Annotated in this window: 108 protein-coding genes, 1 tRNA gene, 1 other RNA gene and 1 pseudogene (2 of these 111 cut by a window edge); 47 read left to right on the forward strand and 64 right to left on the reverse strand. The window is 64.3% G+C overall.

Features of this window, described 5'->3' with window-relative positions:
• The 4 genes in view from infB to rimP are tightly spaced (at most 49 nt apart) and all read right to left on the reverse strand, a layout consistent with a single transcriptional unit that may run on beyond the window.
• Positions 1–1,515: the 5' portion of a translation initiation factor IF-2 gene (gene infB, locus AC0L2L_RS18910; RefSeq protein WP_473580133.1), read on the reverse strand. It extends 1,068 nt beyond the left edge of the window; 1,515 of the gene's 2,583 nt are visible here — the first part of the coding sequence; its start codon is at positions 1,513–1,515; the stop codon falls past the left edge of the window.
• A complete protein-coding gene (locus tag AC0L2L_RS18915) occupies positions 1,512–2,162 on the reverse strand; it encodes an RNA-binding protein (protein WP_473580345.1) in 651 nt (216 codons plus the stop codon). The genes infB and AC0L2L_RS18915 overlap by 4 nt, the downstream gene beginning before the upstream one ends.
• A 32-nt stretch (positions 2,163–2,194) precedes the next feature.
• Entirely contained in the window at positions 2,195–3,790 is a 1,596-nt protein-coding gene (gene nusA / locus AC0L2L_RS18920; RefSeq protein WP_473580135.1) for a transcription termination factor NusA, read from the reverse strand.
• Positions 3,791–3,839: 49 nt separating this feature from the next.
• Positions 3,840–4,472 (reverse strand): ribosome maturation factor RimP, encoded by a 633-nt coding sequence (rimP, locus tag AC0L2L_RS18925; protein WP_473580137.1) that lies wholly within the window; start codon positions 4,470–4,472, stop codon positions 3,840–3,842.
• A 310-nt stretch (positions 4,473–4,782) separates the two neighbouring features.
• On the opposite strand from rimP, the gene AC0L2L_RS18930 reads away from it, so the two are divergent.
• Entirely contained in the window at positions 4,783–4,923 is a 141-nt protein-coding gene (locus tag AC0L2L_RS18930) for a hypothetical protein (RefSeq protein WP_473580139.1), read from the forward strand.
• Positions 4,924–4,972: 49 nt separating this feature from the next.
• On the opposite strand, the gene AC0L2L_RS18935 is transcribed toward AC0L2L_RS18930, so the two are convergent.
• From AC0L2L_RS18935 to AC0L2L_RS19035, 21 genes are all read right to left on the reverse strand, one after another.
• Complete coding sequence (locus AC0L2L_RS18935; protein WP_473580141.1) at positions 4,973–5,413, reverse strand: GNAT family N-acetyltransferase; 441 nt, start codon at positions 5,411–5,413, stop codon at positions 4,973–4,975.
• Positions 5,414–5,484: 71 nt separating this feature from the next.
• Positions 5,485–5,784: a type II toxin-antitoxin system TacA family antitoxin gene (locus AC0L2L_RS18940; protein ID WP_473580143.1), complete on the reverse strand. Its 300-nt coding sequence runs from the start codon at positions 5,782–5,784 to the stop codon at positions 5,485–5,487.
• Between the two features lie 161 nt (positions 5,785–5,945).
• Complete coding sequence (trmB, locus tag AC0L2L_RS18945; protein ID WP_473580144.1) at positions 5,946–6,647, reverse strand: tRNA (guanine(46)-N(7))-methyltransferase TrmB; 702 nt, start codon at positions 6,645–6,647, stop codon at positions 5,946–5,948.
• 19 nt (positions 6,648–6,666) lie between these two features.
• Positions 6,667–7,944: a methionine adenosyltransferase gene (metK, locus tag AC0L2L_RS18950; protein WP_473580146.1), complete on the reverse strand. Its 1,278-nt coding sequence runs from the start codon at positions 7,942–7,944 to the stop codon at positions 6,667–6,669.
• Positions 7,945–8,106: 162 nt separating this feature from the next.
• On the reverse strand, positions 8,107–8,529 hold the full coding sequence (locus AC0L2L_RS18955; RefSeq protein ID WP_473580148.1) for a helix-turn-helix domain-containing protein: 423 nt from the start codon (positions 8,527–8,529) through the stop codon (positions 8,107–8,109).
• Positions 8,530–8,669: 140 nt separating this feature from the next.
• Entirely contained in the window at positions 8,670–10,256 is a 1,587-nt protein-coding gene (gene lnt, locus AC0L2L_RS18960) for an apolipoprotein N-acyltransferase (RefSeq protein ID WP_473580150.1), read from the reverse strand.
• A 97-nt stretch (positions 10,257–10,353) separates the two neighbouring features.
• Positions 10,354–10,554 carry a VOC family protein gene (locus AC0L2L_RS18965; protein ID WP_473580347.1) on the reverse strand — a complete coding sequence of 67 codons (201 nt, stop codon included), beginning with the start codon at positions 10,552–10,554 and terminating at the stop codon, positions 10,354–10,356.
• Positions 10,555–10,560: 6 nt separating this feature from the next.
• The gene (locus AC0L2L_RS18970; protein WP_473580152.1) at positions 10,561–10,824 is read right to left on the reverse strand and encodes a VOC family protein; all 264 of its coding nucleotides are present in this window, start codon (positions 10,822–10,824) and stop codon (positions 10,561–10,563) included.
• A 12-nt stretch (positions 10,825–10,836) separates the two neighbouring features.
• The gene (locus AC0L2L_RS18975; protein ID WP_473580154.1) at positions 10,837–11,913 is read right to left on the reverse strand and encodes a hemolysin family protein; all 1,077 of its coding nucleotides are present in this window, start codon (positions 11,911–11,913) and stop codon (positions 10,837–10,839) included.
• 27 nt (positions 11,914–11,940) lie between these two features.
• Positions 11,941–12,438 (reverse strand): rRNA maturation RNase YbeY, encoded by a 498-nt coding sequence (gene ybeY, locus AC0L2L_RS18980; RefSeq protein WP_473580156.1) that lies wholly within the window; start codon positions 12,436–12,438, stop codon positions 11,941–11,943.
• Positions 12,439–12,447: 9 nt separating this feature from the next.
• Positions 12,448–13,440 (reverse strand): PhoH family protein, encoded by a 993-nt coding sequence (locus AC0L2L_RS18985; protein ID WP_245273473.1) that lies wholly within the window; start codon positions 13,438–13,440, stop codon positions 12,448–12,450.
• Between the two features lie 136 nt (positions 13,441–13,576).
• The gene (gene miaB / locus AC0L2L_RS18990) at positions 13,577–14,986 is read right to left on the reverse strand and encodes a tRNA (N6-isopentenyl adenosine(37)-C2)-methylthiotransferase MiaB (RefSeq protein ID WP_473580158.1); all 1,410 of its coding nucleotides are present in this window, start codon (positions 14,984–14,986) and stop codon (positions 13,577–13,579) included.
• A gap of 72 nt (positions 14,987–15,058) precedes the next feature.
• Complete coding sequence (olsA, locus tag AC0L2L_RS18995) at positions 15,059–15,859, reverse strand: lyso-ornithine lipid O-acyltransferase (RefSeq protein ID WP_473580159.1); 801 nt, start codon at positions 15,857–15,859, stop codon at positions 15,059–15,061.
• A 27-nt stretch (positions 15,860–15,886) separates the two neighbouring features.
• Positions 15,887–16,381 (reverse strand): GNAT family N-acetyltransferase, encoded by a 495-nt coding sequence (locus AC0L2L_RS19000; RefSeq protein WP_473580161.1) that lies wholly within the window; start codon positions 16,379–16,381, stop codon positions 15,887–15,889.
• Positions 16,381–17,145: a tRNA (adenosine(37)-N6)-threonylcarbamoyltransferase complex dimerization subunit type 1 TsaB gene (gene tsaB, locus AC0L2L_RS19005; protein WP_473580162.1), complete on the reverse strand. Its 765-nt coding sequence runs from the start codon at positions 17,143–17,145 to the stop codon at positions 16,381–16,383. Before tsaB ends, AC0L2L_RS19000 begins: the two co-directional genes overlap by 1 nt.
• A gap of 163 nt (positions 17,146–17,308) precedes the next feature.
• On the reverse strand, positions 17,309–18,415 hold the full coding sequence (locus AC0L2L_RS19010; protein WP_473580164.1) for a DUF1513 domain-containing protein: 1,107 nt from the start codon (positions 18,413–18,415) through the stop codon (positions 17,309–17,311).
• A 4-nt stretch (positions 18,416–18,419) separates the two neighbouring features.
• Positions 18,420–19,493 carry an imelysin family protein gene (locus tag AC0L2L_RS19015; protein ID WP_473580166.1) on the reverse strand — a complete coding sequence of 358 codons (1,074 nt, stop codon included), beginning with the start codon at positions 19,491–19,493 and terminating at the stop codon, positions 18,420–18,422.
• Positions 19,493–21,088 carry a di-heme oxidoreductase family protein gene (locus AC0L2L_RS19020; protein WP_473580168.1) on the reverse strand — a complete coding sequence of 532 codons (1,596 nt, stop codon included), beginning with the start codon at positions 21,086–21,088 and terminating at the stop codon, positions 19,493–19,495. Before AC0L2L_RS19020 ends, AC0L2L_RS19015 begins: the two co-directional genes overlap by 1 nt.
• A 12-nt stretch (positions 21,089–21,100) precedes the next feature.
• Positions 21,101–21,586, reverse strand: a complete 486-nt coding sequence (gene bfr, locus AC0L2L_RS19025) for a bacterioferritin (RefSeq protein WP_473580169.1) — start codon at positions 21,584–21,586, stop codon at positions 21,101–21,103.
• Entirely contained in the window at positions 21,552–21,863 is a 312-nt protein-coding gene (locus AC0L2L_RS19030) for a (2Fe-2S)-binding protein (RefSeq protein WP_473580171.1), read from the reverse strand. Before AC0L2L_RS19030 ends, bfr begins: the two co-directional genes overlap by 35 nt.
• A gap of 165 nt (positions 21,864–22,028) precedes the next feature.
• On the reverse strand, positions 22,029–23,318 hold the full coding sequence (locus AC0L2L_RS19035; protein WP_473580172.1) for an imelysin family protein: 1,290 nt from the start codon (positions 23,316–23,318) through the stop codon (positions 22,029–22,031).
• A 519-nt stretch (positions 23,319–23,837) separates the two neighbouring features.
• On the opposite strand from AC0L2L_RS19035, the gene AC0L2L_RS19040 reads away from it, so the two are divergent.
• Complete coding sequence (locus tag AC0L2L_RS19040) at positions 23,838–25,085, forward strand: NAD(P)/FAD-dependent oxidoreductase (RefSeq protein ID WP_473580173.1); 1,248 nt, start codon at positions 23,838–23,840, stop codon at positions 25,083–25,085.
• Here AC0L2L_RS19040 and AC0L2L_RS19045 read toward each other — a convergent pair.
• The 13 genes from AC0L2L_RS19045 to ffs all read right to left on the reverse strand — a co-directional run bounded on the left by AC0L2L_RS19045 (position 25,082) and on the right by ffs (position 38,235).
• Entirely contained in the window at positions 25,082–26,359 is a 1,278-nt protein-coding gene (locus AC0L2L_RS19045; protein WP_473580175.1) for a 4-aminobutyrate--2-oxoglutarate transaminase, read from the reverse strand. The genes AC0L2L_RS19040 and AC0L2L_RS19045 overlap by 4 nt on opposite strands.
• Before the next feature lie 285 nt (positions 26,360–26,644).
• Positions 26,645–26,983 (reverse strand): hypothetical protein, encoded by a 339-nt coding sequence (locus AC0L2L_RS19050; protein ID WP_473580177.1) that lies wholly within the window; start codon positions 26,981–26,983, stop codon positions 26,645–26,647.
• Between the two features lie 40 nt (positions 26,984–27,023).
• Complete coding sequence (locus AC0L2L_RS19055; RefSeq protein WP_473580179.1) at positions 27,024–27,773, reverse strand: ABC transporter ATP-binding protein; 750 nt, start codon at positions 27,771–27,773, stop codon at positions 27,024–27,026.
• The gene (locus AC0L2L_RS19060; protein WP_473580181.1) at positions 27,770–28,606 is read right to left on the reverse strand and encodes an ABC transporter ATP-binding protein; all 837 of its coding nucleotides are present in this window, start codon (positions 28,604–28,606) and stop codon (positions 27,770–27,772) included. The genes AC0L2L_RS19055 and AC0L2L_RS19060 overlap by 4 nt, the downstream gene beginning before the upstream one ends.
• A 10-nt stretch (positions 28,607–28,616) precedes the next feature.
• Positions 28,617–29,537, reverse strand: a complete 921-nt coding sequence (nikC, locus tag AC0L2L_RS19065) for a nickel transporter permease (protein WP_473580183.1) — start codon at positions 29,535–29,537, stop codon at positions 28,617–28,619.
• On the reverse strand, positions 29,534–30,601 hold the full coding sequence (locus tag AC0L2L_RS19070; protein WP_473580185.1) for an ABC transporter permease: 1,068 nt from the start codon (positions 30,599–30,601) through the stop codon (positions 29,534–29,536). Before AC0L2L_RS19070 ends, nikC begins: the two co-directional genes overlap by 4 nt.
• 18 nt (positions 30,602–30,619) lie before the next feature.
• Positions 30,620–32,257: an ABC transporter substrate-binding protein gene (locus tag AC0L2L_RS19075; protein ID WP_473580187.1), complete on the reverse strand. Its 1,638-nt coding sequence runs from the start codon at positions 32,255–32,257 to the stop codon at positions 30,620–30,622.
• A gap of 266 nt (positions 32,258–32,523) precedes the next feature.
• On the reverse strand, positions 32,524–33,798 hold the full coding sequence (locus AC0L2L_RS19080) for a lytic murein transglycosylase (RefSeq protein ID WP_473580188.1): 1,275 nt from the start codon (positions 33,796–33,798) through the stop codon (positions 32,524–32,526).
• A 172-nt stretch (positions 33,799–33,970) separates the two neighbouring features.
• Entirely contained in the window at positions 33,971–34,576 is a 606-nt protein-coding gene (recR, locus tag AC0L2L_RS19085; protein ID WP_473580190.1) for a recombination mediator RecR, read from the reverse strand.
• A gap of 95 nt (positions 34,577–34,671) precedes the next feature.
• Positions 34,672–35,667: a cell wall hydrolase gene (locus AC0L2L_RS19090; RefSeq protein WP_473580192.1), complete on the reverse strand. Its 996-nt coding sequence runs from the start codon at positions 35,665–35,667 to the stop codon at positions 34,672–34,674.
• Positions 35,668–35,883: 216 nt separating this feature from the next.
• Positions 35,884–36,207 (reverse strand): YbaB/EbfC family nucleoid-associated protein, encoded by a 324-nt coding sequence (locus tag AC0L2L_RS19095; RefSeq protein WP_027165932.1) that lies wholly within the window; start codon positions 36,205–36,207, stop codon positions 35,884–35,886.
• 22 nt (positions 36,208–36,229) lie between these two features.
• Positions 36,230–38,032: a DNA polymerase III subunit gamma/tau gene (locus AC0L2L_RS19100; RefSeq protein WP_473580194.1), complete on the reverse strand. Its 1,803-nt coding sequence runs from the start codon at positions 38,030–38,032 to the stop codon at positions 36,230–36,232.
• A gap of 106 nt (positions 38,033–38,138) precedes the next feature.
• Positions 38,139–38,235: signal recognition particle sRNA small type (ffs, locus tag AC0L2L_RS19105), an RNA gene on the reverse strand.
• A gap of 168 nt (positions 38,236–38,403) precedes the next feature.
• Between ffs and AC0L2L_RS19110 the strand changes: the two genes are divergently transcribed.
• The 3 genes from AC0L2L_RS19110 to AC0L2L_RS19120 are packed head-to-tail and all read left to right on the forward strand — an operon-like array spanning position 38,404 to position 40,131.
• Positions 38,404–38,823, forward strand: a complete 420-nt coding sequence (locus AC0L2L_RS19110; RefSeq protein ID WP_027165934.1) for an HIT domain-containing protein — start codon at positions 38,404–38,406, stop codon at positions 38,821–38,823.
• A gap of 53 nt (positions 38,824–38,876) precedes the next feature.
• Positions 38,877–39,818: an NAD(+) diphosphatase gene (gene nudC / locus AC0L2L_RS19115; RefSeq protein ID WP_473580197.1), complete on the forward strand. Its 942-nt coding sequence runs from the start codon at positions 38,877–38,879 to the stop codon at positions 39,816–39,818.
• A gap of 10 nt (positions 39,819–39,828) precedes the next feature.
• Positions 39,829–40,131: a Dabb family protein gene (locus AC0L2L_RS19120; RefSeq protein WP_292247591.1), complete on the forward strand. Its 303-nt coding sequence runs from the start codon at positions 39,829–39,831 to the stop codon at positions 40,129–40,131.
• A gap of 288 nt (positions 40,132–40,419) precedes the next feature.
• Here AC0L2L_RS19120 and AC0L2L_RS19125 read toward each other — a convergent pair whose 3' ends face one another.
• Together AC0L2L_RS19125 and AC0L2L_RS19130 are read right to left on the reverse strand one after the other, a co-directional pair.
• The gene (locus AC0L2L_RS19125; protein ID WP_473580199.1) at positions 40,420–41,283 is read right to left on the reverse strand and encodes a prephenate dehydratase; all 864 of its coding nucleotides are present in this window, start codon (positions 41,281–41,283) and stop codon (positions 40,420–40,422) included.
• A 9-nt stretch (positions 41,284–41,292) separates the two neighbouring features.
• Entirely contained in the window at positions 41,293–42,021 is a 729-nt protein-coding gene (locus AC0L2L_RS19130) for a 3-deoxy-manno-octulosonate cytidylyltransferase (protein WP_473580200.1), read from the reverse strand.
• Between the two features lie 192 nt (positions 42,022–42,213).
• Between AC0L2L_RS19130 and AC0L2L_RS19135 the strand changes: the two genes are divergently transcribed.
• The 7 genes from AC0L2L_RS19135 to AC0L2L_RS19165 all read left to right on the forward strand — a co-directional run bounded on the left by AC0L2L_RS19135 (position 42,214) and on the right by AC0L2L_RS19165 (position 51,765).
• On the forward strand, positions 42,214–42,879 hold the full coding sequence (locus tag AC0L2L_RS19135) for a c-type cytochrome (RefSeq protein ID WP_473580202.1): 666 nt from the start codon (positions 42,214–42,216) through the stop codon (positions 42,877–42,879).
• A gap of 257 nt (positions 42,880–43,136) precedes the next feature.
• Positions 43,137–45,017, forward strand: a complete 1,881-nt coding sequence (locus AC0L2L_RS19140) for an extracellular solute-binding protein (RefSeq protein WP_473580203.1) — start codon at positions 43,137–43,139, stop codon at positions 45,015–45,017.
• Positions 45,018–45,031: 14 nt separating this feature from the next.
• The gene (locus AC0L2L_RS19145; RefSeq protein WP_473580205.1) at positions 45,032–46,894 is read left to right on the forward strand and encodes an extracellular solute-binding protein; all 1,863 of its coding nucleotides are present in this window, start codon (positions 45,032–45,034) and stop codon (positions 46,892–46,894) included.
• 30 nt (positions 46,895–46,924) lie between these two features.
• Positions 46,925–48,019, forward strand: coding sequence for a microcin C ABC transporter permease YejB (locus AC0L2L_RS19150; RefSeq protein ID WP_473580206.1), 1,095 nt, complete (start codon positions 46,925–46,927; stop codon positions 48,017–48,019).
• Positions 48,019–49,158: an ABC transporter permease gene (locus tag AC0L2L_RS19155; protein WP_473580208.1), complete on the forward strand. Its 1,140-nt coding sequence runs from the start codon at positions 48,019–48,021 to the stop codon at positions 49,156–49,158. The genes AC0L2L_RS19150 and AC0L2L_RS19155 overlap by 1 nt, the downstream gene beginning before the upstream one ends.
• Positions 49,155–50,783, forward strand: a complete 1,629-nt coding sequence (locus AC0L2L_RS19160) for an ABC transporter ATP-binding protein (RefSeq protein ID WP_473580211.1) — start codon at positions 49,155–49,157, stop codon at positions 50,781–50,783. The genes AC0L2L_RS19155 and AC0L2L_RS19160 overlap by 4 nt, the downstream gene beginning before the upstream one ends.
• Before the next feature lie 40 nt (positions 50,784–50,823).
• Entirely contained in the window at positions 50,824–51,765 is a 942-nt protein-coding gene (locus AC0L2L_RS19165; protein WP_473580212.1) for a 2-hydroxyacid dehydrogenase, read from the forward strand.
• A 59-nt stretch (positions 51,766–51,824) separates the two neighbouring features.
• Here the strand turns inward: AC0L2L_RS19165 and AC0L2L_RS19170 are convergent.
• From AC0L2L_RS19170 to AC0L2L_RS19180, 3 genes and pseudogenes are all read right to left on the reverse strand, one after another.
• Positions 51,825–52,311, reverse strand: a pseudogene (locus tag AC0L2L_RS19170) (P-loop NTPase family protein).
• A gap of 78 nt (positions 52,312–52,389) precedes the next feature.
• A complete protein-coding gene (locus tag AC0L2L_RS19175) occupies positions 52,390–52,764 on the reverse strand; it encodes a hypothetical protein (RefSeq protein ID WP_473580214.1) in 375 nt (124 codons plus the stop codon).
• A gap of 128 nt (positions 52,765–52,892) precedes the next feature.
• Complete coding sequence (locus tag AC0L2L_RS19180) at positions 52,893–53,843, reverse strand: class I SAM-dependent DNA methyltransferase (RefSeq protein WP_473580216.1); 951 nt, start codon at positions 53,841–53,843, stop codon at positions 52,893–52,895.
• A 109-nt stretch (positions 53,844–53,952) separates the two neighbouring features.
• Here AC0L2L_RS19180 and AC0L2L_RS19185 point away from each other — a divergent pair, with 109 nt between their 5' ends.
• Positions 53,953–54,963: a ligase-associated DNA damage response exonuclease gene (locus AC0L2L_RS19185; RefSeq protein ID WP_473580349.1), complete on the forward strand. Its 1,011-nt coding sequence runs from the start codon at positions 53,953–53,955 to the stop codon at positions 54,961–54,963.
• Positions 54,964–55,045: 82 nt separating this feature from the next.
• Positions 55,046–56,647 (forward strand): cisplatin damage response ATP-dependent DNA ligase, encoded by a 1,602-nt coding sequence (locus AC0L2L_RS19190; RefSeq protein ID WP_473580218.1) that lies wholly within the window; start codon positions 55,046–55,048, stop codon positions 56,645–56,647.
• A gap of 170 nt (positions 56,648–56,817) precedes the next feature.
• Here the strand turns inward: AC0L2L_RS19190 and AC0L2L_RS19195 are convergent, their stop codons facing one another.
• On the reverse strand, positions 56,818–58,014 hold the full coding sequence (locus tag AC0L2L_RS19195) for a hypothetical protein (RefSeq protein WP_473580220.1): 1,197 nt from the start codon (positions 58,012–58,014) through the stop codon (positions 56,818–56,820).
• Between the two features lie 332 nt (positions 58,015–58,346).
• Here AC0L2L_RS19195 and AC0L2L_RS19200 point away from each other — a divergent pair.
• From AC0L2L_RS19200 to AC0L2L_RS19245, 10 genes are all read left to right on the forward strand, one after another.
• Positions 58,347–58,422: transfer RNA gene (locus AC0L2L_RS19200), tRNA-Thr, on the forward strand.
• Positions 58,423–58,570: 148 nt separating this feature from the next.
• Positions 58,571–58,987, forward strand: coding sequence for a hypothetical protein (locus AC0L2L_RS19205; RefSeq protein ID WP_473580221.1), 417 nt, complete (start codon positions 58,571–58,573; stop codon positions 58,985–58,987).
• Between the two features lie 202 nt (positions 58,988–59,189).
• Positions 59,190–59,378: a YodC family protein gene (locus tag AC0L2L_RS19210; protein ID WP_040986255.1), complete on the forward strand. Its 189-nt coding sequence runs from the start codon at positions 59,190–59,192 to the stop codon at positions 59,376–59,378.
• Between the two features lie 155 nt (positions 59,379–59,533).
• A complete protein-coding gene (locus tag AC0L2L_RS19215; RefSeq protein WP_473580223.1) occupies positions 59,534–59,998 on the forward strand; it encodes an EF-hand domain-containing protein in 465 nt (154 codons plus the stop codon).
• A gap of 45 nt (positions 59,999–60,043) precedes the next feature.
• The gene (locus AC0L2L_RS19220; RefSeq protein WP_473580351.1) at positions 60,044–60,586 is read left to right on the forward strand and encodes an RNA polymerase sigma factor; all 543 of its coding nucleotides are present in this window, start codon (positions 60,044–60,046) and stop codon (positions 60,584–60,586) included.
• Between the two features lie 65 nt (positions 60,587–60,651).
• Positions 60,652–61,107: a hypothetical protein gene (locus AC0L2L_RS19225; protein WP_473580225.1), complete on the forward strand. Its 456-nt coding sequence runs from the start codon at positions 60,652–60,654 to the stop codon at positions 61,105–61,107.
• Complete coding sequence (locus AC0L2L_RS19230; protein WP_473580227.1) at positions 61,104–61,550, forward strand: periplasmic heavy metal sensor; 447 nt, start codon at positions 61,104–61,106, stop codon at positions 61,548–61,550. The genes AC0L2L_RS19225 and AC0L2L_RS19230 overlap by 4 nt, the downstream gene beginning before the upstream one ends.
• A 109-nt stretch (positions 61,551–61,659) precedes the next feature.
• Complete coding sequence (locus tag AC0L2L_RS19235; RefSeq protein ID WP_473580229.1) at positions 61,660–61,947, forward strand: GCG_CRPN prefix-to-repeats domain-containing protein; 288 nt, start codon at positions 61,660–61,662, stop codon at positions 61,945–61,947.
• Between the two features lie 105 nt (positions 61,948–62,052).
• Positions 62,053–63,510, forward strand: a complete 1,458-nt coding sequence (locus AC0L2L_RS19240; RefSeq protein ID WP_473580230.1) for a DUF1800 domain-containing protein — start codon at positions 62,053–62,055, stop codon at positions 63,508–63,510.
• 13 nt (positions 63,511–63,523) lie between these two features.
• Complete coding sequence (locus AC0L2L_RS19245) at positions 63,524–64,762, forward strand: DUF1501 domain-containing protein (protein ID WP_473580232.1); 1,239 nt, start codon at positions 63,524–63,526, stop codon at positions 64,760–64,762.
• Positions 64,763–65,041: 279 nt separating this feature from the next.
• Here AC0L2L_RS19245 and AC0L2L_RS19250 read toward each other — a convergent pair whose 3' ends face one another.
• The 5 genes from AC0L2L_RS19250 to AC0L2L_RS19270 form a co-directional block, all read right to left on the reverse strand.
• Positions 65,042–66,622, reverse strand: a complete 1,581-nt coding sequence (locus AC0L2L_RS19250; RefSeq protein WP_473580234.1) for an indolepyruvate oxidoreductase subunit beta family protein — start codon at positions 66,620–66,622, stop codon at positions 65,042–65,044.
• The gene (locus AC0L2L_RS19255) at positions 66,615–68,768 is read right to left on the reverse strand and encodes a thiamine pyrophosphate-dependent enzyme (protein WP_473580235.1); all 2,154 of its coding nucleotides are present in this window, start codon (positions 68,766–68,768) and stop codon (positions 66,615–66,617) included. Before AC0L2L_RS19255 ends, AC0L2L_RS19250 begins: the two co-directional genes overlap by 8 nt.
• A gap of 54 nt (positions 68,769–68,822) precedes the next feature.
• Positions 68,823–69,305 carry a MarR family winged helix-turn-helix transcriptional regulator gene (locus AC0L2L_RS19260; protein ID WP_473580237.1) on the reverse strand — a complete coding sequence of 161 codons (483 nt, stop codon included), beginning with the start codon at positions 69,303–69,305 and terminating at the stop codon, positions 68,823–68,825.
• Positions 69,305–70,876 (reverse strand): phytoene desaturase family protein, encoded by a 1,572-nt coding sequence (locus AC0L2L_RS19265; RefSeq protein WP_473580239.1) that lies wholly within the window; start codon positions 70,874–70,876, stop codon positions 69,305–69,307. The genes AC0L2L_RS19260 and AC0L2L_RS19265 overlap by 1 nt, the downstream gene beginning before the upstream one ends.
• A 147-nt stretch (positions 70,877–71,023) precedes the next feature.
• Positions 71,024–71,815 carry a cyclase family protein gene (locus AC0L2L_RS19270; protein WP_473580241.1) on the reverse strand — a complete coding sequence of 264 codons (792 nt, stop codon included), beginning with the start codon at positions 71,813–71,815 and terminating at the stop codon, positions 71,024–71,026.
• A 121-nt stretch (positions 71,816–71,936) separates the two neighbouring features.
• Here AC0L2L_RS19270 and AC0L2L_RS19275 point away from each other — a divergent pair, with 121 nt between their 5' ends.
• The 13 genes from AC0L2L_RS19275 (at position 71,937) to AC0L2L_RS19335 (ending at position 85,789) form a co-directional block, all read left to right on the forward strand.
• Positions 71,937–73,511 (forward strand): phytoene desaturase family protein, encoded by a 1,575-nt coding sequence (locus AC0L2L_RS19275; RefSeq protein WP_473580242.1) that lies wholly within the window; start codon positions 71,937–71,939, stop codon positions 73,509–73,511.
• A 103-nt stretch (positions 73,512–73,614) separates the two neighbouring features.
• Entirely contained in the window at positions 73,615–75,144 is a 1,530-nt protein-coding gene (locus tag AC0L2L_RS19280) for an ABC transporter substrate-binding protein (protein ID WP_473580244.1), read from the forward strand.
• 73 nt (positions 75,145–75,217) lie between these two features.
• Positions 75,218–76,225 carry an ABC transporter permease gene (locus tag AC0L2L_RS19285; RefSeq protein WP_473580245.1) on the forward strand — a complete coding sequence of 336 codons (1,008 nt, stop codon included), beginning with the start codon at positions 75,218–75,220 and terminating at the stop codon, positions 76,223–76,225.
• Complete coding sequence (locus tag AC0L2L_RS19290) at positions 76,218–77,066, forward strand: ABC transporter permease (RefSeq protein WP_473580247.1); 849 nt, start codon at positions 76,218–76,220, stop codon at positions 77,064–77,066. Before AC0L2L_RS19285 ends, AC0L2L_RS19290 begins: the two co-directional genes overlap by 8 nt.
• Complete coding sequence (locus AC0L2L_RS19295) at positions 77,063–77,941, forward strand: ABC transporter ATP-binding protein (protein ID WP_473580249.1); 879 nt, start codon at positions 77,063–77,065, stop codon at positions 77,939–77,941. Before AC0L2L_RS19290 ends, AC0L2L_RS19295 begins: the two co-directional genes overlap by 4 nt.
• Positions 77,934–78,758 (forward strand): ATP-binding cassette domain-containing protein, encoded by an 825-nt coding sequence (locus AC0L2L_RS19300; protein ID WP_473580251.1) that lies wholly within the window; start codon positions 77,934–77,936, stop codon positions 78,756–78,758. Before AC0L2L_RS19295 ends, AC0L2L_RS19300 begins: the two co-directional genes overlap by 8 nt.
• Before the next feature lie 81 nt (positions 78,759–78,839).
• Positions 78,840–79,439, forward strand: coding sequence for a VOC family protein (locus AC0L2L_RS19305; protein WP_473580253.1), 600 nt, complete (start codon positions 78,840–78,842; stop codon positions 79,437–79,439).
• A 208-nt stretch (positions 79,440–79,647) separates the two neighbouring features.
• Entirely contained in the window at positions 79,648–81,942 is a 2,295-nt protein-coding gene (locus AC0L2L_RS19310) for a bifunctional salicylyl-CoA 5-hydroxylase/oxidoreductase (RefSeq protein WP_473580254.1), read from the forward strand.
• Positions 81,939–82,712, forward strand: a complete 774-nt coding sequence (locus AC0L2L_RS19315; protein ID WP_473580255.1) for an SDR family NAD(P)-dependent oxidoreductase — start codon at positions 81,939–81,941, stop codon at positions 82,710–82,712. The genes AC0L2L_RS19310 and AC0L2L_RS19315 overlap by 4 nt, the downstream gene beginning before the upstream one ends.
• Complete coding sequence (locus AC0L2L_RS19320) at positions 82,706–83,170, forward strand: MarR family winged helix-turn-helix transcriptional regulator (RefSeq protein ID WP_473580256.1); 465 nt, start codon at positions 82,706–82,708, stop codon at positions 83,168–83,170. Before AC0L2L_RS19315 ends, AC0L2L_RS19320 begins: the two co-directional genes overlap by 7 nt.
• Entirely contained in the window at positions 83,167–83,979 is an 813-nt protein-coding gene (locus AC0L2L_RS19325; RefSeq protein ID WP_473580258.1) for an enoyl-CoA hydratase family protein, read from the forward strand. Before AC0L2L_RS19320 ends, AC0L2L_RS19325 begins: the two co-directional genes overlap by 4 nt.
• Before the next feature lie 234 nt (positions 83,980–84,213).
• The gene (locus tag AC0L2L_RS19330; protein WP_473580260.1) at positions 84,214–85,362 is read left to right on the forward strand and encodes an acyl-CoA dehydrogenase family protein; all 1,149 of its coding nucleotides are present in this window, start codon (positions 84,214–84,216) and stop codon (positions 85,360–85,362) included.
• Positions 85,363–85,393: 31 nt separating this feature from the next.
• The gene (locus AC0L2L_RS19335; RefSeq protein ID WP_473580262.1) at positions 85,394–85,789 is read left to right on the forward strand and encodes a RidA family protein; all 396 of its coding nucleotides are present in this window, start codon (positions 85,394–85,396) and stop codon (positions 85,787–85,789) included.
• On the opposite strand, the gene AC0L2L_RS19340 is transcribed toward AC0L2L_RS19335, so the two are convergent.
• Positions 85,790–86,881, reverse strand: coding sequence for an LLM class flavin-dependent oxidoreductase (locus AC0L2L_RS19340; RefSeq protein WP_473580264.1), 1,092 nt, complete (start codon positions 86,879–86,881; stop codon positions 85,790–85,792).
• 121 nt (positions 86,882–87,002) lie between these two features.
• Between AC0L2L_RS19340 and AC0L2L_RS19345 the strand changes: the two genes are divergently transcribed.
• From AC0L2L_RS19345 to AC0L2L_RS19360, 4 genes are all read left to right on the forward strand, one after another.
• Positions 87,003–87,764 (forward strand): HpcH/HpaI aldolase family protein, encoded by a 762-nt coding sequence (locus AC0L2L_RS19345; RefSeq protein ID WP_473580265.1) that lies wholly within the window; start codon positions 87,003–87,005, stop codon positions 87,762–87,764.
• Between the two features lie 402 nt (positions 87,765–88,166).
• A complete protein-coding gene (locus AC0L2L_RS19350; protein ID WP_473580267.1) occupies positions 88,167–88,964 on the forward strand; it encodes an ABC transporter substrate-binding protein in 798 nt (265 codons plus the stop codon).
• A gap of 160 nt (positions 88,965–89,124) precedes the next feature.
• Positions 89,125–89,799, forward strand: a complete 675-nt coding sequence (locus AC0L2L_RS19355) for an amino acid ABC transporter permease (RefSeq protein ID WP_473580268.1) — start codon at positions 89,125–89,127, stop codon at positions 89,797–89,799.
• A 46-nt stretch (positions 89,800–89,845) separates the two neighbouring features.
• Positions 89,846–91,135, forward strand: coding sequence for a cysteine desulfurase-like protein (locus tag AC0L2L_RS19360; RefSeq protein ID WP_473580270.1), 1,290 nt, complete (start codon positions 89,846–89,848; stop codon positions 91,133–91,135).
• A gap of 267 nt (positions 91,136–91,402) precedes the next feature.
• On the opposite strand, the gene AC0L2L_RS19365 is transcribed toward AC0L2L_RS19360, so the two are convergent.
• From AC0L2L_RS19365 to AC0L2L_RS19385, 5 genes are read right to left on the reverse strand one after another with little or no spacing between them, the layout of a single operon-like run.
• Positions 91,403–92,230, reverse strand: coding sequence for a dipeptide ABC transporter ATP-binding protein (locus AC0L2L_RS19365; protein WP_473580272.1), 828 nt, complete (start codon positions 92,228–92,230; stop codon positions 91,403–91,405).
• A gap of 13 nt (positions 92,231–92,243) precedes the next feature.
• Entirely contained in the window at positions 92,244–93,095 is an 852-nt protein-coding gene (locus AC0L2L_RS19370; RefSeq protein ID WP_084508013.1) for an ABC transporter ATP-binding protein, read from the reverse strand.
• On the reverse strand, positions 93,095–93,979 hold the full coding sequence (locus AC0L2L_RS19375) for an ABC transporter permease subunit (protein WP_473580353.1): 885 nt from the start codon (positions 93,977–93,979) through the stop codon (positions 93,095–93,097). The genes AC0L2L_RS19370 and AC0L2L_RS19375 overlap by 1 nt, the downstream gene beginning before the upstream one ends.
• Before the next feature lie 27 nt (positions 93,980–94,006).
• On the reverse strand, positions 94,007–95,014 hold the full coding sequence (locus tag AC0L2L_RS19380) for an ABC transporter permease subunit (RefSeq protein ID WP_473580273.1): 1,008 nt from the start codon (positions 95,012–95,014) through the stop codon (positions 94,007–94,009).
• A gap of 51 nt (positions 95,015–95,065) precedes the next feature.
• The gene (locus AC0L2L_RS19385) at positions 95,066–96,664 is read right to left on the reverse strand and encodes an ABC transporter substrate-binding protein (protein ID WP_027165989.1); all 1,599 of its coding nucleotides are present in this window, start codon (positions 96,662–96,664) and stop codon (positions 95,066–95,068) included.
• 462 nt (positions 96,665–97,126) lie between these two features.
• Here AC0L2L_RS19385 and AC0L2L_RS19390 point away from each other — a divergent pair, with 462 nt between their 5' ends.
• Positions 97,127–99,094: a long-chain-fatty-acid--CoA ligase gene (locus AC0L2L_RS19390; protein WP_473580276.1), complete on the forward strand. Its 1,968-nt coding sequence runs from the start codon at positions 97,127–97,129 to the stop codon at positions 99,092–99,094.
• A gap of 77 nt (positions 99,095–99,171) precedes the next feature.
• A complete protein-coding gene (locus tag AC0L2L_RS19395; protein ID WP_473580355.1) occupies positions 99,172–99,798 on the forward strand; it encodes a class I SAM-dependent methyltransferase in 627 nt (208 codons plus the stop codon).
• A 9-nt stretch (positions 99,799–99,807) separates the two neighbouring features.
• Here the strand turns inward: AC0L2L_RS19395 and AC0L2L_RS19400 are convergent, their stop codons facing one another.
• From AC0L2L_RS19400 to AC0L2L_RS19415, 4 genes are all read right to left on the reverse strand, one after another.
• Positions 99,808–100,374 carry a dienelactone hydrolase family protein gene (locus AC0L2L_RS19400; RefSeq protein WP_473580277.1) on the reverse strand — a complete coding sequence of 189 codons (567 nt, stop codon included), beginning with the start codon at positions 100,372–100,374 and terminating at the stop codon, positions 99,808–99,810.
• An 82-nt stretch (positions 100,375–100,456) separates the two neighbouring features.
• A complete protein-coding gene (locus AC0L2L_RS19405) occupies positions 100,457–101,179 on the reverse strand; it encodes an HAD family hydrolase (RefSeq protein ID WP_473580279.1) in 723 nt (240 codons plus the stop codon).
• A 6-nt stretch (positions 101,180–101,185) separates the two neighbouring features.
• On the reverse strand, positions 101,186–102,829 hold the full coding sequence (gene pgi / locus AC0L2L_RS19410; protein ID WP_473580281.1) for a glucose-6-phosphate isomerase: 1,644 nt from the start codon (positions 102,827–102,829) through the stop codon (positions 101,186–101,188).
• A 73-nt stretch (positions 102,830–102,902) separates the two neighbouring features.
• A complete protein-coding gene (locus AC0L2L_RS19415) occupies positions 102,903–103,088 on the reverse strand; it encodes a hypothetical protein (RefSeq protein WP_473580283.1) in 186 nt (61 codons plus the stop codon).
• Positions 103,089–103,250: 162 nt separating this feature from the next.
• On the opposite strand from AC0L2L_RS19415, the gene pdxR reads away from it, so the two are divergent.
• Together pdxR and AC0L2L_RS19425 are read left to right on the forward strand one after the other, a co-directional pair.
• Positions 103,251–104,744, forward strand: coding sequence for a MocR-like pyridoxine biosynthesis transcription factor PdxR (pdxR, locus tag AC0L2L_RS19420; RefSeq protein ID WP_027165994.1), 1,494 nt, complete (start codon positions 103,251–103,253; stop codon positions 104,742–104,744).
• Between the two features lie 221 nt (positions 104,745–104,965).
• A complete protein-coding gene (locus AC0L2L_RS19425; RefSeq protein ID WP_473580285.1) occupies positions 104,966–106,555 on the forward strand; it encodes a trimethylamine methyltransferase family protein in 1,590 nt (529 codons plus the stop codon).
• A 6-nt stretch (positions 106,556–106,561) separates the two neighbouring features.
• On the opposite strand, the gene AC0L2L_RS19430 is transcribed toward AC0L2L_RS19425, so the two are convergent.
• Positions 106,562–106,960 carry a hypothetical protein gene (locus tag AC0L2L_RS19430; RefSeq protein WP_473580286.1) on the reverse strand — a complete coding sequence of 133 codons (399 nt, stop codon included), beginning with the start codon at positions 106,958–106,960 and terminating at the stop codon, positions 106,562–106,564.
• Between the two features lie 130 nt (positions 106,961–107,090).
• A complete protein-coding gene (locus AC0L2L_RS19435) occupies positions 107,091–108,896 on the reverse strand; it encodes an IlvD/Edd family dehydratase (protein ID WP_473580287.1) in 1,806 nt (601 codons plus the stop codon).
• A gap of 149 nt (positions 108,897–109,045) precedes the next feature.
• On the opposite strand from AC0L2L_RS19435, the gene AC0L2L_RS19440 reads away from it, so the two are divergent.
• Positions 109,046–109,495, forward strand: a complete 450-nt coding sequence (locus AC0L2L_RS19440; protein ID WP_473580288.1) for an SRPBCC family protein — start codon at positions 109,046–109,048, stop codon at positions 109,493–109,495.
• 15 nt (positions 109,496–109,510) lie between these two features.
• Here AC0L2L_RS19440 and AC0L2L_RS19445 read toward each other — a convergent pair whose 3' ends face one another.
• The gene (locus AC0L2L_RS19445) at positions 109,511–110,710 is read right to left on the reverse strand and encodes an Mrp/NBP35 family ATP-binding protein (RefSeq protein WP_473580356.1); all 1,200 of its coding nucleotides are present in this window, start codon (positions 110,708–110,710) and stop codon (positions 109,511–109,513) included.
• Positions 110,711–110,935: 225 nt separating this feature from the next.
• Here AC0L2L_RS19445 and AC0L2L_RS19450 point away from each other — a divergent pair, with 225 nt between their 5' ends.
• Positions 110,936–111,313, forward strand: coding sequence for a VOC family protein (locus tag AC0L2L_RS19450; protein ID WP_473580289.1), 378 nt, complete (start codon positions 110,936–110,938; stop codon positions 111,311–111,313).
• Positions 111,314–111,337: 24 nt separating this feature from the next.
• Here the strand turns inward: AC0L2L_RS19450 and AC0L2L_RS19455 are convergent, their stop codons facing one another.
• Together AC0L2L_RS19455 and AC0L2L_RS19460 are read right to left on the reverse strand one after the other, a co-directional pair.
• Positions 111,338–112,342: an anion permease gene (locus AC0L2L_RS19455; protein WP_473580290.1), complete on the reverse strand. Its 1,005-nt coding sequence runs from the start codon at positions 112,340–112,342 to the stop codon at positions 111,338–111,340.
• A 3-nt stretch (positions 112,343–112,345) separates the two neighbouring features.
• Positions 112,346–112,862: the 3' portion of a DUF47 family protein gene (locus AC0L2L_RS19460; protein ID WP_473580291.1), read on the reverse strand. 125 nt of this gene lie beyond the right edge of the window; only the last 517 of its 642 coding nucleotides appear in the window; the start codon falls outside the window, past its right edge; its stop codon occupies positions 112,346–112,348.

A 112,862-nucleotide genomic window follows, 5' to 3' on the forward strand; every position in this document is an offset into this window, starting at 1 on the left:
GGTCGCCGAAACCTCGACGTCCAGCACCTCGCCGCCCATCGATTCCACGAACACCTCGTGGCGCAGCAATTCGGTCCGCACCTTCTGCGGGTCGGCATCGTGCTTGTCGATCTTGTTGATGGCCACGATGATCGGCACGCCGGCCGCCTTGGCGTGGCTGATCGATTCGATCGTCTGCGGCATCACGCTGTCGTCGGCCGCCACCACCAGCACGGCGATGTCGGTGACCTGGGCGCCGCGGGCGCGCATCGCCGTGAAGGCGGCGTGGCCGGGCGTGTCGATGAAGGTGATCTTCTGACCGTTCTTCTCGATCTGGTAGGCACCGATATGCTGGGTGATGCCGCCGGCCTCGCCGGAGACGACATTGGCGTTGCGGATGGCGTCGAGCAGCGAGGTCTTGCCGTGGTCGACATGGCCCATGATGGTCACGACCGGCGGACGCGACACCAGGTCTTCCGGACGGTCGGCGATGTTGAACAGGCCTTCCTCGATGTCGGACTCGGCGACGCGGCGGACTGTGTGGCCGAATTCGGAGGCGACCAGCTCGGCCGTGTCGGCGTCGATGACGTCGCCCGGCTTCAGGATCTGGCCCTGCTTCATGAAGTACTTGACCACGTCCACGGCGCGCTCGGACATGCGCTGCGCCAGTTCCTGGATGGTGATGGTTTCTGGCAGGATCACTTCGCGCATGACTTTCTCGCGCGGCTCATTGTGGAGCGCGCGTTTGAATTTTTCCTGGCGGCGCCGCATCGACGACAGCGAGCGGGCGCGCGCGTCTTCATCCGATAGCGCCGAGTTCAGCGTCAGCTTGCCGCGGCGGCGATCTTCCTCGCCCTTGGTCGGCTTGGCCGGACGGGCCACTTCCGGCGTCGCAAGACGACGCGCCGGAGCACTGGCTGCGCCACCGGCACCGGAGCGCCTGGGCTTTGCCTCTTCCTCGTCATCGACAGTGGCGACCTCGGCGGCCAGCGGCGCGCGGCGGCGAGCCTCTTCCTCAGCACGACGCCGCGCCTCGGCCTCGGTCTGCAGGCGCGCTTCTTCCTCGGCCTGACGGCGCGCGGATTCGTCACGCTCGCGCTTGCGGCGCTCATCTTCCTCGGCGCGGCGCTTGCCCTCTTCCTGAGCACGCTGGCGATCCTCGGCCTCGCGGGCCTTGGACCCTTCCAGCGCCTTGCGGCGCGCTTCCATCTCGCCACGCGAGAGTTCGTTCAGAACCATGCCCGAACGCTCCGGCGACGGAGGCGGTGCCTTCGGCGCTTCCTGCACGACAGGCGCGGCGGCAACAGGGGCAGCCACGGCGGGCTTTGGCGTGAAGACGGACGGCGCCACCGGCTCCGGCTTGTCGCCGGGCAACGAGAACTTGCGCTTCTTGGTCTCGACCACGACCGACTTGGTGCGGCCATGCGAGAAATTCTGGCGCACAGTGCCCTGCTCGAGGCCGGGGCGCTTCAGCGTCAAGGTCTTCTTTGGCGTAACACTCAACGTCTTGTCGTCGCCCGATTTCGTATCGCTCATTCCATATCCTCTGCGGCATCATCTTCGTCAGCAACGGCCGCAAGCATTGCCAGGTCATTCGGGGTACCGCCCCGATATCGGTCGAGCGCAACAACGCGCTTCTCAACCGCCTGTCCCGCGTCCTGCGCGAGAACGGCAGCATGTATCACATTTGTACCCCCCAATGCCAAGCTCAACTCGGCCTCGGAGAAAAGTTTGTAGGCAAGGATCGCGGGGCCGCCAAGATGGACGGTCGCCCGCCGCGCCTGACTGATCTTGCGGATACCATCGTCCGCAGCCTCAGCCGCATGCAGCACGAGGAGCGCCTGCCCGTCGCGCACCGCGCCCTCAACCTTGGCGGCGCCAAGAACGACGGCGCCCGCCTTGCGGGCAAGGCCAATCATACCCAGAGCGGATCTGGAGAGCAGCCCGTCGACCATGCCGCCAAAATCGGCAGGAACGGTCACCTGTGCCTTGAAAGCACGGGCAAACAGGTTCTTTGCCGCTGCCTTCTCGATATGTAGGCGATCGGCGGTGACCCAACAACCGCGGCCGGGCAGATTTCTCTTGATGTCGGGAACGACGGCCGAATCCGGGCCGACGACGAAGCGGATCAGTTCATCCGCTTCGGCCTGCCTGCGCGTAACGATGCAAGTGCGATCGTTCATCTCGTCCACGGGCTTTGCGATTGGTGGTCACCTCACGCACCAACGGTTTCGTCGACCGCCGACGGCTCGGCGGCAAGCTCTTCCTCGGTGATCCAGCCGGCCTGCCTGCGCGCGGCGAGCACCATCTGCTCGGCCTCGGCGCGCGAGACGCCGTGGCTGGCGAGCACGCCCGGGAAGACCTTGGTCTCGCCGTCTTTGCGCTCTTTCCAACCGATCAGATCGTCCGCAGCATAGCCGGCGAAGTCCTCGATGGTCTTCACGCCGTCCTCGCCAAGCGTCACCATCATGGCGGTGGTAACGCCGGGGATGTCGCGAAGCTCGTCCTTGACGCCCAGCGCCTTGCGCTTTTCGTCATGCTCGGCCTCGATTTTCTCCAGATATTCGCGGGCGCGGGTCTGGATTTCCGAAGCGGTGTCCTCATCGAAGCCGTCGATCGAGGAGATTTCGCCCGAGTCGACATAAGCGACTTCCTCGACGCTGGTGAAGCCTTCGGAGGCAAGCACCTGGCCCACCATCTCGTCGACGTCGAGAGCCTCCATGAACAGCGCCGAACGCTCGACGAATTCCTTCTGGCGACGCTCGCTCTCTTCCTGCTCGGTCAGGATGTCGATATCCCAGCCGGTGAGCTGCGAGGCCAGGCGCACGTTCTGGCCGCGGCGGCCGATGGCCAGCGACAACTGGTCGTCCGGCACCACCACTTCGATGCGCTCGGCATCCTCGTCGAGCACCACCTTGGCGACCTCGGCCGGCTGCAGCGCGTTGACGATGAAGGAAGCGGCCGAAGGCGACCACGGAATGATGTCGATCTTCTCGCCCTGCAATTCGCCAACCACGGCCTGGACGCGGCTGCCGCGCATACCGACGCAGGCGCCGACCGGATCAATCGAGCTGTCGCGCGAGATGACGGCGATCTTGGCGCGCGAGCCCGGATCGCGGGCGACCGACTTGATCTCGATAATGCCGTCGTAGATTTCAGGCACTTCCATGGTGAACAGCTTGGCCATGAACTGCGGATGCGTGCGCGACAGGAAGATCTGCGGGCCGCGCTGCTCGCGGCGCACGTCGTAGACATAGGCCCGGACGCGGTCGCCATATTTGTAGTTCTCGCGCGGGATCAGCTCGTCGCGGCGGATGATCGCCTCGCCACGGCCGAGATCGACGATGACGTTGCCGTATTCGACGCGCTTGACGGTGCCGTTGACGATCTCGCCGATGCGGTCCTTGTATTCGTCATACTGGCGATCGCGTTCGGCCTCGCGCACCTTCTGCACGATGACCTGCTTGGCCGACTGGGCGGCGATGCGGCCGAAATCCATCGGCGGCAGCTGTTCGGCGATGAAGTCGCCGATCTGGGCGTCGGGGTTGCGCTCGCGCGCCGAGGAAAGCGCGATCTGCGTCGCGTAGTCGTCGACCTTCTCGACCACTTCCATCAGCCGCTGCAGCTTCATCTCACCCGTGTTCGGGTTGATGTCGGCGCGGATGTTGGTCTCCTGGCCGTAGCGCGAGCGCGCCGCCTTCTGGATCGCATCGGCCATGGCGGCGATGACGATCTGCTTGTCGATCGACTTTTCACGCGCGACCGCGTCGGCGATCTGCAGCAGTTCAAGCCTGTTGGCGCTTACAACCATTGTCGTTCTCCCGATTTCGCGCCGGGCATATGGTGGCCCAGCTACTCAATCAACTTTCCTGTTCGGTTTCGTTTTCCTCGCCGGCGGCGGCGTCTTCCACTTCGCCGCGGCGCTTCTTGGCTTCCTTGCGAGCCCGGTTGTCCTTCGACAGGGCATCGCGGATGAGATCGTCGGTCAGCACGAGCCGGGCTTCTGCAATCGCGTCATAAGGCACGCGCACGGTCGGTTCTTCGCCATAGGCCGCCTTGTCGCGCTCGATAAGGATGCCATCGGCATCGGCCTCGGCGATCTTGCCCTTGAAGCGCTTACGATCGGCGACAAGAACCGACGTCTCCAGCTTGACCAGATGGCCGGTCCAGGTGGTGAAATCCGACTTGCGCACCAGCGGCCGGTCGATGCCGGGCGACGAAACTTCGAGATGATACGCCTTTTCGATCGGATCATCGACATCGAGGGCCGGCGACACCGCGCGGCTGACCTCTTCGCAATCCTCGACGGTCATGGTGCCGTCCTCGCGTTCGGCCATGATCTGCAGCGTCAGCCCGTTCTGGCCGGTCAGATGCACCCGCACGAGCCGGAAGCCGATGGCCTTGAGCACCGGCTGCACGATCAGCGCAATGCGCGCATCGATGCCGCTTTCGCGGATGATACGGTCGTCGGCCTCGCTTGCCGCTGCAGTCATCAGATCCCTGTCGCTTCTTGCTTCCGGCTGGCAGGTAACAAAAAAGAGCGGGACCGGGTGGACCCACTCTTCGTCATACCGACCAAGAATTTGAGGCTGATATAGACGATCCCGGACTGTGTTTCAAGCCTGCAGGTAGTCCGGGCGAAGTTCAGCCGAAGCAGGCAGGGTTGCGCGCCGGGCATGGCCGCCATGCGGCCGCCTGCCTTGCAAGCAGCGGCAGGCGGCACCCATCTATGTCGCAACGTAAAAGAGAAGGACGCGCGCCGCGGCGCGCGAGGTTGGTTATATGGACCGTGGATTGTTTTTCGTGATCGGTGACTTCTTCAACACATTCGGCAGCGCGGCAACCGCGTCGCGGGCCGCCAAAGCCGGCCATAAGCCGCGCCGCAGCGACCTGAAGAAGCTCGGCATCGATCCGGCCGCGCGGGACAAGATCGGTCGCTTCTGACCGAACCGCGTGACCCGTCGCCGCTTCCTCTAACGGCAATGCGCCCACGTTATTTCTGGGCTTCCACGAGCGACGCGGCGATTGCTGCGATCGAACGGAACAGGACCAGTGGATCGTCCTTTGTGGGGATAATTCCTCGCCGCAGCCAGAACTGCGCCGCGTCCTCATCGATTGCATTGACCATGAGCGCGCGACCTCCAATCAGTTCCGATGCCTGAACGCAGCGCTGAAGGGCATGCTTCACCAAGCCGGTGCCGATGCCGCGCCCGGCCCATTCGGTGTCGGTCGCAAGCTGGCCGAGGAGGAGACAGGGCACTGGATCGGGTGGCTGCCCGGTACGGACGGACCGAGGCAAAATCGACGGCACGACAGCCGTCGGCGCCAAACCATAATATCCAACCACCCGGCCGGCTTCGTGGACAACGAGAACGGCCGTGAAGCCCTTGTCCTGATTGGAGAGCGCGCGGGTTTTCAGCCAATGATCAAGCACGGGCTTCCCGCAGGAAAATCTGGAAACGTCGTGGACTGCGCTAAGCGGTTCGGGAGCCGACAAGGCCACGGCTAGCGCTTCGCTGTGTAACCAGCTTCCCAGGGTGCGCGCCGCTTTGCCAATTCCACCATGTCGGGAACCGGAGCGGCCGGGGCTGACAGAAGGTCCATAAACTCCGCGAACCCTTTTTGGCTCATGCGGATAAGGCGGCTATCCATCAACACGTCCTCGGCCGCGCGCACGGCGGCATCGCGCACGAAGTCCGTGCGGGACCGGCCGCGAAGAGTGGCGGCACGATCAATCAACGCCACGTCCGCTTCCGGCAGACGCATCGAGATAGGGTATTCCTTACGTTCAACCGTGGCGGCCATAACTGTCTCCTTGTCGGCAATATGGCGATTTGTAGCGCTAAATGCAATACGAAGCCGCCGACGGCCGTAAGCCGAGCCACGGCGACCGGCCGGGATATCTTTTTGACAGGACTGCTCGCTTCCGAAGCTACCGGCACTTCAGTGCTTCGATATCTTCCGGGCTATTTCCGGATAAAGGTCAGATAGGCAGGCCGCCGTCCCTCGCGGATGGCCTTGGCCTCGTAGCGCGTGCCGGGCCAGCCCGCATAAGGCTGGTGCCAGCCGGCGGCGTCTTGCGCCTGCCATGCGAAGGCGCCGTGATCACGGCAGGCAAGCAGCGTCCAGTTAACATAGCTGTCGATGTCGGAGGCGAAGCGGAACCTGCCGCCCGCTTTCAGCACCCTGGCGAACCGGCCGAGATTGGCGGCACTGACGAAGCGTCGTTTCCAATGCTTCTTCTTCGGCCACGGATCGGGATAGAGCAGGTCGATGCCGTCCAGCGAGCCTGACGGCAGCCAGTCGAGCAGGCGTGTGGCGTCGTCGTCATAAACCCTCAGATTGGCAAGCGGCGCCTTGGCAAGCGCCGTCATCATCTTGGCCATGCCGTTGACGAAAGGCTCGACGCCGATAAAGCCGATTGCCGGCGATTCAGTCGCACGGTGCAGAAGATGCTCACCGCCGCCGAAGCCGATTTCCAGCTGGAGCGTTGAAACATCCGTCTTGAACAGGCTCTTGAGATCGGCCGGCGCTTCCGCCGCCAGGTCGACCCGGTATTCGCGCAGGCCGCTTTCAAGGGCGACCGCCTGCTGCGGGCGAATGGTCTTGCCGTGCCGGCGACCGAAAAATCCTTCGGTCGCGCGGCTCGGCCTGTCGTTTGGCTTCATGGATAGGCTTGCGACGCCGTCAGGCGGCAATCGCGTCGGCAACCGCGTCCTTGAGGGCCTTGGCGAGGTCAGTCTTCTCCCAGGAGAAGGAACCGTCGCGACCGGCCTTGCGGCCGAAATGGCCGTAGGACGAGGTTTTCGCGTAGATCGGCTTGTTGAGGTCGAGATGACGGCGGATGCCCGACGGCGACAGGTCCATAACCTTGCGCAACGCATCCTCGAGCTTCGCTTCGTCCACCTTGCCGGTGCCGTGCAGGTCGACATAGACCGACAGCGGCTGGGCGACGCCGATGGCGTAGGAGAGCTGGATGGTGCAGCGGTCGGCAAGCTTGGCCGCCACCACGTTCTTGGCAAGGTAACGCGCCGCATAGGCCGCCGAACGGTCGACCTTGGTGGTGTCCTTGCCGGAGAAGGCGCCGCCGCCATGCGGCGCCGCGCCGCCATAAGTGTCGACGATGATCTTGCGGCCGGTGAGACCGGCATCGCCGTCAGGCCCGCCGATGACGAACTTGCCGGTCGGGTTGATGTACCAGTTGCAGTCCTCGGCGATCTTCAAGTCGCCAAATGCCTCGCGGATATAGGGCTCGACGACCTTGCGAACCTTGTTGGAATCCCAGCTCGCATCGAGATGCTGGGTGGAGAGCACGATCTGCGTGACTTCCGCCGCCTTGCCGTCGGCATAGCGCACGGTGACCTGGCTCTTGGCGTCCGGGCCGAGCTTGCCGGCTTCGCCATTGCCTTCATGGCGCGCGGCGGCCAGCAGTTCGAGAATCTTGTGGCTGTAATAGATCGGCGCCGGCATCAGGTCGGGCGTCTCGCGGCAGGCGTAACCGAACATTATGCCCTGGTCGCCGGCACCTTCCTCGCCCTGGCGGTCGGAGGCGTTGTCGACGCCCTGGCCGATATCGGGCGACTGGCCGTGCAGCAGCACGTCGATCTTGGCGGTCTTCCAGTGGAAGCCCGACTGCTCGTAGCCGATCTCGCGGATCGCCTTGCGGGCAACCGACTTGAACTTGGCCGGGTTGACCACAGGGTGGCCCGACGCATCCATCAGGACGTTGCCCGCCTTGTCCTTCTTCAAAAGCGTGACAGGGACGCGAACCTCGCCGGCGATGACGACGCGGTTGGTGGTGGCCAGCGTTTCGCAGGCGACGCGAACCTTCCACGGATCCATGCCCGTCTTCTTGGCTTCGCGATAGACCAGATCGACGATCTCGTCGGAGATACGGTCACAGACTTTGTCGGGATGACCCTCGGAGACGGATTCCGAGGTGAAGAGATAGTTCTGCCGCGTCACGGGTGTCCCCTCTTGAAAAAAGATCGGCAGGCTGCCGATTTTGGCGCGCCACGTGTTAGCGGTGCCGGGCACTGCTCGTCAAGCGGCGCGACGGTTCTGGCATGAATGTAGGCAAAGCCGGCTATGCCACCGGCGGCAGGACGCCAGTGGCATAGGTAAAAATCAATCGGCTTCCTCGGCGGAGAGCGCCTTCACCAGATCGATGATCCGGCGGCGTACTTTTACGTCGCCGATCTTGACGAAAGCCCGGTTGAGCTGAAGCCCCTCGGGACTGCCGCAGAATTCGATGGCGAACGCCATCGAGGAGTCTTCGGCAAATCCCCGATTGCCGCCGGCGGTCCCCTCGCCCGGGGCGTCCTCGAAGAAGAAGGCGACGGGAACGCTCAGGATGGAGGCGATCGCCTGCAGACGACTGGCGCCAACCCTGTTCGTGCCCTTTTCATACTTCTGGATCTGCTGAAACGTGATGCCGAGGTTTTCGCCCAGCTTTTCCTGGCTCATTCCAAGCATATTGCGGCGCAGCCGGATGCGACTCCCGACGTGGATATCGATCGGATTCGGCTTCTTCTTGTTCTCTTCTGTCATTTTTTCCTCGCCGAATTTTTCCGGCTTTTTCTATTTTGTTCCGCCCATATGAAGCCGGAGCCACCTGCCCCAACAGAACCCTCCAACCGACTTCGAGAAAATTTTAGGCGTTACAGTATGAGTTTCTAATGTGCCGACTGTCAATTCACCCGTAGCCGCTGCCTTACATTCAATGTGAAGGCGGCAAGCGCAAACACCAATATGATCAGCAATCCGTTAATGCGCCGCTGGTCGGCGGACAAAACTGCGCGGCCGGAAACCGGCACATGCGCGTCGATGGCGCCGCGCGCGTTGACGGCAAGCGCATCGACAATGCGCCCGCGCGAATCGACAATTGCGGAGATGCCGTTGTTAGCCGCGCGCAACAGAGGCAATCCATTCTCCACTGCACGAATCTGGGCCTGCCTGAAGTGCTGATACGGGCCTGGCGTGTCGCCAAACCAGGCATCGTTGGTGACGTTCACAATCAGGTCGGATGATGCGGCGTCAACGGCCACGAGATCGGGAAAAATCACCTCGTAGCAGATGAACGGCGCGGCACGCAGGCCGCCCGGCACGCTGATCGGATGCCGCTCGTTGCCGGCGGCGAAATTCATCGGTCCGGCAACGAGTTGGCCTATGCCGAGGCGTTCGAAAAGGTCGGCGAAGGGCAGATACTCGCCGAAGGGCACCAGATGCACCTTGTCGACGGCATCGATGATCTCGCCCTTGTCGTTGATCGCCACTACGGAATTGTAATAGCGGCTGCCGGCATTCGCCGATCCGCCCTCGTCGCGCACGATACCGGCAATTAGCATCTGGCCGCCGGCCAGCATGTCGCCCAGCGCCGTCAGCGCGTCCGGACGCTCGGTGAACAGAAACGGCACCGAGGTTTCCGGCCATAGGATGAGCTGCGGCTTGGCGTGGCCCTGTTCCGGCGCCTTCCCAGATATCCCCAGCAAAGTTGCGAAGATGCGGTCGCGCACCGAGGCGTCCCATTTCTCGCTGAGATCGACCGCGGGCTGGACGATGCGGACATCGACCGAGCGCGTCGGTTTGACCGGGGCGGCGAGCCTGAAATAGCCGAAGCCGACATCAGCGGCGACGAGGACGACGAACAGGGCAACGCCCAGCCTCAGGTGCCGGCGCGCCGCGACCAGCGCCGGCAAGGAGAACAGGAACACCGCCAACGCGTTCATGCCGATCATGCCGGTCACCGACACACTCTGCATCAGCAGCGGCACCGGCATCGCCGCGTAGCCGACCGCGTTCCAGGGAAAGCCGGTAAAGACAAAGTCGCGCAACCATTCGGCAAGACCGAAGCCGAAGGCAAGGGCGGCGATGCGGCCGATATCGCTGCTCCAGAACAGCCGCGCCACCACGGCGGCAAGGCCATAGAAGAAGGCGAGCGCAAAGGGGATGCCGACAACGGCGAAGGGCAAGGCCCAGGCGAAGCTGTCGGCCTCGACCAACAATGCCTGGCCGATCCACCAGAGACCGGCGAGGAAATAGCCGAAGCCGAACCACCAGCCGGTAGCGAAAGCCGGCCGCAGGCGCTTGAGCCAGCCATCCGACGCCTCGCCGGTGGCACCGTCGAGCAGCCAGACAAGCACCGGAAACGAAACGAAGCAGACGGCGAAGAAATCGTAAGGCGCCTGGGCAAGCACCGCCAGCGCGCCCGCGAGGAACGCAATCAGCGACCGCCGCCACCCCCACAGCAGAATTATCCGGCCGGCAAAGCGCTGCATCCAGCTTCCCAAGTCGTGCGAATCAGGCAGCCAGAGATTTAACAGGCCCCGCCGCCTGATCCAAACCCAGATGAGCGCCGCCTGATTCACGGCCGCGCTATCTGTGCCAGCCCTCGATGCGCAGGCCGCTCAGTTGCTCGGCCTCGTCCCTGGGCACCACGCGCATGGTCTGGGTGAATGTCCAGATATGGCCTTCGGGGTCGCGGGCACGATATTGCCGCTCGCCATAGAAATGGTCGGCGGGTTCTTCGACAATCTTCGCGCCTGCCGCGCGCGCTTTCTCGCAATGCGCGTCGATGTCTCGCTACAAGCGGACATAAACCGACTGCGTGTTCTTGCCGCCGACAGAGGCCGGGCTGGCGATATGCCCATCCCACTCGGAATCGACGATGATATAGCCGTCGCCAAAGCGCATTTCGGCATGGACGAGCCGCCCGCCGGCGTCGCTCACCAGCATGCTCGGCTCGAAGCCGAAGGCAGCCTGCAGCCAAGCAAGTGCCGCTCGCGGATCCCTGTAGAAGACGCCGGAACCAAGGACGGCGTGCTTGAATGGGTCGTCGACCGGCATCGGGCTATAATATCACGCTTGTTCGGTGCGCGCGGCGCGGCGGCGCTGGCGTTCGCCCTTCTGGCTCTGGACGATGCGCACGCGCTTGACGCGGCGCGGGTCGGCGTCGAGCACGTGGAATTCGAAGCCCGGAATGGCCTGCACCACTTCGCCTCGCGCTGGGACGCGGCCGAGCGTGTTGAAGATCATGCCGCCGATGGTGTCGACATATTCGCCATGCTCGCCGGCGGCGAATTCCCCGCCGATCATCTTGGCGACCTCGTCGATCTCGGCCTTGCCGTCGACGACGAACACGCCATCGCCGGTCTGGGTGATCATCGGCTCGTCGTCGTCGTGCTCGTCCTCGATGTCGCCGACCACCATCTCGACGATGTCTTCCAGCGAGGCGAGGCCGTCGGTGCCGCCATATTCGTCGATGACCAGCGCCATCTGTGTGCGGTTCGTCTGCATGCGTCCCATCAGGTCGGAGGCAAGCATGGAGGGCGGCACGAACAGCACCGGCCGGATCAGGTTGAGGTCGCCGATGGTGCGCGCCAGATCGACCTGGGCAAGGTCGAGCGCCGTGGTCGCCGGCGTCTTGCGGCTGGCGCGGCCCTTCTTGACGCGGGCGACCTTGGTGATGTGGGCAAGCACGTCGCGGATGTGGACCATGCCGCGCGGATCGTCCAGCGTCTCGGCATAGACCGGCATGCGCGAATGGCCGGATTGTTCGAACAGGCCGAGCAGATCGCCAAGGGTGGTGTTGATCTCGACCGCCTCGATGTCGGCACGCGGCACCATGACGTCCTCGACCCGCACTTCGCGCAGGCGCAGGATGTTGTTGAGCATGGCGCGTTCGCCGGGCGAGAAGGATTCGACATCGCTCGTCGTCTCTGCGAGCGCGTCGGCGATCTCCTCGCGCAGGCTGGTGCCATTGCGGTGCCGGAACAGGCCAAGCACGCGGTCGAAGAGGGAAGGACCGGCATGCGTCGGCTCCGCGGCCGCGCTGCCGGTCGGAATACTCGGACTGGAGCCCTCTTCCGTCTTTTCGGAAGACTTGGCAGCACTGCCGGCGTCCGGACGGGCGGCAGTTTCTGGTTTATCGTTCATCGCCATCGGGTCAATTGAGCTTTTTTGTTACGCGTAGGGATCGGGAATGGCAAGCCTCGCAAGCGCCGCGCGCTCGATCGCTTCCATCTCCTCGGCCTCGGCGTCGGTCTCGTGATCATGGCCTAAAAGATGCAAGAGGCCATGGACAACGAGATGGGTGATATGGTTCGCAATCGGCTTGTTTTCCAGTGCGGCCTCACGCACCACCGTCTCGGAAGCCAGCACGATATCGCCCAGCATCGGCGGCAGCTTGCCGTCTTTCGCGAACGAAAAAGCCGGGAAAGACAAGACGTTGGTGGGCTTGTCCTTGCCACGCCATTCAGCGTTGAGCGTCTGGATATGGGCATCGTCGGAAAAGACGATGCTGAGCTCCGAGGCGCCGCCCGCGCCGGTTTCGGCAAAGGCGGCCGCGACCGCCTGATCGACCAGGCGCGTCAACTCGGCCTCCGTGGGCCAGTCGCCGGCCTCGACGAAAATATCGATGTCGACCGGCGCTGCGCCGCTGGATTCCTGATTTTCAGCCATGGGCCTTGATCAGCTCTCGGTGCCGAGACCCCTGGCGAGCTTGCCGTCGCGGTCATAGGCCTTGACGATCTCGGCGACCAGCGGATGCCGCACCACGTCGCCCTCGTTGAAGCGGACCGTGACGACGCCCGAGACACCGTCGAGGATACGCAGCGCCTCGACCAGGCCCGACTTGGTGTTGGGCGGCAGGTCGATCTGGGTCGGATCGCCGGTGACGATCATGCGCGAGTTCTCGCCGAGACGGGTCAGGAACATCTTCATCTGCATCGGCGTGGTGTTCTGCGCCTCGTCGAGGATCACCGCCGCATGCGCCAGCGTGCGGCCGCGCATGAAGGCCAAGGGCGCGATCTCGATGACCTCGGCCGCGATCGCCCGCTCGACCTTGTCGGCCGGCATCATGTCGTAGAGCGCGTCGTAGAGGGGCCTGAGATAAGGATCGACCTTCTCCTTCATGTCGCCGGGCAGGAAGCCCAGCCGCTCGCCAGCCTCGACGGCGGGACGCGACAGCACGATGCGCTCGACCATGCCGCGTTCGAGCAGCATGGCCGCATGCGCCACCGCCAGATAGGTCTTGCCGGTGCCGGCCGGGCCGATGCCGAAGACCATTTCCGAACGCTCCAGCGCCCGCATATAGGCGTCCTGCGTCAGCGAACGGGCATAGATCGTCTTCTTGCGCGTCGAGATCTGGGCGGCCGAAACCTTGCCCTTGCGCTCCAGAGTGGGCAGCGTCAGCTGATCGTCGGCGGCGATCGCCATGCGAACGGCGCCGTCGACATCCGACTGGCCGATGTCGACGCCCTTCTGCAGGATGCCATAGAGCGTATCCAGCGCGCGGCGCGCCTGTTCGGCGGCCGAAGCCGACCCCTTGATCGCAAGCTGGTTGCCGCGCGAGCGGATGTCGACGCCGAGCTTCTGTTCGAGCCGGGCCAAATTCTCATCGAACTGACCGTAAAGGGCGCTGGCAAGCTTGTTGTTGTCGAAGGTCAGTACGATGTGCGCCATGTCGGAAGCCCCGGACGCCTGGTTCTGGGGCGAATTCTTCAGTTCAGCAGCGCTCAACCGTCTCTCCTCATCTGCCGAGGCTTGTGGCTATGCATGTCGTTGTCCCGAAACCACGGGCACTTTTGAGCGACATGCATCAGGCCAACTCGGCGAACAGGCTATTGTAGCCCGTCCTTGTGATTCGCACGTCGATAATGTCACCGATTCCGCCGGCCTTGTCGTCAACAATAACCGGCTGCAGCCAAGGCGAGCGGCCGACTTTCTGGCCGACCTGCCGACCGGGCTTCTCGATCAGCGTGCCGATGGTCTTGCCGACCAGACTCAAGCCGAAATCCTGCTGTTGCTTCAGCAGCAGCGCCTGCAGGCGCTGCAGCCGCTCGTCCTTCACCGCTTCCGCCACATGGCCGTCCATTTCGGCGCCCGGCGTGCCGGGGCGCGGCGAATATTTGAACGAGAAGGCCGAGGCGTAGTTCACCTCGCGAACCAGCTTCAGCGTCGCCTCGAAATCCTCGTCGGTCTCGCCGGGAAAACCGACGATGAAGTCGCCAGACATGGCGATGTCGGCGCGGGCGGCACGGATGCGGTCGATGAGCTCCATATAGTCGCGCGCCGTATGGCGGCGGTTCATCGCCTTCAAAATCCGATCGGAGCCAGACTGCACCGGCAGATGCAAATAGGGCATCAGGACGGCCAAGTCACGATGCGCGGCGATCAGTTCGTCGTCCATGTCACGCGGATGGCTTGTTGTGTAGCGCAGCCGCGCAAGGCCGGGGATTTCCGCCAGCCGGAACAGCAGGCGCCCGAGGCCCCATTCCTCGCCATTTTCGCCGACGCCGTGCCAGGCGTTGACGTTCTGGCCGAGCAGTGTCACCTCGCGCACGCCGGCTTCGGCAAGGCGCTCGGCCTCGGCGACGATCTGCGCGACCGGGCGCGAGACCTCGGAGCCGCGCGTATAAGGCACCACGCAGAAGGTGCAGAACTTGTCGCAACCTTCCTGCACCGTCAGGAAGGCGGTGACGCCGCGCCTGGCGATCTCGGCGCGCTTCGGCTGCGGCAGATGCTCGAACTTGTCCTCGATGGCGTATTCGGTCTCGACGATCTTCTCGCCGCCACGGACTCTCGCCAGCACGTCGGGCAGCCGGTGGTAGGTCTGCGGGCCGATCACCAGATCGACCGCCGGGGCTCGCCGGATGATCTCCGCGCCCTCGGCCTGCGCCACGCAGCCTGCGACACCGATCAGAAGCTCGCGGCCGGCCTCGGCGCGTTCAGCCTTCATGTCGCGGATACGGCCAAGCTCGGAATAGACCTTTTCCGCCGCCTTTTCGCGGATATGGCAGGTGTTGAGCAGCACCAGATCCGCGTCTTCCACGGCGTCGGTGGCGACATAGCCGTCAGCGGCCAGCGCATCGGTCATGCGCTGGGAATCGTAGACGTTCATCTGGCAGCCATAGGTCTTGACGAAGACCTTCTTCGCCGTCCGGTCAGTGCCGGCCGAATGCTCCGCCGCAATGCCGATGCCGTGGCTTTCGATCGTGTTCAATTCCATTGGGCGGCTTCTAGCGCCTTTCCGTGACAAAAAACAGACGAATCTGCCCGAAGCGCGTCGTGCAGCGCGGACTCACCGGCTCTTGGCCGGGTCGGCGAGGATGGCCTGCATCATCTCGTGCACCTTGGCTTCCATCAGCCGAGCCGTTTCCTTGCGGCTCGAGCCCTTGGAGAACGGCACCGGCTCGCCGAAATGCACCTCGGCGTCGATCGCGCCCTCGGCAAGCAGACCCTTCAGATGCGGCATCAGATCCTGGTCGCCAATCCAGCAGACCATCGGTCGGTGGCGCCGGCCCATCGGCATGCCGTGCAACCGCGTATAGGCGATCGCCACGGGCTGAATGAAGACCTGGTCCGCCGCGCCCTCCGAAATCGCCATCGAGGCCGCGCCGAACAGGGTGCTCTTGAACGGCAGCATGAGATTGCCGTCGCCGGTCGAGCCTTCAGCGAACAGCACCATGGCATCGCCCTTGGTCATACGCCTGCCGATCTCGCTTGCCTGGTCGCCGGAGGTGCGCTTGCGCTCGCGCTCGATGAAGACGGTGTGCTGCAGCTTCGACAGCATGCCGATCAGCGGCCAGCCCTCTATGTCGGCCCTGGCGATGAACTTCACATCGACAAAGGAGCCGAGCACCATGATGTCGGTCCAGGAAATGTGGTTGGCCGCCACCAGCAGAGGGCGCTCCCTGGCCAGCGCGCCCTTCACATGCACCCGCATGCCGAGCGCCCGAAGGATCATGCCGTGCCAGATTTTCAGGATGAAGGTTTCGGGCCAGAGTCCCGTCTTCATCGACAGCATCTGCAGCGGCACCAGCACCAGGGAACAGACGACGACAAGACCGAGCGCCAGGAAAATCCGCAACTTCTTGATCATGCGCTTCCGCCTCGGCCCGCCGTCTGGCTAGCGAAGATCGCGGCGCATGACAAGCGCGCCGGTCGGACCGTGCTCGGTGGAGCGATAATAGTTCGGCCGATGGCCGACCTGGCGGAAGCCAAGCCTGCGGTAAAGCCCGATCGCCGGCGCATTGGTCTCGTCGACCTCGAGGAACAGCGCTTCCGCGCGCTGCGCGTGAAGTTCGCGCAGCACCGCGTCCATCAACTGCCAGCCGAGGCCCTGGCGGCGATGCGAACGGGCGACGGCCACGGTCAGGATCTCGCCCTCGCCGGCCGCGAGCCGCGCCAGGACGAAGCCGACCGGCGGCTTGGCGCCTTGACCGGTTTCCCGCGCCGCATAGCCGAACACCGTGTCCTGCTCGAGGAGCGCGGCGAACTCGCCATCGGTCCAGGGTCGCACGAAATCCTCGCGATGCAGCACCGAAACAGCGGCGCTGTCGGCAACCGTCAGCGGTTCCAGCGCATAGTCCCTGCGGCGCGGTCGAAAGAACGGAATGCGCATCAGGAGACTTTTCCCTTTGGACCATGATCCTTCGCAAAGACCGGGTCCCGCTTTTTGGGATCATGGTCTCCCTTCCGACCTTTGGGATCATGGCCTTGTCTTGGAAGAATGAAACCAGCCTGCGGCTTGGCGTCGGCGCCGCGCAGATAGAGTGGCTTCGGCTTCTCGCCCGGCTCCCTGGCCGAGGCCAGCCTGGCGTAGGTCGCAATGTCGGCGGTGGCGGCGACCGGGCCGGTGTCGAAGGGACGCCCGGCCGCCGTGCCGATCTGCGGCGCGACCGTCCCGACAAGGACCGCTTCGGCGCCGATGGCCATGGTCGTCGCTTCGGAAAGCGTGGCAACCGAAGGTCCGTAAGTTTCTACTAACGTTTCATCATAGAGCGCCGCATGGATTTCCTCGCGGCCGCCATCGAGCGCGGCAAGCACCGCGCGCCCGGGAAAAATTTCCGCGCCCTCCGCCGCCAGGGCTTCCAACGTCGTCACCCCGATCGCCGGGATCTTCAGCGCCAGCGCCAGGCCGCGCGCGGTCGAGACGCCGACGCGCAGGCCGGTGAAGGACCCGGGTCCGATCGAGACGGCAACAGCGTTGAGATCGCGGTAGCCGATCCCGCCGGCTTGCAGGGCCGTCTCGATAACGGCCATCAGATGCTCGGCATGCCCCTTGCCGAGATCGCGCACCTCGCGGCCAAGTTCCCTCTCCGCGCCTGCATCATAGACGCAGGCGGCACAGAGGTTGGCGGCGCAATCAATGGCAAGCACCTTCATAGGGTCGGCTTCATTCAGGCAGCTTCATTTGGCCGGTTAAAGAACTGGATCGAAACACAATTCCCTCTGCCCGGCATGGCCCGCCACCGCAAGGGCCAAGGTAGAGAAATGTTAAGCGGCTTTGCTTCCGATTGACACCAGGGGCCACATCCCTTGCCGACCGTCAGGCCGAGGCCGCTATGCGCAGCATGTGGTTGTCCCAGACATAGTCCGGCTCGGAACGGGTCGCGCCGGCGCCGCCGACGATCTGGCCGAAGCCCGTCGTTGCCATGAAGCCGGCGCCGTCAGGCGCAAGGCCGCAGACCTCTGTCAGCGATCTGGTCGCGACCACACGCCCGCTGGCGGCATCGATGACGGCCAGCGAGTTTCCCTCCGGCGAAGTGACGGCCACAGTGCCTGTCGCGGCATTCGCAGCGACGGAACCGATATAGTTGCGGAAGCCGGAGAGCACGTCCTTTGGCATCTCCATGAGCTCGAGCTCCTTGCCGCGCGCCGCGCGGCCGACCAGCGCCGGGCGATCAGTCGCCGGCCCGCGATACTGGCAGCCGAACCAGACGGTGCCCGCCTGGTCGCGGTCCATGTGGCGGATGGACAGCTGATGCAGCGCCGCCGGCAATTCGTGCTTTTCGATCAGGTCGCCGCTAATGCGGTCGACCAGCGTATAGGACGGCTTCATCGTGGCGATGTTGAGCTCGGCGCGGCCATAGTCGGGATGGGTCTCGATGCCGCCATTGGCAATGGCAAGCGTTCGGCCATCGCCAAGCAGGAGCAGCTCGTGCGGCCCTATGCCGTAGGTCGGGAACTCGCCGATGCGGCTGAATTTCGCCCGCGCGTCATATATGCCGACGACGCCGGCGGCGTTGTCGAAATCGTTCTCGGTCGCATAGAGCAGGTGGCCGTCGGGTGAAAACACGCCATGGCCGAAGAAATGCCGGCCGGCGATGCTGGCGATGGTCAAAGGCTTGTCGCGGCCGGCATGGTCGAAGACGACCGCGAAAGTGCCGGGCTGCCTGGCAAAGACAACCGAGCGTTTCGACACCGGATCGAAAGCGACGTCATGGCCGCGATCCGGCAGATCGACCGTATGCAGGATATTGCCGGCCTCGGAGAGCACAGCGGCGCCGAAGCTGCCGTCGCGCTTGACGAAAGCCGTGGCAAACACCGCGTCCGCCGCCAGCATCTCGGCCCAGGCGCGCGGCGCCATGACGGCGGCGAAGCTGGCACCTGCGGCCCGCAGGAAATCGCGGCGGTCTATGAGGGCCGTTCTCATGGTATCAATCCCCGTCCAGCGATGAAAAGCCGGCGGTCAGGCCGAACTCGGCGGTCATCCTGGTGCCGATCAAGGTCGACAGGCTCGACGTTATCAGCGCGAAGTGCTCGAGCTTGTCGCGCAGCGACGGATCGGCGAGCGCCTTGTCGATCGGGCCGGCGACGGATTTCGCGGTGGTCACGCCATTGGCGAGCTGGATGTGGATGGACTCGGCCATCCATCGCGCATCGGTGGGCAGCGCGTCGCCGAGCCTGGAAGCCTGGAACAGCTCGTCGATGCCGGACAGGTTTCCAGCCAGCGAGGCCGTCGTGTTCCGCGAACGCCAGTAGATCGCCTGCTTCGGCTTGTCGGCATCGGGCTTGGCGCCGAAAAAGCCCTTGAGCCGCACGTCGCGGACCATTTCCAGCTCGTTGATGAAGACGCCGACGAGTTCCGTCACTGCTTCGTTGCCATCTCGGTAGAGCGGGTTCTTCGGGCCGGGATTGGCCCAGAGCGACGCGAAGCCGTCGGGCTTGTTCCAGGCATCGCGCACCTCGCCGGAGATCGTTTCGATGTTGCCGGCGACCGCTGCCCCATAAGCGCAGCGATAGGGATCATCCTTCCTGGCCAGCGTCTCGGCGCCATCGCCGTAGAGCACATATTCGAGCGCGCCAAGTCCCTGCATGGCAACGCTTTTACCGGCCAGTAGCGCCGGATCGGTCGCGGTCTGATCTTTTGCGGCAAGCGTCGACTGCACCTGCCGCAGGCCGATGCTCTTGCGGTCCGGCCAATAGAGCATGCGCTCCAGCCGGTTGTTCTCCTTGACCGGCCCGAAGGCGATGATCTCGGCCACCGACCAGGCCTCGACCGTACCGGAAAACGCCGAACGCGCCGCTTCGAGATTTTGTTCGGATGGCGTTTCGCAAAGCTGGTGCACCGCCTTGGCCAGGCCCGCCGCATGTTCGTCGAGGCTGGCATAGGCCGGGCGGACGAAACCGTCGATCGCACGGCCGATGACATCGGAGGCCTTGACCGCGGCCGAAGCCGGCAACATGGCGGCCAAAAGAAGCGGAAGAGCGAGGCCCAGGCGTTTCGACATCACAGCGACTCCAGGAATTTGATCAGCGCGTCACGATCGGCCGCGGCGGCGCCGGCGAAGCGGTCGCGCGCCTTTTGGCTCTCGCCGCCATGCCACAGGATCGCCTCGGCAAGCGTGCGGGCGCGGCCGTCGTGCAGATAAAAAGTATTGCCGTTGACTGTCGCGGTGAGGCCAATGCCCCAGAGCGGCGGGGTGCGCCACTCGCTGCCGCTCGCTTCGCCCACCCGTTGCCCGTCGGCGAGGCCGTCGCCCATGTCGTGCAGCAGGAAATCAGAGTAAGGCCAGATCAGCTGGAAGGCCTGCGCCTCATTGGGTGTGCCGCGCATGGTGACGAATTTCGGCGTGTGGCAGGAAATGCAGCCCATCTCGTAAAACTGCTTCTTGCCGGCAAGAACCACCGTTTTGTCGAGGATGCGCCGCGCTGGCACGGCCAGATTCTGAGAATAGAAGGTGACGAGGTCCATCACCGGCGGCGGCGCCTCGGCCGTGCCGAGACGCTGCTGCGCCCCGTTCGGCATGGCAAGGCAATCCTTCTGCGCTTCTGTGCAATCGCCCCAATGCTTCGGCATTTCTGGTGTCGAGATGCCGATATCGCCGGCGAAGGCGTCGGCCGCCTGCTGGCGGATCGAAGCGGTCTGCGCCTTCCAGCCGAAGCGGCCAAGCGCCACTTCGCCGCTAAACTCTTCGCGCACGATGTTGGGCCTGCCCGAAATGCCGTCGCCGTCGCGATCGTCCGGATCGGCATGGGCGAAGATATCGGCAGGCGCGACCTGCTCGATCAGGCCGAGCCCGATCATCGGCGGCGTCAGGCGCGGCGACAGGGTGGTGCGTGGGTCAAGTGGCCCATAGCCTAGGTTTTCGACCGAATAGTTCGGCTTGCGCAGTGAAACGACGGCGCCGTCGCCGAGCGTCACCTTTTCCTCGGAGTACTCGACGCGTAGACGGCCTTCGCCCTTGAGCCCGGGAACTGCCAGATCCTGCAGTTGCGCGCCGTAGACCGGATCGGGGAAGTTGAGCAGCTTATGTTCGGCAAGCGCGGCCTTTTCCTCGGCGCTGCCGGCATCGCGCGCGAGCCGGAGGAACATCGACGTCGAGCCGGTGCTGCCTTCCGGCGGGCGGCCACGGCCATCCTTCAGGTGGCAGTTCTGGCAGGCGCGCTCGTTGAACAGGGGCCCGAGCCCGTCTGAAGCCTGGGTCGAGGACGGCGACGACACCCAGTTCTTGCGGAAAAGCGCATTGCCGAGCTTGAAGGTTCCCTCTTCCTCAAAGGTGATGTTGGCGGAGGATTGCGAGAAGGCATCGCGGTTGGCGTCCTTGCGCGAGGTGCCGGCACCGCCCTGCATCAGCTCGAACGGCTCGGGCCTGGTGAAATCGTCCGTTGGCTTGGTGACCGCCAGCACCCGCGCCTGATCCTTCGGGGTCAGGTCGGTCCTGCTTGTCGGCAAGACGGCTGGCTCGCCGGCCATAGCGGGAACAGAAAGTATGATCGCAAGCAAAAGCGATGCCCCGCGCCGGTATCGCAGGATCTTCCGAAACGACGGGCCGCCGATTGCGGCCTGCCGCGAGCGGCGCGAAAAATCTACGGGGCGCCGCATTCCTGCATGTCCTTACTCCGCCTCGTTGGCCGAGTCGGCGTTGAGCTGGCCGTACTTTTCCTCGCCGATCGAGGCAAGCAGGTCGAGCTGCGTTTCCAGGAAATCGATATGTCCCTCCTCGTCGGACAAGAGGTCCTCGAACAGCTTCATCGAGACGAAGTCGCCTTCGTCATGGCAGATCTCGCGCGAGCGCTTGTAGGCGGTGCGCGCGTCATATTCGCCGGCCAGATCGGATTCGAGCACTTCCTTGACGTTCTGGCCGATGCGCAGCGGCGCGACGGACTGCAGGTTCGGATGGCCTTCGAGGAAGATGATGCGCGCGATCAGCCGGTCGGCGTGATGCATTTCCTCAATCGATTCCGCCCGCTCCTTCTTGGCGAGCTTGGTGTAGCCCCAGTCCTCGAGCAGACGATAATGCACCCAGTACTGGTTGACGGCTCCAAGCTCCAGAAACAGAGCTTCGTTAAGCCGCTCGATGACCTGCGGTTCGCCTTTCATGGGTTCTGCTCCCGTATTGGCCGCGCAAGCCCCTTACGCGATCCAGGTGTGAAACGATGTCCACGTCCCCCACCTCTGAGCGGGCGTGGTAGTTCTCGGTGACCCGAATGATCGTTTCCACCACATTTGGGAAACAGCCGCAACAGCGACCGCGCTTGCGCATCGCGTGATAGACCTTCGCGGGCACGATCAGCTGCCAGGGATCCTCGTCCAGCAGGCTGACGATCGTCTGCTCGATCTCCTTCTCGGTGATGATGTTGCAATGGCAGATCAGCATTTATTCGCTCTGGCTGACGGCGCCGGTCCGGCGCCGCTTGGCTTGTTAGTTGAGCATGACCTTTTCCGAAAACCGGTTTCCACTTTTCGGGATCATGCCCGTTTCTTAGTCGGGCATGATCTTGTCCAAAAACCGGCTTCCACTTTTTGGGATCATGCCCTGGGCTTACTTGAACACCTTGTCGGGCGCGTCGAGACTGTCGGAGCCCTCGAAGGCGATCTGGTTCAGCTTGAGCGAGCCGACGGCGCGCTCGACCGACTTGGTCTGGTCGACCAGCGCGTCGATTGCCGCCTGCACGGTGGCGTTGCCTTCGGTGTTGCCTTCGGCGATCTGCTGGTCGTAGGCCTCGCCGGCAAGCGCGCGCGCCTTGATCGCCTCCATCTTGGCGACGGTGGTGTCGAGCTTGCCCGACAGTTCCTTGTCGATCGCCGGATCAGCGGCCTTCACCATGTCGGACACCGACGGACCCGAAACCACGGAGCCGTCGAGCCGCTTGTAGCTGGCATGGTAGGCGTCGCGGATGCCGACGGCGTCATAGAGATGCGAGATATAGGTGTTGTCGGAGAAGCAGTCGTGCTCCTCCTCCGGATCGTGCAGCAGGAGGCCGAGCTTCATGCGCTCGCCCGCAAGCTCGCCATAGGACAGCGAGCCCATGCCGGTGAAGATGGTGGAGATGCCGGTATTCGCCTCGCCGTCGGTCAGGATCTTGCGCGCGGCGCCGTCTTGCTTCCAGTTGTCGACCATCTCCTGCAGGTCGGACACCAGAAGGTCGCTGGCCGACTTCAGATATTCGGCGCGGCGGTCGCAATTGCCGTTGCTGCAATTCTTCAGGTCGTAATCCGTATAGGGACGCTCGCCCGCGCCCGGGCCGGTGCCGTGCAGATCCTGGCCCCAGAGCAGGAATTCGATGGCGTGATAACCGGTCGCGACATTGGCTTCGACGCCGCCGGCCTCCTGCAGCGTGCCGGACAGGAATTCCGGCGTCAGCTTCGAGGCGTCGACCTTCTTGCCGTTGATCTCGATCTCCTTGTTGGCGATGACGTTGGCCGTAAAGAGCGCGTTTTCGTCCGACTCGGTGCCATAGCTCTTGGCGACATAGTCGATCAGGCCTTCATCCAGCGGCCAGGAATTCACCTTGCCTTCCCAGTCGTCGACGATCTTGTTGCCGAAACGGTAGACCTCGGTCTGCTGGTAAGGAATGCGCGCCGCCTTCCAGGCCTCACGCGCGGCGTTCAGCGTGTCCGCCGACGGCGTGGCGATCAGCGCATCGACTGCCTTGTCCAGCGCCTGCGCGGTGGTCAGCGAATCCTCGTATTTGGCCAACGCGATGTCGGCATAGGTCGTGATCACCGCCTTTGCGTCGGTCCCGGCTTTCGCCGGCAACACGAACACCGCCGCCGTCAGTGCAGCCGTGGCGCAGATCGCAGCCAGCCTGCCGCCATTACGTGCCGTCATTATCCTGCTCCAGTTCCTTGGAAATTCAACAAAAGGCGCCCACCCGCGCCGAGGCATCAGCATGCCGGGAAAAATGGTGGCCGCGTCGATGCGCGGTTCGCGATAAAAAGACACCCACTTGCCTCCAATCGAAAGGGTTCAAGGCCCAAACATCAAAGGGATGCGCTTTGCGCGCAGCTCTCCATAAAGCGACGGAGAGGCCGGGAGTCAACTGGCGTGACGGAAAAAATTCAATTGAAACAACAGTTTAGAATTATTCTAAACTGCAACTATCAACTTTAAGACCTCGCCATTGCCAGGGAGCCCGATTGACAGATGCCCGTTCTGGGTGCGACCCGGACGTCGGCTCTTGCGGCGGCGGCAGACAATCGCCACCTGGCGCAAGAGCTTAGATTTCTAGTGCATGTCGCCCAAAAGTGCGCAGCGGTTTTGGGAGAACGACATGCATCAAAACAAAGACTTAAAGCGCGTCGACTGGATCCGTTTCAGCGCGACGCGCTTTAAGACAAAAGGATTGCGATGACGAACGGGGTTGTGATTGTCGGTGCGGGCCATGCCGGCGTGCAGGCAGCCGCGAGCCTGCGCGAGGAAGGCTATGAAGGGCCTGTCGTCCTGGTCGGCGACGAGAAGGAACTGCCCTATCACAAGCCGCCGCTGTCCAAGACCTTCATCAAGGACGCCGAGGCCAAGCCGCAGCCCTTGCGCGGCGAGGCCTTCTATACCGGCAACACCATCGACTATCGGCCGGGCGTGCGCATCGAGGGTATCGATGCCGGCGCGCGCCGGCTGGACGTTGCGGGCGGCGGCAAACTTGCCTTCGACCGGCTGATCCTTGCGACCGGCTCGCGGCCGCGTCTGCTCAAGCTCGACGGCACCGGCCTCGCCGGCGTGGTCTCGCTGCGTTCGCTGGCCGACGCGCGGGTGATCCGCGAGCTCAGCGCGCAAACCGAGGACGTGGTCATTCTCGGCGGCGGCTTCATCGGGCTCGAGATCGCGGCGACGCTCAGGGCCGCCGGCCGCAACGTCATGGTCATCGAGGCCGTCGACCGGCTGCTCGGCCGCGCCGTCGCGCCAATCATCGCCGCGCATGTGCGCCAGCGCCTGGAGGCGATCGGCGTGCGCATCCTGACCGGCGCCACAGTCGCCCATCTGGAGGGCGACAACGGCCGCGTTTCGGCAGCCATTACGTCAAGCGGCGAGCGCCTGCCTGCGCAAATGGTGACCATCGGCATCGGCGTGGTGCCCAATGTCGAACTGGCGGAGGCCGCGGGCCTGGCTGTCGGCAACGGCATCCGCGTCGACCAGCATATGCAGAGCTCTGTTTCCGAAATCCTCGCCATCGGCGACGCCGCCTCCTACCGGCACTGGTTCACCGGCGGCGACGTGCGGCTGGAATCGGTGCAGAACGCCACCGACCAGGCGAGGCTTGCCGCGCGCACCATCCTCGGTCATGCCGAGCCCTTCTCGGCGGTGCCATGGTTCTGGTCGGACATCGGCGACATGAAGCTGCAGATGGTGGGCCTGACGCAAGGCGGCGATCATCATGTCGTGCTGGGCGATCTCGCCGACAACAAGTTCTCGATCTACCACTATGCCGGCAACCGGCTGCTCGGCATCGAATCCGTCAACCGGCCTGCCGACCACATGCTCGGCCGCAAGATGCTCGGCGCCGGCTTCTCGCCGACGCCGCAGACGGTTGCGGGCGGGCCGGATGCGTTGAAGGCGGCGCTTGCGGCCTTCAGCGAGCCAGCAAGGGCCGCGGGCTAAGCCGCACGCGCCTCGCGGATCGAGGTCTCCAGAATATCCAGCGCCTCGGTCATGACGCCGTCCTGGATGGTGATCGGCGACAGGAAGCGGATGACGTTGCCGTAGACGCCGCAGGTGAGCAGGATGAGGCCCTTGTCCAGCGCCTTCAGCCGCACCGCGTTGGCGAATTCCGCCGACGGCAGGCCCTTCTTCACGTCGTTGAACTCGACGGCGTTCATGAAGCCCGGACCGCGGATATCGACGATCTCCGGCACGTCGTCGCGGATCGATTCCAGCCGCTGCTTCAGCCGGCTGCCCAGCGTGTTGGCGCGGTCGCAGAGCTTTTCCTCCTCGATGACGTCGAGCACGGCGTGGGCGGCGGCGACGCCGATCGGGCTGCCTCCATAGGTGCCGCCAAGCCCGCCGGGGCCGGGCGCGTCCATGATCTCGGCCCGGCCGGTGACGGCCGACAGCGGGAAGCCGCCGGCGAGGCTCTTGGCCATGGTGGTGAGATCGGGCGCCACGTCATAATGATCCATGGCGAACATCTTGCCGGTGCGGGCAAAGCCGGTCTGCACCTCGTCGGCGATCAACAGGATGCCATGCTGGTCGCAGATCTTGCGAAGCGCCGCCATGAAATCGCGCGGCGCTTCGTAGAAGCCGCCTTCGCCCTGCACCGGCTCGAGGATGATGGCCGCTACACGGCCCGGGTCGACATCGGCCTTGAACAGCTTGTCGAGCGCGGCCAGCGAATCCGCGACGGATACACCGTGCAGCGCGACCGGGAACGGCGCATGGAAGACATCGGCGGGCATTGCGCCGAAGCCGACCTTGTAAGGCACGACCTTGCCGGTCAGCGCCATGCCCATGAAGGTGCGGCCGTGGAAACCGCCGGAAAAGGCGATGACCGCCTGACGGCCGGTGGCGTTGCGGGCGATCTTGATGGCGTTCTCGACCGCCTCGGCGCCGGTGGTGACGAATACGGTCTTTTTGTCGAACTTGCCGGGCAGCATGCCGTTCAGCCGCTCGGCGAGATGCACATAGCTCTCATATGGCACGACCTGGTGGCAGGTGTGGGTGAAGCGGTCGAGCTGCGCCTTGACCGCCTCGATCACCTTCGGATGGCGGTGGCCGGTGTTGACCACGGCAATGCCTGACGAGAAGTCGATGTAGCGGCGGCCCTCGACATCCCATATCTCCGAATTCTCGGCGCGATCGGCGTAGATCTGCGTCGTCATGCCGACGCCGCGCGAGATCGACTGGTTCTTGCGCTCGGAAATGGCTGAATTCTTCATCTCGTCCCTCATCGGGCCGTCCCTTGTCGAGATCGGGCCCGTTGTTGTTGATGCCACTGCAGGCCTCTTCTGACCTTATTTCACGTTTTGCTCAAGTCGGCACCATGGCCCAGTCGATTGGGCCTGCCTCGGGGACAGGCGGCATCATCGCTGGCACGACGATCACGCCGCTCTTCCTGCCGACGCTTTATGTGACGTGGTTCCGGAGGGGCCGAGGCAGGGGAGAAACCATCCGTTCCGGAGAACGGCAAACTGATGCAAAGCTCGACTTAAGGCCTTGCTGCATCACTCGTTGTCGTTGGAGGGTACAGGGAGTGATTTGGCGCGCTGCCAAGGCGACAATTTCGAGGTACGCCAAGCATGCCAGCCTTTTGGCAAATCGGCCAAGGCAAGGATGCTTTCATCCAGCCGAACCACCTCTTCCAGGCCGACGAGCATTATCTCGGATTCATCCCGATTTTGCTTGTCGCTGCTATGAAATTGCCAACTGCCACCTTCATCGTTGTAGTTATCGTCGTCATCAGCTTCATGCACAACGTATGCGATCCAGGCGCCACGTTTAAATATGCTCCTGTCCGACAACACGGCGACATTGCGTGGGTCTTCGAACTTCCAATCATCCATAGGAATTCCCCGGAATGCCCGTTGGCCATGTGTGGGAAGATCAAGCCACCCTCACAAACCCCTCGCTTGCCCTCAGCAAATTGCGCGTATAGTCCGCGCTCACCCGATGCCCGATCAACTGGCTTGCCGTCAGCGTCTCCACCGCTTCGCCGTTCTGCATCACCATCAGCCGCTCGCACATGTGGGTGATGATGGCGAGGTCGTGGCTGACCATCAAGAAGGTGAGCTTGCGCCGCCGCCGCACCTCTTCGAGCAGGTTCAGCACCTCCGCCTGAACCGAGGCATCGAGCGCCGAGGTCGGCTCGTCGAGCAGCAGGATCGAGGGTTCGAGGATCAGCGCGCGGGCAATCGCCACGCGCTGGCGCTGGCCGCCGGAGAGCTGGTGCGCATAGCGGAAGCGGAAGCCTTTGCCGAGGCCGACCTCGTCCAGCGCGCGCTCGATGCGCTTCTCGCCGTCGGCAATGCCGTGGATGGCCAAGGGCTCCTGCAGCAGCCGGTCGACCGTCTGGCGAGGATGCAGCGAGCCATACGGATCCTGGAAGACCATCTGCACTTCACGGTAAAAGGCCTTGTCGCGGGTCTTGCCAAGTCTCTTGCCGTTGACGGTGATGGTGCCCGAGGAAACCGGCGCGAGACCGGTGATGGCCCTCAGCAGCGTCGACTTGCCGGAGCCGCTTTCGCCGACCAGGCCGTAGGACTCGCCTTCCCGCACTTCGAGGCTGACGCCCTTCAGCGCGCGGAAGCGGTCGAACACCACTTCCAGCCCTTCGATGGCGATCGCGGCCGTCATGCCGCCCATTCCTGCTTGCGATCGAGCACCGGCAGCGGATGGCGTTCGAAGCCGATCTTCGGCATGCAGTTGAGCAGGCCGCGCGTGTAGGGATGCCGGGCATCGCGCAGTTCGGAAGCCTTGATCTGCTCGACGACCTTGCCGGCATACATGACGACGACGCGGTCGCAGAAAGAGGAAACCAGGCGCAGATCGTGCGAGATGAAGATCAGGCCCATGCCGCGCTCGCTGACCAGCTTGTCGAGGATGTTCAGCACGTCCAGTTGCACGGTGACGTCGAGCGCCGAGGTCGGCTCGTCGGCGATCATCAGCTCCGGCCCGGCGATCAGCATCATGGCGATCATGGCGCGCTGGCCCATGCCGCCCGAGACCTCGTGCGGGTATAGGTCGAAGACGCGCGCCGGATCGCGGATCTGCACCGCCTGCAGCATGGCGAGCGCCCGCTCGCGCGCCTCGGCTTTGGAGACCTTCTCATGCGTGCGCAGCGTCTCGACGATCTGCCGGCCGATGCTCATCACCGGGTCGAGCGAGTATTTCGGATCCTGCAGGATCATGGCGATGCGGTTGCCGCGCAACGCGCGCCGTTCACGCGGCGATATGGAAAGCAAATCGATGCCGTCGAGATTGAGCTTCTTCGCCGAAACCTCGGCCTGTGGCGGGGTGAGGCCCATGATGGCGCGGCCGGTCTGCGACTTGCCGGAGCCGCTCTCGCCGACAATGCCGAGACGCTCGCGGCCGAGCGAGAAGGAGACGCCGCGCACGGCCTGCACCAGGCCAGTGCGGGTCGGGAAGGTGACGCGCAGATCGTCGACGTCGAGAAGCGTGTCGCTCATTGATCGCCACTCATTGATCGCCGCTCCGGGGGTCGAGCGCGTCGCGCAGCCCGTCGCCGAGCAGGTTGAAGCCGAGGCTGACGATCAGGATGGCGAAGCCCGGCGCGCCCGCGACCCACCATTGATCGAGGATGAAGCGGCGGCCCGATGCGATCATCGTGCCCCATTCTGGCAGCGGCGGTTGCGCGCCGAGGCCGAGGAAGCCGAGCCCGGCGGCGGTGAGGATGATGCCGGCCATGTCGAGCGTCACCCGGATGATCAGCGAGGAGATGCAGAGCGGCATGATGTGGCGCAGCACGATGCGGAAGGGCGAGGCGCCCATCAGTTGCACCGCCTTGATGTAGTCGGAGTTGCGCACCGTCAGCGTCTCGGCGCGCGCGATGCGCGCATAGGGCGGCCAGGAGGTGATGGCGATCGCCAGCACCGCGTTCTCGATGCCAGGTCCCAATGCCGCGACGAAGGCCAGCGCCAGCACCAGCTTCGGAAAGGCGAGGAAGATGTCGGTGACGCGCATCAGGATCGCGTCGGTCCAGCCGCCGGCATAACCGGCGATCGTGCCGACCAGAAGGCCGATGGGCGCGGCGATGACGGCGACCAGGATCACGACGTAGAGCGTCCAGCGCGAGCCGTAGATGATACGCGAATAGATATCGCGGCCGAGGTCGTCGGTGCCGAACCAGTGCGTGGCGCTCGGCGCCAGCAGGCGCGCATTCTTGAGGTCGCCCACTGTAGCCGAGTAGGGTGCCAGCACGCCGGCAAGGGCGGCAACCATCACCAGCGCGAGAATGATGAGCAAGCCGACGAAGGCCAGCCGGTTGGCTGTGAAGCGCCGCCAGGCGACATAGGCGCGGCCGAGCCGCGCCTGCAGGCGCGAGGCCGGCCGGTCGCTGAGCAGCCACGCACGGCGGGATTGAATGGCTTCAGCGCTCATCCGGCCTTCGTCCTTGGATCGAGGAGCTTGTAGAGCAGATCGGACAGAAGGTTGATGGCGATGAAGACCGAGCCGATGATGATGGTGCCGCCGAGCACGGCGTTCATGTCGGCATTCTGCAGCGAATTGGTGATGTAGAGCCCGATGCCTGGCCAGGAGAAGACGGTCTCGGTCAGCACCGAGCCTTCGAGCAGGCTGGCATAGGAAAGCGCTATCACCGTCACCATCGGCACCGCGGCGTTGCGCAGCGCGTGGCCCCAGATGATGCGCGCCTCCGACAGGCCCTTGGCGCGTGCCGCTACGATATATTCCTGCGCCATTTCGTTCAGCATGAAGGAGCGCGTCATGCGGCTGATATAAGCAAGCGCGAAATAGCCGAGCAGCGAAGCCGGCAGGATGATATGGCGGTAAGCGTCGTAAAAGACATCCCATTGCCCCTGCATGGCCGCGTCGAGCAGGTAGAAACCAGTGATCGGCGTGAAAGTGTATTCGTAGACTACGTCGAGCCGCGCCGGGAAAGCGACCCATTGCAGCTTGGCATAGAAGAGCACGAGGCCGAGAAGCCCAAGCCAGAAGATCGGCACGGAATAGCCGATCAGGCCGATGATGCGCGCGATCTGGTCGATGAAGCTGCCGCGCCTGACTGCGGCGAGCACGCCAAGTGGCACGCCGATGATGGCGCCGATGATGGTGCCAAGCGTCGCTAGCTCGATGGTTGCCGGGAAGACTCGGCGGATGTCGGACATCACCGGATTGGTGGTCAGCACCGAGGTGCCGAAATCGCCGTTGAGGGCACTTTTCACGTAGATGTAGAACTGCTCGATCAGCGGCAGGTCGAGACCCATCTCGCGGCGCGTGCGCTCGACGACGGCTATCGGAGCCCGGTCTCCGAGCACAGCCAGCACCGGGTCGATCGGAATGACGCGGCCGATGAAGAAGGTGACCGCGAGAAGACCGAGATAGGTCGTCACCGCGATGACCAGAAAGCGGCCGATCGACGACAAGATGGCAACGGCGCGGACGCTACCGCGCCCGGCCGCCGCCTGGTTCTCAGTTACGCTCACGCGGCGCGTCCGAAAACGCTATTCCTTTGAGACCGAGCCGACGAAGTTGGTGTCGAAGCTCGGGCCGAGCGCGAAGCCTTTGAGGTTCTTGCGCAGGCCGGCCACTTCGAGTTGCTGGTGGATGATGACGAAGGGGCTGGTGTCGAGGATCTTCTTCTGCAGGTCCTTGTACATGTCGGCGCGCTTGGCCGAATCCTTCTCCAGCAGCGCCGCCTCGGTTTCCTTTGTCAGGTCCGGAATGTCCCACGAATTGCGCCAGGCGAGCGTGTGCGACTTGCCGGCATCCGAATTGTCGGGGTTCGAGGCGAAGGTCTGGGCATTGGAGTTCGGGTCGAAATAATCCTGCCCCCAGTTGCCGATATAGATGTCGTGGTTGCGGGCGCGGTATTTGGTCAGCGTCTGCTTACCGTCGCCGGGAATGATCTCCAGCTGGATGCCGGCCTGGCCGAGCGTCTGCTGGATCGATTCCGCCATGCCGGTGGTCGGCTGGCCGGTGCGCACGTCCATGGTCACCTTGAAGCCGTCCGGCAAGCCGGCCTTGGCCAACAGTTCCTTGGCCTTGGCGACGTCGAGCTTGAAGGGATTGTCGTCGATGGCGCCGAGATCGCCCTTGGGCAGGAAGGACTGGTGGATCTCGCCGATGCCCTTGAGGATGGTGGTGCTCATCGCGTCATAGTCGACCAGGTATTTGAAGGCCTGGCGCACTTCCGGCTTGGCGAGGGTCGGGTTCTTCTGGTTGAGGCTGATGTAGTAGACCGTGCCCTTCGGCGCGCTGGTGGTGGTAATATCGGCATTCTTGGCGATGGCGTCGAGGTCGTTAGGCTCGAGGTTGCGGGCAACATCGATATCGCCGGCTTCGAGCGCAAGGCGCTGCGCCGAGCTCTCCTTCATGTTGCGGTAGATGACGCGGGCGAGCTTGGCCTTCTCGCCGTTGTAATTGTCGTTGCGCTCCAGGACGACGGCTTCGTTGGCGCGCCATTCGCGCAGCTTGTATTGGCCGGAGCCCGCATAGCCGGTCTTCAGCCAGGCATTGCCGAAGTCGTTGTCCCATTTGTTGTCGGCGCTGGGCGTTACGGCGGCGACATGTTCCTTGACCAGCTTGGCGTCGACGACGGAGGCGACGGTGGCCGACAGGCAGTTGAGCACGAAGCTCGGCGCATAGGGCTTGTCGACGACGAACTGGAAGGTGGTATCGTCGACGGCCTTGGCCTTCTCGGTGACATTGTCGCCGCTGATGCCGAACTGGCCGATGATGAAGGCCGGGCTCTTGTCGAGCTTGATCGCGCGTTCGAAGGAATAGGCGACATCGGCCGCGGTGATCGGATTGCCGGAGGCGAACTTCATGCCGGGCTTGAGCTTGAAGGTGTAGGTCAGGCCGTCATCGGAAACGGTCCAGCTTTCGGCGAGGTCGCCCTTGACCTTGGAGGTGTCGCTGAGATCGAGACGGACCAGGAGATCATAAGTGTTGCCGGTGACTTCGGCCGTCGACAGCTCGAACGCCTCGCCCGGATCCATCGAGATGATGTCGTCGATGGCAAAGCCCTCGACCAGCGTATCGGCAGGCGTGACCGCGAAAGCGGGCGCGACGAGCAGCGCGGACAACGCGGCGCCCGCTAGCAAGGCGCGAGAGCGGAGAGCAAACTTTTCCAGCATCATGATGATCGTTCCCTGTTTTGTTGACCTGAGTTCCCGGCTCAGGGCTGTATTATTCTTTGCAGAGCCGTCACCGGCCTTGACCACTTACCGTCGTGTTTTTTGTCCAGTTGGTCAACACCCTATTCGGCAGTGCCGAGACCGGCAACGGACATTTTGCGAGACAGCGCATTGGACCAGAACCGGCGGTAACGAGTCGGCCTATGCGCCGGCTAGTTGAAGCCGAAAACCGGGAAAAATCTGCTGCAGTTCGTGGCCCGGATGCAGCGCTATTTCAGCTGTGCAACCAGGCTTGCGTCAGGGAAACAGGTGGCGGGCCTGCCGCTCTTTGCCTGCCAGATGCCGATCGAGCGGCGGGTCTTGAAGCCGGGCAGGCCGTCCGCGCTGCCTACGTCGTAGCCCTTGGCCTCCAGCGCGCGCTGGAGGGCCGCGATATCGGACCGGTGCAGGTCGCCGACCGCGCCCCAGTTGCCGGCAAAGGTGGCGTCGCCTTTGGCGATGCGGTCGGCTGCATGGCCAATGAACAGGCCGTAGAGATCGCTGTTGTTATATTGCTTCAGCACATAGAAGTTCGGCGTGACGATGAACGCCGGACCGCTGCGCCCGGCCGGCATCAGCAGCAAGCCCTCGGCCTTCAATTCGCCGGCCTGGAACGCCTTGCCGTCGACGCGCCTGATGCCCATCGCCACCCAATCCGAAATCTTCTTGCCCTGGTCCGGTCCTTCGAGCGAGCAGGAGACATTTGCCGGCGCCGTCACCTCGGCCCCCCAACCGCGCCCCCTCACCCAGCCATAGTGGACGAGATAGTTGGCGATCGAGGCGAGCACGTCGGGCGTCGAATTCCAGATGTCGGGCCGGCCGTCGCCATCGAAGTCGACGGCGTGTTTCAAGAAGGAAGTCGGCATGAATTGCGGCTGGCCGAGAGCGCCGGCCCAGGACGACTTCATGGCGTTGACCGGCGCCAGACCGCGTTCGACGATTTCGAGCGCAGCCAGCACCTCGGTGCGGAAGAAATCCTTCTTCGTCGACATGAACGCCTTGGTGCCCAGCACCTCGAAGGCGTCGTATGGCATCTTGGCCGCGCCGAAGCCGGTCTCGCGGCCCCAGATCGCCAGCACGATCTCGCCCGGCACGCCATAGCGCTTCTCGATCAGCCCGAGCACCCGGACGTTGGCGCTTTCGCGCGCCCGCCCGCCGGTCGTGACGGCGCGGATGATCTTCTCGGCGAAATAGTTGGCGGGCGGCCCGAACTCGGCCTGGTGCTGCTTCTCAGGTGTCGTCGGTTTCTCGCCGGGCAGGACGAGGTCCGGCAGCTTGAGATTCGGCTTCACGCCGAGAAAGGCGGCATCGAAGGTTTTCTTGGTGATGCCTTTGGACTTGGCTTCGGCCCAGAGGTCGGTCTGAAGCCAGGCCTGGAACTGGTCGTCGATGGGGGCGGCGTGGGAGGGAGTGGTGAAAAGCCCAATCAGTGCAATCGTTAGAAATGCGAGGGCAAGCTTGCAAAAGCCGCGTTCTGTCGCCCCCCCCTCTGTCCTGCCGGACATCTCCCCCTCTTGGGGGGAGATCGGCCGTCGCTTTGGCTTTCGCCAACCGCCAACGTTGAAAGGAAGATGCGGCCGTCGAAGGTGCCAATCTCCCCCCTTGAGGGGGAGATGTCCGGCAGGACAGAGGGGGGCGCGAAGGAATGCTGTCATTTCCAAGTTGCCCCCAGCAATCTCAAAACGCCGTCCTCGATCGCAGCGCCGCGGCGAGCGTGCCTTCGTCGAGATAATCGAGCTCGCCGCCGACCGGCACGCCATGCGCGAGCCGTGTCACCTTGATCTCGAAGCCGGACAACTGATCCGTGAGGTAGTGCGCCGTGGTCTGCCCCTCGACGGTCGCGTTGACTGCAAGGATCACTTCCTTCACCTCGCCGCCGGCGACGCGGTCGACCAATGAGCGGATGTTGAGCTGATCCGGGCCGATGCCGTCGAGCGGCGACAGCGTGCCGCCGAGCACATGGTAGCGCACGTTCATGGCGGCCGCGCGCTCCAGCGCCCAGAGGTCGGAGACGTCCTCGACGACGATCAGCGTGCCGGCGTCGCGGCGCGGGTCGGTGCAGATCATGCAAGGGTCGGAGGTGTCGACATTGCCGCAGGTCGAACAGATGCGCACCTTGTCGACCGCCTCGCCCATGGCGGCGGCTAAAGGCTCGAGCAGCTGTTCCTTCTTCTTGATGAGATGAAGCGCGGCGCGCCTGGCCGAGCGCGGCCCAAGCCCCGGCACCTTGGCCAGGAGCTGGATCAGGCGTTCGATTTCCGGACCGGCGATTCTCTTCGACATCGCTCTGATCTAGGATTTTTCAGAGCGGTTTGGAACAGCCCGCGAAGTTGGTGGTCCGCAATGCTGCCATTGCTGCCCCCAGGGGACAGTCGGACTCAGTTGGTTTCGAGCGGCCGGTCCTGGCTGACGATCATCGCGCCGATGGCGTCGGTGTTCTCAGGCGTCGACTGGAAGCCCATCGACGCTTCCTGCGGCGCGTCGGGCACCGAAGTGACGTAGCGGCCCTTGAGCGTGCCGCCGAAACGCGAGGCGTCCGGTTCGGCCATCGGCTCCTGCATCGCCACGACCGTCTGTTTCTGCGCGAGACGGCCGGACTTTGTGGATGATGGGGCGGATGGTGCAACGGAAGCCGTCACATAGGTCTGTTCGGCGGAAGCGTCTTCGGTCCGCGCGGCGGCCATGGCGGCCTGCTTTGCGGGGTCCGGACGAACGATCGTCTTGACGACCGGCTCGGCGGAGGCGACGAGCACCGGCGCGGCGGCCGCGGGCTTCTGGCGGCTGGACTTCTGCTGGTCGCCCACGTTCATGGCGACCATCGGCTCGTCCGGTAGCGGTTGCCAGTTGCGGCCGCGCTTCTCATAGAAGGCGTTGCCGCCGGCCACCATCGTGTAATGCATGTTGTTGTAGGGGAAACGCAGGCCGGCGGTGTGGAAATACATGGTGTTCTTGAGCTTGGCCTTGCGCTCGCCTCTCAGCACCGCATCGGCGGCTTCCTCGACATCGGGCAGCGCCCTGGAGTTCATCGGCCGCGTCAGCACGCCGGGCGCGAACTGGCCTTTCTCGCCGACGACCTCGCAAATGGTGCTGCCGTGCTGGCCCGAGCGCAGCCGGTTCATCACGACCGTGCCGACGGCGATCATGCCGTCGCGGCTCGACCGATTGGACTCGAAGAACATCGCCCTTTGCAGGCATTCCTTGTCCTTCAGCGAGTGGCTTGAACGGGTGGTGAGGAAACTCGGCGTGAGGGCGTCGGTCAGACCCGACACCGACATGCCATGGGAGGAAGTGGTCTGGCTGCAACCGGCCAGGAGCAAGGGGGAAGTGACGATGCCGATAAGCAGCAGCGGCGTCTTCCATCGCGTCGCGATCACCAAAAAAGCCTCATGTCCAGATGCCAGCCCGCCCCGAGATGTGGCAAGAATGAGACTCTTTCAGGCAAAAAGATGGCTAGAAGGTTAGCAACTTCTGGACTTAGGTAAAACTTTATGAAAGCCTCGAAATGAGCCCGTGAACAACGCCGGCAAATTGTTAATATTGCGGCCCGGGCTCAATTTTCGTTCATAATCAATTAACTGGAGGACGCCGCCTCAGAACGGCAATTTCATTCCGGGCGGGATCGGCAAGCCCGCCGTCAACGCCTTGGTCTTCTCCTGCATGATCTGCTCGACCTTATTTTTGGCGTCATTGTGGGCGGCCAGAATGAGGTCCTCGAGGATCTCGGCTTCGTCCGCCTTGATGAGCGAAGGATCGATCTTCAGCGCCTTCATCTCGAACTTGCCGGTGAGCGTGATGCTGACCAGGCCGCCGCCGGCCTGGCCGGTGGCTTCGAGCGTGGCGATCTCGTCCTGCATGGCCTGGAACTTGGCCTGCATTTCCTTTGCCTTGCCCATCAGGCCGAGAAGATCTTTCATCGGGGTGGTCCTCTAAAGTGTTTCAGGTCTCGTCGTCATCCGCCGCGGGCTCGACCGGCAGGTCCGCTTCGGCCTCTTCCACTTCCGGCACGTCCGGGATGCGTACGTCGATGATCTTGGCGCCGGGGAAGCGGGCGAGGATGGCGGCGACCGTCGGGTCGCTCTTGGCGTCCGAGAAGGCGTTCTCGCGCTTCGTCGTCTCCATCTCGGCCAATGTCTGGCCGCCCTCTTCCTTCGACAACGACACCAGCCAGTTGCGGCCGGTCCAGGCACGCAGCTTGGAGGTCAGGTCGTTGAGCAGCATCTTGGGCGCGTCGTCGGTCAGGGTGACGTCGAGACGGCCGGGCTCGATGCGCACCGGCCGCACGCAGCGTTTCAGCAGTACCTTGAAGGCCATGTCGCGATTGGCGTCGGCAAGCGCAACAATGTCGGCCAGCGATTTGACCGGAACGACTGGCGCCTCAGTGACGGGCGCCGGCGCCGGAACGAATGCCTCCGGCACAGGCTGCGCCTCGACCAACCGCATCGCCTGGGCGCCGCCACCGTTGGAAGCCGGCATCCGGGCCTGCGCGACAGCACTTGCGCCGCCGCCATTGCCGGCCGGCGCTGCAGCATTGGAGCGCGGCGCGCCATTCGGCAGCGGGCCCGCGCCTTCCAGAGATTTCAACGCCTCGTCCAGCGTCGGCAGGTCGGCGGCATGCGCCAGCCTGATCAGCACCATTTCGCCGGCGCTGACCGGACGGTTGGACGACTGCACTTCGGGAATGCCCTTGAGCAGCATCTGCCAGGTTCGCGACAGCACGCGCACCGAGAGCGTGCCGGCGAATTCGGCGCCGCGCCGGCGCTCGTCCTCGGACAGCGATGCATCGTCGGCCGCAGCCGGCACGAAGCGCAGGCGGGTGACGAGGTGGTTGAACTCGGCAAGATCGGTGAGCACAGCCGCCGGATCGGCGCCGGTGTCGTATTGCGCGCGGAATTCGGCCAGGGCTGCGGCGACGTCGCCTTTCATGACGTATTCGAACAGGTCGATGATGCGGGCGCGGTCGGCGAGGCCGAGCATGGCGCGCACCGCGCCGGCGCTCACGGCGCCGCTGCCATGGGCGATCGCCTGGTCGAGGATGGAAAGCGAATCGCGCGCCGAGCCTTCGGCGGCCCGCGCGATCATCGCCAAGGCCTCGTCGTCGACGGAAATGCCTTCCTTGGCGGCTATCGAGGACAGGTGCCCGACCAGCGCACCGGCGTCGATGCGCCTGAGGTCGAAACGCTGGCAGCGGGACAGGACCGTGATCGGCACCTTGCGGATCTCGGTGGTGGCGAAGATGAATTTGACGTGCGGCGGCGGCTCTTCCAGCGTCTTCAGCAGGCCGTTGAAGGCCTGCGTGGAGAGCATGTGCACTTCGTCGATGATGTAGACCTTGTAGCGGGCCGAGACCGGCGCGTAGCGCACGCGGTCGATGATATCCCTGATGTCGTCGATGCCGGTGTGGGAGGCGGCGTCCATCTCGATGACATCGACATGGCGGCCTTCCATGATCGCCTGGCAATGCTCGCCGGGGATCGAAAGGTCGACGGAGGGCTGGTCCACGGTCGCGGTCTTGTAATTGAGCGCCCGCGCGAGGATGCGCGCGGTCGTCGTCTTGCCGACACCGCGCACGCCGGTCAGCATCCAGGCCTGGGCGATGCGGCCGGTGGCGAACGCATTGGTCAGCGTGCGGACCATCGGCTCCTGGCCGATCAACTCGGAAAAATTCGCAGGACGATATTTGCGCGCCAGCACGCGATAGGCGCCGGCCTTTTCCGTCCCTAAGTTTCCGGCTTCGCTCATTCGCCGTCAAAAGCTCCAAGGACCGCGACGGAAGGCGGCCGATTCCTGCGCATAGTCTCGCCCGCACGGCTTGGCGCCGTCAATGTCGCGGGAGAAAGGCGAAGAGGCGGGAGGCTGGAACAATGACCCGTTCCGGGCTCGTTAGGGCTGCTTCCTTCCGGACCTGACCCGGTTGGCGAGTGGATCGTCCACCACCAACCTCCCGCGCTCCATATCGGCAATTCGGCGGCGAAATGCAAGGGCAGAGCCAGAACCTACAGCCACAAGTCCTTCAAATCGATAACAGCGGCCAATGAATCGCTTGCAGCCACCTTGCCGCCGCTCTAGCGTTCTTGGTTTGAAGAATGTTACAAAAAATGAAGGAAACGCCCATGCTGCCTGGCCTCAAGGCCGGTTTCACGCTGGACGCCCGGCTGGAGGCGGACAGCGAGCAGCTTATGTGGCTGGGCCTGTGCGAGCTCAGGCTGATGAATGATCGGCGCTGGCCATGGCTGGTGCTGGTGCCGCAGCGGCCGGGCACGGAAGAAATCCACGAAATGACGCCGCTCGACCAGGCGATGCTGACTTTCGAGACGAATATGGTGGCGCAGGCGCTGAAGCGGGTGACCGGCTGCACCAAGATCAACACCGGCGCGCTCGGCAACATCGTGCGCCAGTTGCATGTCCACGTCGTCGCCCGGTCCGAGGGCGATCCCGGCTGGCCGGGACCGGTCTGGGGGCACGGCATACGCGAACCTTACCAGCGTTCCGATATCAGGCGGTTTGCCGAAACGATCAAGGCGGCGCTATAAGCTGACCAGTGTCCATTCAGCCCACCCGAGTCGTTCAGCCCACCCGAGTCCCCATGAGCTTTCGCCTGTTTGACGCGCCCTTGCGCGAGCCGAGCCAGTTCGCCGGTTTCGCCGGCAACCAGATCGACCGTCAGTCCGAGAACCGCGCCGACGATGCGGTCGAAAAGGCGCTGGCCGATCAAAGCGCGCGGCTGATGCTGATGCATGCCGGCCGACTTTACCTCAAACTCGATGACGGCAAGTTCGACCCCTGGTTCAAGGCGGATGAAAGCGGAGCTTTCGAAGCGGCCCTCGATCAAGGCGTGCTGCTCGGCTTTTCCGAGCAAGGCCCGGTGCTGGCGGTGCCGGCTGGCGTCGAGCCGGAAAAACTGCCCGAGACGGTCAAGGCGATCGACTATCGTTCCGTCTATATGCAGGGGCTGATCGACGAGGCGGCGGCCGGCGCGCTGGCGCAAGGGGCAGCGCTGCTGGCCTGGCATGTAAGCCACGCCTTCTGCTCGAAATGCGGCAACCGCTCGGGGATGCGCGCCGGCGGCTACAGGCGCCATTGCCCGGCTTGCGGCATCGACCATTTCCCGCGCACCGATCCGGTGGCGATCATGCTGACGGTGACGGGCGAAAAATGCCTGCTGGGGCGCGGCAAGCATTTCGCGCCGGGCATGTATTCGGCCCTTGCCGGCTTCATCGAACCCGGCGAGACGATCGAGGCGGCGGTGCGCCGCGAGACGCTGGAGGAAGCCGGTATCCGGCTCGGCCGCGTCGTCTACCACGCCAGCCAACCCTGGCCGTTCCCCTATTCGCTGATGATCGGCTGCTTCGGCGAGCCGCTCAACGAGGATATCCAGGCCGACCTCAACGAACTGGAGGACTGCCGCTGGTTCTTTCGCGACGAGGTGCGCACGATGCTGGACAGGCAGCATGCCGATGGCTTGATCACGCCGCCGAAAGGGGCGATCGCCCATCACCTCATCCGCGCCTGGGTCGATAGCGAATAGGAGCCGAGAAATGATCCGTCACACCGTCGTGTTCACGCTGAAGCATCCATTGCAGTCGCTGGAGACCAAGCGGTTCCTCCACGACGCCAAGAAGATCCTCACCGGGATCAAAGGCGTCACGCATTTCGAGCAACTGCGGCAGGTTAGCCCGAAGAACGACTACCAGTTCGGCTTCTCGATGGAGTTCGCCGACCAGGCGGCCTACACCCGCTACAACGAGCACCCCGACCACGTCGCCTTCGTGCGTGACCGCTGGGTGCCCGAGGTCGAGGCGTTCATGGAGATCGACTACGTGCCGCTGGGGTTTGGCTGAGACGGGGCGGAGCGCCGACAGAGATTAGCGAAGGCCCTCATCGCTTCGTCATTCCAGGGCGAAGCGAAGCGCAGACCCTGGAATCCATGCCGTGACTTTTGCGAAGGGTGCAGCGGAGCAGAATCTGCACCGGGGGCGGCGCGTCGACGTAACGGCATGGATCCTCGGGTCTGCGCGCGTCGCTTCGCTCCTTGCTTCGCCCGTGGATGACGAAGCACGGGGGCTTCGGCCAGTCTCGAAGGGTGCGGTCGTGCTTCGAAACCGTCAGTTGACGGACCAGCGACCGCCCTAATCCGCCACCTTCCACTGCTCGCGCGAGGCGCTCGCAGGATAGACGCCGAGGATGCGCATCTCGCGCGAGAAGAAGCGCAATTCATCCAGCGCCAGCTTGACCAGCGGATCGTCCGGGTGGCCTTCGATGTCGGCGTAAAACAGCGTCGCGGTGAAGGCGCCGAGCTGATAGCTTTCGAGCTTGGTCATGTTGATGCCGTTGGTGGCGAAGCCGCCCATTGCCTTATAGAGCGCGGCCGGCACATTGCGGACGCGGAAGATGAAGGTGGTCATCATCTTGGCGTCCGGCGCAGGGCGCTCGACCCATTGCTTGTTCTTGGTCAGCACGACGAAGCGGGTGACGTTGGAGTCGGTGTCCTCGACATTCTTCTCGATGATATCGAGCCCATAGAACTCGGCGGCTAAAGCCGGCGCCAGCGAGGCCATGGTGCGGTCCCTGACCTCGGACACCATCTTCGCCGAACCCGCCGTGTCGCCGGCGATCACCGGCTTCCAGCCGTTCTTGCGGATGTATTTGCGGCACTGGCCGAGCGCATGGATATGGCTGTGCACGGTCTTGATCTCTTCGCGCTTCACCCCGGGCAGCACCATCAGCTGGAAGTGGATCGGCAGGAAATATTCGCCGACGATGTGCAGCTTCGATTCCGGCAACAGGTGATGGATGTCGGCGACGCGACCGGCGATCGTGTTCTCGATCGGGATCATGGCGAGCTCGGCCTTGCCGGTCTCGACCGCGTTGAAAGCGTCCTCGAAGGTCGGGCAAGGCAAGGGTTCCATCGACGGGAACATGTTGCGGCAGGCCGTGTCGGAGTTGGCGCCGGGTTCGCCCTGGAAAGAAATTCTGTTGGTCTTAGCGGTCATGCTTGTTTCTCAACTTGAAAGGATTTGCCTGGCGCGATCGAGGTCGTGCGGCGTGTCGACGCCAAGCGGCAGCGATTGGACGATCTCGGCGTCGATGCGCATGCCGGCTTCGAGGGCGCGCAGCTGCTCCAGCCGCTCGCGGCGCTCCAGCGGCGACGGTTTCAACGCGACGAAGCGTTCGAGCGCGGCACGGCGATAGGCGTACAGGCCGATGTGGTGATAGAGCGGCCCCTCGCCCCAGGGCGCGGTGGCGCGGGTGAAATAGAGCGCCTTCAGCCGTGTCGGCGACAACGGCGAGCCGACGATCTTGACCACGTTGTGGTTGGTCTTCTCCTCGTCGCGCACGATCTCGACGCCGAGCGTGGCGATATCGACCGCCTTGTCCGCGAATGGCCGCAGCGACGCGCCGATGATCTCGGGATCGATGGTCGGCAGGTCGCCCTGCACGTTGACGATCGTTTCCACCTTCTTCTCGGGATCGAGGGCCGTCAGCGCCTCGAAGATGCGGTCCGAGCCCGATTCGTGGTCAGAGCGGGTCAGGACCGCCTCGAACCCATGCGCCCGTACGGCTTCCGCGACCGCTTGCGTGTCGGTCGCCACGACGACGCGGCCGAGCCCGGCCTCTGCGGCGCGGCGGGCGACATGGACGATCATCGGCGCGCCGGCAATATCGGCCAGCGGCTTGCCCGGCAAGCGCGTCGAGGCCATGCGGGCGGGGATCAGGATCAAGGTCGACATCGGATTTTGAGGCGCTCAAAAAACGCGGATGGAAAGTGGCAAAAGGTCTCACTGGAAGCGCCCTTATAGGTGTTGCAACGCCTGAGCAAAAGACCTAGTTTCCGCCCGGTTTGACTGCCCTTTCGAGGCAGTTCGCGATACCGACGGACGGAGTGGACGGGACGGTCCGCCGGAAAAGGGAGCAAGGGGCGTATGGATTCCAGCGAAGTCAACAAGCTGCTCGGCGGATTTCTGGGAACCTGCTTCATCGTCTTTTCCATCGGTCTCGTCTCGGACGGGCTGTTCGCCTCGCCCACCCCAGAGAAGCCCGGCTTCGCCATCGAGGCGACCGAGCCGACCGAAGGCGGTGCTGCCGCTCCTGCCGCGGCCGAAAAGCCGATCGCCGACCTCCTGGCCAGCGCCAGTGCCGAAAAGGGTGCCGCCATCTTCAAGAAGTGCCAGGCCTGCCATTCCGGCGAAAAGGGCGGCCCGAACAAGGTCGGCCCGGACCTGTGGGACATCGTCGACCGCCCCGTCGCCGAGCACGAAGGGTTCGCCTATTCGGCCGGCATGAAGGATTTTTCCAAGGGCGGCCAGGAGCATTGGACCTACGACAACCTCAACCACTTCATCACCTCGCCGAAGAAGTTCGTGAAGGGCACGGCGATGGGCTTCGCCGGCCTGCCGAAGGACGAGGACCGCGCCAACGTCATCGCCTATCTGCGCACGCTGTCGGACAATCCGAAGCCGCTGCCGCAGCCCGGTGCTTCGGCCGAAGCCAAGCCCGCGGAAGGCGCCAAGCCAGCCGAAGCCGCCAAGCCGGCGGAAGGAACCGCTCCGGCCAAGCCCGCGGCGCCGGCGCCAGCGCCCGCTCAATAAACAATTTGTCATAGAGACTTCCTTGGAAAAGCCGGGTTCGTCCCGGCTTTTCTGTTAGGAAACCTGCAATAGGCGGCGACAAAGGCTGCGCTTGCGGTTTTCACCGGCGTCAAATGATCTAGATTGCCGGTGGGTAGAGCAATTCCAGGAAAAATGGGAACCGGCTTTCCATCCGGAATTGCGTCGAAACAAGGCGATAGGCGGCTGTCGTTTCCGTGAAACGATGAACGCTCTAGGGTTCGTGACGAGGAGAACGCATGACGGTTGGCCGCTCCCGGACATTTTTCGCATCTATGTTGGCCTGCGCTTTCGCCGTCAGCCTGCAGGCGAGCTTCGCCGACGAGTGGCACACCACCTCCTCGCTGGTCGGCCCTTCCAAATACGGCGAAAACTTCCAGCGCTACGACTACGTCAATCCGGACGCGCCGAAGGGCGGCACCCTCAATACCGTTGTCGTCGGCACCTTCGACAGCTTGAATCCTTACATCGTGCAGGGGTCGCCGGCTGCCGGCTTCGCCCAGTTCACTGGGGGGCTCCTCTACGACACATTGATGGACCAGGCGACCGATGAGGGCAGCGTCAGCCATCCGCTGGTCGCCGAGGCCTACAAGTACCCGGCCGACTATTCGTCTGCGACCTACCGGCTAGACCGACGCGCCAAATGGCATGACGGCCAGCCGATCACCGTCGACGACGTGGTCTGGTCGTTCCAGGTGCTCAAGGCCAATAGCCCGATGTACAGCCGATATTTCGAGAATGTGACCGAGGCGGTCGCGATCTCGGACCGCGAGGTCGAATTCCACTTCAACCAGAAGGGCAATCGCGAACTGCCCAAGATTCTCGGCGATCTCGTCGTGCTGCCGAAGCACTGGTGGGAAGGCACCGACGCAAGCGGCAAGAAGCGCGACATCACTAGGCCGACGCTGGAGCCGCCGCTGGGCTCCGGCGCCTACAAGATCGCCAGCTTCAAGCCGGGCTCGGAGATCGTCTGGCAGCGCGTGCCCGACTATTGGGGCGCCAAGCTGCCGGTGAAGATCGGCCGCGAGAATTTCGACACCCAGCGCTTCACCTACATCCTTGACGACAATGCCGCGTGGCAGGCCTTCACGAAGGGCGGGCTCGACGACATCAAACCGGAAAACAGCTCTCGACGCTGGGCGACGGCCTACAACTTCCCCGCGGTCAGCGCCGGCGACGTGATCAAGAAGGTATTCAAGACGACGTCGCCGCAGCCGATGCAGGCTTTCATGCTCAACCAGCGGCGACCGATGTTCCAGGACCGGCTGGTGCGGGCCGCGCTGACCTATCCTTTCGACTTCGAAACGATGAACCGCACGCTGTTCTACAATTCGAACACGCGCACCCACAGCTATTTCGGGGGCACGGAGCTGGCGTCGAGCGGGCTGCCACAAGGCAAGGAGCTGGAAATCCTCGAAAAATACCGCGACAAGCTGCCGCCGGAGGTGTTCACGCAGGAATTCAAGCTGCCGGTCTACGACTCGCCGCAGGCGAAACGGAAGAATCTCAAGACGGCGGTCGAGCTGTTCGCAAAGGCAGGGTGGGTGATCAAGGGCGGCAAGATGGTGAACGCCAAGACCGGCGCGCCGTTCAAATTCGAAATACTGGGCTCGGCAGACACCGACCAGGTCATCTCCAGTCCCTGGATCGCCAATCTGCGCAAGATCGGCGTCGAGGCGACACTGCGGATCATCGACCAGTCCCAGTACATCAACCGCCGCGATCATTTCGACTACGACGTGATCATCGGCATACTCGGCCAATCGGAATCGCCCGGCAACGAGCAACGCGACTTCTGGAGCTCGAAGGCGGCCGATTCGCCGGGATCGCGCAACTATTCCGGCATCAAGAACCCGGTCGTCGACGCGCTGGTCGATCGCATCATCTTCGCCACCGACCGCGATGACCTCGTCGCCACCACCCATGCGCTCGACCGTGTGCTTTTGTGGAACTACTACGTCGTGCCGCAGTATTACCGCGCGGTGGTCTGGCTCGCCTATTGGAACAAGTTCGGCATGCCGGAAAAGCAGCCGAGCTACCGCGGCGCCGATACCGACTCCTGGTGGCTCGACACCGAGAAGGAAAAGGCGCTCGCCGCCAAATACAAGGGCCTCAATTGATGAGGCGGCAGACGATGCTTCCTCGCCGCGACTTCCTGGCGCTCGGCGCGGCGGCAACGGCTGCGGCGCTGCTGCCCGGCAAGGCGTTCGCCGCCATTCCGACCGGCGTGAAGGTGCACGGCCTGTCGGCCTTCGGCGACCTGAAATACAAGCCGGATTTCGCGCATTTCGACTATGTCAATGTCGATGCGCCCAAGGGCGGCACTTTCAACTTCTCCCCTCCCAATTGGGGCGCCAACCAGAGCCCGCAGACCTTCAACACGCTGAACGCCTTTGTCCCCAACGGCGATGCGCCGCAGCGCATGGAGATGTGCTTCGATTCGCTGATGGTGCGGGCGCTTGACGAGCCCGACGCGGTCTATGGGCTGATCGCCGACGGTGTCACGATTTCCGACGACCGCAACGGCTTCGCTTTCTCGCTGCGTCCGCAGGCGCGGTTCCATGACGGCACGCCGCTGACCGCCGACGATGTCGCCTTCACCTTCAAACTGCTGAAAGACAAAGGGCATCCGGGCTACGCGCTGTCGCTGACGCATCTGGAAGACGCCGTGGTGAAGGATGCTCACACCGTCGAGCTCAAATTCTCCGGCAAACAGTCGGCCCGCACAATCCTCAACGTCGTCGGATTTCCGATCCTGTCGAAGGCCTTCTTTACCGCCAACCCGTTCGATTCCTCGCAGCTCAATCCGCCGCTCGGCTCAAGCGCCTACAAGGTCGATCGCTGGTCGGCGGGCGCCTGGATCGAGTATGAACGGGTGGGCGACTATTGGGGCAACGACCTGCCGGTCAATCGCGGCCAGAATAATTTCGGGCGTATCCGTATCGAGTTCTACCGGGACCGCACGGCCGGTTTCGAGGCCTTCAAGAAGGGCGAGATCCTCTACCGCGAGGAGTTCACCTCGCGCGTCTGGGCGACGGCTTATGATTTTCCGGCCTTCACCGCCGGCAAGGTGGTCAAGCATGAATTTCCGGCCGAAACGGTGCCCTCGATGCAGGCCACCGCCGTCAACCAGCGGCGCGCCCAGTTCCAGGACCCGCGTGTGCGGCAAGCGATCGCGCTGTGCTTCGATTTCGAATGGACGCGGCGCAATTTCTTTTACGGCTCCTATGAGCGCTCGCAGTCCTGCTTCGAGAAATCAGACTTTCGTGCCGCGGGGGCGCCATCGCCGGAGGAGCTCGCATTGCTGGAGCCGCTACGCGACAAGCTGCCGCCCGAGGCTTTCGGCGAGGCGGTGACACAGCCGCCGTCCGATGGGTCGGGACGCGACCGGAAGCAGCTCGGCAAGGCAGCGAAGCTGCTGGCCGAGGCCGGCTGGAAACGTTCCGGCGATTTCGTCGTCAACGAGAAGGGAGGACGGCTGCCCGCAGAATTCCTCGCCGACGACGAGACATTCGTGCAGGTTTTTTCGCCCTGGGTCGCCAACATGAAGGCTATCGGCATCGATGCCTCAATCCGGCTGGTCGATTCGGCCCAGTACCAGCTCAGGCAATCGACATTCGATTTCGACCTGCTCTCGGCCGCTTTCTCCTTCAGCGCGACGCCAACCCGCGACGACCTCGAGATCTTCTTTCATTCGCGAAGCGCAGGCGTTTCAGGCTCGCGCAACCTGCCGGGCATAGCGAGCCCGGCCATCGATGCGCTGATCGACGCCGTCGGCGCCGCCAAGGACCGCGAAACCCTGACGGTCGCGATGCGCGCGCTCGACCGGGTCTTGCGTGCGCGGCGCGATTGGATTCCAAGTTGGTATCTGGCGAATCACCGAAGCGCCTATTGGGACATGTTCGGCTTTCCCGAACAAAAACCCGATTTCGGCTTTCCGGTCGAGGCGCTGTGGTGGGTCGACAAGGGCAAGGCGGCAAAAATTGGCAAAGCCTGACACTCTCCTTCTGGCGGGGCCGGCAGCCTGATGGGCGCCTATATCCTGCGCCGCATCCTTCTGATGATCCCGACGCTGTTCGGCATCATGGCGATCTCCTTCGCCGTCATCCAGTTCGCGCCGGGCGGACCGGTCGAGCAGGTCATCGCCAGGCTCACCAACCAAGGCGGTGCCGACCGCCTCGGCGGCGGCGGTGGCGATGCCGGCGCCACCAATTTCGACGTCTCCGGCGACGTCGGCTCGAAATACCGCGGCGCTCAAGGGTTGGACCCCGAATTCATCAAGAAGCTGGAAAAGCAGTTCGGCTTCGACAAGCCGCCGCTCGAGCGCTTCGGCATGATGCTGTGGAACTATGCCCGCTTCGATTTCGGCGACAGCTATTTCCGCGACATCTCGGTGCTCGACCTGATCCTGGAGAAGATGCCGGTGTCGATCTCGATCGGGCTGTGGATCACGCTCCTGTCCTACCTGATCTCGATCCCGCTCGGCATCCGCAAGGCGGTGAAGGACGGCTCGACCTTCGACATCTGGACGAGCGGTGTGGTGATCGTCGGCTACGCCATCCCCGGCTTCCTGTTCGGCATCCTCTTGATGGTGCTGTTTGCCGGCGGCTCGTTCTGGGACTGGTTCCCGCTGCGCGGCATCGTTTCCGACAATTGGGACCAGCTGTCCTGGCCGGACAAGATCATCGACTATTTCTGGCATATGACGCTGCCGCTGACCGCGCTGGTGCTGTCTGCCTTCGCCACGACGACGCTTTTGACCAAGAACTCCTTCCTGGAAGAAATCCGCAAGCAATATGTGGTGACGGCGCGGGCCAAGGGCCTGTCGGAGCGCAAGGTGCTCTACGGCCATGTCTTCCGCAACGCCATGCTGATCGTGATCGCCGGCTTTCCCGGCGCCTTCATCTCGGCCTTCTTCACCGGCTCGCTGCTGATCGAGAACATCTTCTCGCTCGACGGGCTCGGCCTGCTCGGCTTCAAGTCGGTGATCGACCGCGACTATCCCGTGGTTTTCGCCAATCTCTACATCTTCTCGCTGCTCGGCCTGTTCGTCGGCCTGCTGTCGGACCTGATCTACACCTGGGTCGATCCGCGCATCGATTTCGAGCGGAGAGACGTCTGATGGCGGTAGCCTCGGCCGAAACCAAGCCGGCCCGCGCCGCTCGGCCATGGCTGTCGCCGCTCAACCAGCGGCGGCTGCAGAATTTCAAGGCGAACCGGCGCGGCTACTGGTCGTTGTGGATTTTCCTGTTCCTGTTCGTGCTGACGCTGTTTTCCGAGCTGATCGCCAACGACAAGCCGATCATCGTTTCCTACAAGGGCGAGATCCTGTTTCCAGTTCTTGTCGCCTATCCGGAAGAGAAGTTCGGCGGCTTCTATGCCGTCACCGACTATCGCGATCCGGTCATCCAGGACGAAATCAACGCCAATGGCTGGATGATCTGGCCGCTGGTCCGCTACTCCTACCAGACGGTCAACAACGCCATCCCCGAAGCCGCGCCAGCGAAACCCTCCTGGCTCTACGACAAGAAGGCGCGCTGCAACCAATATCCGAAGGGAGAAGCCGACGAGAACTGCGTCGTCGGCAACTGGAACTGGCTGGGGACCGACGACCAGGCGCGCGACGTGCTGGCGCGCGTGCTCTACGGCTTCCGCATCTCGGTGCTGTTCGGGCTTGTCCTGACACTCGGCTCCTCGCTGATCGGCGTGGCGGCGGGCGCCGTGCAGGGCTATTTCGGCGGCTGGACCGACCTTCTGTTCCAGCGCTTCATCGAGATCTGGTCGGCGATCCCGGTGCTCTATCTGCTGCTCATCATCTCCGCGATCCTGCCGCCCGGCTTCTTCATCCTGCTTGGCCTGATGCTTTTATTCTCCTGGGTGGCGCTGGTCGGCGTGGTGCGGGCCGAGTTCCTGCGCGCCCGCAACTTCGAATATGTCAACGCGGCGCGCGCGCTCGGCGTGCCCAACCTGACCATCATGTTCCGCCACCTTTTGCCGAACGCCATGGTGGCGACGCTGACCTTCCTGCCTTTCCTGCTGAGCGGTTCGATCTCGACGCTCACCTCTCTCGACTATCTCGGCTTCGGCCTGCCGCCGGGGTCTGCATCGCTCGGCGAATTGCTGAAACAGGCGCAGCGCAATCTCAACGCGCCGTGGCTCGGCATTTCCGGCTTCATCGTGATTTCGCTGATGCTGTCGCTGCTCGTCTTCATCGGCGAGGCGACACGCGACGCCTTCGATCCGCGCAAGACGTTCAAATGAGCGAGCCGCTGCTGTCCGTCCGCGATTTGAGCGTCGCCTTCGCGCAAGGCGGCAACCAGTCGATGGCCGTTGACCATATTTCCTTCGATATCGCCAAGGGCGAAACACTGGCGCTGGTCGGCGAATCCGGATCCGGCAAATCGGTCTCGGCGCTCTCGGTGCTCAAGCTTCTGCCCTACCCCGCGGCCAGCCATCCTTCGGGAAAGATCCTGTTTAACGGCGCCGACTTGTTGAGCGCCAACGAGAAGGCGCTCCGCGCCGTGCGCGGCAACAAGATCACCATGATCTTCCAGGAGCCGATGACCTCGCTCAATCCGCTGCACACGATCGAGCAGCAGATCGTCGAGGTGCTGCAACTGCATCAGGGCTTGCGCGATGCGCCAGCACGCGCGCGCACGCTGGAGTTGCTCAATGAGGTCGGCATCCGCGAGCCGCAGAAGCGGCTCGATGCCTATCCGCACCAATTGTCCGGCGGCCAGCGCCAGCGCGTCATGATCGCCATGGCGTTGGCCAACGAGCCGGAGCTTTTGATCGCCGACGAGCCGACGACGGCGCTCGACGTCACCGTGCAGGCGCAGATCCTGGAACTGCTCGCCAAGCTGAAGAGCCGCAAGGGCATGTCGCTGCTGTTCATCACGCACGATCTCGGCATCGTGCGCCGGATTGCCGACCGCGTCTGCGTGATGACCAAGGGCAAGATCGTCGAGAGCGGCCCGACCAGGGAAATCTTCGCCAACCCGCAGCATGCCTACACCAAGCACCTGCTTGCGGCCGAACCCAAGGGCAAGCCGCCGGCGGCCAACCCGAATGCCAAACCCGTCATGACGGGCAAGGACATCAAGGTCTGGTTCCCGATCAAGAAAGGCTTCTTCCGCACCACGGTCGACCATGTGAAGGCGGTCGACGGGATCGACGTCGCCGTGCGCGCCGGCCAGACGCTCGGCGTCGTCGGCGAATCCGGCTCGGGCAAGACCACCCTCGGGCTGGCGCTCGCCCGGATGATCTCCTCGTCCGGCACGATCAATTTCAACGGACGCGACATCAACCAGCTTTCCTTCAGCGCCATGCGGCCGCTGCGGCGCGAGCTGCAGATCGTCTTCCAGGATCCGTTCGGATCGCTCAGCCCGCGACTGTCGGTGTCGGAGATCATCGAGGAAGGGCTGAAGATCCACGAGCCGAAACTCTCTCCCGACGAGCGCGACGACAAGGTGGTCGCCGTGCTCAAGGAGGTCGGCCTCGACCCGGAAACGCGGCATCGCTATCCGCATGAATTCTCCGGCGGCCAGCGCCAGCGCGTTGCCATCGCCCGCGCCATGGTGCTTAACCCGCGCTTCGTCATGCTCGACGAGCCGACCTCGGCGCTCGACATGAGCGTGCAGGCGCAGGTGGTCGACCTTTTGCGCGACCTGCAGGCCAAGCATAATCTCGCCTACCTCTTCATCAGCCACGATTTGAAAGTCGTCCGCGCCCTTGCCAATGACGTCATCGTCATGCGCAATGGCCAGATTGTCGAAGCTGGAACATCCGAACAGATTTTCAGCAGCCCGCAAACCGACTATACGCGGGCGCTGATGGCGGCGGCCTTCAAGATCGAGACGGCGCCGACCGGCGTGGTCAGCGAATAGCCCGACCGGAACCGGCAGAACAGGAAAGAAAAATCCGCGAATGGAAAAAGGCAAAATCCTGCTTGCCCTCACCGGCTTCCACCCGCAGCGCTGGCATGAACTGCTTTCGGCCGAGCGCGAGGTGGTGCTGGAACCAAACGGCCCGAACGATCCGTCGATCACCTATGCGGTGGTGTGGAAGCAGAAACCCAACCTCCTGTCGTCGCTGCCCAATCTGCGCGCCATCTTTTCGATCGGCGCCGGCGTCGACCACATCTTTGCCGATCCCGGCCTGCCCGATGTGCCGATCGTCAAGATCGTTGCCGACAATCTCACCCAATACATGACCGAATATGTCGTGTGGCGGGTGCTCGACCATCACCGCCAGGGCATGCTCTACCGCAGCCAACAGGCGAAGAAGACGTGGCACGAGCCGCCGCAGCGCCCGGCTGGCGACATCTCCGTCGGCATCATGGGCCTCGGCCATCTCGGCCGGGCCGCGGCATCGGTGCTGCTCTCGCTCGGTTTTGCCGTCAATGGCTGGTCGCGCACCGACCGGCCGATGAAAGGTGTTTCGACCTATGCCGGCGAGGCGGGGCTGATCCCGTTCCTCAATGCCACCGATATCCTGGTCGTGCTCTTGCCGCTCACCCCGCGCACGCAAGGCATCGTCAATTACGGGCTGCTCAAGGAGTTACGTCGGCGCAACGGGCTTGGCGGCGCCGTGCTGATCAATGCCGGACGCGGACGCCTGCAGAAGGACGCCGACATATTGCGCGCGCTGGAGGACGGCACGCTCAAGGAAGCGAGCCTCGACGTGTTTGAGGTCGAGCCGCTGCCGAAGACCAGCCGGCTGTGGAGCCATGCGAAAGTGTTCGTCACGCCGCATGCGGCGGCGACGTCGGACCCGGCTCATCTAGTGCCGATCATGCTTCGCCAGATGGCTGCCTTCGAACGCGGCGAAAAGCTCGAAAACCTGGTCGATCGTGACGCGGGTTATTAGTTAGAGCTTGATGCCGAAAAGTGTGAAGCGGTTTTCGGACACCATCATGCTCTCTGGCTCTAAGGGGTCAGATCCCACGCGCGGAAGCATTGCTTGATCGCTCGCACGGAGGCGAGCCGCAGCTTCGGCAGATCGAGCTCATCGAACATCGTACTGTATCGCTTGCGATTTCGCGGCGTGACCACGGCGATATGGTGGATCATATCCCATTTGACGCTGTCACGGCCGCCTTCCAAGGCGCCATGCCGCTTGGTCTCGAACAGCGTCCGCCGGAAGTAACGGAGCAAACTCGCGGGCGTGGAGATATCCAGCAGGATCAGGCCTGTCGCCCGCTCGAAGCGCTGCGGCATGCAAATCGAGTAGTTTCCATCCAATGAATTCATCCTTTGGGCGCTGTTCCCAATCCGTATTTGGCAGATGAAAGAGCAGATCGAGGTGAACGACTTCCAAATCGCGCTTGCGCGCAATCGCGTTGGCAAGCGTGGACTTGCCGCTGTTTGACGGCCCCAGAATGCAGATGCGGTTGCCGAGATCGGAAAGGTTCATCGGATGGTGGCTTCCGGGCGCGACAAACAAGCTCGGCGATCCGGCCGATCGCAAAGCAGGATATCGACTGTTGAATTCTCAGGAAGGCTTCGAGCCGGGCAGCCCGAGCGTCTCCTTCTTCTTCGGCTTGCCGCAGTCGCGGCGCTCGATAGAGCGGTTCATGGCGTCTATCTCGCCACTTGCCTTGTTGCTGTCGCGCGAGGCCTTGGAGCGCATATCCGGCGTGAACGGGCCGAAGCCCATCGCCGGGTTGGAGAAGGTCGGCTTGGCGGTGACAGGCAGATTGTGCTGCTGCGCCAGTTGATTGCGCTGCGCCAGCAATTGATCGCAAGGCACGTCGTCATACTGCAATGAGGATTGGACATCTTCGTCCTGACGCTCAGCCATCGACGTGCCGCCGACACAGCCGGCGACCGTCAGGCAAGACGCCAACGCAACCATTGTCCAGCGCATGGATCCCTCCTTAGGGCAATTCCAGGAAAACTGCGTCGTGGTTTTCCGTCCGGAATTGCGCAAAACAAAGACTCGGTATCCGCCCCGCGCAACCCCGACCATGCCATTCAGGCTTTTTCGCAGCAAGGTCAGGCTCGTGTCGCTGCCGGATTCCTCACCTCGGCAGATGCAGCAGGCAAGCCAGCCACGATGGCCAGGCCTTCGATCGGGTCGCGCCGGTCGTGCCGGATAACCATGCTTTCCAGCGACAGCACCGCAAGCCCGTTGGCGCAAAGCACGCGCCGCGCATAGGCCCCGGAATGGGCATAACGCCGTGACGGCAAAAGGGCGAAATCACCGCCTCCGGCAAGCGTCTCGAGCGAAAACGCGAATACGCCGTCCTTGGCAAGCATATTCGCGACGACGCCGACAATGCGTTCGAGGGCGCCTAAATAGATGAACACGTCGGCCGCGACCACGAGGTCGGCTCCGGCGCCGGGGTGGGAGAAATGCTGAAGGTCTGCCTTGGCCAGCAGGTCGTAGACGCCCTTGGCTTTCGCCTTCTTCAGCATGCCGGCCGAGATGTCGTAGCCCTCCAGCCGATCGACGAACGGCCGCAGCCTCTCGCCCATCAGGCCGGTGCCGCAGCCGAGGTCGAGGGCCAGACCAAATCGTCCGGGCCTCGCCTTGCGGATGGCTCGGTCGAGGAAATCCGGCAGCCCATAGCCGAGCTTCCGGACAAGCGAGTCCTCGAAACTGTCGGCGTAGTGGTCGAACAAGGTCTCGACAAAGCCGCTGGGCGGCGCCGAGGCGGCAGGCGCCTTGCCGATCAGCTCGAGCTTGAGCGCGGCGCCAAGGCGGTCCGCGGGCTCCAGCTTCAGCGCCATGGCCCAGGCTCGCGCGGCCTGGTCGAGCAGGCCGGCCGTCTCCTGCATCTCGCCGAGGCGAAACCAGCCGGCGACCCATCGCGGCGCGAGGTCCAGCGCGCCGAGCAAAAGCTCGGCCGCCTGCGCGGGCTCGCCCGACGCGAGCAGCATCTCGGCGAAATCGGCACGACGGTCGGCGTTCGAATCGCCCGACGAGGCCCGGAGCGGTTTCATTGACGAAGGATCCCGCCGGCGAGGCGGAGCCGGCGGATGGCTTTAGGATGAGTCAGCAGTCTCTTGCAACAGGCTTCCCGCGTGGAATTTAGCCACTATGTTCAAAGCCATGCGCGCCAGCGACCTGCTCAAATCCCGGCCGGAGGGCCTATACTGCCCGCCCGGCGATTTCTTCATCGACCCGGTACGGTCCGTCGAGCGGGCGCTGATCACGCACGGCCATTCGGACCATGCGCGCTCCGGCCACCGCTCGGTGCTGGCCACGCAAGAAACGCTCGACATCATGGGATTGCGCTATGGCGAGGATTTCGCCGGAACGACGCAGGCGGCAGCGCTTGGCGAAACACTCGACATCAACGGCGTCGCCGTCACCTTCCATCCGGCCGGGCACGTGCTGGGCTCGGCGCAGATCTGCGTCGAGCATAACGGCCTGCGCATCGTCGCCTCCGGCGACTACAAGCGCCAGAAGGATGCCACCTGCCTGCCGTTCGAGCCTATCCGATGCGATGTCTTCATCACCGAGGCAACCTTCGGCCTGCCGGTGTTCCGCCATCCGCCGGACCACGAGGAGATCGCGCGCGTGCTGAAATCGGCGGCGCAGTTTCCCGAACGCTCGCATCTGATCGGCGCCTATGCGCTCGGCAAGGCGCAGCGTGTGATGCGGCTGTTGCGCGACGCCGGTTACGACAGGCCGATCTATATCCATGGCGCGCTGGCGAAGCTCAGCGATTACTATCAAAGCCAGGGCATCGATCTGGGCAGCCTGGAGCCGGCGACGGTTGAAAGCGGCGCCAAGGCGGATTTCACCGGGGCCATCGTCGTCGGGCCGCCGTCGGCCTTCGCCGACCGCTGGGCGCGGCGTTTTCCGGACCCGATCTCCTGCTTCGCCTCAGGATGGATGCGCATCCGCCAGCGCGCCAAGCAGGGCGGTGTCGAGCTGCCGCTGATCATTTCCGACCATGCCGATTGGGATGAACTGATCATCACGATCAAGGAAACGGGTGCGAAGGAAATCTGGGTCACGCATGGCCGCGAGGAGGCGCTGGTGCGCTGGTGCGAGCTCGAAGGCATCGCGGCCCGGCCGCTGCATCTGGTGGGCTATGAGGACGAGGGCGACTGATGGCGTGCCATTCGCCAATCTCCGCCGCCGCGCTCTACGGCGCCGCGCGCCGGCTTTCGCTGTTGGCGTGGCGCATCCAGCCATGAACCGCTTCGCCGAACTCCTCGACCGGCTCGTGTTAACGCCATCTCGCAACGGCAAGCTGACGCTGCTCACCGACTATTTCCGCAGCGTCGAGGACCCCGACCGCGGGCTGGCGCTGGCGGCGATCACCGGCGACCTCTCGATCGCCGCGGTGAAGCCGGCGATGCTGCGCGCGCTGGTGATCGAACGCATGGATCCGGTGCTGTTCGGATATTCCTACGACTATGTCGGCGACCTTGCCGAAACCGTGTCGCTGGTCTGGCCGCAACCGGTCGGGCATATTCCCAACGATCACCCGACACTGGCCGAGGTGGTCGGCAAGCTGCAGGCCGCCAGCCGGTCGGATGGGCCGAAGGTGCTGGCGCGGCTGCTCGACGACGCCAGCATCTCGGCGCGCTTCGCCATCATCAAGCTGGTGACCGGAGGCTTGCGCATCGGCGTGTCGGCGCGGCTTGCCAAACAAGCGCTGGCCGACCTTGGCAAGGTCGACGTCGCCGAGATCGAGGAGCTCTGGCACGGTCTGACGCCGCCCTACATCGAGCTGTTCGCCTGGCTGGAAGGTAAGGCGGACAAACCAAGGAGCGCGGCGCTCGCGCTGTTCCGGCCGGTGATGCTCTCCAACGCCGTCGATGATGGCGACCTCGAAAAACTCGACCACGCCGACTATGCCGCGGAATGGAAATGGGACGGCATCCGCGTCCAGGCTGTGTGCGAGGGCGGCGTCCGCAGGCTCTATTCGCGCACCGGCGACGACGTCTCCGGCGCTTTTCCGGACCTTGCCGCGGCAATGAACTTCGAGGCGGCGCTCGACGGCGAGCTGCTGGTCGGCGACCCGCGCGAGGCGACCGGCACGTTTTCGGACCTGCAGCACCGTCTGAACCGCAAAAGCGTGTCGCCAAAAATCCAGCAGCAGTATCCGGCTTTCATGCGCTGCTACGATGCGCTGCAGATCGACGGCGAGGATTTGCGCGCGCTGCCCTTCGTCGAGCGCCGCAAAAGGCTCGAGGCCTTCGTCAAAACCCTCGATCCCGGCCGCTTCGACCTCTCGCCGCTGGTCGAGTTCCCCGATTGGGCGGCTCTGGAGCGGCTGCGCCAGGCGCCGCCGCATCCGATCATCGAAGGGGTGATGCTGAAGCGCTGGAATTCGCCCTACCTTGCCGGCCGGCCGAAGGGCCCCTGGTTCAAATGGAAGCGCGATCCGCACACGATCGATGCGGTGCTGATGTATGCGCAGCGCGGCCACGGCAAGCGTTCCAGCTTCTATTCCGACTACACGTTCGGCGTCTGGTCGGGGCCGGAGGGCTCGGAAGAGCTCGTGCCGGTCGGCAAGGCCTATTTCGGCTTCACCGACGAGGAGCTGAGAGAGATCGACAAATATGTGCGCGACAATACGATCGAGCGTTTCGGGCCGGTGCGCTCGGTGCGCGCCGATCGCGGGAACGGCCTGGTGCTGGAGGTGGCGTTCGAGGGCCTCAACCGCTCGACGCGGCACAAATCCGGCGTCGCGATGCGGTTTCCCCGCATCTCACGGCTGCGCTGGGACAAGCCGGCCGCCGAGGCCGACCGCATCGAGACGCTGCAAGCGTTGCTGGACGGTTAAGAGCTAGAAATCCAATGTCGGCGCTTTCACCCCACCCGCGCCTTCGGCGCGACCTCCCCATCAAGGGGAGGTAGGGAGTTGGCGCTACATTCTACCTCCCCTCGATGGGGAGGTAGGCGCGAAGCGCGGGGTGGGGTGCTGCGCCAGCGTAGGTGGAGAAAGCGATGCGGTCACTCCGCGATCGAAACGCGGATCTCGTAAATATCGACCGACTTGCCCTGTTTATCGAAGTCGGAATTAACGGCGATCGTGCCGGCGGCGCCCGGGTGCTTGGCCGGGAACTGCACGTCGAACAGATATTCGTTGCGTTCGTGGCCGACCGCGTAGCGCTTGCGGCCGCAATCGCCGAGATCGCCGAAATTGCAGTCGACCGAGATCTGCGTCTCCTTGCCCTCTTCCGAGCGGGCGACGATGTCGAACATGGCATGCTTGCCGGCAAGCTTCTCCAGCACGCCCTGGCCGACATCGAAGGCAATGGCCGAGCCGGACGCGCCGGAGCGGATGCGCAGGAACTGGCCGGTGTCGTCCTTCATCACGTCGGCGGCGGCGTCTGAAGGCGCGCTGACATGGGTCGGGTCGGCAGGCGAGAAGACGTTGATCCAGTTCTTCGACTGGTCCGCCTCGCCCGGCTTCTGTGGCGAGCCGGGTTCGGCAGGCTGCGAGGAATCCTCGTCGTCCAGCGTCGGCGTCGATTCCGGCGGGCCGGTGTCAAGCTGGGCTGCCGTCTTGAAGACCCCGGTCTGCTTGGCGAAGTAAAGACCGATACCGACAGCGGCGAGCAGCGTCGCGACGACGAAGATCGCGGTCAACGGCAGGCGCCGGCCCCTGATCCGCCGCTCGTCGCGGTCGGGCGAGACCTCGGCGCCGTTGCCGACGGGAGCGCCCGGCGAATCGTCGAGCGACGGCGCGTCGGGAAGCGCCGCCTCGTCCGGCATGATGTCGGGCACGCGCGGCAGCACGCGCGAGCGCGGCTGGTCCGACGCATCGGGCTGGACCGGGCCGTCAACGCTGATCGAAGGCGATGTCGCCGTTTGCGACGGCGGCAGCGGCGCGTCGACCGATGGCGCGGCCGAAGCAGCCGGAGCATCGAAACCGGGCCCCGGCGCGGCATTGCCGGCCGATACGACGTTTTCCGGGGGCAGCGTCACATCGGGAGCGGCAGGCAGGAATTCGGACTCGATCTCGGTGATCTTGGCCTGCACCGCCTTGCGGCGACTGATGGCGGCCTCGACCGTGACGTTCGGGTTGGCCTGCAGGACGCGGTCCAGCGCGGCAAAGGCGGATCGATAGACCTTCTCGCGGAACGCCCGGTCCTCGGCATTGCCTTTCTCGAAGGTATTGCGGATGGCTTTCTCGATGGGGTCCAAGCGAGCTCCCTCTGCGCGTTCGCTCACAGTTCCCTGATCGTTAGCCGCAGGCGACCAATCGATCAACGGGCGAGCGGCTGCCTTGCCGGCGTATCCAACGCCATTTCGGCGTTTTTTGCTGGAGAATCAACATTTTTCGTCGCGAACGCTCCGGGCGATGCAGCCGTGGAGCAGCCGGCTCGGACGCCGCCGCATGCCACGGCTGCGCCGTTGCGCGGTAACCGTAGATGGAGATTGCCGACAAGGAGGCCGGAATTCACCGCTGCCCATCTTGAATTAGCGAGCGGTTGAGTCTATCACGCAGCCCATTCTGGAAGCTTGGCGCTTCCCGGGCCGCTTTAGCTCAGTTGGTAGAGCACATCATTCGTAATGATGGGGTCAGGTGTTCGAGTCACCTAAGCGGCACCAAAATTTCTCCAAGAGAACCAAACTGCACCTAAGGCCGAGCACTTAGCGGTCTGCGCGTGCAGATTCGCGGCGGGCGGCGCCTTTCCTGGAGGACGGGGCAACCTGCCCCAACGGAATAAGGGGCTATATCTTGGATCCTTTCGGACCAATGCGTTCGGCAGGATGGACCTCGGTCGATTGTGGGCTAGCGGGCAAATCAGACAGTCTTGCGATCGCGCCGGCTGATAACCCCAAGCCCCCCGCCTATCGGTCGGTGCATGCCCGGCTCGCGGACCTCAAAATCCTAACCATAAAAAGCGAGCCGGGCTTCCATCCGCGTGCCCGTGCGGAGACGCAAATTGTCGGAAATGCAATGAGGAGTTGGACGGTCTATCACGTCGATTTCGGACCAGGAGCCAACAGCCCGCTTCTGACTGAAATCGGAAGCGTTGAAGCCGATAATCTTTTGGCAGCGGTGATGAAGGCACAAGCACTGTGGCCCGATGAAAAGTCCATGACCGTCCGCCCGGCTGGAGAAGACAGCCGATCGGCGCCGCCGCCGGCTCCCCGGCGCGACACCGATTGAACCGAAGGAACGATCAGGCCGCTCGCTTCGGCTCCAAGCCCTGACATGATCCGGCCACGCCTTCTGTGCTACCCGGCGTGCCACGCAAGCGGCGCCAGTTTTCCACGTCTTCCCAGCCCTGCACCACGTCATCGGCGAATCTCGGCCATTGTCGGAAATCGCTGTTGGTGGGAAACTCCTCCTGTCAGCATGGGAGGTCGAAATGCCCAATAGTTTCAAGACCGGAGACGTCGTCAGGCTGAAATCCGGAGGCCCGGAAATGACTGTCAGCGACGGCGCGGCCTCTGGCACGTATCTGTGCCACTGGTTCAACCGCGAGGGCGACGTCTGGACACCGCAGCATGCCGGCTTCAAGCCGGACCAGCTGGTGGTGGTCGATCAACCGAGATAGGCGCGCCTCCCGTCCCTTCAGGGACGACTGCGGTCCGCCGCCGGATCCGATGGATTTGTTGTCCGGTCGAAAAAGGACCGACGGATTTTGCTCGTCGCCGCGTTTAACGGCTGAAGCGTGGCCGCCAATGGCTGCGCCCAACCGGAGACGAGAACATGATCCGCCCCACGATATTTGTCGTTGCCCTTGGTTTGCTGACCGCCGGCTCTGCGGTCGCCCAGACAACGGCGCCTACCCCTGCCCCCGCACCGGCCCAGACGACGCCGGACACCTCGGCTCCCGCCAAGTCCGACCTCACCAAGTCTAACCTCGCCAGATCCGGCCTGACGCTGGAAAAATTCGATGCGCGCCGGGAAAAGGCGTTCATGCGGGCGGATACGGACAATGACGGCAAGGTCAGCCTCGCCGAGTGGACCGCTTTCCAGTCCGCGCGCAAGGCCAAAGGCGATCCGGCCAAATCCTTCGCGCGCATGGACACCAACACGGACGGCTTCGTCGACAAGGCCGAGCTCGACGCCTTCCTCACCAAGCGCTTCGCAAAGCTCGACAGGAACGGCGACGGCGTGCTCGGCGCCGACGAGAGGCCGGGCCACAAATCCGCTCCCAATCAGGAGCAATGACCAAGAGGCTATGCCGCATAATGACAGTCGCGAGCGCCTCGATTGATGGGCGCCGATACGGACGAGGAACTGGTACGCCGCATCGGTACGGGCGACGCTGCCGCCGTGCAGGCGATGGTGGCGCGCAAGCTGCCGCGCGTCCTGGCCCTGGCCACGCGGATGCTCGGCGACGCGGCGGAGGCCGAGGACGTCGCCCAGGAGACTTTCGTGCGCATCTGGCGCCACGCCTCGGGCTGGCGCCGAGGACACGCACGCTTCGACACCTGGATCCACCGCGTCGCGCTCAACCTCTGCTACGACCGGCTGCGGCGCCGGCGCGAATGGACGACGGACGAACTGCCGGAGGTGGCCGACGAGACGCCGCTTCCCGATGCCATGCCGGGCGACGAGGGGCGGCGGGTCAGCCAAGCCCTGCAGCGCATCGCGCCGCGACAGCGCGAGGCGATCGTGCTGGTGTATTATCAGGAGCTGTCCAACATCGAGGCCGCCAGCGCCATGCAAGTCAGCGTCGATGCGCTGGAAAGCCTGCTCGCGCGGGGGCGCCGCTCGTTGCAGGCGATGCTCGTCGGAGACGATGGCGATGATTGAGACAGTAAAGGACTTGCCGGACGCGGCGTCGGGGGCCACGCCGATAAAGCGGAAGGGGGAACGAAATGGCTGACGAGAGAAAGACTGTCGAGGCGCCGCTGGATGCAAGGCGCTTCGCTGCGCTGGCGGATGCCTATGGCAGCGCATTGCATCGCTGGCCGCCGGCCGAACAGGCCGCCGCGATACTGTTTGCCGAGACCGAGGAGGGCCGCGCCATCTTGGCGGGCGCCGCCAGGCTAGACGCCATCCTCGGCAGGCATCGCGTCGAAGCGCCCAGCCCGACGCTCCATGGCGCGATTGTCGCCGGGGCCACGACCGAGGTCAGGCAGGAGCGCCGCCGGCGGTTCTGGTGGCTGGGCTTTGGGCTTGCAGGCGTCGGGCTCGCCGGCGCCGTGGCCGGGCTGGCGCTGGTGACCGTCGTCAATCCGGATATGCAGCCCGACCACTATGTCATGGACGCCAATGCGACGTCGTTCGGCGACGCCGGCCCCGACGCCGATCCGTACGAGGAAGACCTATGAGCCCCCGTCTTGTCGCCGCGTCGCTGGTGCTGAATGTTTTTCTGATCGGCGCGCTTGCCGGCGGCACTGGTTGGCTGATCGGGAAGTCCAATCCGGGCTATTCGCTGGAATCGGCCGGCGGCCGGCTGCCCGCCGCCGACCGCAAGGTGTTTCGCCAGGCGCTGCGCGAAGCGCGCCGGGAGTCGCGGGACGTGATCATCGACGGACAGGCTGCGCGGCGCGAAGCGGCAAACCTCCTGCAACAGCCGATCCTCGACAGCAACGCGCTTGCCGCCGCCCTGGAGCGCGCGCGCAATGCCGATGTCACCGTCCGCACGCGGCTCGAGCAACGCATCATCGAGTTCGCCGCATCGAGCTCGCCGGAGGACCGTCAACTGCTGGCGGACGCCCTGTTGCGGCGTGCCGACAGGCCGCTGCCGCTGCCCGCAAAAAAATCGCCATAGGCAGCGACGGAAAGGGCGGCCAAGCCCCGTTCAAGGGAGAGAGGGACAGGCCTGCGGCCGCTTTTGGCGGGCAGGTCCTCTTCAACCGCGAAACTCTCGGGAGTATCCCATGAACAGTCTGACAAAATATTCGATCGCGGCCGCGCTCGCCATCGGCGGGACAGCCGCGGCCAGTGCCGCCTCGGCGATGCCGATCGCGCCGGTTGCTCCGGTGCCCGCGCTTGTCGAGCATGTTGCCTGGGGCTGCGGTCCCGGCTGGCATCCCAATCGCTGGGGGCGCTGCGTTCCCAATCGCCGCGTGATCTATCCGGGCTATTATTACTGGGGCGGACCGCGCGTCTATATCGGCCCGGTCTGGCATCCTTACCATCGCTGGCACCACTGGCGTCGCTGGTGATGACCCGCTCATGGCGCCGGTGCTGCGGCCGGCGTCGTGAGCGTTTTTGCGATCATGGAATGTGTCGACCGGCGCGATTTGCGTCGGGCTCGGACGGAGGCTTCGTTGGCCGCACCGGTTTCAAAGTCCGTGTCGCCTGATCCGGCGCTGGTGGCGCTCCACCGCTTCGGCCTCGGCGCAAAACCCGGCGACGATTTCGGCAAGATCGCCGCCGATCCGCGTGGTTACCTCAAGGCCGAGCTGAAGCAGCAGGACATCGCGCTCATCTCTCCTGACGATCCGAGGAACGCCGGGTTGCTGGACAGCACCGCGGCGATCCAGGCCAGCATGACGGCGGCAATGGAACGCAAGGCGGCGCGGGATCAGAAGGCGGCTCCCGCCATACAGCCGACAGCCATGGATGACCCGGACAGCTCGACCGAGACGAAGAACAAGCCCGCGGTGCCGCGGGTCGAGGCCGATATCTATCGCGACGAGGCGCAGGCCCGCTTCGACAAGGCGCTCGCCGCGAAACCTGGCTTCGTGGAGAAGCTGGTCGGCTTCTGGTCGAACCATTTCTGCGTTTCCGTCGCCAAGGCAGCGGTCTTGCGGGCAAGCGCCGGCGCCTTCGAACGCGAGGCGATCCGCCCCTTCGTGCTCGGCCGCTTCGCCGACATGCTGCTGGCGGTCGAGCATCATCCGTCCATGCTGTTTTTTCTCGACAACCAGCAATCGATCGGGCCGGACTCGCGCGCCGGCAAGCGGCGCGGGCGTGGCCTCAACGAGAACCTCGCCCGCGAGATCCTGGAGCTGCACACGCTGGGCGTCGGCAGCGGCTACAGCCAGGCTGACGTCACCAGTTTCGCCGGCATGCTGACCGGCTGGACGATGGCAGGCCGCAAGGGGCGGCTTGGAGAACCGGGCACGTTCGTCTTCAACGCCAATGCGCACCAGCCAGGCAATGCGGTGCTGCTCGGCAAGACCTATCCCGGCGGCGGCATGGGCCAGGCCGAGGCGGCGCTCAACGATATTGCCCGCCATCCGGCCACCGCGCGGCACATCGCCACCAAGCTTGCCGGACATTTCATCGCGGACGATCCGCCGCCGGCGGCGGTCGAGCGTCTCGCAAGGGTCTTCGCCAAGACCGACGGCGACCTGCGGTCGATGGCGCTGACGCTGATCGACATGCCCGAGGCCTGGTCGACGCCGCTGGCGAAGCTGCGCTCGCCATTGGACTATGTCGTCGCGTTGCGACGGGCGATCGGTTCCACCGCCGGCAACGAACCGCGCCGGTCGCTTCGCTGGCTGAGGGCGCTTGGCGAACCGCTGTGGCAGCCGCCGGGGCCGAATGGCTTTTCCGACCAGACGGATGCCTGGACCTCCGCCGAGGGCCTCAAGACGCGCCTGGACATCGCCTGGCAGGCCGCGAAGCAGGCGGACGACACCGGCAATCCCAACGAGATGCTGGCATCTCTGATCGGCGCGTCCGCATCGCCCGAGACACGGCAGGCGATCTCGCGCGCCGAGTCCAGGCAGCAGGGCCTGGCGCTGCTGTTGATGGCGCCGGAATTCCAGCGACGGTGATGGAGATGCGGCCATGAGCCTTCTTTGCGAAACCCCCAGCCTGTCCCGCCGCGCGGTGCTGGTGACCGGCGGCGCGCTGTTTGCCTGGGCCTATCTGCCGCGTTTCGCGCGCGCCGCCGACAACCGCGACCCGCGCCTGATCGTCATCGTGCTGCGCGGCGCGCTGGACGGGCTGTCGACGGTCGGGCCGGTCGGCGACCCCGACTATGCCGGCCTGCATGGCGACATCGCGCTTTCGCTCTCAGGCGCCAACCCGGCATTGCCGCTCGACGGTTTCTTCGCCGTCAACCCGGCAATGCCGGTGTTTGCGCGCCTGTTCAAGGCTGGCCAGGCGGCGGTCGTGCATGCGGCCGCGACCGGTTATCGCGACCGCTCGCATTTCGACGGCCAGGACGTGCTGGAAAGCGGCCTGCCCGGCCCAGGCAATGCGACCACCGGCTGGCTCAACCGGGCTTTGGCCAGCCTGCCGGCAGGCGATAGGATAGCGAAGGCCGGCGGGCTCGTGGTCGGACCTTCGACGCCGCTGGTGATCCGCGGCGCCGCCCCCGTGCTCGGCTGGGCGCCGCAAGCCTTGCCGACGCCCGGCGATGCCCTGGCGGAGCGCGTACTCGACCTCTACAACCATCGCGACCCGGTGCTGGCCGCGGCGCTGCAGAAAGGCCTCGACGCCGACCGGATGGCAATGGGCGACGCGCTCGACGGCAAGACCATGAAACCCAAGGGCGGCCTCGACAATGCCGCCGGCATGCGCCAGTCGGCGCAAGGCGCGGCGAGGCTGATGGCGGCCGATGACGGGCCGCGCATCGCGGCACTCGCCTTCGACGGCTGGGACACGCATGTCAACGAAGGCGGCGCGACGGGCCGGCTCGCCAATCTGCTCGGCGGCCTCGACGGCGCCTTCGAGGAGTTCGAGAAGGGGCTCGGCACGCGCTGGCGGGACACGGCGGTCGTCACTATCACCGAGTTCGGCCGCACGGCCCGCATCAACGGCACTGTCGGCACCGACCACGGCACCGGCACCGTGGTGCTGCTCGCCGGTGGCGCGATCAAAGGCGGCCGCGTCATCGCCGACTGGCCGGGGCTGATGCCGGGGCAGCTCTATGAAGGCCGCGACCTGGCGCCGACCAGCGATGTGCGCGCGGTGCTGAAGTGCATTTTGGCCGACCAGTTCGGGCTGTCGGCCGCCGTGCTCGGCGACAAGGTGTTTCCTGATTCGGCCGCGGTGAAGCCGATGCGGGACTTGGTGGTGTGAGTTCTGCGCTTGCCGATCAATACAGGTGCCAGCCGGTATAGGTGCCAGCATCCGTCAATTCGTCATCCACGGGCGGAGCAAGGAGCGAAGCGACGAGCGCAGACCCGAGGATCCATGCCGCGACTTCAGAGCGCCGCGACGGTGCAAAATTCTGCTCCGCTGCATCCCCCGGCTAAGGTCACGGAATGGATCCTCGGGTCTCCGCGTCCGCTTCCTCCCGCTCCGCCCGTGGATGACGAAGCTGAGAGGTATCGGCCAATCACGAACGTTTCGGTGAAGTCAAGCCGGGTTGTCGCCCAACGTCGCCACCGTCTTCAGCGCGCCATCCAGCATGTCGCCCTTCTCGTCCTTCAGCGCCGCCTCGCGCAGGCGGCGGATCCAGTCGGCGGCATCGTCGCGGCCCTTGAGCATGGCGAGCGCCGATAGCACGCGATCGAATTTCGACTGGGCGCGGGCGTGCGTGTCGCTGTAGCCCTTGATCAGCCGGCGGCAGTTCAGGATCTCGGTGGCTAAAGCATAGTCCTCACGCACATAGCCGAGCGCCAGTTCGTACCAGCGCTCCAGATGCTCGACCTCTATCCTGTGGCGCAGCAGGCGGCGGCGCCAGCGGCGTAGGCCGCCGATGAACCACAGCATGGCAAAGCCGGTGAAGCTGTCGGTGCGGATGCGACGTCCGCGATTGATGCGGCGGTCGAGGAAGGCGGCGAGCTTCGGCCGGTTCTCGATGTAGCTGCCAAGGCCCGCCGGCAGCGTGCCGCAGAATTCCTCGATGCGCGGATGGAAGTACTCGGTCACCTGCAGGACGGAGCCTTCCTTGAAGCCGACCTCCTTGCGCACCCGCTTGTCTCGCGTCGAACGTGTCTTGAGATCGGCAACGCGGATCATGTCGTCGTAGCACATGGCGTTGGCGAGATGTTTCGCCGCCGCGATCGACAGCGCGAAGCCGCGGCCCGCATCGTCCAGCGCAACCGCCTTGTCCAGCCGGTCGAGATATTCGCCGCCATAGGCGATGTCCTGGTAGTCGACGACTTTCTTCAGGCCGCGTTCGGCCATGTCGCGCAACGGTTGCGGCAGCGCCGCGACGCGGCCGGCAAGCTCTTGCCAGCCCTTCAAAAGGATTTCCGGCCCGCTCACTTTCGCCTGACGCGCTTCGGGGGCCGCAGGTTTCCCGGCCGCCTTTTCGCCCACCGCAGCGGGCGCGATGCCGCGCGTACGGTCACAGGCGGCGCCGAAGGCGGCGAGGCTTGCTTTTACACCGCGGCCGCCGGCGCCGATCGCCTGCTCGTAGCTTTCGCGGGTGAAGGGCAGCGCGTCGGAGCCGGCCAGCGCGCCGAGCAGGCTGGCCGAGATCATGGTGCCGTTCTCGGCGGCGATCTTTTCCATGTCGAAGGCGATGAAACGCTTTGCGGCAGCCTGAGCCGTCGCATGCACCTTGTCCGACGAGGCGCGGCCATCGCCCGGCTCGATCTTTTCGGAGACGGCGGCGATGCGGTGCGAGGAGGTGATCAGCGTCGTGCGCTCGGGCGTGACGAAGCCGCGGATGATGGCGCGACCGGCTTCCATCAGCTCTGCGGCGATCAGGATGTCGACGTCGCCTTGCGACGGCGACAGCGCGAAGACCGGCAGCCGGCCAGTGTCACGGGCCATCTCGATATAGTAGATCGTGGCGCCGGTGCGCTGGGCAACGCCCGCCACGGACGTCGACTGCGCGATATAGCCGTTACGCTCGGCGACATCGGTGATCCAGTCGGCAAGCACACCGCCCCCCTGGCCGCCGACGGCAAGCACGGCGAGCTTTATCACCCGCTCGTCGTCAGAGGCGCCCGCCTTCGGGCGCAAGGGTGAAGCCTGCTCAAGCATCGGCGAACATCAAGCGGCGGCTCTCGCGGCGCCGCTGCAACAGACCGATCACGGCGCGGCGCGCGCTTTCCAGGAAACGGTCCCAGCGGCCCGGGTTGTGCACGACATCGGCACGGTAGAAGGACGGGCAGAGCACCGCGGCATCCGCCACCTCGCCGCAATTGCCGCAGCCGACGCAGCTCTGGTCGATCGAGGCGACAGGATCGTCGCGCAGCGGATCGTCGAGCGACCTCACCGACAGCGACGGACAGCCGGAGAGCCGCATGCAGGCATGGTCGCCGGTGCAGATGTCCTCGTCGACGCCGAACTTCGGCTTTACCACTCGCTCGCCACCCTTGATCGCCTTGTCGACCAGCGGCTTCTCGCGGCGCTGGCGGTTCAGCATGCATTCGGACGAGGCGACGATGACCTTCGGCCCTTTCTCCTCCGTCGTCAGCGCCTCGCGCAGCGTGGCCTGCATCTTGCCGACATCATAGGTGCGGTCGATATGGCGCAGCCATTTGACGCCCATACCCTTCACCGCTTCATCGATAGGATGTTTGGTCGACTTGGTCCGGTTCGACGCGCGTGACGACAAGATGTCCTGGCCACCCGTCGCAGCCGAATAGAAATTGTCGACGATGACGATGACGCCGTCATTCTTGTTGAAGACCGCGTTGCCGATCGAGGAGGTCAGGCCATTGTGCCAGAAGCCGCCGTCGCCGACGAAGGAGATCGAACGGCGTTTTGCCTCCGGCGAGTTGAAGGCGGAGGCCGAGGCCGGCCCAAGCCCATACCCCATGGTGGTGGCGCCGAGCTCGAATGGCGGCATGATCGAGAACAGATGGCAGCCGATGTCGGAAGCGATGTGGTGCTTGCCGAGCTCCTGCTCGACCAGCTTGGTCGCCGCGAAGATCGGCCGCTCGGGACAGCCGACGCAGAAGCCCGGCGGGCGACCTGGAACGACATTGATGAGATCGGCGGTATCGACGCCGTCGCCCAGCTTGTTTGGCGCCCGCACCTCGCCCGGCAGCAGATGCGGGGCGTGCGCCCGCAGAAAAGAGCCGATGCCGTCGAGCATCACCTGTCCGGTATATTCTCCGGCCATCGGCAGGTGCTCCTTGCCGACCAGCTTGGTGCCGCGCGCGGCCTTGTGCAGCATCGCGGCAAAGGCCTGTTCGATATAATTGGGCTGGCCTTCCTCGACGACCAGCACCGCCTGCTTGCCTTCGCAGAAGGACAGGAATTCATCGTCGACCAGCGGATAGACGGCGTTGAGCACGTAGAGCGGCACGTCGGTGTCGCCATAGGTGTCGGCAAGGCCGAGCCGCTGCAGCGCGCGGATTACGGAATTGTACATGCCGCCCTGCATGACGATGCCGACCGAGCCATGGTCAGGCCCGAACATCTCGTTGATCTTGCGGCTCTTGATGAAGTCGACCGCAGCCGGCCAGCGCTTGGCGACCTTCTCCTTCTCATGCAGGAAGGAGGCGGGCGGCAGCACGATGCGGCCGGTGTCGCGGCGCGGCGCCGACAGCGCATCGGCGACCGACATCGGCGGGCGCTTGTTGTCCTTGGCGATGAAGTGGCCGTGCACGTGGCAGCAGCGGATGCGCACCTGCAGCATGACCGGCGTGTTGGAGACCTCGGACAATTCGAAGCCGTCCTCGACCGCCTTGACGATCGACGGCAGGTTCGGGCGCGGGTCGAGCAGCCAGACCTGGCTCTTCATGGCAAAGGCGTGACTGCGCTCCTGCATGATCGAGGAGCCTTCGCCATAGTCCTCGCCGACGATGATCAGCGCGCCGCCGGTGACGCCGCCGGACGCCAGATTGGCCAGCGCATCCGAAGCGACATTGGTGCCGACCGTCGACTTGAAGGTGGCCGCGCCGCGGATCGGGTAATGCACGGAGGCGGCAAGCATGGCGGTGGCGGTGGCTTCCGAGGCGCTCGCCTCGAAATGCACGCCGAGCTCACCCAGAATCTCCTGCGCATCGGCGAGCACGTCCATCAAGTGGCTGATCGGCGCGCCCTGGTAGCCGCCGACATAGCCGACGCCGCATTGCAGCAGCGCCTTGGTGATGGCGAGGATGCCCTCGCCGGCGAATTCCTCGCTGGCCCCTAACCTCAGCTTCTCGACTTCCTTGGCAAAAGACCGTTCGGCCATTCCTGCCTCCTTCCGTTCGTTGCCGCCATCAGCCGGGCGGCGCGTACGCCAAACTCAAATGTCGTGCTTGCGGATATTCTTCAGCATCTTCTGCAGGATCGCGATCAGCGCGGCATATTCGGCGTCGTCGACACCGTCGAACATCGCCTCGAAGGCGTCATGCATGGCGGGCCACGCGCGGGTGAAGAGCGCCCGCCCATCATCGGTCAGGAACACATGGCGGAAGCGGCTGTCGGTGACGCCCTGCTCGCGCCGCACAAGGCCTTGGCCTTCCAGCGTGTCGAGCGTGCGGCTCAAGGTCGATTGCTCGATCACGGTGTAGACCGACAGGTCGTTGACGGTGACGCCATCGGTGACCGACAGCACAGCCAGCGTGCGCACCTGCGGAATGGTCAGGCCCTGCTTGCGGAAATCCTCGCGCAAAGTGGCGTTGTAGCGGCCCATGATGCGGTTCATCAGATAGGGCGCGAATTGCTGCAGGCCGATCTGGCCGAGGGTCGAGATGCGCTGGCGTTTTTCGAGAGGCTTCTGGTCCATCACAGCCTCCCCGCCAAAAGGAAGCCTGAGCCGCCGCCAAGGCCGGCGCCGGGATGGGTCGAGGCGCCGATATGGTAGAGGCCCTTGACGCCGGTCTCATGGTTGCGGCTTGCCTTGAACGGCCGCCATAGGAAGGACTGGTCGATGGTGGACGAACCGCCATAGGGATCGCCGCCGACCAGGTTGATGTTCATCGCTTCCAGATCGGCCGGCGAACAGGCGCGACGCGCGATGACCGTCTCGCGAAAACCGTCGATGTGGTGGGCAAGGATCGCCTCGACACGGTCGGCATAGGCCTCGCGCAGCGCCTCCGTCCAGCGGCCGTCGGCGGGCGCTTCCAGCTTGCCGGCGGCATCGCCCTTGATGTGGCGCGGCGCCTCGGGCAACTGCAGCCATAGGATCGCCTTGCCCTGCGGACAGCGCGATGGGTCGAGCGCATGCGGCTGGCCGACGCAGATGGTTGGCACCTCCGGCAGCAGGCCACGCACCGCCTCGTTGCAGGCTTTCGAGACACCGTCGAGCCCCGGCGTAAGATGCAGCAGCGCCACCTTGTCGAGGCCCTCGCCACGCCAGGCCGGCGGCTTGTCCAGCGCGTAGTGGACCTGGAAGTTGCCCTTGCCGTAGCGATAGCCGCGCGCCGCCTCGACGTCGCGCTTGGAGGCCGCATCGCCGAGCAGGCGGTTGTAGAGCTGCGTCGGCGTCACCGAGCAGATCACGCTTTTCGTCGCGTTCAACGTCTCGCCGGAGACGAGCCGCACGCCGCTGGCGCGGCCGCCAGCCTGGACGATCGAAGCGACATCGGCGTTGACGCGGATTTCGCCGCCGCGCTCCTTGATCAAAGCCTCGAAAGCGGCAAGCAGGTTCCTGGCGCCGCCCTTGACGATCGGCGCGCCGGCGGCCTCCAGCGCGAAGGCTATGACCTTGGCGATCTGGCCGGAGAAGGCGTCTTCCGGTCCGAGCCCGGCGTGCAGCACCCAGGGCGCCCAGAGCGCGCGGACGACGTCCGAACTGTAAGTCGTTTCCAACCAACTCCGCGCGGGCACCAGCGCCTCGCCCATGAAAGCCGCAAGGTTGCGCGGGCCGCGTCGCCAGGCCTCGCCGGCCAGCAGCTTGGTCGTCGGATAGGACCAGAGCCCGCCGCCGAGCAGGCCGAAGAGCAGCCCGGCATTGCGTTCGATGTCGCCGACATCGCCGCCGTGGCAGTCGCCGTCGCTGGCCGCGATCCGGTTCAACGCCGCGATGTTAGCGGCGCGGTCGGTGGTGAGCACGGCATGGGCACCGTCGGGCGTGAGCACACCGGTGGGTGTAGAGGTGTGGCAGAACTCCAGCCCATGCCGCGCAAGATCCTTGCCGAGCGCGGCAAAGGCCGGCGACGTGATGAACAGGACGAAGGTCGTCGCCATCACGTCATGGATAAAGCCGGGCGCCGTGATCTCCTCGGTGCGCATGCAGCCGCCGACGCGGTCGTTACGCTCGAGCACCAATACCTTGGCGCCCTTGGCGCCAAGCATCGCCGCGCAGACCAGGGCGTTGATGCCGCTGCCGACGATGATGTGATCGGGGGCGGTCATCGGAGGTTGCCCTTGAGTGACAGGAGGCCAATCGGGCTAAGCCGCGTTCCTTCGCGTAGAGCGCCAGCCTCTGCAGGCTGCCACCCATCACCCATCGTCACTCCATCGCCCTCGCGCATGATCTTCTCCCGAAGACCGCCGCCTCGCCTATTTGCCCGGTACCAGCGCCAGCGCGCGGATCGGGCTGCCGGTGCCGTGCTCGATCTTGAGGGGTGCTGCGATCAGAATCGCGCCTTTCGCCGGCAGTTGGTCGAGATTGCACAGGCTGGCCAGCCCGTAGCGGTTGGCCTTGTGCATCAGCGTGTGCGCCGGGAATGGCGGCTCCATGCCGCCGGCCTTGCCGGCGTCGGTGCCGATCGTCTCCGAACCCCAGCCCTTGATGTCCTTGCTGATCAGGAACTGGATGGCTTCCGCCGTCGGTCCGGGCGTATGCGGGCCGGTCTCGTTGGCGTTGAGGAACTCGGCTTCCGAGCCGTTGCGCTTGTACCAGTCGGTGCGCATCACCACCCATTCGCCGGGATTGATGGCGCCATGCTTTGCCTCCCAGGCCTTGATGTAGTCGACGGTGAGCAGGAAGTCGTGGTCCGCGGCAGACTCTTTGGAGCAGTCGATGACGTTGACCGGGCCGATGAAATTCTGCGCCGGAATGGTGTCGGTGGCGCCGTCCGGATAGTCCTTGCCGGTGATCCAGTGCTGCGGCGCGTCGAAATGCGTGCCCGAATGCTCGCCGAGCTTCAGCCAGTTCCAGGCCCACCACGGACCGTTCTTGTCGTATTTGGAAATCTGATGGATCTCGACCTTCGGCGTATCGACGGCGAGTTCCGGCGGCAGCTTGATCAGCGGCGTATCGGGGCCGAGTGGCGCCGTCAGGTCGACCACCTTGATTCCTCCCGAAAGCAGCTGGCTGGCGACCTCGCCGAGAAGTTTCTGCGTGTCCATGGTCTTTCGTTCCCTCTTGTGCGTGATCATCGAGGCTCGTTGCGGCCCTTAATATACCTACTAGACGAAAACATATGCATCTGCAATTATCTTTAAGCATAAAGCATTTTCGGGGCGGGGCGTGAGCGAGTTCGACGCCATTTTTGTCGGGGCGGGCCACAACAGTCTGGCATGCGCCGCGCATCTGGCGCTCAAGGGCTGGAAAATCGCGGTTTTCGAGCGCAGCCAGGCAATCGGCGGCGCGGTCCGGACCGCCGAATACACGCTTCCCGGTTTCCGGCATGATTTCGGCGCGATGAATCTGAGCCTCTTCGCCGGCTCCGCGTTCCACCGGAAATATGCAAATGAATTGAAAAGCCACGGGCTGGAATTCGCACCGGTGGCGGACTGTTTCGCCAGCGCATTCCCGGACGGGACATGGTTCGGCGTCAGCAACGATCTGGAAAAAACCACGTCGCGACTGGCCGCCTTCTCGGCTGCGGACGCAGAGACATGGCGTCGGCTGGTCTCAGCCTTTCCGGGTGAAGCCGAACATCTGTTCCGCCTGCTGGGATCACCGATGAGCGCACGGGCGCTTGCCGGCACGGGCTGGAAGCTGTGGCGCAAGAAGGGTCTCGCCGGCGCGCTCGATACGGGACGGCTGCTGCTCTCCTCTCCCCGCGCCTGGCTGGAAGACAATTTCGAGACGCCGCAAGTCCGCACGACGCTCGCGGCCTGGGGCATGCATCTCGACTTCGCGCCCGACATCGCCGGTGGCGCCGTGTTCCCCTACCTGGAATCGATGGCCAACCAGAGTTTTGGCATGGTGCTGGGCAAGGGCGGCGCCGACACCATCATCCGCGCGCTGGCCGGCATGGTGACGGCGGCCGGCGGCAAGATCACGACCGACGCGGAAATCGCCGAGATCACGACCACCGGCGGGAAGGCAACCGGGGTGCGGCTGGCATCTGGCGAAACCCACGTCGCACGCACGGCCGTCATTGCCGGTGTCGCGCCGAAAGCGCTGCCGGGCAAGCTGCTGCCCAACGGGTCCGGCGACGCCGGCTTCGACACGGCGATGAAGAAGTTCCGCCATGCGCCGGGCACGATGATGATCCATCTGGCGTTGAACGATCTGCCGGACTGGAGCGCCGGCGCCGAGCTTCGCCAGTTCGCCTATGTGCATCTGGCGCCGTCGCTCGACGCCATGTCGCGCGTCTACGAGCAGGCGATCGCCGGCCTGCTGCCCGACCAGCCGGTGCTCGTCGTCGGCCAGCCGACGACCGTCGACCCGTCGCGGGCGCCGGACGGCAAGCATGTGCTGTGGGTGCAGGTACGCATGCTGCCGGCCGAGATTGCCGGCGACGCGGCCGGCAAGATCGCGCCCGCTCACTGGGATGCGGTGAAGGAGGCCTATGCCGAACGCGTGCTTGACATCATCGAGAGCTACGCGCCGGGGCTGCGCCGGAAGATCCTCGGCCGTGCAGTCTTCTCGCCGCTCGACCTCGAGCGCGAGAACCCGAACCTTGTCGGCGGCGACCAGATTTGCGGCAGCCACCACCTGGCCCAGAATTTTCTCTTCCGCCCGGCGCGGTCCTTCGCGCGCTGGAACACGCCTGTCGCCGACCTCTACCTGACCGGCGCCGCGACATGGCCCGGAGCCGGCACCGGCGCGGGGTCCGGTTATATGCTCGCCCAACAGTTGGGAGGTAACTAGAATTCCGGGATGGACAAGGCGCGGTTGCCCACCAGACCTACCGAATGAAAACGCCGCGCGGACAATGACAACCAAAAATGGACAACCAACAAGGGGAACGACCATGACCATCAACAGACGCGACTTGCTTGGCTACGGCGCCGCAGCGATCGGTGCGGCGACGCTCGGGCTGACGAAGGTGGCAAAGGCGGCGGACGAACTCACCATCGCCTACAACGTCAACCTGCCGTCCTGGGACCCGACGACCGGACCCTCGGCGGTGAACCCGACAATCCAGGGCCTCTACCAGTCGGTGTTCGACCAGATCATCGGCCAGAAGCCGGACCTCTCCTTCACGCCGGGCCTGCTTACCGAATGGGGCTGGAACGACGACCGCACCAAGGTGACGATGACGGTGCGCGACGGCGTCAAATGGCATGACGGCTCGCCCTTCACGGCCGAGGACGTGGTGTGGTCGCTGCAGCGGGCGGGCGACGAGAAGACCGGCAACCCGATCCAGTTCGTCTGGAAGAACGTCAACAATTTCAAGATCGACGGCAACAAGATCACCGGCGACGTGGTGCAGTTCGATCCGGTCTATTTCAAGTGGATGTCGTTCCTGACCGGATACATCCTGCCCAAGGCTTATTACGAGAAGGTGGGCGCCGAAGGTTTCGAGAAGGCGCCGATCGGCACCGGCCCGTATATGGTCGACAAGTTCGAGCGCAACGCTTTCCTGCGGCTCAAGGCCAATCCAAACTATTGGGGCAACAAGCCGGCCTTCGAGAATGTGACGATCAAGTTCGTCACCGACGCGGCGAGCCGCGTCGCCGAGATCGAATCCGGCTCCTCGCAGGTGACGCTCGAAATTCCTTATGAGGAATATGACCGGCTGATCGCCAAGGACGGGCTGGCCGGCTCGGTCAAGAACGTCTCCGACATCGGCATGATCTTCTTCAACGACATCGAGGCGATGCTGGACAAGAACGTCCGCCAGGCGGCCGTGATGGCTGTCGACAAGGAGCTCTTGGTCAAGCGGCTGCTGCGCGGCTACGGCCAGCCGATCGCGACGCTGGAGACGCCGGAATACACGGCCTTCGATGCCTCGATCAAGGTCGAGCACAATCCGGACAAGGCCAAGGAACTGCTTGCCGCCTCCGGCTATTCGCCGGAGAAGCCAGTGAAGTTCACCATACAGACAACCAAGGGCTTCAAGCCCAAGGACTATGAGATGATCCAGGCGATCGTCGGCATGTGGCGCAAGGTCGGCATCGAGGCCAAGATCGAGGTCTACGAGATCGCCAAGCACTACGAGCTGCGCGCCGCCGACAAGCTGGCGCCGGCCGCCTTCTACAATTGGGGCAACTCGATCGGCGACCCGACCACCTCGACCGGTTTCGCCATGTATGGCCCGAGCCCGCATTCGGTGTGGGACAGCCAGGACCTGATCGACATGATCAACCCGCTGTGGGGCGAGAAGGACGAGGCCAAGCGCATCGCCGGCTGGAAGGCTGTCGACAAGTACATCGCCGAACAGGCCTATGTGCTGCCGCTGATACAGTATGCGCAGCCGATCGTGCATTCGAAGAAGGTCAATGTCGTGCAGCATGTATCCGGCGCGCTGCTGCCGGCGCTGATGACCCCGGCGGCCTGATCGTCGGCCATGGATTGCCGCGCGCGCCGCTCGTTCGGGCGGCGCGCAATCGCCATTGGGCATACAGGCGCGCATGCTGCTGCAGAGATTCCTCGTTCGTCTTGTGACGATGCTGGTGACGCTGTTCGGCGTCGCCATCGTCGTCTTCGTCGTCATCCGCGTCGCGCCCGGCGACCCTATCGCCATGATGCTGCCGCCGGGTGCCAGCAATGATGACATCGCGCGGCTGCGCGCGCTGTACGGGCTCGACAAGAGCATCGTGCAGCAGTTCTTCATCTGGCTCGGCGGCGTGCTGCACGGCGATTTCGGCACCTCGATCTCGCTGCGCCAGGACGTGCTTGGCCTCGTCTTCAACCGGCTGCCGGCGACGCTGGAGCTGGCGACCGTGGCGCTGCTGATGGCGATCGCGATCGGCGCCACGGCCGCGATCCTCGGCGCCCGCTCGCGCGGCACGGCGATCGAGGCCGGCATCGACATCGCCAGCGGCGCAACGCTCTCCATCCCCGATTTCCTGTGGGGCCTGGTGCTGATCCTGCTCTTCGGCGTGCTTATCCCCGTGTTCGATATTTCAGGCCGGGTGTCGCCGCAGCTCGATTTGCCCTTCGTCACCCAGTTCTATCTTGTCGAGAGCATTCTCAGGCTTCGATTCGACCTCACCTGGGACCTGCTGAAACACATGCTGATGCCGGCTGTGGCCTTGGCGTTGCCGCTGGCGGCGATCATCGCACAGCTCCTGAAGCAGTCGCTGAAAGAGGTGCTCGACCTCGACTATGTCGTGCTGGCACGGGTCAAGGGTTTTTCCGAGACGCAGGTGATCCTGCGCGAGGCGCTGAAGAACGCGGCGCTGCCGACGCTGACGCTGGTCGGCGTGCAGTTCACCTTCCTGATCGGCGGCACGGTCATCGTCGAGCGGCTGTTCTCCTATGAGGGCCTCGGCAACATGGCGATCGACGCCGTCATCAACCGCGACCTGCCGCTGATCCAGGGCATCGTGCTGGTGTTCGCGCTGCTCTTCGTGCTGATCAACCTTACCGTCGACATGACGTATGCGCTGCTCAATCCGAGGCTGCGCCATGGATGAGGCTCGTGTCGCCAGGCGCGGTTTGAGCCCGAGGCTGTGGCTTGCCGGCGGCTGGCTTCTGCTGGCGCTGCTCGCCGCCGTCTTCGCGCCGCTCGTTGCGCCGCAGGACCCGCTGGCGCAGGACCTGATGCTGGAGCGGCTGCCGCCGTTCTGGCTCGATGGCGCCGAGCCCGGCTATTGGCTGGGCACCGACAGTCTCGGCCGGGATCTGTTGTCACGGCTGATCTTCGGTGGCCGCATCGCCTTCATCGTCGCCTTCGCGGCGGCGACGTCCGCCTGCCTTCTCGGCTCGACACTGGGGCTGATCGCCGGCTATTTCGGCGGCTGGGCGGACCGCATCATCTCGCGCATCGTCGACGTCTGGATGGCCTTCCCGCCGGTGCTGTTCGCCATCCTCTTGGTCGCCGTGCTGGGCACCGGTCTAAGTTCCGTCATCCTGGCCATTGCGATCATCGACTGGACGCGCTTCTGCCGGGTGATCCGCGCCGAAGCGATGAGCCAGGCGCGTATGGATTATGTCGAAAGCGCGCGCATCGCCGGCTATGGCCGCATCGGCATCATGCTGCGCGAGGTGCTGCCCAATGTGCTGCCGTCGGTGGTGGCGCTGCTGTCGCTCGAAATGGGCATTGCCGTGATCGTCGAGGCGATCCTGTCCTTCGTCAATCTGTCGATCTCGACCGACGATCCGACCTGGGGCAGCATCATCGCCGAGGGCCGGCTGTCGATCCATCAGGCCTGGTGGGTGCTGGTGTTCCCGCTGATCACCCTGATCCTCACCGTGCTCTCCTTCAGCCAGTTCGGCGAGGCGCTGAAGGCGCGCTTCGATCCGGTGCTGCGATGAGCGCGTGCCTCGATATCCGCCGATTGAGCGCCGTGCTCCCCAACGGCCAGCGCGTGCTGCGTTCGGTCTCGCTCTCAGTCCAGCCAGGCGAAGTGCGTGCGCTGGTCGGCGAGAGTGGAGCCGGCAAGACGATGATCGGCAAGGCGGTGCTCGGCGTGCTGCCTAAAAGCGTGCGCATCGTCGAAGGCGACATGCTGATCGAGGGCGAGGACCTCGGCCGGCTCGATGCCAAGGCACGCCGGACCTTGATCGGCGCGCGCACGGCGCTGATCCCGCAGGATCCGCTGACCGCGCTCAACCCGTCGCGCCGCATCGGCTCGCAGATGACGGACCGGCTGGTGCGTATCCTTGGCTGGAGCGGCGAGAGAGCCGACAAGCGTATCCGCCAGTTGCTCGACGAGGTGCAGATCCGCGACCCCGAACGCGTGCTGAAATGCTATCCGCACGAGCTGTCCGGCGGCATGCGGCAGCGCGTGCTGATCGCGGCGGCCTTCGCGGCGGAGCCTCGATTGATCGTCGCCGACGAGCCGACGACGGCGCTGGACGTGACCGTGCAGAAGCAGATCCTGCGGCTGATCGCGCAATTGCAGCGCGACCATGGCACGGCGATCCTGTTCGTCACCCACGATCTCGGCGTCGTCGCCAAGATCAGCCAGAAAGTGTCGGTGCTCTATGCCGGCAAGGTGGTCGAGGAAGCCGACACCGCCGATCTCTTCGCGGATCCCAAGCATCCCTACACGCGGGCGCTGATGGCAGCGACACCGCGCTACACCGATCCGCTCGCGTCGCTGAAGCCGGTGGACGAGAGCGTGCTCGCCGGGCTGGCGGCGGAGATCGCAGCCGCCGACCAGGCATGGAGGCCCAGCCATGGCTGAGCCGCTGTTTTCCGTGCGCGGGCTGAAAGTGGCGCTGCCCGACATGACGCGCAAACCGCTGATCGGCCGGGCGCCGCTGGCCGAGATCCTCAAGGGGCTCGACTTCGACCTGCCGAAAGGATCGGTCACCGGCATCGTCGGCGAATCCGGCTCGGGCAAGTCGACGCTCGGCCGCGCGCTGGTCAGGCTGATCGAGCCGAGCGCCGGCTCGATCCACTTCGAGGGACGCGACATCGGCCATCTTTCGGAAGCCCGGCTGAGGCCGCTGCGCCGCGACCTGCAGATGATCTTCCAGGATCCGATGTCGTCGCTCAATCCGCGGCACACGATCTTCAACATCATCGCTGCACCGCTAAGGCAGAACGGCCTCGGCGACAGGCTGAAGGAGCGCGTCGCGGAAGCCCTGGAGCGCGTCGGCCTGCCGCAGAATTTTACCAGCCGCTACCGCCACGAGCTGTCGGGCGGCCAGCGCCAGCGCGTCGGCATCGCACGGGCGCTGGCGCTGTCGCCGAAATTCGTGCTGGCCGACGAGATCGTCTCCGGCCTCGACGTCTCGACGCAGGCGCAGATCCTGACGCTGCTGGAAAAGCTGGCGGCCGAGATGGGGCTGACGGTCGCCTTCATCAGCCACGATTTGTCGGTGATAAGGCGGCTGTGCCAGCAGGTCATCGTCATGCGCGAAGGCATGATCGTGGAGGCCAGCGCCACCGACGCGCTGTTCCAGAACCCGAAGGAGACTTACACGCGCGACCTGCTGGCCGCCATTCCGCTGCCGGAAATCGACGCGGACTGGCTGCGGCCCAAGGCGCCGGCATGAAGTGAGTTTTGAGTAACCGCATGCCGATCAGCGGGCCTCGGATGTGCGCGACGTAAAGCCAGCCCGCCAATGGAGGGTGACATGAAACATGCAATCCAGGCGGCGATCCTCGCGGCCTCCTTGTCCTGGGCAATGGGAGCTGCCTCGGCGGATTCGATCCCCGGCATGCACGGACACGACCACACCGGCATCACCGTGCCCGACATGAAGCAGGCCGTCGACTTCTTCACCAATGTCGTCGGCTGCAAGAAGGCGATGGCCTTCGGGCCGTTCGCCGACGACAAGGGAACCTTCATGCAAGACCTGCTCGGCGTCGATCCGAAGGCGATGATCGAGGAGATCACCATGGTCCGCTGCGGCTATGGATCGAACATCGAACTGTTCAAATACACCGCGCCCGACCAGAAGGATCTGACGCCGAAGAACAGCGACATCGGCGGCTTCCACATCGCCTTCTATGTCGACGACGTCGCAGCGGCGAAAGCCTATCTCGACGCCAAGGACGTGAAGACCAGGCTGGGGCCGCTGCCGGTCAAGGAAGGGCCCGCGGCAGGCCAGACCATCCTTTATTTCCAGGCACCCTGGGGCCTGCAGCTCGAAGCGATCAGCTATCCCGAAGGGATGGCGTATGAGAAGGGCGCCGAGACGGTGCTATGGAGTCCAAAGGACCCCGCCAAGTAACGCGGCCGGCACGCGCAGGAGTCCTCGCGAAACAACCGTTCAATTATGAAACTTTAAGCTTGAAATAATTTGCTTCGAGCATGATACTGTGACCCGGAGCCGCTGTTGAAGACAGCGGTTCCGGATGCCCTTGGAGCGTTACACGCAATTCAGGACGGAAAACCGCTACGCACTTTTCCTGGAATTGCTCTAGAGGAGATCGCAAGACATGAAGGTTGCGGTTCTCGGCGGCGGACCGGCCGGACTCTACTTTGCTATCTCGCTCAAGCTGCGCGACGCCGCGCATGAGGTGACGGTCTATGAGCGCAACCGCGCGGACGACACGTTCGGCTGGGGCGTGGTGCTGTCGGCCGAAACGCTGGAGAACCTGACCAGGAACGACCCGGTCAGCGCAGTCTGGATCAAGAAGCATTTTGCCTATTGGGATGATATCGCCGTCATCCATGACGGCGTGCGAACCGTCTCCTCCGGCCATGGCTTCTGCGGCATCGGCCGCAAGCGGCTGTTGGTCCTGCTGCAGCGCCGCGCCCGCGAGCTCGGCATCAAGATGATGTTCGAGACCGATATTTCGGACCCCAGGCCGTTCATGGAAACACACGACCTGGTGGTCGCGGCCGACGGGCTGAACTCGAAGTCCCGCGCCACCTTCGCCGATGTCTTCAAGCCGGACATCGACACCCGCAAATGCAAGTTCGTGTGGCTCGGCACGACGCAGAAATTCGACGACGCCTTCACCTTCATCTTCGAAAAGACGGAGCATGGCTGGGTATGGGCGCATGCCTACCAGTTCGACAGCGAGACCGCGACCTTCATCGTCGAATGCAGCGAAGAGACCTGGGCCGCTTTCGGCTTCGGCCAAATGACGCAGCAGGAATCGATCGCGGTCTGCGAGCGCATCTTCGAAAACCATCTCGGCGGCCATCCGCTGATGACCAACGCCAACCACATAAGAGGTTCGGCCTGGATCAACTTCCCACGCGTGCTGTGCGAACGCTGGTCGTACAAGAACCTGGCGCTGATGGGCGACGCCGCGGCGTCGGCGCATTTCTCGATCGGTTCCGGCACCAAGCTGGCGCTGGAAAGCGCTGTGGCACTGGCCGACTATGTCGAGTCCGAGCCCGACCTCGAGGCGGCCTTCCGCAAATACGAGGATGCGCGGCGCACCGAAGTGCTGAAACTGCAGTCGGCGGCGCGCAATTCGCTCGAATGGTTCGAGGAAGTCGAACGATATCTCGGCCTCGATCCAGTTCAGTTCAACTATTCGCTGCTTACCCGCTCGCAGCGCATCAGCCATGAGAACCTTCGCCTGCGTGATGCCGAATGGCTGGCGGGCGCCGAGGAGTGGTTCCAGCGCAAGGCCGGTGCCGGCGGCAACAGCTTACGCCGCGCGCCGATGTTCGCGCCGTTCAAGCTGCGCGACATGACGCTCAACAACCGCATCGTCGTTTCGCCGATGGCGCAATACAAGGCGGTCGACGGCTGCCCGACCGACTGGCATTTTTCGCATTATGCCGAGCGCGCCAAGGGCGGCGCGGGGCTGCTCTATATCGAGATGACCTGTGTCAGCCCGGAGGGACGCATCACGCCCGGATGCCCCGGCTTCTACAAGCCGGAGCATGAGATCGCCTGGACGCGGCTGGTCGATTTCGTACATGCCGAGACCGAAGCAAAGATTTGCGCCCAGATCGGCCATTCGGGCGCCAAGGGCTCGACACGGGTCGGTTGGGAAGGAACGGACGTGCCGCTGCCTTCCGGCAACTGGCCGGTGATGGCGCCTTCGGCCGTGCCATGGTCGCCGAAGAACCAGGTGCCGAAGGCGATGGACCGCGCCGACATGGATCTGGTCCGCGACCAGTTCGTCGCCTCGGCCGAGATGGCCGCGCGCTGCGGTTTCGACATGCTGGAGATCCATGCCGCGCATGGCTACCTGCTGTCGGCCTTCATCACGCCGCTGACCAACCGCCGCACCGACGCGTATGGCGGTTCGCTGGAAAACCGCATGCGGTATCCGCTGGAAATCTTCCATGCGGTGCGCGCGGTATGGCCGGCCGAGAAACCGATCTCGATGCGCATCTCGGCCAATGACTGGGTCGGCATCGAAGGCGTCACGCCTTCGGACGCTGTCGAGATCGCAAGACTGCTGCATGAGGCCGGCGTCGATCTCTGCGATGTCTCGGCTGGCCAGACCTCGATCGCCGCCAGGCCGGTCTATGGCCGCATGTTCCAGACGCCGTTCTCGGATCGCATCCGCAACGAGGTCGGCATGGCGACGATGGCGGTCGGCAACATCTACGAGCCCGACCACGCCAACTCGATCCTGATGGCCGGCCGCGCCGATCTGGTGGCGCTGGCGCGGCCGCATCTTGCCGATCCCTACTGGACGCTGCATGCGGCGGTGACGCTCGGCGACCGCGGAGTCAAATGGCCGGATCCTTATCTGCCCGGGCGCGACCAGGTCTACCGGCTGGCGGAGCGCGAAGCGGCCGCGGGGCTCAAGGTATGAGCACGGCGCGGGAAATCACAGGCAAGCACGCCCTCGTCACCGGCGGCGGCTCCGGTGTCGGCCGGGCTATCGCGCTGGCACTGGCCGGCGCCGGCGTCAACGTCACCATTTGCGGCCGGCGCGAGCCAGCCCTTGCCGAGGTCGCCAGCGAGAACGGCCGCATCTTCGGCATCGCCGCCGATGTCACGGACGAAGCCGAAATGACGGTCCTGTACGAGAAGGCGCAAGCCGCGCGTGGGCCGTTGGACATCGTCGTCGCCAATGCCGGCATGGCGGGCAGCGCGCCGGCGCACCGGACTTCACTGGCCGACTGGCAGCGCACGCTCGACGTCAACCTCACTGGCGCCTTCCTGACGGTAAAGCCGGCGTTGCCCGGTATGCTGGCACGTAAAGAAGGACGCATCGTCTTCGTCGCCTCGACCGCAGGCTTGAAAGGCTATGCCTATGTCGCTCCTTATGTGGCAGCCAAACATGGCGTCGTCGGTCTGATGCGCGCTTTGGCCGCCGAGACCGCCAAATCCGGTATCACCGTCAACGCCGTCTGCCCGGGCTTCGTCGACACCGACATGCTGGAGGTGTCCATCCAGCGCATCGTCGAGAAGACCGGCCGTTCAGTCGAGGAAGCGCGGCAGACCCTGTCGGCGACAAATCCGCAAGGGCGTTTCATCCAGCCCGGAGAAGTTGCCTCGGCGGTGCTGTGGCTGTGCAGCGACGCCGCGCGGTCGATCACCGGGCAGGCGATCTCGGTCTCGGGAGGCGAAACATGGTAGCGGGACCGACCTCCGCCGGGCCGGGCAAGGACAGGCTGCGGCTGTGGATACGCCTGCTGCGCGCCTCGCGCACCATCGAGGCCGAACTGCGCGAGCGGCTGAAGAAGGAGTTCGACACCACGCTGCCGCGCTTCGATGTCATGGCGGCGCTCTACCGCTCGCCGGAGGGCATGCTGATGAGCGACCTGTCGCGCTTCCTGCTGGTGTCGAACGGCAATGTTACCGGCATCGTCGATCGGCTGGTTTCCGAAGGCCTGGTGACGCGGGCGCGCCGCAATGGCGACCGTCGCACCTCGATGGTGCGGCTGACCGAGGAAGGCTCGAAGTCTTTCGCCGCGATCGCCGCCGCGCATGAGACCTGGGTCGGCGAGCTGCTCGGCAATGTCAGCGAGGACGAGGCGCGCAGGCTGACCGGCATGCTGAAATCGTTCCGCAGCAATTGGGAGGGACGCGAATGAGCGCCATGGCCAGGCTCAAGCCGAAGAACTTCCTCTGGCAGGTCGACGGCCGGATCGCGAAAATCCGGCTCGACCGGCCGGAGCGCAAGAACCCGCTGACTTTCGACAGCTATGCGGAACTGCGCGATACGTTCCGCGACCTCGTCTACGCCGACGATGTCGATGCCGTGGTGTTCCTACCCAATGGCGGCAATTTCTGCTCGGGCGGCGATGTCCACGACATCATCGGGCCGCTGGTCAAGATGGACATGAAGGCGCTGCTTGCCTTCACGCGCATGACCGGCGACTTCGTCAAGGCGATGCTCAATTGCGGCAAGCCGATCATCTCCGCCGTCGACGGCGTGGCAGTCGGCGCTGGCGCGATCATCGCCATGGCCTCCGACATCCGCATCGCCACGCCTGAGGCCAAGACCGCCTTCCTGTTCACGCGCGTCGGGCTTGCCGGCTGCGACATGGGCGCCTGCGCGATCCTGCCGCGCATCATCGGCCAGGGGCGCGCGGCCGAACTGCTCTACACCGGCCGCACCATGACGGCTGATGAAGGCGAGCGCTGGGGGTTCTACAACCGTCTGGTCGAGCCGGCAGCGCTTGAGGCAGACGCGCTCGAGATGGCGGCCCGAATCGTTTCAGGGCCAACCTTCGCGCACGGCATCACCAAGACGCAGCTCAACCAGGAATGGTCGATGGGCCTCGACCAGGCGATCGAGGCGGAAGCGCAAGCGCAGGCGATCTGCATGCAGACCGGCGATTTCGAGCGGGCGTACAAGGCGTTCGCGGCCAAGGAAAAGCCGGTGTTCGAGGGGAATTGAGGATGGACGGATTGTTAGAGACGTTGGCGGGACAGCACCCCTCTCTGTCCTGCCGGACATCTCCCCCTCAAGGGGGGAGATTGGATGTCGCGTCCGCTTTCGCAAATCTCCTACGTCGCAGGAATCGTGCCGGCGGCGGAGCTGCCAATCTCCCCCCTAGAAGAAGGGGAGAAGTCCGGCAGGACAGAGGGGGGCGCCGTAAAGCGCGGCGCTCCAAGCACGGCGGAGGCACCTATGCCTGACCGCTCCTTCCTTTCCTGGCCCTTCTTCCAGGACCGCCACCGCGAACTCGCCGAACGCCTCGAAACCTGGTGCGCGAAAAACCTTCCCGTCGATCATCACGACGTCGACGCCGCCTGCCGCGCGCTGGTGGCGAAGCTCGGCCGTGACAGCTGGCTGAAGCCGACGGCGCTCGACCCGGCCAACCCCGGGCCGCTCGATGTCCGCACGCTGTGCATCACTCGCGAGACGCTGGCCCGCCATGACGGGCTCGCCGACTTCGCCTTCGCCATGCAGGGACTAGGCACAGGGGCGCTCTCGCTGTTCGGCACGCCGGACCAGCAGCGATGGCTGGAGGAGACGCGGGCCGGGCGGGCGATCTCGGCTTTTGCGCTGTCGGAGCCGCGCTCCGGGTCCGATGTCGCCAATATGGAGATGACGGCCGTTCGCGATGGTGACCACTATGTCCTGTCGGGCGAAAAGACCTGGATCTCCAATGGCGGTATCGCCGATCTCTACGTCGTCTTTGCCCGCACAGGCGAGGCGCCGGGTGCGAAAGCAATTTCCGCCTTCATCGTGCCTGGCGACGCCAAGGGCCTTGGCATCGCCGAGCGGCTGGAGGTGATCGCCCCCCACCCGCTGGCTAGACTCTCCTTCGATAATGTCCGCGTCCCGGCCTCCGCCCTGATCGGCAAGCCCGGTGACGGTTTCCGCATCGCCATGTCGGTGCTTGACGTCTTCCGCTCCACCGTCGGCGCGGCCGCGCTGGGCTTCGCGCGCCGCGCGCTAGACGAGAGCGTCAGCAGAGTGGCCGAGCGGAAACTGTTCGGCGCGCCGATGGCGGAGTTGCAGATGGTGCAGGGCCATATCGCCGACATGGCGCTCGATGTCGACGCCGCGGCCCTGCTGATCTATCGCGCCGCCTGGACCAAGGACATGGGCGCCGCAAGGGTGACGCGCGAGGCGGCGATGGCCAAGCTCTTCGCCACCGACAAGGCGCAGGAGGTGATCGACAAGGCGGTGCAGCTGCATGGCGGCGACGGCGTGCGCAGGGGCCACATCGTCGAGAGCCTGTATCGCGAGATCCGGGCGCTGCGCATCTATGAGGGCGCTTCCGACGTGCAGAAGGTGGTGATCGCCAGGCAGGTCATGGGAGCGGCGTGAGAACCGAGTTTGAATTAGGGGGAGGCTAGACATGCACACCATTCTGCAGCCGGAAGGCTGGACCAAACCGATCGGCTACGCCAATGGCGTGGCCGCGCGTGGCCGGCTTGTCTTCGTCGGCGGCCAGGTCGGCTGGAATGCCGAATGCCGGTTCGAGACCGACGACTTCGTCGGCCAGGTGCGCCAGACGCTCGCCAACGTCGTTGCCGTGCTTGCGGAAGCCGGCGGCGAGCCGCGGCACATCACCTCGATGACATGGTACTTCACCGACAAGGCAGAGTATGTCGGCAACCTCAAAGGCATCGGCGAGGCCTATCGCGAGGTGATCGGCCGGCATTTTCCGGCGATGGCGGCCATGCAGGTTGTGGCGCTGGTCGAAGATCGCGCCAAGGTCGAGATCCAGGCGACGGCTGTGATACCGGAATAGTTACCCGCGCAGTCCTGCCTGTCTCAGAATCGGCAGCACATGGTCGCAGAAATAGGGCAGTTCCTGCGTGTAGTTGACGAAGGACAGCGCGATCCCCTGGTAGCCATGCGCGGCAATGGCAGCCATGTCGGCGGCGATCGTCTGCGGGGTGCCGATCAACGGATAGGTGCCGGCGCCACCGGCGAAACGCTGCCGGTAGCTGTCATAGGCATGCGGGTCGTGCGACTGGGAGAATTCCTTCTTGCCGGCCATATGCGCGTCGACCGCTTCGTGATCGGCCATCGTGACGGCGTAACGCGCGTAATAGGCCTGCGCCTCTTCCATGGTCGGGCGGCAGACGACATGCGCAACCGTGTAGACGCCGACATCGCGGCCCGCCTTTGCGGCGCGCTCGCCGATGTCGGCGACATGCTTGCCGGCATCGTTCATCTCGGAGAAGGTCGTGAACAGATAGTCGCATCTGGCGGCGGCGAAATCCCGGCCCGGACCGCCGAAAGCGGCGTTCATGGTCACAGGGCGCGGAACCTGAAGACTGGCCGGCCGGCTCACCGCCTCCTTCAGCCGATAATAAGTGCCTTCATAGTCGAGTGGCTCGCTCGATGCATAAAGCCGCTCGAGGATTTCAATCCACTCGGCCGCCTGGTCATAACCCTTCTCGACCAGCGGCGTGCCGAACATGCCGAATTCCTTCGGGTTCCAGCCGCAGACGATGTTCAAGCCGGCGCGGCCCTGGCTGATGTGATCGACCGTCGCCAGCGCCTTGGCGGCGTAGAGCGGATGCACCAGCGGCACATGCACCGTCATGAAGAGGCCGATCCGATCCGTCACGGCCGCCAGCGCCGCGGCCCAGGTGAAGGTCTCGAACGAGAATTCGCGCACCTTGTTGCGGCCGCCGAAGCCGCGCCAGCGCGCGATCGGCAGCATGAATTCGAGACCCGCGCGGTCGGCGATCTGCGCAGCCGTCAGATTGTCCTGCCAGCTCGCGGTCCAGCGTTCCGGCACATCGGTGATGGCAAGGCCGCCATCGGCGTTGGTCGAGAAGACGCCGAGCTTCAGTCTGTTCGGGCCGTGCAGGGGATGCGTCTTGATCATCTTGGAAACTCGCGGCGGGACGCCACACGCTAGGCCGGCGTGAAAATATTTCAAGCCTGAAATAGCTTCGCCGCGCAGCCGTTTGCAGATATGCATTGAGCAACACGAAAGGGGTATCGGCATGAGCGAGTTCCGCCGGAAATGCATCGGCAAGACGAACCTCATTGGCTCGTTTGCCGCCATTCCCCATCCGGTCGCCGTCGAGGTCATGGCGTCGTCCGGCCTCGACTTCCTGTGCATCGACTGGGAGCACGCGCAGATCTCGCGCGAGACGATCGAAGCCATGGTGCGCGCCGCCGACGTGCATCGCGTGCCGGCGATGGTGCGCGTTCCCGGCCATGCGCCGGAAGCGATCCAGGCGGCGCTGGACAGCGGTGCGCAAGGCGTGCTGATCCCGCGCGTCTCGACAGCGGCGCAGGCGGCGATGGCCGTCAAGGCCTCGCGCTATCCGCCGCTCGGCGAGCGCGGTGTCGGCCCAGGACGAGCCGCGGGCTACGGCTATCGCATTCCCGAATACCTTGCCGCCGCCAATGACCGGATCGTCGTCGCGGTCCAGGTCGAGACATCCGAAGGCCTCGCCAACATCGAGGAGATCGCGGCCGTCGATGGCATCGACGTTGTCTTCGTAGGTCCTGGCGATCTTTCGGTGTCGATTGATGCGGTCGGGCCAGCAGGCGCGGACAGGCTCTCCGAGGCGATCGGGACAATCATCGGCGCGACGGTCGCGCAGGGCAGGACCGCCGGCATATTTTGCGCCAGCCCGCAGAATGCCGGCCGATGGGCGGCCGTGGGCGCGAGTTTCTTCGTGCTGGCCAGCGACACGATGTTTCTTGGCGCCGGCGCCGCGGCCAACTGTGCCGCCGCGCGCGCCGAGCTGGGCTAGAACAGTCGAGCTAGAAAGGCGTTTCGGCGGAGCAACAGGTACGCCGAACTTTTTAAGCTTAAAACTTTTGCCTTGAAAAGCGCAGCGCTTTGGATAGCATCCTGGATGGCGACTGCCGCGCCGGAAGGGGCTTGCCGGGCAGTCCATCGCTGGTGGGAGGGGTTTCAGTCCTTGTCGTTTGTGTTGCCCCAGTCGTCGTCCAGCGCGCGCGATGGCGTGCGCGCCCAGGTCCGCGATCCGGTACGCGCTCGAGAACTCGACCGCAACCACCTAGCGCCCGCGCTCGAACGTATGGTCGCTGCCATGAATTGACGTCCCGCTGGGAGGTGGGGCGGCAAGAAACCGTGCGGGGTCAGCCCCGCCCGATCAACAACCAGAGGGAAGACCCAGAGGGAAAACCAAATGAGCTTTACTCGTCGCAACCTGCTTCTCATGGCCGCCGCCATCGGCATCGCCGCCGGCCCCGCCACGGCTTACGCCGCGGACGTGCTCAATGTCGGCGCCTACCCGACCAATCCGCCGTTCGAATACAAGAACGAGAGCGGCACCTTCGAGGGTTTCGAGGTCGATATCGTCAACGAGGCCGCCAAGCGCATCGGCATGACCACCGACATCGCCGACCTCGGTTTCCAGGCGCTGTTCGCCGCCACCACCTCCAAGCGCATCGACGTCGCCATCTCCTCGATCACCATCACGCAGGAGCGGCTGAAGTCGCAGTCCTTCTCACAGCCTTACTATGATTCCGACATGGGCATCGCCACCAAGGCCGATAGCGCGATCAACGCCGAGGCCGATCTCAAGGGCAAGGTCGTAGGCGTGCTTTCCGGCTCGACCGGTGAAACCTGGGTCAAGGACCATCAGCAGGCCGACGGCTTCAGCGACGTGAAGGGCTACGACACGCAGCAGAACCTTTTGCTCGACCTCAGCGCCGGCCGCGTCGATGCCGCCGTCAGCGACATTCCCGGCATGCAGTACTCCTTCAAGAAGATGAAGGACCTGGTCGTCAAGGAACGCATCAAGACCGGCGAGCAATACGGCTTGATGATGACCAAGGACCACCCGCTGCTCGGCAAGCTCAACGACGCGCTGAGCGCGATGAAGAAGGATGGGACACTGGCCGCGATCCACAAGAAGTGGTTCGACAGCGATGCTCCGGCGGACTCTTCCACGGTCAAGGAAATGCCGCTGCCCAAGGCCTGAGCGGCAACGGACAGAACAGGGACGTGCCGGCTCGAAAGGCCGGCACGTCTCGTTTTCACGAAATACCCCCCGGGACCTCCATCCGTTCGGCTAAGCCGATCTCGCTATTCCGGGTTTGGCTCCAGCGTTGTGAGACGCAAAACGGTTCGAGAACGCTGCCATGTCGCTGATCGACACCTTCTTCAATCCTGATGTCATCGCGTCCAGCCTGCCGGCCCTGCTGCGCGGCTTCCTCAACACGCTGCTGCTCGGCGTCATGAGCATCGTCATCGGCATCGCGGCGGGGCTGGCGATCAGCCTGGTGCGGCTCTATGCGCCGAAGCCGCTGCGCTGGCTCGCCATCGGCTACACCGACATCTTTCGCGCCCTGCCGGTGCTGGTGGTGCTGATCCTGATCTACTACGCGCTGCCCTTCCTCGGCATCCGCCTGTCGTCCTGGGCATCCGCCGTGACCGCATTCGCCATCATCATGTCGGCCTATTCGGCCGAGGTGTTCCGCTCCGGCATCGAAAGCATTCCGCGCGGCCAGTTCGAGGCGGCGCAGGCGCTCGGCCTGCCGTTCCTGCTCACCCTGCGCAAGGTGGTGCTGCCGCAAGCGATCCGTGTCGTCATCCCGCCGATGACCAGCAACTGCGTCTCGATGTTCAAGGACACCTCGCTTGCCTCGACCGTGGCGTTGCCGGAACTGCTCAAGGAAGCGACCAACGCGCAGTCTCTCTACGCCAACCCCTCGCCGCTGATCGGCGCGGCGCTGGTCTATCTCATCTTCCTCTGGCCGATGGTCCGTCTGGTCAGCCTGCTCGAGCGCCGCTTCCAGACCGAGAAGAAGCGCTGACCTCACCAACCGATCCCCGTCCTAGTCCCGCAGGAGCGTGCCCCCCGTGAACAAGCATCAGACCGACACCACGAACGCCGCCGCATTCCCCGTCGAAAAAATCCGGGGCATGTTCCCGGCACTCCAGCGAGCCGGCGATTTCATCTTCTTGGACAATGCCGCCGGCGCGCAGATCCCGCAAAGCGTGCTCGACGCGGTGACCAACCATCTGGTTTCGCACAATGTGCAGCGCGGCGGCCGCTATGGCCGCAGCGTCACAGTCGACCAGTCGGTCGCCGAGGCGCGGACAAGTGTCGCGCTTTTGATCAACGCCTACAGCCCGTCCGAAATCTGCTTCGGCATGAACGCAACCTCGTTCATCCGCCTGGTCAGCCTCGGCATCGGCCAGATGCTTGCCAAAGACACAGATGGGGGACGCGACGAAATCGTCATCACCGACATGGACCATGACGCCAACATCGCCACATGGCTGGCGCTGGAGCCGGCAGGCGCCAAGTTCAAATGGTGGCGCATGCGCGAGGACGGCAACCTTCATGTCGACGACCTCAAGCCGTTGGTGTCGGAGCGCACCCGGCTCGTCGCCTGCACGGTGACGGCACATTCGATCGGCTCGATCGTCGATGTTGCTTCGGTGGGCAGGATCGCCCATGCGGCCGGCGCCGAAGTGTTCCTCGACTGTGTGCATTACGGGCCGCACGGGCTGATCGACGTGCAGGCCTGGGACTGCGATTACCTCGTCTGCTCCGGCTACAAGAATTTCTCGCCGCATATGGGGTTCCTCTGGGGCCGCTTCGAAACGCTGAAGCGGCTGCCGACCTTCCGCGAGGATTTCATTCCCGACGAGCCGCCCTACAAGGTCGAGGCCGGCACCTTCATCTACGAGAACGTCTCCGGCATGGACGCGGCCGTGCGCTACCTGGAATCGATCGGCCGCAACTTCTTAGCCGAGAACAACCGCTCGCGCCGCGACAACATCGTCGCCGGCATGAACGCCATCCGCGACTACGAACTGATGCTGGCGCGCGAGATGATGAAGGTGCTGAAGGATTGCGGTGCGACGATTTACGGTGTCGCCGACGAAGCGCGGATCCACGAGCGGGTGCCGACCTTCTGCTTCAACATCGGCAAGCTGTCGCCGCAGCGGATCGTCGAGGAAATGGCCGCCATGCAGATCGGCATCCGCGACGGCCATATGTATGCGCCGCGGCTGATGAAGCGGCTCAACCTCTCGATGGACAGCGGCGCGGTCCGCGCCTCGCTGGTGCACTACAACACAATTGATGAGGTGCGGCGGTTTGGGGAAGCGTTGCGGGCGATCATCGCGAAGTTGTCGTAAGTCGGGCGCTTACCCCCACCCGGACCTTCGGTCCGACCTCCCCGCAAGGGGGAGGTAAGAGGCGCCGCGCTCTTGGCTTCGTCATCCACGGGCGGAGCAAGGAGCGAAGCGACGCGGCGCAGACCCGAAGATCCATTCCGTGACTCGTGAGCGCCGCTCACGGTGCAAAATTCTGCACCGCTGCGCTTATGGTCCAGGTAACGGCATGGATTCTAGGGTCTGCGCGCTGCTTCGCAGCGCTCCGCCCTAGAATGACGATCTGCGGGCTTAAGCCGCCTTCTTCTTCGCCAGCCTCGCCTTGATGCTTGCCACGTCGGCGCGCGGCGTCGCGGCAAACAGGGTCTTGGTGTAGGCGTGCTTGGGGTCTGAAAAGACCTCGTCGCGCGGACCGTATTCGACGGCTTCGCCGAAATACATGACCATGACGTCGTCGGCGATATAGCGCACGACGGACAAATCGTGGCTGATGAAGACGTAGGTCAATTGGAACTCGTCCTGCAGGTCGGCGAGCAGATTGAGCACCTGCGCCTGTACCGAGAGGTCAAGCGCCGAGACCGGCTCGTCCAGCACCAAGAGGCTCGGGTTCAGCATCAGCGCACGGGCAATGGCGATGCGCTGGCGCTGGCCGCCCGAGAACATATGCGGGTAGCGGTTATAATGCTCCGGTCCCAGCCCGACCTTCTTCAGCATCTTCATCGCAAGGTCGCGGCGCTCTTCGGCCGGCTTGTCGGTGTTGATGAGCAGCGGCTCGCCGAGCACGTCGCCGATCTTCTGGCGCGGGTTGAGCGAGCCATAAGGGTTCTGGAAGACGATCTGCACCTTGCGGCGCATCTCCTTGGTCAGCCCGTCCCTGGCGATGTCGACCTTGTTGCCGTCGATGAAGAGCTCGCCGGAGGTGGCCGGATCGATCAGCGTAATGATGCGGGCGAGCGTGGACTTGCCGCAGCCGCTCTCGCCGACGATGGCGAGTGTCTTGCCCTTGTCGACGCTGAAGGAGACGCCCTTCACCGCATGCACGGTGCGCGCGCCGCGGAACAAGCCGCCGCCGACATGATAGTCGCGCACGATGTTCTTGCCTTCGACGACCTTGGTCATGCGCCGGCTCCGGTCATGCACTAGCTCCCTGGGGCGCCGGCTCGAACAGCATGTCGGAGACGGTCGGCAGCCGGTCGCCGACGGCGTTCTCCGGCAGCGCAGAAAGCAGCGCGCGCGTGTAGTTGCTCTTCGGCGATTCAAACAGCGACAGCACGTCGGCCTCTTCCATCTTGCGGCCCTTGTACTGGACGATGACGCGGTCGGCGGTCTCGGCCACCACGCCCATATTGTGGGTGATCATGATCAGACCCATGCCGTATTTGGCCTGCAGCGAGACCAGGAGATCGAGGATCTGCTTCTGGATGGTGACGTCGAGCGCGGTTGTCGGCTCATCGGCGATCAAAAGCTTCGGATTGCAGGCGATGGCAATCGCGATCATGACGCGCTGGCACTGGCCGCCGGACATCTGGTGCGGAAAGGAGCTCAGCCGCTCGGCTGGCTCGGGAATGCCGACCTGCTTCAACAGCTCGATGGCGCGCTCCCGGCGTTGCGCTTTATCCATGCCCATATGAAAGCGCAGCACTTCCTCGATCTGGAAGCCGACCGTGAAGCAGGGATTGAGGCTGGCCATCGGCTCCTGGAAGATCATCGACATGTCCTTGCCGACGATCTTGCGCCGCTCGGCCGGGCCCATCTTCAGGAGGTCGCGGCCATTGAAGCTCATCTTGTCGGCCGTCACCGTGGCCGTCCACGGCAGGAGGCCCATCACGGCCAGCATCGACACCGACTTGCCGGAGCCGGATTCACCGACGATGGCGAGGACCTCGCGCTCGTCGACATGGAGCGAAACGCCGTCGACGGCGCGGAACGGGCCGGACGCGGTCTGGAATTCGACGACGAGATTCTGGATGTCGAGCAGCGCCATCACGACCTCCTCAGCTTGGGATCGAGCGCATCGCGCAGGCCGTCGCCGACCAGGTTGATGGCGAGCACGGTGATGAGGATGGCGAGACCCGGGAAAGTGACCACCCACCAGGCGCGCAGGATGAATTCACGCGCCGAGGCAAGCATCGTGCCCCATTCCGGCGTCGGCGGCTGGGCGCCGAGGCCGAGGAAGCCGAGCGCGGCGGCTTCCAGGATGGCGTTGGAGAAGGACAGCGTGCCCTGGACGATCAAAGGCGCCAGGCAGTTGGGCAGGATGGTGGCGAGCATCAGCCTGACGTGGCCGGCGCCGGCGACCTTGGCCGCGACGACATATTCCCGGCTCTTCTCGGCCATCACCGCCGCACGCACCAGGCGGGCAAAATGCGGCTGCAGCACAAGCGAGATGGCCAGCATGGCATTGAACAGGCCCGGGCCGAGGATGGTGACCAGAACCAGGGCCAGGAGCAGCGACGGGAAGGCCAGGATCAGGTCCATGACGCGCATGATTGCGACGTCGACCCAGCCGCGGAAATAGCCGGCCAGCAGGCCGAGCGTGATGCCACCGGTGAGCGCAAGCGTGACCACGACGGCGCCGATCAGCAGCGAGAAGCGCGCGCCATAAAGCAGGCGCGAGAGGATGTCGCGGCCGACGGCGTCGGTGCCGAGCAGATATTCGGCGCTGCCGCCGGCCTGCCAGGCCGGAGGCCTGAGGAACGCGGTCTTGTCCTGCACGTCGGGCGCATAGGGCGCGAGCAGCGGCGCCAAGAGCGCAGCCAGCACCAAAAGGATGAAGACGAACAGGCCGATCACGGCGCCGCGGTTGACCGAGAAATAGTGCCAGAAGGTCTTGAAGCCGGTGAGACGATCCGGGCTGCCCGCCGCCATTGGGACAATTTCCGTCGACTGGCTCATTTATGCCGCCCTGATACGTGGGTTGATGACGGCATAGAGCACATCGACGATGAGGTTCACCGCCATGACGATGAGCGCGATCAAAAGCAGGCCTGACTGCACGACGACATAGTCGCGCTTGAAGATGGAATCGACCATCCACTTGCCGATGCCCGGCCAGGCGAAGATGGTCTCGGTGAGGATGGCGCCGGCAAGCAGCGTGCCCACCTGCAGGCCGATGGTGGTGACCACCGGGATCAGCGCGTTGCGGAGCGCATGCACGCCGATGACGCGGGCTGACGAAAGGCCCTTGGCGCGCGCGGTGCGGACATAATCCTCGCCCAGCACCTCGAGCATGGCCGAACGCGTCTGGCGCGCGATCACCGCCAGCGGAATGGTGCCGAGCACGATCGCCGGCAGCACGAGATGGCTGAGCGCGGAGCGGAACGCGTCCCACTTGCCGTAGAGCAGGCTGTCGATGGTCATGAAGCCGGTGATCTGCTTGAAGAAGAACTGCAGGCCGATGCGGCCCGAGACCGGCGTCCAGCCGAGATAGCCGGAAAAGAAGATGATGAGCAGCAGGCCCCACCAGAAGATCGGCATGGAATAGCCGACGAGAGCGGTGCCCATCAGCGATTGATCGAACCATGAGCCGCGCTTGACGGCGGCGAAGATGCCGGCGGGAACGCCGAGCACCATGGCGAAGATCATGGCGAAGAAGGACAGTTCCAGCGTCGCCGGGAAGAGTGTCTTGAACTCCTCGAGGACCGGGCGCTTGGAGGAAATGGAGACGCCGAAATCGCCGGTGGCGACCTCACCGACATAGCGCGCATACTGCTCCCAGATCGGCAGGTTGTAACCGAACTGCTGCTTGAGCTCTTCATAGCGGGCGGGGGCGACGCCATGCTCGCCCGCCATGGCGAGGATCGGGTCGCCGGGCAGCAGCCGGACGAACGCAAAGGCGCAGATGGTGATGCCGACCAGGGTCGGGATCAGGAGGGCGATTTTGTGGAGAAGATATCGGAGCATCGTCAAATGGAATGGGGCGGCGCCGGAGTTGGCGTCGCCCCGTTCGCAATATTACTCGGCCTTGTCAACGCCGTCGAAGCGATGAATGCCGAGCGGGTCCATCTTGAACCCGCTGACATTATTGCGAACGACCGCGTAAACCTGGCTGTGGGCCAGCAGGAAAGCCGGAGCTTCCTTGGCGAAGATCACCTGCGCCTGCTCGTAGAGCTTGGTGCGCTCGGCCTGGTCGCTGGTCTTCTTGGCCTTCTGGATCAGGTCCTCGAAATCCTTGTCGCACCAGCTGGAGTAGTTCGAGACGCCGATGGCGGAGCAGGCGAAGAGGGTGGCGAAGAAATTGTCCGGATCGCCATTGTCGCCGGTCCAGCCGATCTGGAAGGCGCCGGGGCGGTCCTTCTTCTTGCCTTCCTCGCGATACTTCGTCCACTCGTAGTTGACGATATTCGCCTTGACGCCGACCTTGGCCCAGTCGGCCTGGATCAGTTCAGCCGCGCGCTGGAAGTTCGGGTTGTAGGGACGAACGCGGTCGGCGGCCCAGAGCTGGATTTCCTTCAGCCCGGCATCGGCCAGAACCTTCTTGGCCGCTTCCGGATTGTAGGCGTCGGTCTTCACGTCCTTGTCCCACGACCACATGGTCGGCGGGATCAGGTTTTCGGCGGGCGTCGCGCCGGCATCCTGGAACAGCGACTTGATGAGCGATTCCCGGTCGATCGCCTGGTTGAGCGCATGACGCACTTCCGGCTTGTCGAGCGGCGGGATCGTGGTGTTGTAGCTCATGTAGCCGATGTTCAGGCCGGCCTGATCCATCAGGGTCACGTCCTTGTTGGCCTTGATGGTGGCGATGTCGGCCGGGTTCGGATAGGGCGCGACGTCGCATTCGCCGGCCAGCACCTTCTGGATGCGGGCGGTCGCGTCAGGCGTGATGGCAAAGACCAGGTCGTCGATCTTTTCCTTGCCCTTGAAGTAGTCGGGGTTGGCCGCATAGCGGATGACCGAATCCAGCTGGTAGTCGACGAACTGGAACGGACCGGTGCCGATCGGCTTGGTCGAGAAGTCGGCCATCTTGCCGTCCTTCTGGAGCTGGTCGGCATATTCCTTCGACACGATCGAGGCGAAATCCATGCCGAGATTGGCCAGCATCGGCGCGTTCGGCTCGGTCAGCGTCAGCTTGACGGTAAGGTCGTCGACCTTCTCCCACTTGGCGACGTATTTCGGCATGTCCATGCCGGTATAATAGTCCCAGGTGAGGTTCGGCAGATACTTGTCGCCGTTCCAAGGATTCTCCTTATTGAACTGGCGATCGAAGGAGAAGACGACGTCATCGGCGTTGAAGTCGCGCGTCGGCTTGAAATAATCGGTGGTCTGGAACTTCACGCCTGGATGCAGGTGGAAAGTATAGACCAGGCCATCGTCGGAAATTTCCCACTTGTCGGCGAGACCAGGCTCGATCTCGGTGCCGCCGTGCTTGAATTCGACCAGTCGTGAATAGACGGTGCGCGAAGACGCGTCGAAGTCGTTGCCGCCGGTCGTCGTACCCGGATCGAAATTGGCCGGCGACGCTTCCGAGCAATAGACGAGCGTCTTAGCACTGGCCATGCCGCTGAGGACGCTTGCAGCCAGCAACGCGGCTGCAAAAGTCATTGTCTTTTTCATTGAGCACTCCCTGATGTTCTCTCAAGCCCCTCTATCAGGCTCGCGAAGCGCGCATATAAGCACCGTTTCTGCGCCTTTGGAACACCTCGTTTGCGTACCCCATGGGAAGCAGGAAAAGAATCTATGTCTTGCTCAAATCGCAGAAAAAATGAGCAATATTTTCTGCTCACGATATTATTAACGAAGACATTTTTTTATTGATCGGCCGCTTCTCGAAATGGGCGCCCGATGCGTGACGGCGCGAGATCTCCCGCCGTTCAAGCACGATGCGTGACGTCATCGGAGCATAAGATTTCGACGGCAAATCTTTCCCGGCCTTGCCGCTGGGGCAAGGCTTGCACGGCCGCCGATAGAGGCAATACATAGACGATGGACGGGATTTCCCGGAAAATCCGCGACCGGCGTGGAGGACGCTTCGTTTTGGAAGCGGGCGCCCAGATCGAAGGCGACAGGGAGAGACAGGTGGCAAAAGCAGCCAAGACGACAGGCCGGGCGAAAGCAAAGGCCAAGGCCGCCAGAAGCGATGCGCCCGAGTCTGCCAAGGCCGCCGCAGCGCCCAAGGCCAAGACGACCGCAAAGGCGGCACCTGCCAAGCCAGCGGCAAAGCCGGCCGCTGCCAAACCCGCAGCGGCAAAGGCCAAGGCGGCAGCCGCGAAAGTGGACAAGCCGCCAGCCGCAAAAGCAGCGGCCGCGAAGCCGACCACCGCCAAGCCTGCCCTCAAGGGCCTGCCGAAGGCGATCACCGAACTCACGGTCGGCCTGCCGGAAAAACCGTGGCTGAAAAGCTATCCGAAGGACATGCCGGCGGAGATCGGCGCCCTGCCCTACAAGTCCATCGGCGAGTTCCTTGTCGGCGCCTGCAAGCAATTCGCCGGACGGCCGGCCTTCGTGTGCATGGGCAAGTCGATCACCTATGCCGAGCTCGAGCGGCTCTCGGCCGCGTTCGGCGCCTATCTGCAGGCGCGAGGCCTGGAGAAGGGCGCGCGCGTGGCGCTGATGATGCCGAACGTGCTGCAATATCCGGTGGCGATGATGGCGGTGCTTCGCGCCGGCTACACCGTGGTGAACGTCAACCCGCTCTACACGCCGCGCGAACTGGAGCACCAGTTGAAGGATTCCGGCGCGCAGGCGATCGTCATTCTCGAAAATTTCGCCGGCACGCTGCAGGCGGTGATCGCCAGGACGCAGGTGAAGCATGTCATCGTCGCTGCGATGGGCGACATGCTGGGCGGCCTCAAAGGCGCCATCGTCAACCTCGTCGTGCGGCGGGTGAAGAAGATGGTTCCGGCATGGTCACTGCCCGGCCACGTCAAGTTCAACGCCGTGCTGAAAACCGGCGCGACCATCGCCTTCAAGCCGCCGGCGGTTTCGGGCGACGACATCGCCTTCCTGCAATATACGGGCGGCACCACCGGCATCTCGAAGGGCGCGACGCTGCTGCATCGCAACGTGCTTTCGAACGTCGCGCAGAATTCGCTGTGGGTGGAGGATGCCTACGCGGTCAAGCCGAAGCCGGCGCATCTCAACTTCATTTGCGCGCTTCCGCTCTATCACATCTTCGCCCTGACGGTGAACGCGCTGATGGGCATGCAGCAAGGCGCGCAGAACGTGCTGATCCCTAACCCGCGCGACATTCCGGGCTTCGTCAAGGAACTGGCGAAATACCCGATGCACATCTTCCCCGGCCTCAACACGCTGTTCAACGCGTTGCTCAACAACGAGGAATTCCGCAAGCTGGACTTCAAGCCGCTGATCCTGACGCTGGGCGGCGGCATGGCGGTGCAGAAGGGTGTCGCCGAGCGCTGGAGGGCGCTGACCGGGTGCCCGGTGAGCGAAGGCTACGGGCTGTCCGAAACCTCGCCGGTGGCGACCGCCAACAAGTTCAGCTCCAGCGACTTCACCGGCACGATCGGCCTGCCGCTGCCTTCGACGGAAATCGCCATCCGGGACGACGACGGCAACAACGTGCCGCTCGGCGAAGTGGGCGAGATCTGCATCCGCGGCCCGCAGGTGATGGCTGGCTACTGGAACCGGCCCGACGAGACCGCCAAGGTGATGACTGAGGACGGTTTCTTCAAATCCGGCGACATGGGCTTCATGGACGAGCGCGGCTACACCAAGATCGTCGACCGCAAGAAGGACATGATCCTGGTCTCGGGTTTCAATGTCTATCCCAACGAATTGGAAGAAGTGGTGGCGCATCACCCCGGCGTGCTGGAAGTGGCGGCGATCGGCGTGCCGGACGAGCATTCCGGCGAAGTGCCTAAATTGTTCGTGGTCAAGAAGGACCCGGCGCTCACCGTCGAGACGCTGATGGCTTACTGCCGCGAGAACCTGACCGGCTACAAGCGGCCGAGATACATCGAGTTCCGCGCCGAGTTGCCGAAGACGCCGGTCGGCAAGATCCTGCGGCGCGCGCTGCGGGAATAGGCTTGAGCAAGCCTTCCGAAAGCGTAACGCCGGAGCGAGCCACGAGGCTTGACCCGGCGGAATTCATCCAGGCAAACATGCGGCTCGCTCCGGTGCCCTCGCTGCCGGACATCCGCCTTTACCTTGCCCATCCCGGCAGCGGCCTGCGGCGGCTGCTCGAATCGGACGACGAAAGCGCAGCCGGGCCGCTGCCGCCCTACTGGGCCTATGCCTGGGCCGGCGGCGCGGTGTTGGCTCGCTATGTGCTGGACCATCCGGCGATCGTGGCCGGCAAGCGGGTGCTCGACCTCGGCGCCGGCTCGGGGCTGGTCGGCATCGCGGCGGCAAAAGCCGGGGCGCGCGAGGTGATCGCGGCGGAAATCGACCGCAACGGCGTCGTCGCGCTCCGCCTCAACGCGCAGGCCAACGGCGTCGCCATCCAGATATGCGATGACGACGTCACCGTCGGTCCGCCGCCGGCGGTCGACCTGGTGCTCGCGGGCGATGTGTTCTACAGCCGGGACGTCGCTCTGCGGGTTATCCCGTTCCTCGACCGCTGCCTGGTAGCCGGCATCAAGGCTCTGGTCGGCGATCCCCGCCGCAACGATCTGCCGCTGTCGCGGCTGCGGTTGCTGGCGGAGTATCAGGTGCCGGATTTCGGCGACGCGAAGGATGCTGCGACGAGGCCGAGCGGTGTGTTTTCGTTTGAGGCGGGAGAGCGCTGACGCGTCAAGTCAAACTCTGTTCAGAAAACGCAGCACCCGCTCCCACGTCTGCTCGGTCGCGGCCGGATCGTAGTCGGGCAAAGTTTCGTCGGTATAGAAGTGCCCCACGTCAGGGTATGTGAATACATTGGCAGCGACGCCAGTTTTCTCCGCCATTGCCGCCCAGCCGGCAACCTCTTCCGGGGGCGCGAACTGATCCGGATCAGCAACATGCACACTAATCGGAATCCCACGACGCGCGTTCCGCGGGATTTCCGCGAGGCCATGGAGAAGGATTATGCCGGCGGACAAAGCCCTGCCGGGCCACGTGCTGCCCACTACACCCGCACCCATCGAATGCCCGGCCAGGACGGCTGTTTCAGGCAGTGGTTCAAGCGCTGCTCGCGCACGCCTGCAGATCACCTCCCATCCGACCGTGCTCATGAGTTCAAAGCCGTCGTCAATCGAGCTGGCCGCAAGGCCCGCGTAGAGATCGGGCGTAACGACGATATGACCAGCCCCACGCATCCGATCGGCGGCGTCCATTTCAACCTTTCTGAGGCCAAGAACTGAATGAAACAGCGCAATCGTCGCCATGGCGCTTCTCGTCTCCACGAGACCCATCTCGGCCGCGGGCAGGAAAGCCCAAGGATTTGATCTTAATCCCAGGCCTTCCCCTTCAGACCGTCTCCTTGACCCGCTCCGAGAGGAAGTCCGGCAGGTCGGCAACCGAATCCAGGATGACGTCCGCCATCGGCGCCAGCGAGTCGCGTGTGCCGGTGCCGGAGAGGACGCCCACGGCCAGCCCGCAGCCGCCGGCGCGCGCCATTTCGAGGTCATGGCGGTTGTCGCCGACCATGGCGATCTCGCCCGGCTTCAACCCGGTCAAATCGCAAAAAGCGACCACCGTGTCGGGCGCCGGCTTGGAGTTCGCCACCGCATCGTAGCCGAAGGCCGCGTCGAAGAGCTGCGCTATGCCCAGCGTGGCGAGCGTCTTTTCGGCGCCGCTGGTCGAATCGTTGGTGGCAACACCCATCCGATAGGATCGTTTGTGCAATGTGCGCAGCGACTCGACAACGCCCGGCAACGCGACCGCCATCGATGAGCCTTGCACCGAGGTGATCTCGTTGAAGCGGGAGACGGCCAGCATCTGGTCTTCGTCGGACAGGCGCGGGAACCAGAGCTCGACGACATCCATGTTGGAGCCCGAGGCAAAGATCGAATCCGGCTTGAAGCGCTTGCTGACGAAATCGAAGCCGGCGGCGGCGAGCAGGCGATCGGCCTTCCAGCGATCGCCTTCAGCGGCGTCCATGGCCATGAAATCGGCGACACCAAGCCATGTTGCATTGAAATCGACAAGCGTGCCGTCCTTGTCGAACAGTATTCCCTTGATGTCCGCCAAGTCCCTTTACTCCCTGCCGCGCAATTGGCGGATATGAGCCACCAGTCCGGCCGTCGAGGCGTCGCGTTTTGCGGCAGTCTCCTTGCCCTCGACGACAGGCAGCAGGCCCGTCGCCAATTCCTTGCCGAGCTCGACGCCCCATTGGTCGAAGGAATTGATGTTGAACAGGGTGCCCTCGACGAAGACGCGATGTTCATAGAGCGCGATAAGCCGGCCCAACGTGCGCGGATCGAGCTTGCGGTAAAGGATGGTCAGCGAGGGGCGATTGCCCGAAAAGACACGGTGCGGCGCGATCCTGTCGACATCGGCCGGCTTCATGCCCTTGGCCAGCATCTGTGCGCGCGCCTCTTCCAGCGTGCGGCCCTTCATAAAGGCTTCCGACTGCGCCAGGCAGTTGGCAAGCAGGAGGTCGTGCTGGTGTTTCAGGTCGGGCTCGTGGCCAACGGCGGCGGCGAGGAACTCGACCGGGATAAAATCGGTGCCCTGGTGCAGGAGCTGGAAGAAGGCATGCTGGCCGTTGGTGCCGGGTTCGCCCCAGACCAGCGGGCCGGTCGGCGTGGCGACCGCGGTGCCATCCAGCGTGACGCTCTTGCCGTTCGATTCCATGTCGAGCTGCTGCAGATAGGCCGGCAGGCGCGACAGGCGCTGGTCGTAAGGAATGACGGCGCGGGCCGGATATTTGCAGACGACCCGGTGCCACCAGCCGATCAGCCCCAGCAACACCGGCAGGTTCTTGCGCATGGGTGCTGAGCGGAAATGCTCGTCCATCTCATGCGCGCCGTCGAGAAAGGCGCGGAAATTGCGCGGACCGACGGCGATCATCACCGGCAGGCCGATCGCGCTCCAGACCGAGTAGCGGCCGCCGACCCAGTCCCAGAAGCCGAAGACGCGATCCTGTTCGATGCCGAACTTCGCCACAAGGTCGAGCGCGGTCGAGACGGCGGCGAAGTGCTTGCCGACCGCTTCCTTGCCAAGCGCCTTCTGAACCCAATCGCGCGCCGTCTGAGCATTGGTCATCGTCTCGACGGTGGTGAAGGTCTTGGAGGCGATGATGAACAGGGTCGTTTCGGCAGACAGGCCCTTCAGCGTGTCATGGATATGGGCGCCGTCAATATTGGAGACGTAATGGGCGCGCGGTCCGTCATGGTAGGGCGCGAGCGCAAGCGTCACCATCGCCGGGCCGAGATCCGAGCCGCCGATGCCGATATTCACGATATCGGTGATCTTCTTGCCGGTGGCGCCAGCCGCCTTGCCGGAGCGGACGGCGTCGGCGAAAGCGCCCATGGCGTCGAGCACCGCGATCACGTCGGCCTTGGTGTCCTGGCCGTCGACCACGACGCTCGTGCCGGTCAGGTTGCGCAGCGCGGTGTGCAGCACGGCGCGGTTCTCGGTGATGTTTATCTTCTTGCCTTCGAACATGGCGGCGCGGCGGCCTTCGATATCCGCGGCGCCGGCGAGTTTCTCAAGCATCGTCATCGTATTTGCGTCGACCGCGCATTTCGACCAGTCGAGCAGAAGATCGCCGTCAATGGCGGAAAAGGTCTCGAAGCGCTTGGGATCGGCGGCGAAGGCCTCGCGCATCGAGCCCTTGGCAGCCGCGCGCTGATCACGCAGGGCGGCAAGTTGCTTGTCGAAAGATGACTGGTCCACTGGCGGGCTCCTGGCAGGTTTTTAGACTTATCTTAGCAGGCTGGATGTTTCCGGCGCGTGTCGTCGCGTCATTCTATTGAAGCCGATTTCCATTTCGTTCAAGCGCGGCAATGCCGCGCAGGATCACGCTTTGATGAGGCATGGTGCCGGGCGGTGAGGGCCTGGGAATTTCACAGCGACGATGCTTCGCATCGCGCTTAAACGCGCCGCGACGACGCTGCGCGTCGCGCTTGGATACTGCCGCGACGATGCTTCGCATCGCGCTTTATCGCGCGGCGACGACGCTGCGCGTCGCGCTTGATAGATCACTGGCATAAATCCCAGCGATCAGAAAAATTGATTGGCGCAACCCCTTATGCCACCCATACACTCCACTGGTCCAGCCAAGTGAAAACAGCTGGCCATCCGAGGAAGATTTCCCATGTCACAGCGCAATGACACGGCCATATGGTCCGGCCTGTTCCGGATTTCGGCTGAATCCGGCCAAACCCTCCAGGCACAGATCCGCCAGGCTATCGTCGCGGCCATTCTCGACCGACAGATCGCCGCTTCGATGCCGTTGCCGTCCTGCCGAATTCTCGCGGAAAAACTTGGCGTTGCCCGCGGTACGGTGGTTCTGGCCTTTCAGCAGCTGGTAGACCAAGGTTTCCTGGTGGCGCGCGAGCGGCGCGGCCATTTCGTCAATCCGGACGTGCTGGCCACTCCGGCCAAGCCGCACCAGAAGGCGCCGGACCAGCAGAACGAGATCGACTGGAAGGCGCGCCGGCAGATCGCCGCGAGCGACATGCCGCCGCCGGCCAAGCACGACAACTGGATCAAGTCCTCCTACCCGTTCGTCTATGGCCAGTTCGACCCGGCGCTGTTCCCGACCGCCGAATGGCGCGAGTGCAACCGCATGGCGCTGGCAGTGCTCGAGATCCGCAACTGGGCGTCCGACATGGTGGACCGCGACGATCCGCTGCTGATCGAGCAGATCCAGGCCAGGCTTCTGCCGCGGCGCGGCATCTTCGCCAATCCGGACGAGATCATCGTGACGTTGGGCGCGCAGAACGCGCTCTACATGCTGGCCACGCTGCTGATGACCAAGGGTTCGAAGGTGGCGATGGAGGATCCTGGCTATCCCGACGCCCGCTCGATCTTCCGCCTGGCCGGCGCCGACATCCAGCCGGTCCCGGTCGACCAGTCGGGCATCGTGACCTCTTCTATTCCCAATGATTCAGGCTTCGTGTTCGTCACGCCCAGCCATCATTGCCCGACCATGGTGCCCTTGTCGGCGGAGCGGCGGCAGGATCTGCTGGCGCGCGCCAACCGCCACAACCAGATCATCATCGAGGACGGCTATGACAGCCAACTGCTCGACGAGGCGCCGCAGCAGGCGCTGAAGAGCCTCGATCGCTCGGGCCGCGTCATCTATGTAGGCTCGATGTCGAAGACGCTGGCTCCGGGTCTCAGGCTTGGCTACATCGTGGCCTCGGCCGGACTGATCGCCGAGCTTCGCGCGTTGCGCCGGTTCATGCTCAGGCACCCGCCGGCGAACAACCAGCGCGCCGTTGCGCTGTTCCTGTCGCTCGGCCATCACGAGGCGCTGGTGCGCAGGCTTTCCACCGCCTTCGACGAGCGGCGCAAGCGTCTGGTCCATGCGATTTCCGCTTTCCTGCCAGAATGGCGCTCGACCGATTCGGCAGGAGGCACATCGCTCTGGCTGGAAGGGCCGCGCGGCACCGATTCACGCGGTCTGGCCGAAGCCGCCGCTTCGCGCAGCGTCATCATCGAACCCGGCGACCGGTTCTTCGACCGCAGCGAAAAGCCCTCTCGTTTCATGCGTTTGGGCATCTCCTCGATCTCGCTGCAGCATATCGAACCAGGCATCCGCGAACTCGCCACCGCCGCCGGCCGCAGGCCAGCGGCGGCCTGATCGCCGCAGACGTCCAAAAAAGAGCCGGCGCTGTGCCGGCTCTTTTTGTTTGGGCACACCCTTGTTGCTTTAGAATTCTGGCATATTCGACGGGATCGGTTGGCCCATAGGCTGTACCAATGCCGGCGGCATAGTCGAGGCCAGAAGGGGATGAGGCAGGCCGATGGTGGACCAACCGCCGCGTCCCGTCTCACAGATAAAGACAAAGGTGGAGTGCTTCCATGTCAGTGGCTCTTGAGAAGCAGGAAGCTGCGGCGGACCAGCGTTCGCGGCGTTCCGGCGGGCGCGAAGCGCGCCGTGCGATGCGGGCGGCGCCCTTAGCCGACGACATCCGCCCGGTGCGAGCGGGGCTTGAAGGCGGCAGCTACGGGCCATTGAGCCAGAATGACCGGGAACGCATCCACGAAGCGGTGCTGACGCTGCTGGAGACGGTCGGCTTCGCCAACGCCATCCCGTCCTGCATCGAAGCGCTGACCCGGGTCGGCGGCATTTATGGCGACGACGGCCGCATCCGGCTGCCGCGCGCGCTGGTGCTGGACACGGTCAGACGAGCGGCGCGCAATTTCACCCTCCATGGCCAGAATCCGAAGCATGACATGCTGATCCAGGGCAAACGCGTGCATTACGGCACGGCGGGCGCGGCGGTGCACCTGGTCGATGTCGAGAAGCGCGAATATCGCGAATCGCTGCTGCAGGATCTCTACGACGCCGCCCGTCTCGTCGATGGACTGGACAACATCCATTTCTTCCAGCGCACCATGGTGCCGCGCGACATTCCCGACCCGCTCGATATGGATTTCAATACTCTCTATGCCTGCGTGATGGGGACGTCCAAGCATGTCGGCACCTCGTTCACCGTGCGCGAGAACGTCAAGCCGGCGCTCGAAATGCTCTATGCCATCGCCGGCGGCGAGGAGAATTTCCGGGCGCGGCCGTTCGTGTCGAACTCGAACTGCTTCGTGGTGCCGCCGATGAAATTCGCCGAGGACGCCTGCGGCGTGCTCGAAGCCTGCGTCGAGGGCGGCATCCCGATCCTGCTTCTGTCGGCCGGCCAGGCCGGCGCCACCGCGCCGGCGGCGATTGCCGGCGCGGTGGTGCAGGCGGTGGCGGAAGTGCTGATGGGGCTGGTCTATGTCAATGCCATCAAGCCCGGGCATCCGGCGATCTTCGGCACATGGCCGTTCGTTTCCGACCTCAGGACGGGCGCCATGTCCGGCGGCTCGGCCGAGCAGGCGGTGCTGACGGCCGCCTGCGCGCAGATGGCGCAGTATTACGACCTGCCCGGCGGCTCGGCCGCCGGCATGTCGGACTCGAAGCTGCCCGACATCCAGGCCGGTTACGAGAAAGGCATCACCAATGTCATGGCGGGGCTGTCCGGCCTCAATCTCGTCTATGAATCGGCCGGCATGCATGCCTCGCTGCTCGGCTTCTGTCTCGAAAGCCTGATCATCGACAACGACATGCTCGGGCATTGCCTGCGCTGCGTGCGCGGCATCGAGGTGACCGACGACGCGCTGTCGATCAACACGATATCCGATGTCTGCACGAAGGGCCCGGGCCACTACCTCGGCAACGAGCAGACGCTGAAGCTGATGCAGACCGAGTATTTCTATCCCGCCGTCGGCGACCGTTTCTCGCCGAAGGAATGGAACGAAAAGGGCCGGCCCGACATCCTGTCGCGGGCAATCGCCGAGAAGAAACGCGTGCTCGCCGAGCGTTTCCCGCGCCACGTCCCGCGCCTGCTCGACGACAAACTGCGCGCCCGCTTCGGCGAGATGATCAAATTGCCGCGCAGCGGCATGGGCGGGTGAGCTTCATCATTCGGCACTCAGCCCGTAGCGCTCGACGACCTCGGCGTTGATCAGCTTGGCGTGCAGCGTCATCAGCACGATCTGCGCGTCGAAGCTGTCGCCGGCCTCCAGCGCCGCCTCGATGCGGCGCTCGACCGCCGATGTCGTCTCAGGGCCATTGGCCTGCTCGAACACTTGCGGTCCGGCGACGCAATAGCCGCAGAGCTGCGCCACCGACGCATAGGCGTCCGCCGGTGGCTCATCGGGCCAGCGGTCGTTCATCAAATTGACGATGGTGAGTTTTACGCCCTCGGGAACCAGGGCAGGATGCAGGTCGGCCTTGCGCAGCGCGTCATCGAGCTGGCGCAGGTCGCCGGAGCGGCCGAACATGCCGAGGAAGCCAAGGGAAGAACGCCGTTTCGCCACGATGGTCTCTCTCCTTCGCAAGCCGTGCCGAGATCGAGCTTATCTGTGGATGCCGGGGGGCCGAAACAAGGCATGGGAAAGGGCGGCCCGCTATCCGAAAGCCGCCCTCACGATTTAGCCGACTACAAGATCAGTGATTGTCGCGCGGCACGCCGCTGGTATGCGCGACGTCCTGATACTTCACCGCCGGCTTCAGCACCATGCCGGCCGAGAATTGGTCGACCATGCCGCGCTGGATCTCCTGCCACGGCGTCTGGTGCTTGGGATAGTGGTAGCCGCCATTGCCTTGCAGCGCGGCACGCCGCTTGGCGATCTCCTCGTCGCTGACCAGGATGTTGGCGGTGCCCTTCTTCAGGTCGATGCGGACGCGGTCGCCGGTCTTGAGCAGCGCCAGGCCACCGCCGATGGCAGCTTCCGGCGAGGCGTTGAGGATCGACGGCGAGCCGGAGGTGCCGGACTGGCGGCCGTCGCCGATACAGGCGAGCGCATGGATGCCCTTCTTGATGAGATAGGCGGGCGGCTGCATGTTGACGACCTCGGCGCCGCCCGGATAGCCGACCGGGCCGGCGCCGCGCATGAACAGGATCGTGTGCTCGTCGATGCCCTGCGCCGGATCGTCGATGCGGGCGTGGTAGTCTTCCGGACCGTCGAAGACCATGGCGTTGCCTTCGAAGGCCTCCGGGTCGTTCGGGTTGGAGAGGTAGCGCTCGCGGAATTCGGGCGAGATGCCACTGGTCTTCATGATGGCGGAATCGAACAGATTGCCCTTGAGATTGATGAAGCCGGCATTGGCCTTGAGCGGCTTGTCGGCGCTGCGGATGACATCGTGATCCTCGTTGACCGCGTCACGGCAATTGTCGCCCATCGTCTTGCCGTTGACGGTGACCGCGTCGGGATGCGGCAGCAGCCCGCCCTTCATCAGTTCGGCGACGACCGCCGGCACGCCGCCGGCATGGTGATAGTCCTCGCCAAGATACTCGCCCGTCGGCTGCAGGTTGACGAGGAGCGGGATGTCGAGGCCGATCTTCTGCCAGTCGTCATTGTCGAGCGGCACGCCGAGATGGCGGGCGATCGCGTTAAGGTGGATCGGCGCGTTGGTGGAGCCGCCGATCGCCGAGTTGACGACGATGGCGTTCTCGAAGGCCTGGCGGGTCATGATGTCGGAGGGCTTCAGGTCCTCATGCACCATCTCGACGATGCGCTTGCCGGTCTCGTAAGAAATCTGGCCGCGCTCGCGGTATGGCGCCGGAATGGCGGCCGAGCCCGGCAGCTGCATGCCGAGCGCCTCGGCCAGCGAGTTCATGGTGGTCGCCGTGCCCATGGTGTTGCAATAGCCGGTCGACGGCGCCGAGGAGGCGACGATATCCATGAACTCGTCATAGCCGATCTCGCCGGCCGACAGGCGCTGGCGTGATTCCCACACGATGGTGCCGGAGCCGGTGCGCTTGCCCTTGTGCCAGCCATTGAGCATCGGGCCGACCGACAGCGCTATGGCCGGAATGTTGACGGTGGCGGCCGCCATCAACAGCGCCGGCGTGGTCTTGTCGCAACCGATGGTGAGCACGACGCCGTCGAGCGGATAGCCGTAGAGCACCTCGACGAGGCTCAGATAGGCAAGGTTGCGGTCGAGCGCCGCGGTGGGGCGCTTGCCGGTCTCCTGGATCGGATGGCACGGGAACTCGAACGGGATGCCGCCCATCGAGACGATGCCTTCGCGCACGCGCTTTGCAAGCTCGAGGTGGTGCCGGTTGCAGGGCGAAAGGTCGGAACCGGTCTGCGCGATGCCGATCAGCGGCTTGCCCGACATCAGCTCGGCGCGCGTCAGGCCGTAGTTCAGGTAGCGCTCGAGATAGAGCGCCGTCATGCCCGGATTGTCGGGATTATCGAACCACTCCTGCGAGCGAAATTTCTTCTTCTTGGTGGGGGCGCCTGCCATGATGGTCTCCGTATTTGTATGACAAATCGATAGGACAATGCGTCCATGCAGGCAAGAGGCAGGCGCGCCGCGACCCGGACTTTGGTGCGATAGACTTGTTTCGGACCACGCGCTACGACCAATCAGCATCAGCAATCCGGGAGGTCTTGATGGCTTTGGTGATCGAAGGCGAGGAGCGGATCGCCGCACCCATAGAGAAAGTGTGGGAAGCCCTCAACGACCCGGACATCCTGAAGGTGGCGATACCCGGCTGCCAGAGCCTGGAGAAGAATTCGAATACCGAGATGGCGGCCACCGTGGTGCTGAAGATCGGGCCGATCAAGGCGACCTTCAACGGCGAAGTCACGCTGAAGAATCTCAAGCCGCCGCATTCCTACACCATCCAGGGCGAAGGCAAGGGCGGCATTGCCGGCTTCGCCAAGGGTGGCGCCGACGTCACGCTGACCGCCGACGGGCCGGACGCGACCGTGCTCAAATACGCCGCCAAGGCCGAGGTCGGAGGCAAGATCGCGCAACTCGGCAGCCGGCTGATCGAGTCGACATCGAAGAAACTTGCGGGGCAGTTCTTCTCGGCGTTCGGCGAGAAGGTCGGCGCCTGACCCTCTCCGCGAGGGTTACTCGAACACGATGCTCGGCACGGCGGCTTCGGCCGCGCCGCGCTCTTCCTGGACTCGCTCCCAGACCTTGCTTGCGATGTCGCGATAGATCTTCGCCTCGGCACCGTCCGGCTTGGAGGCAACGACCGGCGTGCCGGCATCCGAGCTTTCACGGATGCCCATCTCCAACGGCACCTCGCCGAGGAAGGTGACGCCAAGGCGTTCGGCCTCGCGGCGCGCGCCGCCATGGCCGAAAATGTCGTAGCGCTTGCCGGTGTCCGGCGCGAGGAAATAGCTCATGTTCTCGACGATGCCGAGCAGCGGCACGTCGACCTTCTTGAACATGTTGAGGCCCTTGCGCGCGTCGATCAGCGCCAAGTCCTGCGGCGTCGAGACAATGACGGCGCCGGCGAGCGGCACTTGCTGGGCCATGGTGAGCTGGGCGTCGCCAGTGCCGGGCGGCATGTCGACGACAAGCACGTCGAGCGAGCCCCATTCGACCTCGCGCAGCATCTGCGTCAACGCCGACATCACCATCGGGCCACGCCAGATCATCGGCGTCTCCTCATCGACGAGGAAGCCCATCGACATCACCTTGAGGCCGTAATTCTGCATCGGCTTCAGCACCTTGCCGTCGACGGTCTGCGGGCGGCCATGGATGTTGAGCAGCCGCGGCATCGACGGACCGTAGATGTCGGCATCGAGCACGCCGACCTGCAGCCCGTTGGCGGCAAGGCCGAGCGCCAGGTTGACCGCGGTGGTCGATTTGCCGACGCCGCCCTTGCCCGAAGCCACCGCGATGATGGCATCGATGCCGGGCACGCCGCGCCTGCCATGGCTCTGCGATGCTGGCGCGTGCGGCGCCGGACGCTGCGGAGCAACCTGCGGCGCCGGGCGTGGCGGCGCTGCCGGTGAAGACGGTCCCGGCGCTGGGCGCGGCCGAACCGGCGCTTCCATGCCGCCGCCCTTTTTCTCGGCGGTCAACGCGACGACGGCGTTGGCGACGCCGGGGATCGCTTTCACCGCACGCTCGGCGGCGGTGCGCAACGGCTCCAGCTCCTGCGCGCGGGCAGCGGGAACGGTGATCGAGAAAAATACCTTGGAATCGGCGATGAATATCTCCGAGACCATGCCGAGATCGACGATGTTGCCGGTGAAGTCAGGCCCGTTCACCGTTTTCAGGCGCTCGATGACGGATTCCTTGGTGACGGCCATGATTTTCTTCCTCGGCGTTCGGGGTGTCAGATAGTGCAGTTTCCCGCGAGAACCAAGCCGTGGAACAATCGCTTGTCCGAGGTGCTCCCGAAAACGACGGCCCACGTCGGATTTGCCGGATGAGGCTCCCGACGGACCGGCAGTCCTGGCTTGTCATGGCCAAACGGCCCGCCTGCCCTATTTCGGTTACCTGAGCGAGGACACGGACAATCCGGGAAGGAGACGGCCATGCTCGAAAACAGCAACGCGACGGCCAATCTCGCGGTCAAGGACCTGGCGAAAGCAAAGGCCTTCTATGAAGGCACGCTGGGCCTCAGGCAGGTGGACGACATGGGCGGCGAGCTGATCGTCTACAAAAGCGGCGACACGCTCATCAACGTCTATCATTCGCAATTTGCCGGCACCAACAAGGCGACAGCGGTAACCTGGGCGGTCGGCAACGAGATCGGCGTAATCGTCAAATCGTTGAAGTCGAAGGGCGTCACCTTCGAGCACTACGAGATGCCCGGCCTATCGCTTGAGGGCGATATCCATGTCGGCGACGGCATGAAGGTCGCCTGGTTCAAGGACCCTGACGGCAACATCCTGAACCTCGCGGGCAAATAGCTCCGCGGTCGGGATCCGGGCGCATCATCCGGCCAACCGCGTAGCGAGATAGGTGAGCGCGGAAATCGCCGCCGTCGCCGGCAAGGTGACCACCCAGGCGACGACGATGTTGCCGGCGATGCCCCAGCGCACGGCGGAGACGCGACGGGCGGCGCCCACGCCGATAATGGCGCCGGTGATGGTGTGGGTGGTCGAGACCGGGACACCGAGCCAGGTGGCGGCGAAAAGCGTTATGGCGCCGCCCGACTCGGCGCAAAAACCCTGCATCGGGTTCAGCCGCGTGATCTTCGATCCCATCGTATGGACGATGCGCCAGCCGCCAAACAGCGTGCCCAGCGCCAGCGCCGACTGGCAGGTGAGGACCACCCACAGCGGCACATAGAAAGTCTGGCCGAGCGCGCCTTGCGAATAGAGCAGCACGGCGATGATGCCCATGGTCTTCTGCGCGTCATTGCCGCCATGCCCAAGCGAATAGAGCGAGGCGGAAAAGAACTGCAGCACGCGAAACGAACTGTCGACGGCGAACGGCGTCTGGCGCACGAACAGCCAGGAGACCACGAGAACGAGGAGGAGCGCAAGGACAAATCCGGTCGCCGGCGAGAGCACGATCGCCGCGACCGTCTTGCCGAGCCCCGACCAGACGATGGCGCCGGTTCCGGCCTTGGCGACGCCGGCGCCGACCAGGCCGCCGATCAGCGCGTGCGAACTGCTTGACGGAATGCCCGCGACCCAGGTGACGATGTTCCAGACGATGGCGCCGACAAGTGCTGAGAAAATCACCGCCGGCGTGACGATACTGGCATCGACGATGCCTTTTCCCACCGTTTCGGCGACATGCAGGCCGAAAAACAGGAAGGCGATGAAATTGAAGAAAGCTGCCCACAACACCGCGTAATGCGGCCTGAGCACCCGGGTGGAGACGATGGTCGCGATCGAATTGGCGGCATCGTGCAGGCCGTTGAGGAAATCGAAGAACAGCGCCACGACAACGAGGCCGACCAACAGGGGAAAAGCGATCGTGGCGTCCATCGCCTATACGTTCTCGATCACGATGCCGCTGATCTCGTTGGCGACGTCCTCGAAGCGGTCGACCACTTTTTCCAGTTGGCCATAAATCTCGCTGCCGATCAGATAAGCCATCGGGTCGCTGCGGCCGTGACGCTTGAACAGATCCTTCAGGCCCTGCTCGTGCAGATCGTCGGCGCGGCCCTCGACGCGCATGACCTCCTCGGCGATGGCATTGAGGCGTACGGCGTTGGCGCCGACCTTGCCGAGCAGCGGGATGGCCTCTGCGACCAATCGGGCGGCTTGGACGATGACGTCACCCATTTCCTGCATCAGGGGGTCGAACTCCCTCACCTCGAACAGCTTCACCGTCTTGACGGTCTTGTGCATCATGTCGATGGCGTCATCCATCGACTGGATCAGATCCTTGATGTCGCCGCGGTCGAAGGGCGTGATGAAGGAGCGCCTGACGGCAAGCAGAACCTCGGCCGTGATGCCGTCAGCTTCGTCTTCGAGATCGATGATCCTTTGACACCAGCGGTCG

The organism is Mesorhizobium sp. WSM4832, from assembly GCF_055811115.1.

Bases quoted from the DNA above. Each gene is read 5' to 3' on its own strand.
- AC0L2L_RS19015 (WP_473580166.1), bottom strand. From the start codon at position 19,493: ATGTCGAAACGCCTGGGCCTCGCTCTTCCGCTTCTTTTGGCCGCCATG.
- AC0L2L_RS19055 (WP_473580179.1), bottom strand. From the start codon at position 27,773: ATGACGGCCGCGATCGCCATCGAAGGGCTGGAAGTGGTGTTCGACCGC.
- AC0L2L_RS19215 (WP_473580223.1), top strand. From the start codon at position 59,534: ATGATCCGCCCCACGATATTTGTCGTTGCCCTTGGTTTGCTGACCGCC.
- AC0L2L_RS19125 (WP_473580199.1), bottom strand. From the start codon at position 41,283: ATGACCGCTAAGACCAACAGAATTTCTTTCCAGGGCGAACCCGGCGCC.
- AC0L2L_RS19220 (WP_473580351.1), top strand. From the start codon at position 60,044: ATGGGCGCCGATACGGACGAGGAACTGGTACGCCGCATCGGTACGGGC.
- AC0L2L_RS19305 (WP_473580253.1), top strand. From the start codon at position 78,840: ATGAAACATGCAATCCAGGCGGCGATCCTCGCGGCCTCCTTGTCCTGG.
- ybeY (WP_473580156.1), bottom strand. From the start codon at position 12,438: ATGGCTGAAAATCAGGAATCCAGCGGCGCAGCGCCGGTCGACATCGAT.
- AC0L2L_RS19165 (WP_473580212.1), top strand. From the start codon at position 50,824: ATGGAAAAAGGCAAAATCCTGCTTGCCCTCACCGGCTTCCACCCGCAG.
- AC0L2L_RS19130 (WP_473580200.1), bottom strand. From the start codon at position 42,021: ATGTCGACCTTGATCCTGATCCCCGCCCGCATGGCCTCGACGCGCTTG.
- AC0L2L_RS19395 (WP_473580355.1), top strand. From the start codon at position 99,172: ATGCGGCTCGCTCCGGTGCCCTCGCTGCCGGACATCCGCCTTTACCTT.
- AC0L2L_RS19010 (WP_473580164.1), bottom strand. From the start codon at position 18,415: ATGAGAACGGCCCTCATAGACCGCCGCGATTTCCTGCGGGCCGCAGGT.
- AC0L2L_RS19450 (WP_473580289.1), top strand. From the start codon at position 110,936: ATGCTCGAAAACAGCAACGCGACGGCCAATCTCGCGGTCAAGGACCTG.
- AC0L2L_RS19040 (WP_473580173.1), top strand. From the start codon at position 23,838: ATGACGAACGGGGTTGTGATTGTCGGTGCGGGCCATGCCGGCGTGCAG.
- AC0L2L_RS19265 (WP_473580239.1), bottom strand. From the start codon at position 70,876: ATGACCGCCCCCGATCACATCATCGTCGGCAGCGGCATCAACGCCCTG.
- AC0L2L_RS19335 (WP_473580262.1), top strand. From the start codon at position 85,394: ATGCACACCATTCTGCAGCCGGAAGGCTGGACCAAACCGATCGGCTAC.
- AC0L2L_RS19185 (WP_473580349.1), top strand. From the start codon at position 53,953: ATGCGCGCCAGCGACCTGCTCAAATCCCGGCCGGAGGGCCTATACTGC.
- AC0L2L_RS19230 (WP_473580227.1), top strand. From the start codon at position 61,104: ATGAGCCCCCGTCTTGTCGCCGCGTCGCTGGTGCTGAATGTTTTTCTG.
- AC0L2L_RS19100 (WP_473580194.1), bottom strand. From the start codon at position 38,032: ATGAGCGAAGCCGGAAACTTAGGGACGGAAAAGGCCGGCGCCTATCGC.
- AC0L2L_RS19425 (WP_473580285.1), top strand. From the start codon at position 104,966: ATGTCAGTGGCTCTTGAGAAGCAGGAAGCTGCGGCGGACCAGCGTTCG.
- AC0L2L_RS18940 (WP_473580143.1), bottom strand. From the start codon at position 5,784: ATGGCCGCCACGGTTGAACGTAAGGAATACCCTATCTCGATGCGTCTG.
- recR (WP_473580190.1), bottom strand. From the start codon at position 34,576: ATGTCGAAGAGAATCGCCGGTCCGGAAATCGAACGCCTGATCCAGCTC.
- AC0L2L_RS19255 (WP_473580235.1), bottom strand. From the start codon at position 68,768: ATGGCCGAACGGTCTTTTGCCAAGGAAGTCGAGAAGCTGAGGTTAGGG.
- AC0L2L_RS19140 (WP_473580203.1), top strand. From the start codon at position 43,137: ATGACGGTTGGCCGCTCCCGGACATTTTTCGCATCTATGTTGGCCTGC.
- AC0L2L_RS19075 (WP_473580187.1), bottom strand. From the start codon at position 32,257: ATGATGCTGGAAAAGTTTGCTCTCCGCTCTCGCGCCTTGCTAGCGGGC.
- AC0L2L_RS19380 (WP_473580273.1), bottom strand. From the start codon at position 95,014: ATGCTCCGATATCTTCTCCACAAAATCGCCCTCCTGATCCCGACCCTG.
- AC0L2L_RS19135 (WP_473580202.1), top strand. From the start codon at position 42,214: ATGGATTCCAGCGAAGTCAACAAGCTGCTCGGCGGATTTCTGGGAACC.
- AC0L2L_RS19145 (WP_473580205.1), top strand. From the start codon at position 45,032: ATGCTTCCTCGCCGCGACTTCCTGGCGCTCGGCGCGGCGGCAACGGCT.
- AC0L2L_RS19325 (WP_473580258.1), top strand. From the start codon at position 83,167: ATGAGCGCCATGGCCAGGCTCAAGCCGAAGAACTTCCTCTGGCAGGTC.
- AC0L2L_RS19340 (WP_473580264.1), bottom strand. From the start codon at position 86,881: ATGATCAAGACGCATCCCCTGCACGGCCCGAACAGACTGAAGCTCGGC.
- AC0L2L_RS19080 (WP_473580188.1), bottom strand. From the start codon at position 33,798: ATGTCCGGCAGGACAGAGGGGGGGGCGACAGAACGCGGCTTTTGCAAG.
- AC0L2L_RS19365 (WP_473580272.1), bottom strand. From the start codon at position 92,230: ATGACCAAGGTCGTCGAAGGCAAGAACATCGTGCGCGACTATCATGTC.
- AC0L2L_RS19355 (WP_473580268.1), top strand. From the start codon at position 89,125: ATGTCGCTGATCGACACCTTCTTCAATCCTGATGTCATCGCGTCCAGC.
- AC0L2L_RS19110 (WP_027165934.1), top strand. From the start codon at position 38,404: ATGCTGCCTGGCCTCAAGGCCGGTTTCACGCTGGACGCCCGGCTGGAG.
- nikC (WP_473580183.1), bottom strand. From the start codon at position 29,537: ATGAGCGCTGAAGCCATTCAATCCCGCCGTGCGTGGCTGCTCAGCGAC.
- AC0L2L_RS18985 (WP_245273473.1), bottom strand. From the start codon at position 13,440: ATGGCGCACATCGTACTGACCTTCGACAACAACAAGCTTGCCAGCGCC.
- AC0L2L_RS19120 (WP_292247591.1), top strand. From the start codon at position 39,829: ATGATCCGTCACACCGTCGTGTTCACGCTGAAGCATCCATTGCAGTCG.
- AC0L2L_RS19400 (WP_473580277.1), bottom strand. From the start codon at position 100,374: ATGGCGACGATTGCGCTGTTTCATTCAGTTCTTGGCCTCAGAAAGGTT.
- lnt (WP_473580150.1), bottom strand. From the start codon at position 10,256: ATGCAGCGCTTTGCCGGCCGGATAATTCTGCTGTGGGGGTGGCGGCGG.
- AC0L2L_RS19385 (WP_027165989.1), bottom strand. From the start codon at position 96,664: ATGAAAAAGACAATGACTTTTGCAGCCGCGTTGCTGGCTGCAAGCGTC.
- AC0L2L_RS19245 (WP_473580232.1), top strand. From the start codon at position 63,524: ATGAGCCTTCTTTGCGAAACCCCCAGCCTGTCCCGCCGCGCGGTGCTG.
- AC0L2L_RS19280 (WP_473580244.1), top strand. From the start codon at position 73,615: ATGACCATCAACAGACGCGACTTGCTTGGCTACGGCGCCGCAGCGATC.
- AC0L2L_RS19440 (WP_473580288.1), top strand. From the start codon at position 109,046: ATGGCTTTGGTGATCGAAGGCGAGGAGCGGATCGCCGCACCCATAGAG.
- AC0L2L_RS19210 (WP_040986255.1), top strand. From the start codon at position 59,190: ATGCCCAATAGTTTCAAGACCGGAGACGTCGTCAGGCTGAAATCCGGA.
- AC0L2L_RS19020 (WP_473580168.1), bottom strand. From the start codon at position 21,088: ATGCGGCGCCCCGTAGATTTTTCGCGCCGCTCGCGGCAGGCCGCAATC.
- AC0L2L_RS19160 (WP_473580211.1), top strand. From the start codon at position 49,155: ATGAGCGAGCCGCTGCTGTCCGTCCGCGATTTGAGCGTCGCCTTCGCG.
- AC0L2L_RS19095 (WP_027165932.1), bottom strand. From the start codon at position 36,207: ATGAAAGATCTTCTCGGCCTGATGGGCAAGGCAAAGGAAATGCAGGCC.
- nusA (WP_473580135.1), bottom strand. From the start codon at position 3,790: ATGGTTGTAAGCGCCAACAGGCTTGAACTGCTGCAGATCGCCGACGCG.
- AC0L2L_RS19285 (WP_473580245.1), top strand. From the start codon at position 75,218: ATGCTGCTGCAGAGATTCCTCGTTCGTCTTGTGACGATGCTGGTGACG.
- AC0L2L_RS19155 (WP_473580208.1), top strand. From the start codon at position 48,019: ATGGCGGTAGCCTCGGCCGAAACCAAGCCGGCCCGCGCCGCTCGGCCA.
- AC0L2L_RS18970 (WP_473580152.1), bottom strand. From the start codon at position 10,824: ATGCCGGTCGACGACCCATTCAAGCACGCCGTCCTTGGTTCCGGCGTC.
- AC0L2L_RS19455 (WP_473580290.1), bottom strand. From the start codon at position 112,342: ATGGACGCCACGATCGCTTTTCCCCTGTTGGTCGGCCTCGTTGTCGTG.
- AC0L2L_RS19290 (WP_473580247.1), top strand. From the start codon at position 76,218: ATGGATGAGGCTCGTGTCGCCAGGCGCGGTTTGAGCCCGAGGCTGTGG.
- AC0L2L_RS19435 (WP_473580287.1), bottom strand. From the start codon at position 108,896: ATGGCAGGCGCCCCCACCAAGAAGAAGAAATTTCGCTCGCAGGAGTGG.
- AC0L2L_RS19000 (WP_473580161.1), bottom strand. From the start codon at position 16,381: ATGCGCATTCCGTTCTTTCGACCGCGCCGCAGGGACTATGCGCTGGAA.
- AC0L2L_RS19205 (WP_473580221.1), top strand. From the start codon at position 58,571: ATGCGTTCGGCAGGATGGACCTCGGTCGATTGTGGGCTAGCGGGCAAA.
- AC0L2L_RS19050 (WP_473580177.1), bottom strand. From the start codon at position 26,983: ATGGATGATTGGAAGTTCGAAGACCCACGCAATGTCGCCGTGTTGTCG.
- trmB (WP_473580144.1), bottom strand. From the start codon at position 6,647: ATGAAGCCAAACGACAGGCCGAGCCGCGCGACCGAAGGATTTTTCGGT.
- AC0L2L_RS19270 (WP_473580241.1), bottom strand. From the start codon at position 71,815: ATGGACACGCAGAAACTTCTCGGCGAGGTCGCCAGCCAGCTGCTTTCG.
- AC0L2L_RS19150 (WP_473580206.1), top strand. From the start codon at position 46,925: ATGGGCGCCTATATCCTGCGCCGCATCCTTCTGATGATCCCGACGCTG.
- AC0L2L_RS19235 (WP_473580229.1), top strand. From the start codon at position 61,660: ATGAACAGTCTGACAAAATATTCGATCGCGGCCGCGCTCGCCATCGGC.
- AC0L2L_RS19310 (WP_473580254.1), top strand. From the start codon at position 79,648: ATGAAGGTTGCGGTTCTCGGCGGCGGACCGGCCGGACTCTACTTTGCT.
- AC0L2L_RS19030 (WP_473580171.1), bottom strand. From the start codon at position 21,863: ATGCTGATCTGCCATTGCAACATCATCACCGAGAAGGAGATCGAGCAG.
- AC0L2L_RS19060 (WP_473580181.1), bottom strand. From the start codon at position 28,606: ATGAGCGACACGCTTCTCGACGTCGACGATCTGCGCGTCACCTTCCCG.
- tsaB (WP_473580162.1), bottom strand. From the start codon at position 17,145: ATGAAGGTGCTTGCCATTGATTGCGCCGCCAACCTCTGTGCCGCCTGC.
- AC0L2L_RS19415 (WP_473580283.1), bottom strand. From the start codon at position 103,088: ATGCGAAGCATCGTCGCGGCAGTATCCAAGCGCGACGCGCAGCGTCGT.
- AC0L2L_RS18955 (WP_473580148.1), bottom strand. From the start codon at position 8,529: ATGACAGAAGAGAACAAGAAGAAGCCGAATCCGATCGATATCCACGTC.
- AC0L2L_RS19350 (WP_473580267.1), top strand. From the start codon at position 88,167: ATGAGCTTTACTCGTCGCAACCTGCTTCTCATGGCCGCCGCCATCGGC.
- rimP (WP_473580137.1), bottom strand. From the start codon at position 4,472: ATGACTGCAGCGGCAAGCGAGGCCGACGACCGTATCATCCGCGAAAGC.
- AC0L2L_RS19345 (WP_473580265.1), top strand. From the start codon at position 87,003: ATGAGCGAGTTCCGCCGGAAATGCATCGGCAAGACGAACCTCATTGGC.
- AC0L2L_RS19250 (WP_473580234.1), bottom strand. From the start codon at position 66,622: ATGCTTGAGCAGGCTTCACCCTTGCGCCCGAAGGCGGGCGCCTCTGAC.
- AC0L2L_RS19175 (WP_473580214.1), bottom strand. From the start codon at position 52,764: ATGCGCTGGACAATGGTTGCGTTGGCGTCTTGCCTGACGGTCGCCGGC.
- AC0L2L_RS19330 (WP_473580260.1), top strand. From the start codon at position 84,214: ATGCCTGACCGCTCCTTCCTTTCCTGGCCCTTCTTCCAGGACCGCCAC.
- AC0L2L_RS19315 (WP_473580255.1), top strand. From the start codon at position 81,939: ATGAGCACGGCGCGGGAAATCACAGGCAAGCACGCCCTCGTCACCGGC.
- AC0L2L_RS19225 (WP_473580225.1), top strand. From the start codon at position 60,652: ATGGCTGACGAGAGAAAGACTGTCGAGGCGCCGCTGGATGCAAGGCGC.
- AC0L2L_RS18975 (WP_473580154.1), bottom strand. From the start codon at position 11,913: ATGAACGATAAACCAGAAACTGCCGCCCGTCCGGACGCCGGCAGTGCT.
- bfr (WP_473580169.1), bottom strand. From the start codon at position 21,586: ATGAAAGGCGAACCGCAGGTCATCGAGCGGCTTAACGAAGCTCTGTTT.
- AC0L2L_RS19035 (WP_473580172.1), bottom strand. From the start codon at position 23,318: ATGACGGCACGTAATGGCGGCAGGCTGGCTGCGATCTGCGCCACGGCT.
- AC0L2L_RS19190 (WP_473580218.1), top strand. From the start codon at position 55,046: ATGAACCGCTTCGCCGAACTCCTCGACCGGCTCGTGTTAACGCCATCT.
- AC0L2L_RS19260 (WP_473580237.1), bottom strand. From the start codon at position 69,305: ATGGACCAGAAGCCTCTCGAAAAACGCCAGCGCATCTCGACCCTCGGC.
- olsA (WP_473580159.1), bottom strand. From the start codon at position 15,859: ATGATCAAGAAGTTGCGGATTTTCCTGGCGCTCGGTCTTGTCGTCGTC.
- AC0L2L_RS19375 (WP_473580353.1), bottom strand. From the start codon at position 93,979: ATGGCGGCGGGCAGCCCGGATCGTCTCACCGGCTTCAAGACCTTCTGG.
- nudC (WP_473580197.1), top strand. From the start codon at position 38,877: ATGAGCTTTCGCCTGTTTGACGCGCCCTTGCGCGAGCCGAGCCAGTTC.
- AC0L2L_RS19300 (WP_473580251.1), top strand. From the start codon at position 77,934: ATGGCTGAGCCGCTGTTTTCCGTGCGCGGGCTGAAAGTGGCGCTGCCC.
- pdxR (WP_027165994.1), top strand. From the start codon at position 103,251: ATGTCACAGCGCAATGACACGGCCATATGGTCCGGCCTGTTCCGGATT.
- AC0L2L_RS19045 (WP_473580175.1), bottom strand. From the start codon at position 26,359: ATGAAGAATTCAGCCATTTCCGAGCGCAAGAACCAGTCGATCTCGCGC.
- AC0L2L_RS19180 (WP_473580216.1), bottom strand. From the start codon at position 53,843: ATGAAACCGCTCCGGGCCTCGTCGGGCGATTCGAACGCCGACCGTCGT.
- AC0L2L_RS19370 (WP_084508013.1), bottom strand. From the start codon at position 93,095: ATGGCGCTGCTCGACATCCAGAATCTCGTCGTCGAATTCCAGACCGCG.
- AC0L2L_RS19295 (WP_473580249.1), top strand. From the start codon at position 77,063: ATGAGCGCGTGCCTCGATATCCGCCGATTGAGCGCCGTGCTCCCCAAC.
- AC0L2L_RS18915 (WP_473580345.1), bottom strand. From the start codon at position 2,162: ATGAACGATCGCACTTGCATCGTTACGCGCAGGCAGGCCGAAGCGGAT.
- miaB (WP_473580158.1), bottom strand. From the start codon at position 14,986: ATGGAATTGAACACGATCGAAAGCCACGGCATCGGCATTGCGGCGGAG.
- AC0L2L_RS19320 (WP_473580256.1), top strand. From the start codon at position 82,706: ATGGTAGCGGGACCGACCTCCGCCGGGCCGGGCAAGGACAGGCTGCGG.